Genomic DNA, 115343 nt, shown 5'->3' with positions numbered 1-115343 from the left:
GATGCTTGGCAAGATAGGTGTTGAGCCCATCGGCCCAGGCGACCATCAGCGCACGCAGCCACGCGGGGCTACGCGCATAGTCAGCCTGCAGGGTCTTCGGGTCGGTGAACATACGCTGACGTAAATCCGTCCAGATGGCGGCTTCGCCGTCGACTTCGGCCGTTCGGCCCAGGGCCTGAAGGTAATTGCGTTCGATGCGCCCGAAATCGTCCTCAGCCTGCGCGTACATCATGCCAAAAACAGCATCGGCGTCCGTCGCGCCATGGACGTGTGCAATACCCCAGTCATCCCGCGTAATGGTGACATCCCGGGTGTGGGCCAGCCCCGACGTTGGAAGCGTAAGACAGGTCAGGCCTAACCAAAGCATGCCCATGCCGAGGTGTCGCGGCGCACCGCACCATCCCAACAGCCTGGCACAAACTCGCCTGAGACTGGCAGAGCGACCACCTGAAGGCCTCACAGCGTCTATATCACTCCGCACTCCCACCGGTCGCCCTCCCCTTAACCCTTCACCAGCAAATGTCCGGATTTCAACCAGAATGGCGCCAGACAGCCGGGTGTCTGACCCAGGGGCAGAATGGACGGACCTAAGTTTACGCCTAAGGCTTCAGACATAAAGCTACGTCGGGCGTCGATACGGCTCATGACGTCGGGATGGCGCGTGGCGATCTCGGATCTTAACGCAGCGTCCGCCAGAACAACCGGGTCTTCACAGTTCAAAGCCCAACCCAACGGCATCGGCGTCGGGATGATGTCCACCTGGAAGACCATGCCAGACCTGAGCCGGTAATCCCCGGTCGGACGGATCGGGGTATTAACCCACTCCTCGTGACCACACAGATGCCCCGGATTGAGCATGGAGGCCAAGCCCCCTTGCGCCAGGGTTTCGCTGACGCGCGAAAAAACCTCTGTCCCGGCAATGCCGATATCAACAGTCTCATACCACGTAAGCAAGCCCTTGAAATAGGCCGATGCCGTCTTCAGGAAATCATCGTCCCCGTCGCTGATCAAGCCGGCCCTGGCGGACAAGCCGCCCCAGTAGCCGACCGCCGTCGTCACGCCGTCGCCTCGCGACAATCGCCGCGCCGTCGGACTGCGCAAGCCGACCACCGGCCCTGAGGCGTCGCTCGAGGCCAGCATAACGTGCGCGCTGAGCGGCTCACCTGCGTAAGCCATCCGCGCCGCAGCCTCAAGTTCGCTGTCGCCCTCCCTCACCTGGGTCACAATCCGCCAGACAGCCGCCGTGGCCCGGGACGCGGCCCACTCGAAGGCGGCGATCTGGTCGGCGTCCACGATCGCCCGCAATCCCTGTTCCGGATGCATGAGGCTTTCGGTCCGATCCACAACCGCCAACGGATCGCCCGCGGACCGACGCAACGCATCGACATAGACAGACGGGAAGAAAAAGCCCGCGTCTTCACCTGCCTCAAGCGCAGGCGGCTTCCAGCCCACAAGGCCAATACGTTGACCGGCACGGATGCCGATATCTTTTAACACCGCCAACAGGCTGGGCGCACGGCTTCGGTCCTGGCCCGGAAGGCTCATCGCCTGGCAAAGCCTCACCTCAAAGCTCGAGAGGCGTGTCATGGCTTGCGCGAACGAGACACATTCATTGCCAGTGATGATCACGCGGGCGTCTTCCGGCCCCAGCATCAAGATCGCTTCTTCGAACCGCGGCTCGAAATCACAAAGATAGGCGATGTTGGAAAAGTGTTCGCGATCCGCATAGACAGCTACCCAGTCGCAGCCAGCGCGGGCATAGGTCTCTCGACAACGCAGATCGTAGGTGTGAACCGGGACCGAGGGCTTTTGAAGAGGTAGCCCGAAATCAGGTACGGATACGGGCGCAAGTTCGACGGTCATGTTTTATGCCTTACAAAGACGGATCGTCATGGAATTTAGACCTGCGGCACCAAGCTTATGTGGCGCGTCTGAAACCCGAATGATCAAGTTGAAAAATTGGCCAGGTTAGGCGTGGACAGAGCGACTCAAAGTCCACCCCGCATCCGCCATTTACTAATACTTATATTACATATAATGAGCGACGTGTCGACGCCTTGTCAATCGCAAATATGTCTAAAGATTGCAAAGATGGTCCGGATCCAGACTGATGAGATGCGCGCTGGGCAGGCGCGCCAAAGCGGCTCTGGGCATCGCTTGCCCTGAACTCATCCACATGTGAAAGCAACCCCTAAGCTGGCGCTTATGGGACATCAAGGGTACGGATCATGTGCCCGTGCGTTTTAGGGACAGACGCGTGGAGCGCCTAGCGCTGAGGCGTCTGGTCGGCCTGGACCTTGACCATCAGGTCAAGCGCGCCTTGAATCAGATCGCGCATCCGGGTTTCAGCTTCGGCACTGTCACCGGCCAGGATAGCATCGGCGACACGTTTGTGATCGACGACACTCGCTAACCGCACACCTTTAAAATCATTCGTTTTTCGAATGCTGAACCGCAAAGCAGTTTCGATCATCTCGCGCATCTGGCGATAGAATCGATTGCCGCTCGCCTCGAGTACGGCGACATGGAAATCAATGTCGGAGGTGAGTGCGTCGTCTTCACCGCGTTCGGCCGCAAACATACGTCCAATCGCGCTGTTGATCGCCGCCCGCTGCTCACCCGTGGCGACCCTGGCCGCGAGACAGGCAGCGCCTGGCTCGACGCTGAGCCGAATTTGCGTGAACTCTATAAGCAGACCCAGCGAGAAATTACGTTCGAGAAGCCAGCGCAACACCTCGGGGTCAAGAAGATTCCAGTGATCTTCGGGCTCGACGCGCGTCCCCTGACGCGGTCGCGCCGACAGCAGGCCTTTCGACGTCAGCATCTTGACCGCTTCACGCGTCACCGTGCGCGCGGCATTGTAGCGCTGCGAAAGTTCAACCTCTTTTGGGAAGACCTGGTCTCGGTACTTTCCTGTAACAATCTCTATACCAAGGTCTTGAACGATAGACTGTGTAAGGTTCGTTGGGGTCAGTCTTGCTCGCATATGTCGTGCCTATTAATCCTGCAATCTCCAGCATACAGCCAGATCGTGACTCGTAACAGACCTGGCTCCTGATAGAAATGCCAATCTCAGAAATTTCACCAAATCAAGCCCGGCCAATGGCTTTGTGTCAAAAAAAAGCGCGGTGCTTTTTAGGGCACCGCGAAGGACAGTCGTCATTGGGAGGATTTAGACGCCTGGCATCAGAAGGTCATACGGAACCCTACATTATAGAAGGCGCCGTCGAGATTATCGCTCAGGAGTTCGGCCTCATAATATCCCTTTTGGACCAGATGCTCCTTGGTCAGGTTTGTGCCCTCGATGAACACATCCACGCGCGGGGTGATCTGATAGGAGGCACGCATATCAATCTGATCGTAGGCTTGCGTAAAGACCGGCCCGCCCGAACCATCGCCGCTCAGGCTGGATAAGAACCGATCACGCTTGTTGTAGGCCACACGAACCGAAAGCGGGCCCTTTTCATAGAATCCGATCAGGTTGTACGAGTTGCCCAGCCCCGGCAGCGCGAAGGTACGACCCGCAACCTCTGTCGAATTTGACACCTTGGCGTTGCTGTCGACCAGGGTCGCGTTCGCAGTAACACCGAAGCCACTCCACCAGCCGGGCAGGAAGTCAAAGGAGTACGTGCCCGCCAGCTCGATCCCTTCGGCACGCGTCTTTGCCAAGTTGCGGGGACGCCGGGTCAGGAAGGTGGCCGTCGTGGCCGTAAAGGCCGGGTCAGCCAGGTGGGTCCTGCCGTCTATGACGCTGGTTGTATCAAGACGTTGCGCGTTGGTGATGGTGAAGGCTTCAGAGGCAACTCCGTAATCGATGAAGTCGCTCACATCCTTGCTGAAGATGGCCGCGGCCAGGTTAAGGTTTTTCTTCGGATACCACTCGAGCGACAGATCAAGGTTCTTCGACAGGTAAGGCTTCAAGGCCGGGTTGCCGCCGCTGGCGAGCATATTGCCCTGACGCGCATCGTCAATGGAGGTGTTCGGACGCATGTCGCTCGGGCTCGGCCGGGTAAGGGTTTCCGAGGCACCAAAGCGCGCCAGCAGGTGTCGGGTTATGTTCAGTTTGACATTGAGGCTGGGCAGAAGCTTGCTGTAGTTAGCCTCAACTGTACGCTCAACGGGCGTTGCGCTGGCATAGACCGGCGTCTGGTTACCTTCGGATATCCACTTGACATCGACCAGCTGACGATCCGATCCAGACGCACGAACCTTCGTGCTGATATAGCGCGCCCCCAGATTGAGGGACCAGGGCATGTCCGCTACCTCGCCCGCGAAGTTGGTCTCGATATAGGCCGATGAGGTCTTCTCCTCCACCCAGTACGAACTGGGCTGGCGCTTAAGCGTGTAACCGCCATTCGCCTCAAGTTGAGCCGCCACAGATCCGGGTGCCCGACCGTAATAGGTGTCCAGTTGCGCCAGCGCTTCAGGCGAAGCCAGATAATCGAGCAACTCCAAACCATCGAAGGAGAAGAACTTCAAAGGTGCATTGGCGCCCAGGCCACCGCCCAGGAAGTCATTGCCCAGGTCAAGAGGCGTGAGAAAACGCTCCGGCAGGACAACCGGGTAACCACAGTAGGTGCAATAGGCGTCACCGATACCGAACAACTCGTTCTCCTTGCGCGTGTCATTGAACGCGACACCCAACATGACAGAACTGAAGACACCGCGGTCCACGATGTAGGTCGCATCAAGGCGTCCTTCCTGAACAGATGTCGAAGTGTTGCTACCGCCTCGCGTCGCATAGTGTGCCCGTGCATTGCTTGGATCGGAGATACTGGCACCCAGGACCTCAAGTTGCGGCAAACTGCCGTCCGACGGTTGCTTCCAGGTAACATTGGTCGGAATGCCGACCACAATATAATAGGATCCCGAGCCGCCAACATTGCTGGCATCGGACGTCGACAGGTCACCGACAATCGTCAACTGATCAGTGGGGTGCCAATCCATATTAATGCCGAAGGCCGTTGTATCGGACTTGCGAGGATAGGCCTGCATTACCATGTCCCACTGCCCGTTTTCAGTCTGCTCAATGACGTCGCGATTGGCATCGATGGCGGCGGTGCGCACCTGATTTTCCAGGAAGTAGAACGCACCGGTCGCGACGGTGCGCTTGATATTGTAGCGGCTAAACAGCGCATCAGCCGTGAAGGTGAGTTCGTCACTGGGGCGATACTGATAGGTCGCAGTGAGCCCGGTCCGCTCCTGGCGCTGCTCACTCAGATTGAGATTGTAATTGCGGGGAAAGCGAACGTTCGTGAAAAGAGGCACATTGGGGCTGATATTGGAACCGTATCCGTTCGTTTGACCGGCTTGCGTGCCGATCGAAGCGTTCGGGACATAGCCGCTGACATTGAACGAATCCTCGCGCGCATCGCGCAACTGATAAGACGCCGAGACCATCAAGCCCATCTTGCCATCATAGAACGTCGTGCTGTACAGCGCAAATGCGCTCGGCGTGGTCTTGCCGCTCAGGCTCTCATTATGCGCCTTCAGACTCACCACCCCCTTTGTAGCACCGATATCAAGCGGACGGGGCGTTTTAAGATTGATGGTAGAACCAATACCGCCCTCCGGGATCGACGCCCGCGAGGTCTTGTAGACATCGGCACCGCTGATCAACTCCGCAGCAATATTGTCAAAACCGAAGCCGCGGCCGCCGCTGTCATTGGCAATCGTCCGACCGTTAAGCAGAACGTTGTTAAATTGCGGACCGAAACCTCTGACGGTGACACTCGACCCTTCGCCCAGGCTTCGGTCGATCGATACACCCGGAATGCGTTGCAAGGATTCTGCCACATTGCCATCAGGAAACTTACCCAGGTCTTCTGATGTAATGGAATCGAGCCCCACTACAGACTGACGCTTGATACGGGCGGCAGCCGACAGACTTCCGCGAATACCCGTAACGATAACCTCTACCGCCTCTTCATCGCCGGCTGGCGCCGGCGCTTGCGCGTGGGCCATAACCGGCAGGATAAACGACGACAACGCACCGGCAACCGCAAGAACGCTCGTCCCTCTTAGAAACTTATTCCGCATATCTCTCCCTCTCTTTGATATACCACTGCTGGCTTCAAGTTGACAAAAAGCGGCGCCTAACCTTGATTGCCCGCCCTCAACATATGTAATATATATATCATCTTTTCGTGTCAAGTTCGTCACGATTGGAATTTGAGCTTTTTGACATTTTCAAGCGCTTCACGGTTGATTGCCACGCGAAAGCCGCAACCAATCCTTACCGCATGGCAGGTCGGAGACAGGTCCGATGATCTCGATACCTGCGTGCTTGTTTAGAGAATGATTAAAGCGCGACCGATTGCCCCCAGTCGATAAAGGGCCGACCATTCGCATGGTGATCGTCGGCTATTGTTTTGCGATCATGCCCAAGGGGCCCTTGTGAAAAGGCTCATCTCGACCACACCTATGCTGGTGCCATCACCCGGATGCAGACGCAAAGCCCCCGGATCGATCGAAGTTTCGAAGGACCGCTAAGATTGTTGCCTAAATGCGCGACCGGCCCCGCCACATGTTTGATACCACAGTTCAGAGCCGACTGAACCAAGGCGGGCAGCCTTACTTAATAGAATTCCCAATAACCTGATATAAACGCAGACAATCTGCCTTTATGACCTTTGGACGCGTAATGCCTTACAGAAGACATGAGAGTTCTGAGGGACTGCGGCAGCGGGCCTTCCTAGTAATTGCGCTCACTTAACCAGGCACTCGAATCATGCTTCGCGCGCCCCTGATGCCGATTTGATTATCCCATTAGGCGCCCGTTACAGAAGCGGATATAAAAGAACCGACGCACTCAGATCATTTCATAGTCACTGACTGTCGTACATAGGGTCGCGGATGAGATACTAGGAACTCACTAAGTTCCGGACAAATAACCGATGGAGCACTCACGCCTGCCTCTAAGTCCATGCCCCTTCTTTCAATTATAGCGAACCTACTGGCTCGACTTCACGCGCAAATAATCGACCAGAGCCGCGCGGGCCTTCGGGTCGGTCACGCCGCGAAACGCCATGCGTGTGCCTGGCACAGCCTTGGTCGGAGCGGTCAGGAAGGTGTCGAGCGTCTTGTCATCCCAGGTGACGCCATAGGCCTTCATCGCGGCGCTGTATTTGAAGGTCGCCGAGTGGCCGCCGGCCTTGCTGCCGTAAAATCCGTAGAGATTGGGCCCGACGCCGTCACGCTTGCCGGCCTCGATGCTGTGGCAGGCCTTGCACTGTGCAAAGGCGCGCTCCCCCAGAGCCAGGGTGGCCGGATCAACCGGCGCCGGCTTAGCGGGCTTGGCCATCACCGCCGCGGGCATGCTGCCCAGACAGACGGTCAATATGAGAGCGTGAATGAGTTTCATAGGATCTCCAGCCTGTAAGCGCCAACATCCGACAAGTTTATGGCATTTTTGTTAGGGTTGCCACATATTGTAATCCATTACAACTGGATTTAGGCCGCCTTGAGACACGCGACGAACTGATCGCGCCAACGCGCCACATCATGCGTACGGACATTGTCATAGAGCGCTTCCCAGCGCGCCTTGCGTTCTTTCAACGGCATGGCCAGCCCCTTCTTGATCGCTTCGGACATATCTTCTCGGCTGAGCGGGTTAACGATCAACGCCTCCTTCATGTGCTCGGCGGCGCCAGCGAACTGCGACAAGACCAGCACGCCCGGATTGGCCGGGTCTTGCGCTGCCACAAATTCCTTGGCGACGAGGTTCATACCATCACGTAAGGGCGTCACCAGTCCGATATGGGCGGCGCGGTAAATGCCGGCCAGTTCGTCACGCCGGTAAGGCCGGTTGACATAGCGCAGCGGCACCCAGTCGACCGTCGCATAGGCCCCGTTGATCTGGCCGGATATGGTGTCCAGCCTTGCCCGCAAATCCTGATAGGCATCGACGTCATCGCGCGAGCGCGTGGCGATCTGAAGCATGAAGAGATGCTCGTGAAGATCGGGATTATCGGCCAGCAGGGTCTCGTAGGCGGCAAAGCGCTCCTCCAGCCCCTTGGAATAGTCGAGCCGATCGACGCCCAGCACCATCTTGCGGCCCGCCTGGCTCTTGACCATCAGCTTGCGATAGGCCTCTGCCGCGTCGCTCTTCAGCGTTTCCTCGAAATCCTCGGCGTCAATACCAATGGGGAAGGCCTTGGCGCGTACCTTCTTGTCATAGGCCTCGACCAGACCGCCGTCTGAGACCACCGCCTGCACATCATGGACGGCGTAATCGACGAAGTTTTCGCAGTCGTCCTCGGTCTGGAAACCAATCTGATCATAGCTGAACAGGGCCTCGACCAGTTCACCGTGGCGCGGCAGGGTGCTTAAGATGCTGCGCGCCGGCCACGGAATATGCAGGAAGAAGCCGATGCGGTTGGTGACGCCGCGCTTGCGCAGTTCGCGCGCCAGCGGGATCAGGTGATAGTCCTGCACCCAGATGAGGTCGTCCGGTCCGATCAAAGGCAGCAGGGTTTCGGCGAAGCGCGTATTGACGCGGGTATACCCCTCATCGAAGCTGCGCTCATAGGCGACCAGATCGGTGCGGTAGTGAAAGAGCGGCCACAACGTGCGATTGGCATAGCCGTTGTAATATTCGCTCTGGTCCTGCTCCTCCAGATCGAGCAGGGCCACGGTGACGCCGCCGACCTTCTGCATCGACATCTGGCCGGTATAGGTCTCGACCGTCTGGCCGCTCCAGCCGAACCACAGACCCTTGTCTTCGCGCAAGGCCGCCGCCAGCGCCATGGCGAGGCCGCCGGCGGTGCCGACGCCGGAATCGGCTGGCGGATTTACACGATTAGATACGACGATAAGACGGCCCAACAGGCACCTCCAGTTTGAACACTTCAGTTTGCAGCGCCCGCGCCAGCCAGGCATGGACTGCGTCCACGCTGTCCAGACGGAAGCGCGCAAAGGTTTGACGCGGCGGCCCGACCAGAATGCCGACGCCGCCAAAGGCGTTGACCGCGCGAAAGGCGTCCTCATCGGTCAGGTCATCGCCGATAAAGAGCGGCATCGTGCCGAAAAAGGGCGGTTCGACCATGAAGGCCCGCACCGCGCGGCCCTTGTCCATGCCGGGTGACAGGAACTCCGCCACCATGACGCCACGTTGCAGCTTGAGGCCGGTTCGATCCGCCAGATCATCAGCGAAGGCGCCGACCTGCACCTCGATATCGGCGGCGTTGCGGTAGTGCAGCGCCACGCTGAGCGGCTTGGTCTCGACCACGACGCCCGGGTATTTTTCGGCAAAAGCCGCGATGTCTCGCACAGCCTGCGCCAGTTTGGGATGGGGCCGCGCCGTCAGCATATCGAGGCGAGCGTCACGGCGTTGCAGGCCATGACTGCCAGCCATGGCGACAATAGTGCCTTCGAGAATACGGTCGAGATCAGCGATCGAACGGCCGCTGACAATCGCCATCCGGCCGCTCAGGCGCAGTTGCATGTCGCGCAGCAGGCTGTTGCGCGCGGCATCTGGCCCGACCCCTTCAGGCACAGGCGCGAAAGGCGCAAGCGTGCCATCAAGGTCAAGGAACAGCGACACGTGCGCCATCGTCAGCGTCATTTGGCCGCCTGTACCTTGCGCGGCATGCTCAACCTGCGACATCATCATGATACCGCCCGCCCACAGTGCAGGGGGCGCGACACATCTGCCATAGCCGGAATCTCCTTTTGGTCTGCTACGTGTTCTACAGTCCAAAAGCCTGATGAACTCACCCTACATAAGCAATATAGCATCAAATACCGATATAGATTTGAGTATCGTCTTAGATGTGAAAGAAAATCTCAAAAAATAAAATATTCATAAAGGCGAAAATATGCCGTTGAGGCAAGGTTAGACATATGATCATGTCGTGTCTACCCTCATACCTATGTTTTTAGCCGATCTCTCGTTTCTGTGATCAGACACGTTATCTGCCGTGAAGCTTCGCCCATAATTTAGCCATGGTCATGGGTTGCTTGACCTCACGCCCTTCCGGCCTGAAAGTTTTCCTATGACCCCATCACCGCCCCACACGCTCGATCTGTCGCCGATCGGCAATTGCGCCGCCACAGCCCTGATTGATCGGCAAGGGCGTTTTGTCTGGGCCTGCTGTCCGCGCGTAGATGGCGAGCCGGTGTTTTCCGCCCTGCTCGATCCAACGGCGGGAGACGGCGCCGGTTACTGGTCGGTCGAAATCGAGGATCAGGCCGAGATCGAACAGGCCTATATCCGCAATACCGCGGTGCTGCGCACGGTGATGCGCGACACCCACGGCAACGCGCTTGAGGTGATCGATTTCGCGCCGCGCCTGCACCATCTTAACCGCACCTACCGGCCGTGGGCATTTTACCGCCTGGTGCGACCGCTCAAAGGCGCGCCGCGTATCCGCATCCGCCTGACGCCGACGGGTAACTGGGGGCGGGATCTGGCGCGTGAGACCGCCGGCTCCAGCCATATCCGCTATGAATGCGGGCCGGTCGATATGCGCCTGACCACCAACGCCCCCCTGACCTATGTCCGCAACGCCCATATCTTCCGGCTCGAGAAGCCCCTGGCCTTCCATCTCGGTCCGGACGAGCCCTACCCCAACGACGTGCTGGCTGATTCCGAGCATATGCTGCACGCCACGACCGCCTACTGGCAGGGCTGGGTGCGCACCCTCTCCCTGCCGCTGGAGTGGCAAACCGCCGTCATCCGCGCGGCTATCACGCTCAAGCTGTGCGCCTATGAAGAGACCGGCGCCATCGTCGCGGCCATGACCACCTCCATTCCCGAAGCGCCGGGATCGCAGCGCAACTGGGATTACCGCTACTGCTGGATACGCGATGCCTATTATGTGGTGCGTGCACTGAACCGGCTGGGCGCCGCCGACATGCTGGAATCCTACCTGGTTTATCTGCGTAATCTTGTGGACATGTCCGCCGGTGGACATGTGCAACCCCTTTACAGCGTTGGGCTTGAGGCCGATCTGGTCGAGCGGATCGCCCCTGACATGCAGGGCTATCATGGCATGGGGCCGGTGCGTGTCGGCAACCAGGCCTTTGAGCATCACCAGCACGACGTCTATGGCCAGATGATCCTGCCGTTGACCCAGGCCTTCTTCGACGAACGCTTTTTGCGGCTGGGCACCGAAAGCGATTTTGCCGCCATGGAGCGCGTGGGCGAGCGCGCCTTCACCGTCTATGATCAGCCCGACGCCGGTCTGTGGGAATTCCGCACACGGGCGCGCGTCCATACCTATTCGGCACTTCTGTGCTGGGCGGCCTGTGACCGGCTGGGCAATGCGGCGGCCTCGCTTGGCCTCACCGAACGCAGCGAACACTGGACCCACCGCGCGAAGATCATCCGCAAGGCCATCGAGGAAAAGGCGTGGAACGAGACGCTTGGCATCTTCACCGGTTCGTTTGGTGGCGATGAGGTCGACGCCAGCCTGCTGCAACTGTTCGAACTGGGCTTCCTGCCGGCCGATGATCCGCGCTGCGTCGCCACCTTCGCCGAGGTTGAGCGCCAGTTGCGCAAGGGCGATAATCTCTATCGCTACGTCGAGCCCGATGATTTCGGCGAACCGGAGACGGCGTTCAACTTCTGCACCTTCTGGTACATCGAAGCGCTCTATATGCAGGGGCGTGTCGAGGAGGCGCGCGACCTCTTCGAGGCCATGCTGGCGCGGCGCACTCATTCGGGCCTGCTGTCCGAAGACGTCAAGGTCGATACCGGCGAACTATGGGGCAATTTCCCGCAGACCTATTCGCTGGTCGGCCTGATCACCTGCGCCACCCTGCTCAGCCGCCCCTGGACGGCGATCCGTTAGGCTTGACCGGCTGGATAGACGCCTGCCGCGCGATCAAGTTGTATACTCAGGCCACGCAGGAACTGGGACTCTACACGATGACCAGCGCAACCATTCTGCCCGGTCAGACGATAGCGCGCGGCGATCTGGTGCGCTTTGGCGCCGCCGATACAGCTTCCTGCGGACCAATCGGGACAACGAAACCCTGATCGTAGGCGGTGACCTGCTCGACGCCCCGACCATGCGTCATGCCCCCTTCGTCATGAACACAATCAATGAGATGGAATGCACCATCCGTGAGCACTACGCCCTCCGCATGGGACAAATTATCTAAGGCGCTCAGGCGTCGCGCAGGCATATGGTATGTTTAAGATTGGCGAGTAGCCGTAGCCACTTCTCAAATCGTGAAAATCTAGTGGGACATGGTTATATTCGCCTAGACTGCCCTTTCGCGAATCCGTCAGTTCGACTGAACCGGCATATTCGCGAAGGCAATTTCGGCTGAGCGCCATAGAGGCACTATGGACGATAAGGGCAACCCTCGGCCAAAATGCGCTAATAAATTAACATTTAATAACACAATCGCGACTTAAGCGCCATTTAGTTGGCAATTATCAAATGGAGCATAAACCACGGGTGTTTTGAAATCATTATTTTTATTATAATAGCACTTAACGCCAAAACGATATATAATTGCCAACATGCAATCATTTAAATTAATCTCAGTGCACGAAATTTTACAGGGTGTTGCGCAACGCCTAAAACGGCGCCGCATAGATGCCAACCTAACCCAAAGAGAATTGGCATCCCGTTCCGGCGTTCCATATGCGTCTCTTCGCCTAATAGAGGACCAAGGCAAGGGAGCGTTCGAATCTGTAGTCAAAATCGCCTTCGCCCTAGACGCGGAAGACGAATTTCAAAACCTCTTCCCTGCCCGACCGCCTAAGAGCCTTGATGATGTAATTGCTCGTCCCATTCGCCAGCGCGTGCGCAAACCATGAAGTACAAACCCGTCAGCCGACTGAAGGTAACGCTCGACATCGAAGGCGCGTCACGTTGCTTAGGTGAAATGGCCTGGAGCCATCAGGAGCGGTGCGCCTTTTTCGAATTCGACGGCGGCTATCTAAACGACCCCTATACGGTTTCGCCATTCTACCTGCCTGCCAAGTCAGGCGCACAACCCGCCAAGCGCGAACCGTTCGAAGGTCTGCACGGCATATTTAACGACAGCCTGCCAGACGGTTGGGGGCGCCTTCTCCTTGACCGGCGCCTCCAAAAGCACGGCATAGACCATCATGCTTTAACACCCATAGACCGCCTTGCCGCAGTTGGCGCTACGGGCATGGGCGCATTAAGCTACCAGCCGGAATTGCCTTCGCCCAAAGGGCTTGACCCATCTACGGATATGGACTGGTTCGCCGAAGAAATTTCGAGAATTCAAGAAGAATTGAGCATCACTGAGATTGAAACCCTGCAAGGAGCTCAAGGCGGCTCGGCCGGCGCTCGGCCGAAGATCATGGTTGGGTTATCAAAGGACCGAAAACACATCGTGATTGACTATGGCCAACCCTTGCCGGCGGGCTACGAGCCATGGTTAGTCAAGTTCAGAAGCTCAAACGACCCCCAAGAGATAGGGGCGGAGGAAGAAGCCTATGCACGTATAGCCCGTGCCGCGGGCGTCGACATGGCTGAAACCCGCCTTATTGAAACGGCAAAGGGTAAGCGACTTTTCGCAACACGCCGTTTTGACCGGAACGAAAATGGTCGCCTCCATATGCACACTGTCTCGGGACTGGTCCATGCCGATCATCGTACCCCATCCCTCGATTATAAGGACGTCCTAAAGGTGGTTCACATGATGACACGCGACCATCAAGAGGTCCTGCGCATGTACCGCCGGATGGTCTTCAATGTGCTTGCACACAACAGAGACGATCACGCTAAAAATCATGCACTCCTTATGAATTGGGAGGGAATTTGGAAATTATCGCCTGCTTATGACCTGACGCTTTCCAGCGGTCCCGGCGGCGAGCATTGCACGACTATTGCCAATGAAGGACGAAATCCTGGTCAAAAGCATATGCTGGAAATCGCTAGGATTACGTCAATTACCGAGCGCGAGGCCTCAGCAGAAATAGATCGAAGTCTCGGAGGCCATTGCAAATTGGCGGTCAATTGCTATCGATCTGGATCTGCCGAGCGCACGAATAGCTGAACTGCAACAGTATCTTGACAAGGGGCAATTTCCCGAGACCTAAGTCATGAACGAAAGTGGCTTTTGGGAATTCCGCACACGGGCGCGCGTCCACACCTATTCCGCGCCACCCTGCTCAGCCGCCCGTGGACCGCGATCCGTTAGGCTTGCCCGGCGAAGCGTTCGATCAGCCATTGCGCCGCCGGCCCCGGCGGGGTGTCGGTGCGATAAATGGCGTGCATATCATAGGTATTGACGTGCCAGTCGGGCAGGTCGAGCGGCACCAGCCGGCCGGCTTCGATATCGCCGCGCACCATAGCCTCCGGCATCGAGCCCCAGCCGACACCCGCCAGCAGCAGGGCATGCTTTGACCCAAGATCGGCCAGCCGCCAGGTCTTGACGCCGATGACGCCAAAGTCCTGACCCGCCGTCACATTGGAACGATCGGTCAGGACAAGCTGGATATGATTGCGCGCATCTCCAGGTGATTTTTTGCCGTGCCGCGCCAGGGGGTGAAAGGGCGCCGCCACCGGCACCAGACGCACCGCGCCGATATGGCGGCGATCCAGCCCTTCGAGCGAGGTGTTGAGCGGACCGCTGATACCGATAACCGCCGTTTTCTCCAGCACCAGTTGGGTGATGGCGCCCAGTGCCTCGACATGGAGACGCAAAGGGATGGTCGGGAAGGAGACCTGAAACGCCTGCAAGGCATCGACCAGGCGCGCTGTCGGCAGCATGACATCGACCGCGATGGAGACCTCCGCCTCCAGACCTTCGAGCAAACCCTTCACGCGGGCACGCATCATATCAACGCCGTGCGTCACCGTGCGCGCCTCGGCCAGCACCGCCTTGCCGGCCTCGGTCAGTTCGGGCTTGCGCGTGCCGACGCGATCGAACACAGGCAGACCGAGCTGGAGTTCGAGATGATCGATGGCGTAACTTATCGCCGAGGTGGCGCGGTTCAGCCGACGGGCGGCGGCAGCGAAACTGCCCGTTTCCACGACACAGAGCAGCACCTGCAATTGATCGAGTGTTGGCGTGCCGGGATTTGACATATCTAAATTTCTGAAATGTTCATTCTAAATTATACTGATTTTCAGGTCAGCGCAATTGTTTTAAATATCACTCATCGACACACCACGCAGACACCTTTTCAAGGAGATTGCCCCGATGGATACCCTGACCCAAACCAGAGAGCGCTCTATCACCAGCACGCATACCGCTTTCCGAACCCTGGAAGGCGACGGCTTTGAAGTACGCCGTGCTATTCCTGCCAAGGCTTATGAGGCGGTCGGTCCCTTCATCTTCCTCGATCATTTCGGTCCCATCGCGTTCCTGCCTGGTGAAGCCAAGGGCGCCTCGGCCCATCCGCACGCCGGCATTGAAACCCTGACCCTGCTGCTGGAAGGCCGCAGCATCCATAAGGACAGTCTGGGCAATACCAGCGTGATGCAGCCCGGAGAAGTCCAGTGGATGCGCGCCGGCCGCGGCATCGTCCATGACGAAGGCCCCGACGCCGAGATCCGTCGCACAGGTGGCCGCAACCATGGCATTCAGCTCTGGCTCAACATGCCCAAGGGTAAAAAGCACGACGATCCGGCCTATCGGCATTTCGTCGCCAGCGACATTCCACTGATCAAAGGCGACAAGGCGCACGCTCGTATCGTCGCTGGTCACGTCGGTGATGTCACCGGCCCGCTGACTAGCCATGGCAACCCCGTGGTCATCCATGTGTCTTTGAAAGCCGGCGGATCGATGACTTTAGATACCCACGCTGCTCAGGAACTGGCGCTCTACACCATGACCGGTGCAGCCATGCTGCCCGGCCAGACGGTCGAGCCTGGCGACCTGGTGCGCTTCGGCGCGGGCGATACAGTCTCCCTGCAGGCCGATCAGGACAGTGAAATCCTGATCGTCGGCGGCGATCCGCTCGATGCGCCCATTGTCCGTCATGGCCCCTTTGTCATGAACACCATCGATGAGATGGAACGCACCGTCCGCGACTACTACGCCGGCCGCATGGGACAGATTATCTGATGCACTCATAGGCCACGCAGGCTCCTCGCATGAGCTCGGGCGGGCACTCGGCCTTGCCAGAACCATAGAGTGGTTCTGGAGCCTTTTCCCTCTCGCTTTTTAACATCGACACCTTTTAAACCCCTCCCCTCAACCTCAAGGAATATCATCATGGCTAAGGTTCTTGTTCTCTACTATTCATCCTACGGTCACATCGAAACCATGGCCAAGGCGGTGGCCGAAGGCGCCCGCGCCGCCGGCGCCCTGGTCGACATCAAGCGCGTGCCCGAAACCGCGCCAGAAGCGGTGGCCAAGGCCGCGCACTTCAAGCTCGATCAGGAAGCGCCGATCGCCACCATCGCCGATCTGGAAAACTATGACGCCATCATCATCGGCGTCGGCACGCGTTTTGGTCGCCTCGCTTCGCAAATGGCCGCCTTCCTCGACCAGGCCGGTGGCCTGTGGGCGCGCGGTGCGCTCCATGGCAAGGTCGGCGGCGCCTTCACCTCGACCGCCACGCAACACGGCGGTCAGGAAACCACCCTGTTCTCGATCATCACCTCTTTGCTGCACTTCGGTATGGTCGTGGTCGGCATGGACTATGGCCACGCCGGTCAGATGACGCTGGATGAAGTGACCGGCGGCAGCCCCTATGGCGCCTCCACCATCACCGGCGGCGACGGTTCGCGTCAGCCGACCGAGAATGAGCTGACCGGCGCGCGTTATCAGGGCCAGAAGATCGCCGAAACGGCCATCAAGCTGCACGGTTAATTGTGACGGGGCGCCCCTCTCAAGGGGGAAGACCCGTCATCAGAGGCCCGGCCTGTTTTGATCTCGACAGCCATCATGGCAAGGCTTAAATCTCCCGGGGCGCGGTCGAAAAGGGCCGCGCCCTTTATCCACAGGATATCCACAATGGCCCGCGCGACTGCCCATATTTCCACCGGCGATGCTTACGCCACCACCATCAAGGTCTCAGGTCGCACCCTGCTCGCCGATGAGCCCTACAGCAATGGCGGCAAGGATGTGGGACTGGCACCCTACGACTTCCTGCTGTCGGCCCTCGCCTCGTGTACCGCCATTACGCTTCGGATGTATGCTGACCGAAAGGGCTGGACCTTACGCAGCATCGATGTGGCGCTGCATTTTTACCGCGACGGCGACAAGGAGATCATCGAACGCACGGTCAAGCTGGATGGGGATTTAAGTCCTGAGCAGCTTGAACGCCTGGCGCAGGTAACCGAACGCACCCCCGTCACCAAGACGCTGAAACAGGGCGTCACCATCGACACGAACTTTGCCTAAGATACGCCGTCCGAATAGACCGTTCCGTTCGCCGTAAAGGTGGCGGTCATCTGTTTCATGCGTAAGCGCGGATCAAACGAGATGTGCACCCAGGTACCTTCCTGTATCAACTGATCGTACCTAATGTCGCTCGCCACGATCTTCTGACAGATCTGTCGCGGCGTGCCGAACCCCGGACAGACGAAATCGACCGCATAGCCAGCCATATGGGCAGAGGTCGGCGCACCGCCTACCGCCGCATTGAGCGAAGGCGAGCGATAGCCACTGTTCACACGGATCGGCTTGCCGAGTAGGGTTCGCACGTGATCCATCTGCTGCGCGGTCGCTTTCAGGGTCGTCACGATCTCGGGCGGCGGCGTGTTGTCGATGGTGCGATGCTCGGTATGAGTCAATTCATCGAGCGTGAAATACTGACTGAAGCTGTTGGCGGGCTCGGCCGGCGCCAGGGCCGGAAAGGCCATCTTGGCGCGCGCCAGCCATTGTTGACGATCGGCCAGACCATTGACGCCGCCATTGACGATACGGGTAATGCCCTCAATGTCATCGGCATCGGCCAGGGTATTCAGCCCATTCTGCTTCCAGAAGGCTGCCGCGCCTTGTGCGGCATAAACCGGGTTTTCCAGCAGCGCTGGCTGATCGAGCAGAGGCTGGCCGATCAGCGCCGCATAGGTGGTGTAGTTGGCGCGGCCGGTGATCATGATAAAGCCGCGTCCGATGAACTTCGCGCCATCACCCGGATTGATATTACCGAGCGCCGGACGATTGCCGTAGACGAACTCGGCGATCACATCCTTGCCCGCCGCCACCAGTTCCTGCGCTTTGGCCAGCGTCTGCACACGGGCACGGAACACGGCCAGCAGCACTTCGGGACTGTAGTTGAGGTTCTCCACCAAGGCCCGAAACCCGCCGCTCTCATGCGCCAGTTGCGCCAGGAAATGCACCAGCCGCAGGCGCGTCGTAATCTCGCCCATGGCCAGCGCAGCTTCCAGCGCTGGTGCATAGGCCGCAGCCCGATCTATACGGATGGACGGGGCCAGCGCTTGCAACCGTTCGGGCGTGATGATGGTCATGACCCCCTGCCCTGTTTCAAGCGTCGCGCGGGCGCATGGCGGGATCGAGCGCCTTGAGATAGGCCAGGTCGCCATCGTCGGGTGTCGCTGTGGCGCCCGAGGAAGCCACCAGTGCCGGCTGATAGTCAAGCTGCGCCATTGTTTGCGTTGCGGCCGGCGCCGGAGCGAAGGCCGTGGCCAGCGCGCCCAGACCATCAAAGCCGGTCACACCGCCACCACCATCCTTGGGCTTGAGCGTCGAGCGCACGGTCATCAGCTTGGACAGGATATCGAACCAGAACGGCGCGCCCAGTGTGACGGCAAAGGCGGTCATGAGCCAGCCCATAAAGAGTGAGATCAAGGGCAGGATGTTGAACAGGGCATTGTCACCGAGTGACGGCGTGCCTCTGTAGAGATTAACCGTGCGCTCAGAGATATTCTGCCATGACTGGCTGAGCTTGGTCGGCAGGTTATCCCAGGTCGTGCCGGCCCACTTCGGCATCTTCGTCACCTTGACCGGCTCCGGACAACCGCCCGAAGCTTTCGGACTACAAAAGCGGAAAAGGTGATTCATGGTGTCGATCGTCGTGTCGTTCCAGCCCAGCGGCAGGTCGAGGGCGCTCAAGGGGTTTTTCGATGACTCCAGCGTCATCGCCGAGGTCTCAAGCGTCGAGTGCGTGGTGTAATATTGCTGCGACGACGCCTCGACCGCTTTGCGCAGGGACGGGCTGAGATAAAGGCTCTGGGCGATAACCACCGTGTTGACATTGAGCACGACACAGACGACGAGCGCCAGCCAGAAGATCAGGGTCTGGGTTTCATGGCGATACCAGCCTGACACGCGGTCCATCGTGGCATTGTACCAGTTCTCCATGAACAGCCGCGCCTTGTCGATATCCCCCCCGAATTGCTGACGGCGAACTGAACCATCTTGGCCAGGCGGGCATTGGGCAGGTCACGCGAGGCGGTCAGGATGGCCTGCGGATCTAGACGGCCTTCGGTCTGCTGACCGCCGCGACTGGCCAGCATGTCAAGCACGACGAACGCGAAGTGACCGCTCGGGATGTAGGATGGCAGGTGGCGACCACCGAACAGTGTGCGCTTGTTGGGCGCGGTGTAGCGCCCACGATAGAGCGACATGGTGAGCGGGTGATCGTAGAAATTTTTCAGCATCTCGTAGCCGGTGAAATCCGGCCCCACCTTGGCTGTCTTACTGGTGGCATGTTCGGGCGGGTGATCGCACAGGATCTCGATCAAACCCTTTTCGAGATTGACAGCACGTCGCTTGCACAGACCTTCGATCGCCTCGCGCACGACCGTGGTGAGCAGGCTCATCAGCAGGTACACAAAGACCAGCCCCGCCGCCACATCGACCGAGTCAGGTAATAACGAGCCCACGTCTACCCCCGTAGAACCGGATGCCATTTTGGCGTCCCCGCCCTAGAGTTAACAAATATTAACCAATGCGCAACGCATGAGGCGTCATCTGTATCGCCTCACCGGCGAAATAACGGCGATACGCGCATTTATGTCACAGACGGACCTTTCGAAGGGCGGTGTTCTGATGCTCAAAATGCTGAAAGCGCATTCACATGCAAAATACTTTAAGGTGAATATTTATATTAAATTTCCTATAGTAGATTTACCGATATCAATTAGCACGGATATGTTACGTGTGTGAAATGAGTTTCAAATTTGAAATTTATAAACTTCAATTTATCACACTTAAAATAGTTTGTGTTATTTCAAGGGTTTGTGTGTCATTTTTGGCAACACACCATCAATTATATGACAAACCGGAATAAGAACTTTTACTTTTCCGACTGTATGATAACGTTGTCAACGAACGCGAACCCAGGGCTGTGATCGCTACCATAGCGAAAGCCGCCGGCGAGTATCGTGTCTGCAAAAGTTGGGAAAGAATTCAGGATTGGCGAACGCTTGATGCCGGCCTAAACAGGCCGAATTAAGGTTTTACATTTAAATACTGCTTCATATGCACGCGGAGTCAACGCGACGCATCCTTTCCCTGCCTCTGCATGTTGTTTAGTCGGCGATCGTACCTAATAAGGGCGGCCGCCAAGGATCACCAGGGAGATGTTATGATAACCTCTACGAAAAAATCGGGCCTGCTCACAGGCACCGCTTCCATGGCCGTTCTGGCCGTTCTGTCGCTTAGCGGCATGGCTCACGCGCAGGATGCCGCGGCACCCGCCCCTGCGGCCGACGAAACGATCGTGGTTGTCACCGGCCAACGCGCCCAGCTCAAGAGCTCGCAAAAGATCAAAAAAGATTTGGACGTCATCGTCAACTCGGTCACCGCCGTCGATATCGGCGCCCTGCCCGACCGTTCGGTCGCCGACGCTTTGCAACGCATTTCCGGCGTCACCATCCAGCGCGCGGCTGAAGCCAATGATCCGATCCGCATGACGGCTGAAGCCGGTGGCGTCGAAATCCGCGGCCTGCAATGGGTGCGTTCTGAAACCAACGGACGAGATATTTTCTCGGCCAAGAACGGTCGCGGCCTGTCCTGGGGTGACGTCTCCGCCGACCTGCTCGCCGGCGTGGACGTTTACAAAAACGCATCGGCTGACATGATCGAAGGCGGCATAGGTGGCACGGTTAACCTGCGCACACGCCTGCCTTTTGACCAGAAGAAACCTATCATGGCATTCTCTGTCGACGCGACCGAAGGCGATCTGCAAAAGAAGAACCACTATTCCGCCAGCGCCATCTATTCGAACCGCTGGGATACATCGATCGGTGAAATCGGCGCACTGCTTAATTATTCGCTGGTCAGCGAAGGCAATATGACCAATGTCATCGCCGTTGATCGTTACAATCAGGTTGGCGACAAGTTGATACCGAATACAATGGGCTGGCGCACCATCGAATGGAACCAAAAGCGCACCGCCATCAATGGCGCTTTGCAATGGCGCCCGAGCGATGATCTGGAATTCACCCTTTCGGTGCTGAATGCCAAAGCCGAGCCGAAGAACACCGAATACAATGTTGGTTTCTATAACGACAGCAGCGAATTTTCGTCGGCAGATTCCATGGCTACCTACCAATATGACTCCAACGGCGTCTTCAAAAGCGGTACGGTCAAAAATGCGGGCATCACGTCGAATACACGTTACGGCGAAGACCATAATGAAACGACCGATGTTTCGCTGCACGGCCGTTGGAATGTGAATGACAAGCTGACACTTGCGGGCGACGTGCAGTATGTTCGCTCCACCGCCAATGTGCTCTCGAACACGGCGTTTTTGCAAATTGCCAACAAGGTAGACGCGTCAATCGATATCAGCGGTGACCTACCGGTGATCGGCATTTCATCGCCCAACACCACTGCCGATCCGTCGACCTACTGGTGGTCGGCTGCGATGGATCATATCGAAAAGAACCAAGGCAAGGAAATCGCCGCCCGTATCGACGGCGACTACGAGATCGATGCAGGCTGGCTCAAAAGCTTCAAGTTCGGCGTCCGCACAACGGACAAGGACTACATTACCCGCCAATCGACTTACAACTGGGGCTTCCTGTCTGCCCAATACTGGGGCAATGCCGGCAATACCGAGTATGCAACCGATACGGGTTCAGGTACCTATGACATACGCGATTTCAGCAACTTCATGAATGGCGACGTGCCTGTTCCAGGCACAGTGGTGTTCCCGGACGCCTCCGTCGTCAATCAAGGCACGGCTGCAACCGCTGCCATGCTGGCTTCCGCGAACACCTCGGGCTGGGGCTGGAGTCCGCTCCAGGACTTCACCGGCGGTACAAACGGTAATGGTCTTAATTCGCAAAACGAAAAAACAACGGCCGGCTATATCACAGCCAAATTTGGCGGAGAAGTGAACGGTCATATCCTGGATGGTAACTTCGGTGTTCGCGTCGTAGAGACCAAATCTGACGGTGAAAGCTACATTTACATGGCGGTGCCGACCACGGCCCAGCCCTGCGTGACCAACTGCGATGTTTACAATGATGTCTTCACCTTCACGGGTGGCAATGGCAATCCCTTCTTCCAGTCCTACGGCGGGAGCCATAAATATACGAACACGCTGCCGAGCCTGAATGTGCGCCTGAAATGGAGCGACCAGCTTCAATTCCGCTTTGCTGCATCCAAAGGCATGGTTCGTCCTGATCTCGCCTGGTTGAGCCCCTATACAGCTCTCAGTTCCAGCTTCACGCTGACAACTGCCGGGGAACTGACGGATTACCAACTGACAGGTTCGGGTGGCAATCCCGATCTTAAGCCGATTGAAGCCAATCAATATGACCTCACGGCCGAATGGTATTTCTCGCCCACCGGCAGCTTCACGGTGGATCTGTTCAAGAAGGACCTGTCGAACTACATCTACAACGGTACCCAAACTGAAACCTACACCAACAACGGCATCACCCTTGACTTTGAAGTGGCGCGCCGCTTCAACGGAAGTGTCGAAGGTAAGGCCGAGGGCTTCGAAGTCGCTTACCAGCAGTTCTACGATTTCCTTCCCGCGCCGTTCAATGGCCTGGGCGTCCAGGCGAACTACACCCATATCAACTCGTCGGGTGGCCGTAACTCCGGCGCAACCGATGGCAGCGCACTCAACGCCCTGCCGTTGGAAGGCATGTCGCCGGACAGCTACAATGCGGCGCTCATGTATGAAAAGTACGGTATCTCGGCTCGCCTGGCCTACAACTGGCGTTCCAAATACCTCTACACCACGTCGGCAGCCAACGTAAATCGTCCGCTGTGGTCTGACGACTATGGTCAGCTCGATGGCTCAATCTTCTATACGATCAATGCGAATTACAAGATCGGCGTCCAGGCAGTGAATCTGGGTCACTCCACCACCAAGCAACTGGTATCCAGCGATCTGACCAACCCGCTGGAAACCCAATGGTATTCGGCCATCAAGACGGACCGTCGTATCTCCGTCGTGCTGCGCGCCACGTACTAAACGCATCGATGTAACGAAACCGGTCCTCGTCCAGCCGGTTTCGTCCTCCCCGGACGGCTTCTCCTGACCTGGCCCCTTCCTGTACCCATCGGAAGGGGCTTTTTATGTAAGGACCAAGCGACTATAACGGCCCTGCGGGAGACGAACATGGCCGAACCTATCCGGAAGATCATCATTGCAGGCGGCGGCACCGCCGGCTGGATGTCCGCGGCGGCGCTGACGGCGGGCCTCGGCAAAACGGTCGAAATCCTGCTGATCGAATCCGAGGATATCGGCATCATTGGCGTCGGCGAAGCCACCATACCGACCATGCGCGTTTTCAACGATCATATCGGCGTGAATGAGGCCGAATTCATCCGCGCCACCGAGGCCACCTTCAAGCTCGGCATCGAATTCCGTGACTGGGGGCACAAGGGCAACCGCTATTTCCACCCCTTCGGTGACTACGGCGCCATGCACGAAGGGCTCGCCGCGCACCAGATCTGGCGCAAGCTCCGGGCCTCGGGGGATCACACACCGTTGGAAGCCTACAGCTTGGCGACCCAGATGGCCTATGCCGGCAAGTTCTTTCCGCCCAATCCGGATCCGCGCTCGCCGATGCACGATTACAGCTACGCCTTTCATTTCGACGCATCGCTTTATGCCAAATTCCTGCGTAGCCATTGCGAGGCGCGCGGTGTGAAACGTCGTAACGCGAAGATCAGTGCAGTCAATCTGTGCAGCGAGGACGGTTCGATCGAGAGCCTCACGCTTGACGACGGCAGCATGGAAACCGCGGATCTCTTCGTCGATTGTACCGGCTTTCGCGGCCTGCTGATCGAAGGCGCGCTCAAAGCAGGCTATACTGACTGGTCGGACTACCTGCCGGTGGACCGCGCATGGGCCGTGCCGACATCAAAGCCCACAAGTAACTCAGCGGTAGGGCTAAAGAATACGGAGTTGATCCCGTACACGCGCTCAACCGCTCATGCGGCGGGCTGGCAATGGCGCATTCCGCTCCAGCACCGCACCGGTAACGGCCACGTCTATTCCAGTCGCTTTATGGACGATGATACCGCCCGCGACATTCTGCTGAACAATCTCGACGCGCCCGCGCTCAAAGACCCCACGCTGATCCGGTTCGTCACCGGCCATCGCAACAGGTTCTGGGATAAGAACTGCATCTGCGTCGGGCTCTCTTCCGGTTTTCTGGAACCTTTGGAATCAACCTCCATCAACTTTATACAGCTCGGCATCATCCGCCTGCTGGAACTGTTTCCATCCCGCGATATCGATCCTTTCCTGCGTGATGAATACAATGCCCGCACGCTCGACGCCTATGAAAAGGTTCGCGATTTCATCGTGCTGCACTACCGTCTCAACCGTCGCGATGAAGCGCTGTGGCGTTACTGCGCCGACATGCCAATCCCGGACGATCTGTCCTACAAGATGGAACTCTACCGCCGACGCGGTGAGGTCATCCTGCGCAAATACGACCATTTCGCCGAACCGTCATGGATATCCATCTATAATGGCCAGGGTATGATCCCTGAGGCCTACGATCCACTGGCCGACCGCATATCCGAAGCCGAACTACGCGCTTTGGTGCAGAAGCGACGCGACGGCATACGGCAGGTCGTGGCGCAATTGCCGACGCACGCCCAGTTCATCGCCCAGCATTGCCCGTCCGATAATTTTCTCAACGCCGTGCATGGCTGAGCCCCTCGGTCACATTGTCATTGTCGGTGGCGGTACGGCCGGCTGGATGACGGCGGCGGGCCTGTCGCGCTTTCTCGGCAAGACGAGCACGCGCATCACCCTGATCGAATCCGATGAAATCGGCACCATAGGCGTTGGCGAGGCCAGCATCCCGCCACTTGCTATTTTCAATCAACTTCTCGGCATCGATGAGCGCGACTTCATGCGCCGCACGCAGGCCACCTTCAAGCTCGCCATCGAGTTCGTCGACTGGACACGCAAAGGCCACCGCTATTTCCACCCGTTTGGCATCTATGGTCATCCGCTCGATGCGTGCGATTTTCACCACTATTGGCTTAAAGCGCGCGCTGCCGGGCATGGCGGTGACCTTGACGATTATTGCCTGAGCGCCCTGCTGGCGCGTGACAACCGCTTCGCCCCCCCCTCCAGCGATCCGGCCAGCGCGCTCTCGACCGTCCGCCATGCTTATCATTTCGATGCCTCACTCTATGCCAGATATCTGCGGGATTATGCCGAGGCACGCGGCGTCACGCGCATCGAAGGCCGGATCACTCATGTCGGCCAGCATCCTGAAACCGGCTTCGTCACAGGCGTCAGTCTAAGCGATAGCCGTGAGGTGGCCGGTGATTACTTTATCGACTGCACCGGCTTTGCCGGCCTATTGATCGAGAAGACACTCAAGACCGGCTATATCGACTGGTCAAGTCTTCTACCCTGCGATCGCGCCGTGGCCGTGCCGTGCGAAGGCGTCGGTGACCTCACCCCGTATACGCGCTCAACCGCACGCGACGCAGGCTGGCAATGGCGCATTCCTTTGCAGCACCGCACCGGCAACGGCTATGTCTTTTCCTCCGGATTCGTCAGCGATGATGACGCCACCGACATGCTTATGCGCCATCTTGATGGCAAGGCCCTGGCCGATCCGCGCCTCATTCGTTTCCAGACCGGCCGGCGCGCCAAAGCCTGGAAAAAGAATGTCGTCGCTATTGGTCTATCGGCCGGCTTCCTGGAGCCGCTGGAATCGACCTCGATCCATCTTATCCAGAAAGGCGTCACCAAGCTGATTAAGTGCCTACCCGATATGGGCTTCGAACCGGAACTGATCGAGACTTTCAACCAGCAGACAGCCTTCGATTACGAAGACGTCCGTGATTTTCTCGTCCTGCACTACAAAGCGACGGAACGCGATGACACACCTTTCTGGTCTTACAACAAACACAACACTGTCTCCGACAGCCTGAAGCACCGTATGGCGCTTTTTGCCGCAAGTGGCCGGGTGTTTGTCACGGAGCAGGAGCTCTTCAAGCTGCCGAACTGGCTGGCGGTCATGATGGGACAGGGCATCATGCCCACCGCGTACGATCCGCTAGCCGACGCCCTGCCGCTGGAAAATGTGGTGAAGGCGCTCAACTCCCTGCGCGATATCATGGCACGCACCGCCGCGGCTCAGATGCGCCATGCCGATTTCGTGGCGAAATATATCTAGTCGCCGCGCATACCGCCATCGCTGGCTATAAGGCCGAAATAATCAAGAATATCGCCGTGATCCTCGAAGAGCTGATCGCGCAGGCTTTCGAGTTTGTAAATGGGCACCCAAAGGGCTTGTGCAGCATCGTCTGCAGCCTCTACCTTGGGAACCTCTCCCTCTGAGAAGCGGAAATGAAAGGCGTGGGTGATGGTGCGGCCGCGCGCCGAACGCTTCGGATCATCAAAGACATGATTGCCAAGCAAATGCTTGGAAACAGTTCCCGGCGCGAGATCAAGGCCGGTTTCCTCAACGACCTCCCGCAGGGCCGCATCCAGCAGGGTTTCATTGTCATCGACAAAACCACCCGGCAAGGCCCATTGCCCCCTGCCCGGCTGGCCACCGCGTTTGACCAGAAGAACATGCTCGCCATGTTCAATCACCGCATCCACCATCACGAAGATCGGTGGATAGGGCGCGACCGCCCAGCTCTTGCGATAGTCGTCGATATAGACCTGCTCGGCGTGCAGGTGCTCAAAAGCGGGCGTTGATGCAAACGCCTGCAGCCAGGCCAGCACAGCCTCCGGCACCAGATCCCGCACACCGGCAGGCCCTTCGCGCAGAAAAGCCGCGCGGATAGGTGCTGCGACATCCGGCAGGCTTTCAACCGGTAAGGTTTCGACCATGGCTTTTGACGCCAGATCAGGGCGATAGCGATAGTCGCGGACATGCTGGAACGTCACACGCTCAGTTAACGGGCCCAGAGCCGCACGGATCATGGCTTCTCGTTCGCCTGCGGACCACGGCGTTTGCGTCGAAGGCGCGCAATCCGCGCCTGTAATGCGTATCACCACCTGACCATAACCGGCGCAAGCATCCAAAAGCAGCGCCGCCTCGTCGCGTGTCAGGGGGGCGAAGCGTCCGGCCATCGCAAACGTGGAAGCGTCAAGCGTCATGTGGTACGTCCTTTGTTAGTTCGAAGCGTCAGAAGACATGATCGGCGCACAAGAGCAAGAGCATCGGGGGATCACACACCAAAGGCGCATCAGAGCTCCGCCGCCAGATCCTGCCACGCCTGGGCGTTCCAATAGACGCGCGCCTGACCTGAGGGCGACGGCAGTACGCAGAGGCGCGTGCGGCCGATCTGCTCCGGCTGGAAACCGAGCGTGATGCGGCCGGTCGGGCGATTGAGAAAGACACTTGCGCCGGTCTTGCTGGTGAAGGCAAGGACGTCCGGCTGGTACAGCTCGATCTTGGCGCGCAGGGCCGCCGCGTCGAGCGCACCCTGCGGCAACTGGTTGTCATTGCCAAAATGCGCCTTGCACAGATCCGTCAGGCCGATGCCGTAATCGAGCAATAAGGCATAGTCCTGCGGCCTGATCCGGTGCGGCGTCAAACCCGCCTCGTGCAGGGCGCGCCAGAAAAAGTTGCCCGGATTGGCGTAATAGGCGCGCTTCTCCGCCGAGACGCGACCCAGCGCCGTGCCGCAAAACACGACCTTCAGACCCGTCGTCAGCAGGTCGGGCACATGATCAGGCGGTAGCGGGCCGAACTTATCCATGGCTGTCATGTAGGCTAGGCACGGCCTGATACAAGACTATTTCGGGGCTATTTCAGATAGGTATCGAACCAGCCGGTGATGCGGTTGTTCAGATCGCGGATATGTTCCGGCTTGCGGATGCCATGCCCCTCGCCTTCATAGATAACCAGTGAGGTCGGCACGCCCTGCGCCTTCAATCCGTGCCACATCTCCATCGATTGTGCCGGCGGACATTCGACATCGCGCTCACCGACATAGATGAAGGTCGGTGTCACCGCGGTCTTGATGTAGCGGATCGGCGACAGCTTGTCGTAGATCGCCGGATCGTCATAGGCCGAGGCGCCGAAGAAGGGGATCATCCACTGGTCGATGCCGTTCTGGCCGTAATAGCTGATCCAGTTGGCGATGCCGGCGCCGGCCACGGCCGCCTTAAAGCGCTTGGAATGCGTCACGGTCCACATGGTCATAAAGCCGCCGTAGGAGTGGCCAAAGACACCCAGGCGCTTGTCATCGACCGGCGCTATTCTCTCTACCGCGTTGATGCCTGCCAGAATATCGCCCAGATCCGCCCCGCCGAAATCACGCACATTGGCGCGGGTAAAGGCCTGGCCCTGCCCGAAGGAGCCGCGTGGATTGGGCTGGAAGATATAGTAGCCGCCTTTGAGCAGTTCATACATCGAACCGGACGCCGAAAAGCGCGGCGTCACCGCCGAGGCCGGGCCGCCATGGACGAGGGTGACCATCGGATAGGTCTTGCCCTTTTCCACATCGGCCGGGGCGAGCAGCCAGCCTTGCACCTCGTAACCGTCATGCGTCCAGGTGACGCTCTTGGCCGAGAACGAGACCGTCACCGCGTCATTGTCGGAGGTCACCGGCTTCAGATCCCCCGGCTTGCCAAAAGCGATGCGCGGCGCCTGGGTGAAGCTTTCCACCACGGCGGCGGCTGTGGTGCCCGCGGTATCGAACGCCATGCGCCCCTCGCCGGCGCTGGAGGACACCGGGCCGCTCGACAGTACGGTCACGCCACCCCTGACCGGGTCGATGCGCGCAACGCCGGTATCGCCGCCGGTGATCAGGGTCGCCAGTACGCCGCTTTTCGTCACACTCAGGCTGGTGAAACTGGCCTTATAATCCGGCGTCAGGTTGCGCAATTCTCCGCCTGTCAAAGGTATGCTGTAGACGTCGCCACCCACCACGCCAAAATCGCTCATCAGGCCGCCGATAAAGAGGACGTTCTGACCATCGGGTGAGACCTTTGGCATGTTCATCTGCAGCTTCGGCGCAGCGATCACCCGTTCCGAGCCGTCGCGTCCGAAGGCTTCCAGTTTCGCCGTCCACCAGTTGTTGTCGCCATCGCCCTTGGCGGCCGTGCCGACAAAACCGGTGCCATCCGGCAGCCAGCTATATTCATAGACCCAGGTATCGGCGGGCGAGACAAAACTTAAGTCGCCCCCGGCCGCCGGCACGGTGGCGATGCGCTGTTCATCAATCGCGCCCGCCACACCGATTTCACCCACCAGGGCGGCACCCGCTTGCGTCGCGCCGGTTTCCTTGCGTGCGCCGACCGTTGCCAGAACCGCCAGGGTCTTGCCATCGGGTGACCAGCGCGGCCGTCCGGCATTGCCCTTGATCGTGGTCACAATGCGCGCGGTCTTACCCTCCAGCACATAGAGCGTGGTCACGCCGGACTTGCGATCAGCCGCCAGAAAGGCCAGGGCCAGGCTGTCCGGCGACCAGGCCAGGGCGTCATACTTGCACTCGGCACAAGGATCGTTGGTGGCGATAATCTTGCCGGCCGTATCACGCAGGGTCAGCACGGAATGCACCGATGCCACGGAGCCCACGGGTGCGGCTGAGTCGAAGGTGGCGAGGGTCTTGCCGTCGGGCGACAGGGACAAACCGTCATATTTATGCAGGATGGCAACATCGCCGGAAAGCGCGGCAGATACGACAAGGGCAGCGATAAAGCTCACAGGATACACTCCACAAAAGACAGGCCCGTGACCATAGAGCGTGGCCTGACAGTTTCAAGCGATATCATCGCGATGCTGACGACACTTGCGCCTAGGACGAAATCCGTTAGGCTGGCGCAAAAATAGGGGGAAAGAGGCATCATGCCCTTGGCGATCCATCTTACCTGGCTCGATGTCGGCATCTTCTGCGCCTATATCGGCGGGCTGATCCTGGTGGGACTGCGCGATCGCAAACGCATGCAGGTGGCGCGCGATCACTTCCTCGCTGGCAATTCGGCCTCATGGCCCAGGATCGGCTTTGCGCTCTATGCCTCAACCATTTCCGCCACTTCCCTCGTTGGCCTGACCGGCTCGGCCTACGCCCATGGCATTGCGGTCTATAATTACGAATGGATGGCGGCGATCGTGCTCACCATCTTCTGCGCCTTCGTGTTGCCGACCTATATAAGATCGCAGGTCTTCACCGTGCCGGAATTTCTCGAACTAAGATACGGCAAGTTCGTCCGGACCTATGTGTCGGGACTCGGTGTCGCGCTCGGCGTTTTTCTGGACGCCGCCGGCGGCCTGTTCGCCGGAGCGGTTCTGTTCCAGATCATGTTCCCCGACTGGCCGCTTTGGCAGGTGTGCGCCCTACTGGCCGTACTGGCGGGTGCCTTCCTCATTGCGGGGGGCTTGCGCGCTGTCATCATGGTCGAGTCCGTGCAGGGTCTGATCCTTGTGATCACCTGCGCCAGCCTTGCCTTCTTTACCTTCAAGGCCGTGGGCGGCGGCAGCGTTACCGGCGGCTGGACCCATGTGATGCAGACGCTAGATCCCACACACCTGAAGCTGATCATGCCGGCCAGTGATCCCTCAATGCCGTGGACGGGCCTCCTGACCGGCGTGCCCCTGATAGGCTTTTATTTCTGGTGCGCCAACCAGATCATGGTGCAGCGCGTTCTGGCGGCCAAGTCGCTCGATCATGGGCGTTGGGGGTCCCTGATGGGCGGCGCCATGAAACTGACCAATCTGTTTCTTGTCATTATACCGGGTGCTGCGGCCGTGCTTTTGTTTCCAAAACTCGACAATCCCGATCAGGTCTTCTCGCATATCGTTTTCGGGGTGATGCCACCCGGACTGGTAGGGCTGATCCTCGCCGCCTGTCTGATCTCGATTTTGGCCAATCTGTCGGGTATCTACAACTCGACCTCCACCCTCCTGACCATGGACTTTATCCGCAAGCTGCGCCCCGGCATGAGTGAGATGGCGCTGATCCGCACCGGACAGGTGACGACCGTTGTGCTGATGGCCATCTCGATCGTCTGGGCGCCGCAGATCGTCCATTTCGGCGACCTGTGGTCCTATCTGCAAGCCATCCTGTGCTACTTCGTGCCACCGATCGCTGCGGTCTTCATCGCCGGCCTGTTCATCAAGCGCGCCAATGTGCCAGGCGCCGGCGCAGCCCTCGTGGTCGGGACGATATCCAGTTTTGTGCTGTTCTTCGGCGTCGAGGTCTTCCACGCCATACCCTTGCATTTCCTCGTCGCTGCTATCGTCATTTTCGCGATTTCCCTGGTGGCACTATTTCTCGGCAGCCTCACCGCACCGCCGCCCGACCCAGCCGTCGTCGGGCACATGATGTTTGCAAAAGACGTCTGGAAGGCGGAAACAGAGCATCTGAAAACGGTCAAATGGTATCAGAACTATCGCTATCTCAGCGTAGCACTGCTGCTCCTGACTGGCGCCATTGTAGTCTGGTTTGCATAAACATAATCTGATAGCCTCCTGATCAAGCCACAAAGGCATGGTGCGCAACACCAAACCGAACGCTTTCAGGGAGTTAACCGTATGCTGTCCTTCGTAAAACTGATCCCCCTCGCAGCCCTCATCCTGCCCATGGTCGCTTACGCCGATCCGTCCGTGAAGCCGGCGGCCGACACCCTGACCATCGATCAAGCAAGCGGCGTGCCCTCAGGCTACAAGCTCACCTGGTCGGATGAATTCACGACGCCTGGCCTGCCGGATGCAAAGCTGTGGCGCTACGACACCCAGGCCAATAAGCGCGGATGGGCCAATCACGAAGCGCAATATTATGCCGACGCGCGGCCGGAAAATTCACGCATCGAAGACGGCCATCTGATCATAGAAGCCCGCAGGGAAGACCTGAAGGATAAGGCCGACTGGGGCGGCCAGCATTATAGCTCCGCCCGTCTGTTGTCGAAGACCACCTACACCTACGGCTATGTCGAGGTGCGGGCGCAACTGCCATGCGGCCTCGGCACCTGGCCGGCCATCTGGCAGTTGCCCGCCATGGATAACATGCGCTGGCCCGACGACGGCGAGATCGACATCATGGAATATGTGGGATGGGACAAGGACGTCATCTATCACACCGTTCACACTGGCGCCTACAACCACGTCAAGGGCACGCAAAAGGGCATATTGAAGGCCATGCCGGCGGTCTGCGGCCAATGGCATACCTACAGTCTCCTGTGGACACCCGACGTCATCAAGGAAGGCATAGATGGCCGCTTCTTCTTTGAATTCCGCAATGATGGCAAGGGCGACACGGCCAGTTGGCCCTTCAACCGTGCCCACATGCTGATACTCAACCTCGCGGTCGGCGGTGATTTCGGCGGCAAGACCGGCGTTGATGACACGACCATGCCGTGGCAGTTCAAGATCGATTACGTGCGCGTTTATCAGAAACCCTGAAGAAAATGCCTCCTGAGTCTCGGGAACTCAGGAGGCGCTTTGAGTTGTCGTCACGACTGTTGTTCCGTGGCGACACCCTATCCCCAAATACATTTCGAGGCAGATCGCAAGACCGCGTCCCGTCTTGCTCGGGATGTTTTGCGACGTTTCCAGACTAAACAAATTTCAAACAAACGTCAATAAATTATGACAACCTTGTCACAACCAGTTAACACCACACAAACACGCCATATGTTTGTTTTATTTAATGTTTTGATATAATTTTATGATGTAGTTTACACTTTGTCCTGGAATTATTGTCCTTCTATCTTGACAATATTCTTCGCCATTCAAGACAATTTTGTCTTCCGCAATCTAATCCGCAGCTCTCAGAGGAGAATTTTCTTATCAATATCAGCGCCTTACCTCGACACCCACCTATTGCAGCCAGTTCTTGCGCGTGTTAGCCTTACACAAACCCATTCAGACAAAGACATCATGGCCGACAGTTCCGACCGTAAACCCACCATTATAGATGTCGCGGCCCGCGCCGGCGTGTCCATCAAGACCGTATCGCGCGTTATAAATGACGAGCCGCATGTCTCGGCCGCCATGCGCGAACGGGTCAGACAAGCCGTCAACGAGCTGGGCTTTGAGGCCAATGAATCGGCGCGCGGCATGCGTAGCCTGACGCCGGAAAAATCCTATGTCGTGGCCCAGCTCTACGGCGATCCCGGCGGGGCCTACACCAGTGATGTTCAGATCGGCCTGCTCAGCCGTTGCCACTATTTCGGTTATCATCTGGTCGTCGAGGAACTGGACTATCAAAGCCCCGATATCGAGCGCCGCACCAAGGATCTGGTTCGCCGCCTCAAGCTCGACGGCGCTGTGCTGACCGCCCCCCTAACCGACAACGAAATTGTCCTGGGCGTGCTCGATGATGCCGGCGTGCCCTATGTGCGCGTAGCCCCCGTGACCGAACTGCGCCACCTGCCCTCGGTCAAGATTGACGAAAAACGCGCCGCCTACCAACTGACGCAGCACCTTCTGGCCTTTGGCCATAGTCGCATCGGCTTTGTCCGCGGCCTGCCAAACCATTCCGCCACCCTCCTGCGTTTCGCCGGCTTTGAGCAGGCGATGCACGAGGCGGGCCTGACCATAGACCCTAGTCTGATCGAAGATGGCGGGTTCCGCTATCATGCCGCCATGCCGGGCGCACAACGTTTGCTCGACCGTTCGGACCGTCCAACCGCCATATTCGCCAGTAATGATGAAATGGCGGCCGCCGTCATCACCGTTGCACACGAATTGGGGCTGAAACTGCCCGACGACTGTTCCATCGTTGGTTTCGACGACATCTCAACCTCGGAAATGTTGTGGCCTTCCTTGACCACGGTTCGACAGCCGGTCGAAAGACTGGGCGCCGCCGCCGGCGATCTTTTATTCACCCGCCTGTCACCGCTGGGCGGCCCATCCCTCAACGGTAATTCCTGGCCCGATCCGGCCCCGCATCAGATCCTGCCGCACGATATTGTTCTGCGCGCCTCCACCGCACCTTTGAAGCGCGGCAAGACGAAATAGCTTGGCACGGTGTCAAGAGCGTCCTACCGTGCGACACGGCATCCGGGGACATATCATCGGGGAATGACATGACCTTTTCGTTTTCAGTCGCTATCAATCGGTTTTTCAAACTGCTGAGCGAAAATTTTCCACTGATCTTCCTGCTCGGCCTGCTGAGCTATGTCCTGCCCGATCTGGCCCTGAGTTTTATCGGCAATATCTATGCGGGTATCGACGATGCGTATAATAACGTCTTCACCTCTATAACCTCGTCCTGGGTTGGCCTCGTGGTTGGCCTGCTAAGCGTGTTTTTGTACCTGATCAATATTTCGATGGTTACCGAAGTCGCCATTCTGCGTGCCGTCGGCAAAAAGCCTCGTATCAGCCAGATTATCGCCAGCGCCCTGCACAACGCCCTGCCCATCCTCGCTATTTCGATCTTGAGCGCCTTGTGGATCGGGCTCGGTTTCATCGCCCTCATCATCCCCGGCATCATCCTTAGCCTGGGCCTGAGCGTGGTTATCCCATGCTATGTCGGTGAGCGCCATCTCGGCGTCATCGGTGCGCTTAAGCGCTCATTGTTCCTGACGCGCTACCACCGCGGCTCGATCTTCCTGATTGCTCTGGTGAGCGGTATCTTGGTCGCCATACTCACCGGCATGGTGGCAGGTTCGATGCGGATGTCCTTGCTGCCCGATACCATCCTGACCCCGCTGACGACAGCCGCCAGCGACATCATGGGCGTGTTCGGCAACGTGCTTTACGCCGCGATCTACGTCACCTTGCGCGAAAGTAAGGACAAACGCGGGCCTGAACAAACCGCGTCCGTCTTTGAATAACTAGATAATATCCTCGGCCGGGCGACCGATAGAGCTATAGGTGAAGCCGTGGCGCGCCACCTCATCCTTGCGGTAAATATTGCGCAGGTCAACGAGCACGGCGCCCTTGGCCACCGACTTGATGCGTTTGAGATCGAGCGCGCGGAATTCATTCCATTCGGTCACGACCACGACGGCATCAGCACCGGCTGTGGCATCATAGGGGCCTTCGCAATAGATAACCTCTTGCGGAAGAACCGACTTGGCGTTGTCCATGCCCTCAGGGTCGAAAGCCCGGATCGTAGCACCTGAAGCGACCAGTTCTTCTATGATGGTGATGGATGGCGAGTTGCGCATGTCATCGGTTTCCGGCTTGAAGGTCAGGCCAAGCACAGCCACCGTCTTGCCCTTGACCTCGCCGCCCAGCGCCTTGATCACCTTCTGCGTCATCTTCGACTTGCGCGCGTCATTGACTTCCACAGTGGCCTCGATCAGCTTGATCGGCGCACCGAAATCCTGCGCCGTCTTGACCAGGGCCAGAGTGTCTTTCGGGAAGCACGAACCGCCATAGCCTGGGCCGGCATGAAGGAACTTGGTGCCAATACGGTTATCGAGACCGATGCCGCGCGCCACTTCCTGCACATTGGCGCCCACAGCTTCGCACAGATCGGCCATTTCGTTGATGTAGGTGATCTTCATGGCCAGGAAGGCGTTGGCGGCATACTTGATCAGTTCAGAGGTGCGGCGCGTGGTGAACATCAACGGCGACTGGTTGATAAACAGCGGGCGGTAGACCTCGGTCATGACCGGTCGGGCGCGTTCATCCTCGATACCGACGACAATGCGGTTCGGGATCATGAAGTCCTTGATCGCCGCGCCTTCGCGGAGGAATTCCGGATTTGACACCACGGCGACATCAGCGTTCGGGTTGGTTTCGCGGATGATACGTTCGACCTCATCACCGGTACCGACCGGCACGGTCGACTTGGTGACAACAATGGTGAAGCCCTCGACCGCTTGGGCGATATCTCGCGCGGCGGCATAGACGTACTTCAGATCGGCGTGGCCGGTTTCCTTGTTGGTGGGTGTACCGACGCCGATAAAGACAACGTCAGACCCAGCGACGGCGCCTTTGATATCGGTCGTGAAGGTCAGGCGGCCGGCCTTGACGTTATCCAGCGTCATTTCTTCAAGGCCTGGCTCGAAGATCGGGATAACACCCTTTTTCAGACCTTCGATCTTATCGGCATTCAGATCCATACACACGACGTCGTGACCGAATTCGGCAAAGCACACACCCGAAACCAGGCCGACATAGCCCGAACCAATCATCGTTATCTTCATCGAGCCAAACCCTATTCTCGTCGCAAACTATTTTCGCACCCGCAGCATGACCCAAACCCAATTGATCGCCTCAAGGCAAGCTAAAAATAGCTACAGATTGTGACAGATCACGTTTTGTCATTGGCCTGAGTTATACCGGCGCGGCATTTTTATCCTTGCGGCGTTTGCCGAGCAGCATCCGGCTTTCCAGATGGGCCCGCAACGCGCCATAGTAGGCGCGCAGAAAGGTCTCGTCGTTTGGCGCATCGTTTTGGGGATCGACCCAGCCGATGCGCGCCTTGATCTTCTGCGCCACCGCCCGCATGACCGTAGATTTACGCTCACGCAAGACCTGTTCCAGCACACTCAGCTCCATTTCGCCATAGGCCAGTTGCTCCGGCGTAAAGCTGATGCCTAGCCCACGATCGCTTTCGAGATCGGCCAGATCATAGCTGAGCGACGCCTTGGGCATATGCACAACGCGGGTGCCTGCCAGGAAATCACCCAGTCGCGCGTGCTGCTTGTTAAAGAGAGGCAGCAAAAGCATACCCAGCGCCCACAGGCCCGCCAGCCATGCCCCGAGGCTTTGGCTGCCGGCCGCCATGACAAAGACCAGGGGTACCGGTAGGTAAAGCTCAACCTCGCGCATGGCGTTGCGTGTAAAGACCGCTGCCGGGGTCAATCGGCCGCCATCCTGGGAAATAACGCGCAACTTCATGACGCGTTTGCCCGGCGTGGCGGCCCGCGCGCCCATCTCGAAAAAGATGAAATAGCCGGAGCGTAAAAAGAACAGGAAGAACAGGGCGATGATCTGCAGGAAGGAGACCAGCGCCTTGTTCTTGTTATCCTCGAAGACGTGCTCCAGCGGCAGGATGATCCAGACGATAAAGACAAATACCGGCATGACGATCATGATCACGATGTCGATGACCAGAGCCCCTACCCGCTCGCCGAAGGTAGCGTTGATAAAGGGCAGAATCACGCCTTCAGGCGTCAGGATTTCGCTGGCGGTACGGCCAAATTCGCCGTAGGGCGCATCGCTGATCAGGTCGCGTTTTTCGCGCTTAGCCATCAGGCGTCCCCGCTCTTGCCAAAGCGGTCGCTCGTAGCCTTGTTGCGTCCGACACCGGTGAAGTAGAAGCACCAGATGGTCAGCATGACGAGGCCGATGGCGAAGCGCACAAGGGTGTCGGTTATCGTCTGGCGACCGATGCCTTCCAGGCATCCCGCAATGGTCAGCATGATGGCAACGCCGATCATGGCCGTACCGGTCAGCAGGCCAGCTTCGGCCAGCGCTGTGCGACGGCTCGCGTCACCCGGGAACATCAGGCGCCGCGCGATATGGAAGCCACAGGCCCCCGCTATGATGATGGCGAAAAGTTCTGTAGTGCCATGGATCGTCAGCCAGGCGGTAAATTCGACGCCCATGCCCTTCTGCGAGAACAACCAGACCATGGCGCCCATAGTGATGCCGGTATAGAGGATGAGCGCGAAGGTCGGCAGGCCGAAAAAGGCGCCAAGCGCGAAGGTCGAGATAGCGACCCCGACATTGTGGGTCATCAGAAAGACGGCAAACGGCGAGAGGGCATGATCACCGCCATCGCCAATGGTCTTGCGCAGCTCCGCCGCCGAAGAGCCAACATCGCGGCTCCCCTGCTCTCCCGGCAAAAGCAGCCCATACCAGCTTGAATCGTTGCTGCATAATAGCCAACCGGCAAGAATACCTGTGACAAAGATCGTAAAGGTCAGAGCGATCTCACGCGCCAACTGACGCACGGCCGACGGCCAGGCTTGGATGAAGAAGCCCTTCAGCACGTCCTTGAGGCGGGTTTGAGGCCCATAGATGTACACATAGGCGCGCACGCACAGGGCCTGCAGATAGGTGATCATGTTGCGGTCGAGCGAGATCGACTGCGCCATCGACAAGGACGACATGGCCGAACGGTAGAGCACTGGCAGATTGAGCAGTTCATCGATGGAGAAACTGCCAAGACCGCGCTTCTCGACCTTGTCGAGTTGGCGGGAAAGCGAACGCCAGTCACCCTGACGGGCCTCACGGAATTTCTGGCTCTTCAGACGCAAAACGGGCTTCGGTGCGGCGGTGTGCGGGATTGGCTCATCGGTCATTCTTTGCGGCTCCCTACAGGCGATCGGCGCGTTTAAGCGCAAGATATTTACTGACAATCGACGTCGCCAACAGTTCCGTCGGGGTTTCTAACACCTCGACGCCCTGACGGCGTAGCTGCGCAAACACCCGCTCGCGCTGGTCTGACAGGCGCTTGGCGAACACCGCCCGTGTCACGTCCTCAGGTTCGACAGGTGGACGTGTCATCAGGTCCTCCACCACCTCGTCCCTGAAAGCGACGAACAGCACCAGATGCTTCTTCGACAGGCGATTGAGACTTTCCACCATCAGGTCGGCGCTGATCTCATCGATGAAATCGCTGAACAGGATAACCAGCGAACGCCGCGCCACCTTGGCGTTAAGATCGGCCAGGGCCAGGGTGTGATTGGATTCCTCCGGCGTGTCTTCCAGCGCCGACAACTGATATTTGAGCGCGTTGAAACCATGGATGCCGGTCACGGCCGGCGCCACATGGTAGGGCTTGGACGCAAAGGCGAAGGTGCGGACATTGTCGCCGATTTTAAGGGCTGTATAGCCGAGCAACAGGCCGGCATAGATGGCGCGATCGAGGCGTTTCAGGCCAGCCAGCGGTTCGCCCATCAGACGGCCGGTATCGTAGGCCAGAACGATATGGTGGTTGCGCTCGGCCTGATATTCGCGGCTGAACAGTTTCATGTGACGCGCCGAGGACCGCCAATCGATACGGCGGTGATCCTGGCTGGCATCGTATTCGCGCAGCGCATGGTATTCCGAGCCGTTGTAAAGCTGGTTCTGAACCCGCACACCATAGATGTTATCGAGGGAAAACAGATCGGCGGCGTCCTGCTCGACGCCGTGAATATCCGGCGTGACGACGATCTCATGATCGAGCACCAGCTTTTTCTGGACATAGACCAGGCCGGCGAAGCCCTGCCAGCGCACAAAGGCGGCGTCAATCTCACCGCGTCCGCGCGCCGTGGCTTTCAGGCTCAAGGTGCCGGTAAAGGCGCCGTCCTGGCGTACCAGTCTGCGCGGATACTCCGAAGCCGCCAGAACCCGTCCCAGACCCAGCCGCAATTCGATGATGCCCGGCTGCCGCCAGCGCGTGAAACGAACGGAGAAGGGCACCTCCACAGTGCGCCCAACGCCGAGTGTCTCGGGCGCTGACATCTGGAAGGTCAGGCCCTCCCCTACCGGCGCAAACACGCCATCGAGCAGGGCAGCGACAAAGCACAGCCCAGCCACCAGCGGCACCCACGCCCACACACCCGGCGCAAAGATGCCGACACCAAGCGCGACCAGTACGCTTAAGGCTAACAGCACCAGAAGACGGGGGGTGGGATAGATGTTCATCAGCGCGGGATCTCAATACGCTCAAGCAGATCCTGCAACACCCGATCGACGCTCTCGCCCTCGATCTCGGCCGATGGCGACAACAGAACGCGGTGACGCATAGAGGCCGGGTAGAGCGCCTTGATGTCATCGGGCAGCACATAGTCACGACCATCCAGCACAGCGCGCGCACGGGCGGCGCGCGCGAGCAGGGCGCCGGCTCGTGGACTAGCCCCGACCGAAAGCTGCGGCGTCTCACGGGTGGCGCGGATCAGGGCCACGATGTAGTTCAGATTGGCGTCATTGAGCTTCACGGTCGAGACCACACGAATGGCCTCGGCCAGCGAAGCTGCGCTTAAGACCGCCCCGACGCCGGCGGTTGCCGGATCGCTGGCGGCCGCATTGCCGGAGGTATCGACAATGCGCTTTTCTTCCTCAAGCGAAGGATAACCCAGCACGTGCTTGAACAGAAAGCGGTCAAGCTGGGCTTCCGGCAGCGGATAGGTGCCTTGTTGTTCGATCGGGTTCTGCGTGGCGATGACGGTGAAGTGCGAACCGAGGTCATGGCGCACTCCGTCGAGCGTCACCGAACGCTCCTGCATGGCTTCCAGCAAGGCGGCCTGTGTTTTCGGCGGCGTGCGGTTGATTTCATCGGCAAGCAGCAGGTCGCAGAAAATAGGTCCCTTGGTCAGTGTGAAGCTGGATGTCTGGAAGTTGAAGAGATTGGAGCCCAGAACATCACCCGGCAGCATGTCCGGCGTGAACTGGATGCGGCCAAATTTGAGGCTCAAGGACTGGCAAAACACCTTGGCCAGCAAGGTCTTGGCCGTGCCCGGCGGGCCTTCGAGCAGGATATGGCCGCCGGAAAAAAGCGCCGTCAGCAACAGGTCGACCGTATCCTTCTGGCCGATGATGACCTTGGCGATCTCGGCGCGCAGGCGCTCGGCCAGGGCTTGAATATCAGGTATGAGCACGTTGTATCTCCGTCTTCCAGGCGTGGAGTTTGAGCGTAATATCGATAAGCTGGTGCACCGTCATGACCTTGCCGGCGCGGGTTTTCAGGTCGGTAAAGGTGTCGGCGGTTAAGTGGGTTCGGCCGATGCGGTCGGCCAGCGCATCCGGGCTTTCGGTGCTGATGCCTGCACGGTAGCCCTTGTCCTTGATGACCAGATCGCGCACCAGATCGGCATAGGCCGGGCCAAGCTTCACCTCTTTCAGGGTGATCGCCATCAGCCGCGCGGCATTATCGGCGAGAATTTTCACGCCACGACCAAGCGGCGCGCCAGCGGGCGCTTCCCGCGCCGGTCCGAAGCGTGCGAAGGCTGCCCACATGAGGCCAAGGCCCGCGATCAGAAGGCATAAGGGCACACCGATGAAGGGCGGGCGGCTGAGGACATGCAACAGGTCATGATCGAGCGACAGGCCGTTGAAGGTCAGATTGAAGATCACCCGGCCTGGCTTGGTAGCTTTCGGGCTTATGGTATCGATCAGGGTGAGCGCGCTCAGGACTTTTTGCGGATCCGACAGGATCTGATTGTTAAGCAGGTCAGGGTCGCTGAGCAGATAGACCGGCACCTTCGGCTGGGCCCGCCCCCCTGTCACGATCAAGCGCGACAGCACGGCCTCGCCATTGGGGCCCACCAGAACCGGCTGGAGATTGGGGCCGGTGATCGATTGCAGGGCTGTGATGGCGCCCACGGTCAGCGGCGTTTTGAAGGCGCTGTCTCCCAGCGCAGGCGTAAAGGCCCACAGATGCTTCATGGGTTCACTGGTCGGCGTCAGCTTGTTGAGTTCATTGGCGATGGCGTCTGAGTTTGTATCACCGCTTGGCTCGGCCGGCGTGACCACAAGGCGGCTGTCGCGGTTGACCACGTAGGCCATGTCATCGAAGGTCACCAGCATGTCGCCATTGCGCACGGTTTTAGTGCCAGGTGGAGACGCAGCCATTTTCAAAGCGGCTTCCTTGTCGTCCTCGGGTGCCTTGACCTCGTGCATCGGCGACAGGAAACCAAGGCTCTCGGTCACGTTGGACTTCGCCACCAGCGACGGTCCGCGATCCCAGTACCGATTGCGCGGATCGCGGCCAGCGTTCCATTTCGGGGCCACAATCAGCACGACCTTGCCGAGCGGCGCGCTCAGCACATGTTTCGAGCGCTTCGGATCAGGGATCTGAACCGCGCCGTAGTTCTCCTCATCGCTTTCACTGGCACTGCTGGTCTCTTCGGAGGCCGAGGATGCGTCCTCCTCATCGAAATGGTAGGCATAGGTGAGCGTACCGCCATCATCATCAAGGGTTATGATCTCCAGGGCCGCGTGGTCGATGAGCGGGCCATCTTCCAGGCGGTTGACGACGACCTCATGCCCCCTCGCCTCCAGCAAACGGCCAAGGCCCGCTGTGCCCTGCGCTGACAAGCCCGTGACATTGGCTTTTTGACCAGTCTTGGGAATAGAATTGACATCAAATAGCGCAGCACCGGCCGCGGCGAACAGGCAGAGGATGAGAAACGCCGCCACAGCCGGCAGCCAGCCGGACGCATGCCCCAGGCGCTCGCCTAATGTCTTTTTGGGTGTGTGGGATTTCGGCTTGCGGGGCATTAGGCGATCCCCTCGGCGGCGACAAAGGCGACATAGGCTGCGCGGCAGGCGTCAAAACCGGCTTTGCCAGCCGGAATACCGGCGAAATAACTCATTTCCACCCACCGCACGATCTCGACAAAGGCCGGTCGTGCCGCGTCCGGCAACAGCGGGTGTGAGCTGATATCACGGGCGGAATAGTGTTTGCGCACCATGTTGGGGCGGAAAGCGTTGATATCGGCTACCGAGCGGGCCAGCAGGAGGTGCACAGCTTCCTCATAGTCACCCCGGGCGGCCAGGGCATCAATATCTGCCAGCAAGGCCACCACAGCCTCACGTGTGGGGCGCCACGGGGCATCGGCACGCAGATGGTCACGCTGGAACAACCGCTGGAAGCGTGTGCTGATCATTAAACGCACGACCGGTGATAACAGAAATGCGATCAGAGCGATGGCCAGGGCACCCAGGATATAGGGCATAAAAGGGCCAAGCGGCGCGAAGACCTTGGCGACGCCCTCGAAAAAGTGTCCGATCGAATCCATGACCCTCTTCCAGAACGCCAGGGCTTTCAGATCGGGCTTGGGCATGGCGCTGAAGGTGGTCTGGAGATCGTGCTGGCTGTTGACCTGCCCGATTAGTTTTTTGGCTTCGGCGAGGTCCAGCGGCGCATTCGGGGGCGCAGAGGTGGCGGCCTGGCTGGCAACCTGTCCAGACACCTGTAAGGCGCTGTCTTTTGCCCCGGCCTGCGTCAAAATGCGATATCCCCCATCTTTGGCGAACGCCCCCACGTCCGCCCTTTATCACACACCCGTCTTAGGGTGCGTGTAAACACTAGGTCGGGAAGCTTGGCAGAGTCAAATGTAATCAGACGTCCGCACACCGCTTTCAGATTGAGGCGGGTCTGGCCCCTCAAAGGCCAGAGACCCGCCCTGTCCACGGTAACCCGATCCTTTCAGGGTTAAAGAGAGTCTTATAAGAGACCTTAAGTAAGTTAAGCCGAATCAGAAAGCCTTTTTTTTGTTATTATTTAATGGCTTATGGGGATCTCTGGTGTGAGATACCCCGTGCTTCAGTGGGTGAAACCCCGTTTCAAGTGTGTGTCATCCCCCGAGGCTTTAGTGGGCGTTCCCCCGTGGAATAAGCCAGCGCCGGTTTCTCAAATGCCATTTATCCACAAGTTTACCCACAGGCCCCGGCCTAAAATGGGTGGAGATGCCGGTGTGCGATCCCCCGATGACGGTGATAATTCTGTTTGCGAGGAACCCAATCCCGTCGCTCGTCCGTTTCAGAGGGTGTGTAATCCCCCGAAGGCCTGAATGTGCCTATTTGGCAACTCGTTTGGCTGGTCTGGCGCACCTTAAGGGACGTGTTAATTCTTCGTTAACCTTCATTTGGTGTGTGATACCCCGATGATTCCCGGAATAAGGCCCCCTGCCCTTCCCTTGTGTGCAAAGGGTTATCGGGCTTTCGGGTGTGCGATACCCCGTGCTTATCCCCGTCAAACCCTTGGGAATGAAGGATTCAGGCCCGTTTACCTGTCTTTTTAGGGGCAGATACGGCGATATCCTGATCCTGAGCGTTCAGCAGGGCCAATTCTCCACCCACCTGGTCGTCAAGCTGGGCCAAACGCGAGATAATAAACACCGCGGGCGAGCCATCCTGCGTCTTGGTGAAGGAAATATCGTATTCCGGCATCTGGTTGCGTTCGACCACCTTGCGCAACATGCGATTAAATTCCTTGGGCGGGCTGTCAGAGCCCGTCTTGTTATGCAAAACCTCGATCCTGCACACCCAGCCCTCGGGCTGCACGCCGGCATGTTTGCGGGCGATGCGGTAAAGCGCGCGCTCCAGCCCGCCGGTGAGCAGGAAATAGTCCTGATGCATGGTCAGGAGCGAGCGTTCGCCGGTAATGCCCTCATAGACCCAGTTGGACAGGGTCAGGGTCATGCCGCGCGGCTGGCCGGTTTCCGGGTCGATCTCGAGCGTCCAGCCGTCGAGCCAGCCGAATTGCGCCTCCTGACGCCGTGTCGGTGCGCGTAGGGACGTCCGGATGGAGGTGGTTTCCAGCCGTTGCAGTGCCGCCTGCAGTTCGGCATAGCTCTTGCCGCCGGTATCGCGCTTGATGGCGCGCAAAAGGTCATAGGTGGTGGTTTTCAGTGTGCGCGGCAGATCGTTCACACCTTGGGCCTTCATACGGTTCAGCGCCGAAGCCGCCCAGATTATGATATCGGCGTCCCAGATGGTAGCCATGCCATAGGCCGGCATGGCTTCCACCTTGACCCAGACCTCACCGTCGGGGCTCTTGTACTCGATCGGTTTCAGCCTTTTACGCTTTTGCAGCGAGAAAAACGGCCGCTCCATGGTCTCGCGCTGATCCTTAAGCGCCACATCGTGGAGCAAGGGTATAAAGAGATCTAACTCGGCATTGGGATCGCGGCGTTTGGACATGGTCTTTTACCGTTTCATGATTCCCTTAGCAGAGTCGAATCTCGCGCACCGGTTAGCGTTCACCCATCGGATGCTTGCCGTGTTTGTGCAGAACGGCATCAAGCCCCTCCCCTATCAAGGCCTGGACCGTGGTGTCACGCTCTACCGCCAGCATCTTGACGGCGCGGGCCATCTGCGGTGTGAAATAGCCGGCGATCATGGTCTTGCCGACGCGCGCCTTGGTGACGCTCGACACGGGGGCTGGTGCCGGTTCGGGGTCGCGAACGGCCGCTTTTGATATCTTTGGCGCCTGGACCTTGACAGCCTGCCCGGCTTCCTTCTCGATAACGGCGGACGGCGAGATTTGCGGACCGGCCACGGCGGCTAGTCGGTCAGCGAGCGAGGGGCGGGAAGCGGATTTACTCATGCGGCACCTTTAAAGGGTTGTTTTTCTTTGAAAATCTTGAGGGCTTTTTTGTCGGCTTTTGGATATGCGGGCATGTCCAGGCGTCCACACACCCACTTGTAGAGCTCGCGGACCTCCTCGGCAGCCTTGCCGAGCGGCTCGTATTCGCTGGCGGTCTGGCCGTTGATGACGGCGTGGCGCAAGGCGGCGCGATCAACCAGGCACACCGGTGCAATATTCAGTTGCAGGCTGTGGATGACTGAGGCGACCTCGTCGATCAGGCTGTTGGCGCGGGCCGGTACGGCGTTGAGCAGCACGGCCGAAGGCTTTTGCGCAACGCGCACCAGTTCGGCGGTGGTCTTGATGGCGTGCAGGTCGAAGGCCGAGGCGCGGGTCGGGATAAGCACGTAATCGGCCTGCCTTGCGGCGGCGACGGCGGCGCTGTCCGCCGCCGGCGGCGAATCAAGAATAACGAGATCGACCCCCATCTTCTCGGCTTCTTTGAGAGTGGGCGCCAGTCGCGCATGAGGGGCGGCGACGACGACCGGGTTGGGATCGTGATCTCCCTCCCCTGCCCCGCGCCAGTCTGCCCATTGGGCAGCGGTGGCCTGGGGATCCAGGTCGATGATGGCGACGCTGTAACCGGCGCGGGCGGCCGCGACGGCAATATGCACAGCAATGGTGGTTTTACCCACGCCGCCCTTCTGGGAGACTATGGCCAGGGTTTTCATGTGTAAGCCTTTGGATAACTGGACGTGCGGACGGTTTGGTATGTGGACGCGCCGACGGGTCCGGGTGCGGGTGTGTCGGCAGGTGCGCGTGACGTGGTGTAGGGGTGCGGCCACGTGGCTGTGTGGAGCGTTGCGCGGACGTGCGGGGGCGTGGACAGAGCCGACCTGTCCACAGGTCGGGGTGTCGAATTTTCAGCGCGTGGGCGAGACGACATGACGCGGCGTCCTCTATACTACAGCCCGACATGTGGATCGGGCAACACGTGGATGAGCGGAGGATCGGGCGCGTTGAAAAATGGACACCCGAAATCCGTGTCTTGTGGCTCTGTCCGCATGCCCTTGTCGGGACAGGTTGAAACCCAAACACTTCCACGCGACGGCGTGAGGGTGTGTGTGCTTCCCGACATCACGAAAAAGCAACACTTCATCGTGACGACAGCCCGTCTTGTTGGCGTGTTGGGTAGACAAATTTTTGTCTTTACAACATTTCATCTTGACGACGGGGGCACGTGTGGACAGTACCACGCGCATGATTCGGCGAAATTGGTAAATATTTTATAAACTGAAGGCTTCTTGTCGAGCTTGTGAGGCCGGTAGCCGTGGACAGATTAAGGCAGGGAAAGGCAAAAGACGTTCAGGCCGTACTCAGCCGTACCCGGTCAGACCGGGACACAGTTTAATCCATTCTACAACAGGCATTGGCAGGGGAGGGGAGGGGGCTACGTGTCAAGGTGTCCACGAATCCACAGCGCTCCTGATATCAAGAGCGGGCGGCATAAAATGCAGAACAGGCCACTGGCATAGGCAGATCTAAGGCCGGAGTAGGGGGCGTGGGCGCGTCGCTGTGTCCACATGTCTCCCAACCGGGTAGCGCCGTGCCATTGCCATGAACACACGATCATAATCGCAAGCGTTGTCAGCGTAAGGAACGTCGAAAAGCCCTTTGAAAGGGCATTATTGGAGGCGCCAGCGCGCGGTATCCGCTCGTCACATACGCGTTTCATATGACGAGCGGACGCCTGACCGCGGCTAAAGCGCTAGGTTGGCGAGTGTTAAGGCGCGATGAAATCGTCACCCTTGCCCTGCTTTGTGTCAGCCTCAAGCAGGATGCGGTCCTTGTCGGTGACGAAGCCATCCTTGTCACGGTCCTGACGCTCGAACATTTTCACGCCCGAGGCCATATATTCCGTCATGTCGATAGCGCCGCTCTTGTCGGAGTCGAGTACGTTAAAGCGCACCTTGGCCTGGCGCATCTGGCGCTGTTGCTCTTCTTTACGTTTTTCCGGATCGGCGATCTTGCTGAGTTTCAGCATCAGTCGGCCTTCATATTCACCGACATATTCCACTTCAATGAGCGTGCCGTTTTCGTCGAGATCGGCCTTCATGAAGCCGATCTGGCGGCCGGCCTTCAGTTCAGCCAGCGAGACCTTGCCGTCACCATTCAAATCCTGCTCCTCGATGAAGGTGGTTATGGAGTGTGAAGCGGCGTGGGCCAGGGGAGATGCCATCACGAGTGGCAGGGCGAGCGCGAGTATGGAAAGGGAGGTTTTCATGTTCATACCTTGTTTTTGGGCCTTATTGGGGGAGGACTTCGAGGGTAAGGGTGGCAGTGTTGCTGAGCCACAGGCCAGGCGTGTCGGGAGATGCGCGACGCACCCGTGTCTGGATCAGGTAGAGACCGGCTTTTGATGGCGTGAAGCTGGCTTGCCCTAATGCATCGGTCTTCAGTTCGACAGGCGCAGACTTGCCGTTATAGGTTTCGCCGTCGGCCGTGACGGTGACGTCTGCCGCCGCAAGGCCCTTACCGCCTTCGCGCACGGACAGTTTGAACGGCTCGCCGGCATAGGCGTCATACGGCGCGGTTACGGGATGAATTTCGACGCCCGGTTCAGTTGTGATGTCTTTTAGGGCCGGTGTGCCGCGACTGACATAGACGTCGGCACGGGTCACGCTGCGCACATCGATCGCGGTCTCGCCGGCACCGGGCGCGGCACCGCCCTCTAAGAAGCGGATCTGGCCATCCTTGAGCGCTGCCTTGGCCACACGGCCCTGGCGCACACCAGAGGTAATCAGCCAGGTGCCGTTCTGTGTTAGTGGCACTTCCAGGAAGGTGGCATCCGAGAGCGTGGCTGCAGGGGGGAGGGGGAAGATCTGGCCATCGGGGGCGACCGCGTGGAAAGCATCGGACTTCATGGCGACGTCCGGTCGCAAATCCCCTTCGGCAAACGCGGCCTCCACCGTCACATGCGTGCGCTTGCTCTCCGCGGTAAAGGTGTTGGGTTTCAAATAGGGCGAATGCGCGAGGGCGGGCGTGGTGAGCACGCTGGCAACTGAAATTGTGAGCAGGCTTATCCTCAGATGACGCTGCATGATGTGTGAACCTTTCCGGTCTGTGGCTTAAATGCCAAACCTTAGTAATGCGAATGATTCTTGTTTGCAATAGGTTGACATTGTGTCGATCATAGTGAATGAGAATTATTCTCATATAGCTGCCGGTGACGCCGGTAAAATGTTTTTTTAGAATTTGAGGAGTTGGGATGTCCCTTTTTAAACATAGACGCCTAATGGCGACGACGGCTTTGACCGTAGGTCTGCTTACCAATCAGGCCTTCGCTCAAAGCGCCAGCCACACAACAGAACAACAAGCCGTGACGGAAGATGCCGCCGCGCAACTCTCCTTGGGCAAGATCGTGGTTTCTGCCGGTAAGGATAAGGTTGCCATCGATACGCCCCAATCTGTAACGGTACTCGACCAGGAGGATATTGATAACGCTCAGGCGGGCACGGTCGGCGATTTGCTCGAAAGTGTCGCCGGTGTGGATGCCGCCGGCGGTGTGTCGTCACTGGGGCAGGGCCTCAATATCCGCGGCATGGGCACGGCGCTGTCGGAATCAGATAGCCGGGTCGTCTTTACCATCGACGGCGTGACCAAGTTCTTCGAAGGCTATCGCATGGGCAGCCTGTTCACCGATCCGGAGCTCTACAAGCGCGTCGAGGTGCTTAGAGGTCCGTCTTCCTCGACGATCTATGGTACGGGCGCACTCGCCGGCACCGTCAATTTCACGACCAAGGATGCTTCTGACTTCCTGAAGGGCGATGATCGCTTTGCCCTGCGCACCAAGGCGGGTTATGTCAGTAATGGCGATGGCACGCTAGCCTCGCTGATGGCTGCCTTCAGGCCAACGCAAAATCTCGACCTGCTGATCATGGCCAATAGCCGCAGTTCGGAGGACTATCAGGACGGCAATGGCAATACGGTGTCACCGTCGCAGGCGTCCGGTGACTCAGTTCTCATCAAAACGCGCTACTATATCGGCGGTGACCGACAGCACAGCCTTTGGGCGTCGGCGCAAAAATGGCGCAGTGATTCCTTCCAGATGTACGATCAGCAGGCTGCCGCCTTTACCAGCATGGTGCGCCGCCAGACCGAGGACACCAACTATGTCATCGGCTATGACAATAGCTTCGTCGGGAATGACTGGCTCGATTTGAAAGCGCAGATCGCCTTTGATGAATTGGCCACTGACCAGACCGATAACGAGTTCTCGCCTGGCTCGCTTGGCTATAGCTCGCAATATATTTATCGGACCGTCCAGGCAAAGATCGAAAACGTCTCGACCTTCAAGACCGGGCCGCTCGATCACTTCCTGACCGTGGGTGTGCAAACCTATGACCAGGAGCGCCGTAATCCGCGCTATAGCCTGACCGGTACAGTCACCCATGGCGCGACGACCCACCCGGAAGGTGACATAAATCGCGCCAGTCTCTATGTGCAGGATGAAATCCTGATTGGCGAGAAATTGACGCTTATTCCCGGCGTCCGCTACGACAGGTCCAGCCTGAAGCCTGGTGCCGGCACCTACGTCGTCGGGGCGACCGGTACGCCATCCGATGTCGATCTTGACGCCTGGTCACCCAAGCTGGCGGTGCTTTATGCCGTCACCTCGCGCATCAATGTGTTCGGCTCCTTGTCGCACACCGAACGCCTCCCGATTCTTGACGAAATCTATACGCGCGGCAGCACGCAGAGCATCAGTCTCAACCTGGAGCCGGAAGTTTCAGAAAATAAAGAAATCGGGGCCTCCTATGTCCAGCGCGGTCTGTTTGCCAGCCGTGATGCGCTAAACCTCAAGCTAACCGTTTATCAGAACGATATCACCAATCTGATCACGCGCACCACGACCACGTCTTCGGCCTATACCAATGTCGGCGAGGCACGTTATGCCGGGGCAGAACTGGAAGCCGAATATGCCGCCGGTCAGTTCTATACCCGCGCGGCTTATTCGACCGTCAATGGCTATAACAAGCTGACCGGTATCGCCTTCAACACCATCCCGGCTGAGCAACTGAACCTGACGGCGGGCTGGGTCCTGCCATCGCGGAATCTGTCGCTGGGTTGGCGTGGCGAATTCGCCGGCCGGCAGAATTCTTATTCTGCAACGACGGGCGCCGTCAGTTCGACCACCGATGCCTATGACATCCACAATCTGTTTCTGACCTGGCGGCCCGCCACCGGCGTGCTCGAAGGTATCGATGTGCGTCTGAACTGGGACAATATCTTTGACCACTATTACAAACCGCACCTGAGCTACCTGCCGGCGGCAGGCCAGACAGTCCGTCTCACGGTCGGCAAGACGTTCTAGACCTATGGCCTCGCCTAAGCATGTCATATGGGCGACCGGGGGCTCCGTTTTGATCAACGGAGCCCTTCTGGCCTTGCTTGTCCTGACCGTCCCAAAACCCGCGGCGCCCTTGGTGGATGATACGCTGTGGGTATCCCTGGAAACGGTGGCGGCGCCGACGCAGGGTGCGCCAGCCACGTCACAGCCACCGCCTGGGTCCTCTGTAGCGGTGGTTGCGTTGCCTTCCACGGCGCCGCCTGCGCCTGCGCTCAATGAGGCGATGGAACAAGCTGTGCAAGCGTCTACGCCACAGCAAACCCGTTCGCCTGACAGCGGGTCTTCACCGATCCCGGCCCCGAATCTTGCCGCGAATCCGTCAACGACGCAGTCTGAAGCTGACGGCCCCGCCAAGCCGACGCCTGCCAACCGGCCGGCGCCAACCCAGAGCCCGGCGCAAAGTCAGAGCGTAGGCGGTGGGCCGAAACACGCAACCAGCTACGCGGCGCGCGTTCGGCTGCATCTGGAGACATTCAAGATCTATCCACCTCAGGCGCGACGTCGGCACCAGGTCGGCGTGGTGCAACTGACCTTCGTGATCGACCGGCAGGGATGTGTGCTGACAGCGCGGGTGACGAAATCTTCCGGCGTGGCGGCGCTGGATCAGGCGGCGCTGGATATGCTGGCCGCCGCGCAGCCTCTGCCGAAACCGCCCGTGGACGTAGCGGGCGAGCGCATCAGCATGACAGTACCCGTTGACTTCGGCTTGACGACCTGATCAGCACATCAGTTCAGCTATGGCGGGGTAGGGGAGCAGGAGAGCCGTGGCGCCGACAGCCGGAGGCTTTGCGCTGTTTATCCATACGATCCGTTGATGCGCATCTCGTCCTGGAGGTTCGCCGCGGTCTCACCGACAGTATCATCGCCATCGGGGCGTAAGGCATTCTCTCGGATCAGGCGCGTGCGTTCGGCGATAGCGTCTGCAAACACATCGAGCAGGGTTGAGCCTGCCGGCATTGCGGCGACTTCGTTTATGGCTGCGGGCAATTCTCTGAGTATGCGTTCCGTCACGCGGCTGACTCTGCGGACTGTGGCCGTCCCGGAAAGGCCTGCAGATTCAGCCAAGCGACGCCAATGGCGCGCGTAAATATGCCGACCGCGGCGCTGCCCTCCTACATCTTGTGCATGGTTCTGAGTAATGTTGAGCCAAGTGAGGCCTGACATCAGGTCATATAACGGCGCGAGCTCGCTACGGGTTGGCTTAAGCAGAATTGAGTAATTTTTCGCGTGCGAATCCACATTGCCCACTGCGATATTGAAGATTGCCGCATCGAGGAAGCGCGTAAGGTCGAGCGCCGTCATGTGAGCGCGGACGAGATTGAACATGTCCGCAAGGGAAGGGCCACGTTGTCCGGTACCGTCATGCTCGTATTTGGCGGCCGGAGGTCGGCCGAGAGCTTGGCAGAAATCTTCTTGGTGAAGTCGACGCGTGCGACCATTGTCGTCGAAGCGATCGTATCGTGTGACCAACAGATAACTTCGCTCGCCGGCTATGCCGGTGATGACGTCTGCCGTTGGCAATCCACAGCGTCGCGCGAGCACCATGCAAAGCGCTTCGTTCTGCACGCTTCCGGGTAGTCTTGGGTTGTCAGGCTTGAGAATGTGCGTCGATGCGGCACCGTTGATCGGTATAGCGAGGTTTCCGTCTCTCATCGTCAGCGGCAGCTTTTCCTGGGCACCGGCCAGACTCATCGAGACGCCGTCTTCACCAACAAGAAAAGGTTTGGCCGGCATCTCATTAATGATGCGTTCTAACGCGTCAGGTGTGCTGATCAGGATCAGATCGGGATGGTTTTGGGGTGGTTGTTGACCAATGGTGAGCGCGCCAGCGAGATCACGGCCGGTCTCTAAGATAAGCCCCAGAATGTCCTCTCGTGCGACGCCAAGTGCCTGGGTCATGGCTCTGAGGGGTTCGCCTTCTGGCAACAGGTTCATGAGCCATGGCACTGAAACGTTTGTATCCCAATCCTCGGCACTAAGCGGCATGCTGAGTGAAATTGGGAATGCCTTGGTCGAGGCCCGCCATGCGTTCGTGTAGCGGATTTGCGGCCCGTCGTCGGCTCTCTTGATCGAACCGACTTGCGTTTGTTCGTTGAAGAGAGGAATCATGATCATAGCATCGACCGTTGCTGCCGGCTTTCTGAAGTGTCTGCGGCATCGACTAAGCGGATGCCTACAGCCTTTGCGGCGGCCAGTGCTTTGCCGAGTTGTGCGGTAGGCTTGCCGGCTTCGAGATCGACGATGAACCGTTCGCCTGTGTTAATTGCCAATGCCAAATCTCGCTGAGTTAGGCCTAAGGCCCGTCGTGCCTGGGCAACCATAGTTCCAAAGTTTTCTGCATTGCTGATCATTTTCGTAACTTCCCGATCGGTAAGATATGTTTGTCTCGGTCACGTGTCAATGCGAATTCTTACCGATCGGGAAGAATTCGTAGAATGTCTACGGCGAACGTCAGAAAACTTACCGTTCGGTAAGACCGAACTATGAGGTGAGCCCATATCACAAGGATTTCGAGCAGGCATTACCAGCCAGTGAGTTGCCATGCGCCAACATCAATCGGTAGCAGGGCAAGGCGGTTTAAGAAGGTCGCAGAGAAATTCGCTCAAACGTATCAGGTTGATTCAATAAATGAATTAATCTTCGCGCGTTAGCGGCGTGATATGGCTGCGGATCCAGCTCGCAAAGCTTTCGGCGCTGAGTTCGCCATTGGCCACGACCATGAGACCCAGGAAGCAGGTTGTGTCGTCGGCGCTCAGGCCATAGCCATTGAGTGACAGGAACAGCTCGATCGTCGTCAGGGCGGTCGGCAGGTTGGCGTCGAAGAATAACTGATCGTGCGCCAGGGCATAGCCATAGCAGGCGGCGAGGCTGGCCAGATCGGTGGCCGAACTTTCGTTGAGCGCCTTCACGCGGGCGTGCATCATCTTCATCATGCTGAGCTCGCGTAAGCCCAGGTTATCACCCTGGCCGGCGCCATGCTGGGTGGCGATCTCGGCCTGAAGGGCCTCGATGACGCCGTCTCTGATCAGGATAAAGGGCATCTACTTGCTCAGTTCGTGCAGAACATTGCGGCGCTTTTTCATCAGCTCCCGGGCCTGCTGCATCTGTTCGGCGAAGACCGGATCGTAGGGCGCGATGCGATAACCGTTCGGCGTTTCGGTGATGAACAGGGGATCACCCTTGTCGAGCCGGAGGCGCGTGAGCAGCTCCTTGGGAAGAATAACGCCCAGTGAATTGCCGATCTTGGTGATTTTCAGTTCCATGGCCCGCCTCGTTATCGGATTTTCGACGAGCCTAGCGCTTAAACGTCAAAATTCTGTGTATGCACGTCTGTAAGTACGGTCATTGCGTACAGGCTTGCGCCGCCTCGGTCAGGCTGTCCATACCAGCGCCTTCCAGCGCTTTCAGGTCCACGGCCGAAGGCGGGGCTGCTCGGGAGAACGTGGCCTCCAGAGATTGCCCCAGGGCCAGAGTCGAATCGGCCAGCGCCTGGTATTGTGCCACGGTTGCTTTGTCCTTGTCAGAGGCGTTGGCGCCCAGCTTGTTTTTCAGGAGCGCGGCGACCTCGGCTTCCGCCTTGCCGAGACGCGTGAGGGTCTGGCCCACAGCGCGGCAATGGGTTTGTTCGTCCGCATCGCGCTTGGCAGCGTGCGCCGGCGCCACGGTGAACAGAAGAGCGAGGAGGGGGAGGGCTTTGAACATAGGGCTATTCGTCCGTCATGTGGTGAGGGTCGCCGCCGAATTCGGCGATATTGGCGGAAATCCAGTTGATCGCCGCTTGTTCGTCGGCATGGCGCGACAGAGAGCGCGTATTGATCGAGACGAAGACGTGACCGCGTTTCAAATGGCCGGCTGCGATCTTATCGATATCTGACGCATTGCCGCGATCCGAGACCACGACCTGCGCCCCGGTCTTGCCGGCTGGCGCCCAGACATTCAGCGTCAGGCAATCGGGTGTATCACCGCAATCGGGACCAAATGTCTTGCCGTCGCGGTTTTTCGTCCATGGCGCGGCCGCATAGGGAATGCCCTTGAAGGCGAAGATGTCCTGATCCACCACGCCCGCCACCGGCCCGGATTGCGTCTGGACGAGCACGCGCTCAGGTTCTTTTGGGCCTGAGCAGCCAGCAAGGCAGAAAGTCGCGATGAGGACGAATTGGCAATTCATGCTGCCAGTCTAAGCGCGACTGGCCGCCTATTGCAAACTCTGATCGTCGCCCACGGACTTGTAGAGCGCGACCAGATTGGTGGCGCGGAGGGCTTGCAGGCTGATCAGGCTTTGTTGCGTGGTATAGAGCGTGCGCTGGGCATCGAGCAGGGTCAGGTAGCTGTCGACACCATTGTCGTAGCGCGCCTGCGACAAGGTGAGGCTGCGCTGGGCGGCGACGGTGGCGGCCGTCTGTGCGCTCAGGCGTTCATCGATGCGTGCCCGCACAGCCAGGGCGTCGCTGACTTCGGAAAAGGCCGTCTGGATGGCTTTCTCATAAGCGGCGACGGCGATATCGCGGCTGGCGGTGGCGCTTTGCAGGCCAGCGCGATTGGCGCCGCCGGCGAAGATCGGCACCGAGATCGACGGCACAAAGCTCCAGGTGCCATTGCCGGACTTAAACAGGCCGTCGAGATCGGAACTGGACGAGCCCGTGGAGCCGGTCAGGCTGATGCGTGGAAAGAAGGCGGCGCGGGCGGCGCCGATATTGGCGTTGGCCGATTTCAGATCGTGTTCGGCGGTCAGTACATCAGGGCGATCGAGCAGCACGTCCGACGGCAGCCCAACCGGCAGGGAAGCTGCGACGAGACCATCCTTCAGGCCATTCGGGAGCAGGTCAGGGGTGAGGGGTGCGCCAACCAGCAGGGTAAGTGCGGCCTTATCCTGATCGACCACGGTTTGCAGGCGTGCGACGTCGGCGCGGGCAGTCTCGGCCAAAACCTCGATCTGGGCCAGATCTAGATCGCTCAGCACACCGATACGCGCGCGCCCTTGCGCGATCGCTAGCGTGTCCTGTCGCGCCGCATAGGTCTGGCGGGCAAGGTCAAGGGCGTCCTGATCGGCGGCCAGGTTGAGCCAGCTTGTCGCCACCGAGGCAATCAGGCTGATCTGGACGGCGTTACGGTTTTCACGCTCGGCGAAGAAGCTTTCCAGAGCTGCGTCCTTCAGCGAGCGGACACGACCGAACAGATCGACCTCATAACTGGCCAGTCCCAGATCGGCGCTGTAGCTCTCATTGCTCTCGTTGCGGCTTTGGCTTAAGGTCGCGCTGATGTCCGGCAACAAGGACGAGCGGGTAATGCCGTAGGTAGCGCGCGCCTTGTCGATGTTCAGCGCAGCGATACGCAGGTCGCGGTTTTCCTCTAACGCAAGCGATATCGCCGATTGCAGGCGCGTATCGCTAAAGAGGTCGCGCCATTTAAGCTGCACATCGGACGTCGTGGAGGCTTCCACTGGCCAGTTGGCGGCCACCGGCGAGGCCGGTTGAACGTATTTAGGCGCCAGGGTGCAGGCGGACAGGGCGGATGTCGCAAGCGCGATCAGGGCAAGATGCTTCATTGTTTAGCCTCTTTGGCAGCCTGTCTGGCGGCGATATCTTGTGGCAGATTATCCATGCGGAACAGCTTCTGAACCAGCACGAAGAACAGCGGCACGAAGAAGATGGCCAGGAAGGTGGCCGACAGAACACCGCCGATCAGGCCGGTGCCGATGGCGTGCTGTGAGGCCGAGCCAGCGGAATTCGCGAGCGCCAGCGGCAGGATACCGAAGGTGAAGGCGAGCGACGTCATGATGATCGGGCGCAGGCGGATACGCACCGCTTCCAGCGTGGCGTCGAGCAGGGTGCGGCCCTCTTCGTGCAGCAACTTGGCGAATTCGACGATCAGGATGGCGTTCTTGGCCGAAAGCCCCATGGTGGCCAAAAGGCCGACCTGGAAGTAGATGTCGTTATCGAGGCCGCGGAACCAGGTGGCCAGCAGGGCGCCGAAGACGCCGAGCGGCACCACGAGGATGACGGCGAAGGGAATCGACCAGCTTTCATAAAGCGCGGCCAGCAACAAGAAGACGACGAGGATGGACAGGGCATAGAGGGCAGGGGCCTGGGCACCGGATTCCTTTTCCTGCAGTGAGATACCCGTCCATTCAAATCCGACGCCCGCCGGCAGTTGTTTGGCCAGTTCTTCCATCTTGTCCATGGCCTTGCCGTTCGATTGGCCCGCAGCGGCAGTGCCCTGAATCTCCATCGAGCCCGCGCCATTATAGCGCTGGAGTTGCGGCGCCCCGAAGGTCCAGCGTGAGGCGCCAAAGGTTGAGAAGGGCACCATCTCGCCGGCGGAATTGCGCAGATACCAGCGGTTGATGTCCTCGGGCTGGCTGCGGAATTCGGCATCGCCCTGAACATAGACGCGCTTGATACGGCCGCGATCGATGAAGTCATTGACATAAGTGCCGCCAAGCGCGGTGCCCAGCAGGGAATTGATGTCCGCTACCGAAACGCCCATAGCGCCGGCGCGGGCGTTGTCGATATCGAGCTTGAGTTGTGGGGTGTCGTCCTGAATGTTGGCGCGGACATTGCTCAGAAGCGGATCTTTCGCCGACATACCGATAAGCTGGTCACTGGCCGCCGCCAGGGTGTCGTGACCGACGCCGCCGACATCCTTGAGTTGGAGGTCGAAGCCCGACGAATTGCCCAGTTCGCGCACGGCCGGCGGGATCATCGGGAAGACGCGCGCGCTGTGGATCTGCGAGAACTGCTTATTGACGCGCTCAACGAGCGCAAACACCTTCATATCGTCGTCGTGACGCTCCTTGAAATCTTTGAGGCGCACGAATGACATGCCCTGGTTTTCACCCGAGCCGGAGCCGCCGAAGCCGGCGATCGTAAAGACATATTTGACGGCTTTGTCTTTCTGATAGACGTCCTGCACCTGCTTGAGCACAGCAATGGTCTTGTCCGTCTTGGAGCCGACCGGCAACTGCACCTGCGTCATCAAGGCGCCCTGATCTTCATCAGGCAGGAATGACGTCGGCAGGGTCATGGCCAGACCCACCACGGCCGCGATGATGCCTGCATAGACCACCATGAACAGGCCGGGCTTGCGGATAATGCCCTTGACCGATGTCTGATAACGGTTGGAAAAGACCTGGAAGCCGCGGTTAAAGCCGGACAGGAAGCCCTTGACCTTGACGTCCTGTTCGGGAGCGTGGGGATCATGGGGGGGCGCGCCTTCGACCTTTTTGGGCACCTTCAGCAATGTGGCGCAAAGAGGCGGGGTCAGGACCAGGGCCACGATAACCGACAGGGCCATGGCCGAGACGAGGGTGACCGAGAACTGGCGATAGATGATGCCCTGCGTGCCGCCAAAGAAGGCCATAGGCACGAACATCGCCGCCAGAACCGAGGCCACGCCGATCAGCGCGCCGGTGATCTCATCCATCGATTTCTGCGTAGCTTCGAGCGGCCCCAAGCCCTCTTCATGCATAACGCGCTCGACGTTTTCGACCACGACGATGGCGTCATCAACCAGAAGGCCGATGGCGAGCACCAGACCGAACATGGTCAGGGTGTTGATCGAGTAGCCAAAGACAGCCAGGATGCCGAAGGTGCCTAAGAGAACCACCGGGACGGCGATGGCGGGTATGAGCGTGGCACGCCAGTTTTGCAGGAACAGGAACATTATCAGGAAGACCAGCACGATCGCTTCGATCAGTGTCTTGACCACGTCCTCGATCGCCAGCTTGACGAATTCTGTCGAGTTATTGGGGATCGCGTATTTGACGCCGGCTGGGAAGGAGGGTTCGAGCTCAGCGATCTTCTTCTTGACCAGATCCGCCGTTTTCAGCGCGTTGGCGCCGGTGGCAAGCGTCACCTGCATACCCGATGCGGTATGGCCGTTCAGGCGGGCGATATTGCCGTAGGATTGCGGCCCAAGCTCGACCCGCGCCACGTCACGCAGATAAACCGGCGTACCAGCCGTGTTGTTCTTGACGATGATGTTCTCGAACTGCGCCGCCGTCTGGAGCTGGGATTGCGCCGTGATGGTCGCGGTCAGTGCAGTATCTGGCTTGGCCGGGTCAGAGCCGAGGTTACCGGCGGACACTTGCGTATTCTGTGCCCTGACTGAGGCAAGAACGTCAGAAGGCGTCAGGCTGAAACTGGCCAGCTTGTCGGCATTGAGCCATATGCGCATGGCGTATTGTGAACCGAACACACGCGTATCGCCCACGCCTTCAATGCGCGAGATCGGATCGTTCAGGTTGGAGGCGATCCAGTCGCCGAGGTCTGCATTGGAAAGGCTTTCATCGTCGGTATAGAGTGAAATGGCCATCAGGGTGGAGCCGGAGGCCTTGTTGACGCGCAAACCAAGCGTCTGAACATCGGTGGGCAATCGGCGCAGCACAGAATTGGCCTGATTCTGGACCTGAACCTGCGCGACGTCGGGGTCGGTACCGGCTTCGAAAACCAGCGTGACCGATCCGGAGCCGGTCGAAGAGGTTGAGGTCATGTATTTCAGGCCGTCGAGCCCGGTCATGCCCTGTTCGATCACCTGCGTCACCGAGTCCTCAACCACCTTGGCAGAGGCGCCTGTATAGGTGGCCGAGACCGTCACCTGCGGCAGGGCGATTTTTGGGTATTGCTCGACCGGCAGGGTGAAGATCGCTAGGGCACCTGCCAGCATGATGACGATAGCAATGACCCAGGCAAAGATGGGCCGGACGATAAAAAAGCGCGACAGCATGATCTATTGCTCCGAAGCAGGCGCGGGGGCCTGGACGGGCTTCGCATTGATATCACCCTTGTCCTTCAGCTTCATCGCGCCCTCGGCGATCACCTTGTCACCGGCCTTCAGGCCTTCCATGACCTGCCACTGGCTGCCCTGCATCTGACCGAGCTTGATGACCTGTTTGTGCGCCTTGTTGTCATCGCCGGCCAGCAGCACACTGGCGCCGCCCTTGGCGTCCAGAACCACCGAGGCCTGTGGGATCAGGATACCTTGCGCCACCGTGCCCTTGACGATGCGGGCGCGGACATACATGCCCGGCAACAGCAGGCCCTCGGGGTTGGCGAAAATGGCGCGCAGGGTGACGGCGCCGGTAGAGGCATCGACGCTGACATCGGAAAATTCAAGGCGGCCGCTATGCGGGTAGGCCGAGCCGTCATCAAGCGTCAGACTAACATCGGCATGGTCAGCGGCGCCCAATTCACCGCTTTTCAAGGCGCGCTTGAGCTTCAAGAGGTCGGTGGCTGACTGGGTGATGTCGACATAGACCTTCGATAGGTCCTGCACCGTGGCCAGGGCTTCGGTCTGGTTGGCGGTGACGAGCGCGCCGGGCGTGACTGATGATTTGCCAACTCGACCGGAAATCGGCGAGGTGACGCGAGTATAGTTGAGATTAATGCTGGCTGTCTGGACGGCGGCTTTTTGAAGGGCAAGCGTCGCCGCGGCGGTTTTCATCGTCGTTTGGGCATCGTCATAGTCCTGCTGGCTTATGGCCTTGATGGCGATGAGCTGGCTGTAGCGGTCGGCCTTTTGTTTGGCGGCATCATAGTTGGCTTGGGCCTGGGCCTGCTGCGCCTGGGCACTGGCAAGTGCGGCCTGATAGGTTGCCGGATCTATCTGATAAAGAGATTGGCCTGCGGTGACGAGACTGCCCTCAGTAAACTGGCGCGCCTTGACAATGCCGCCGACCTGCGGGCGCACATCCGAGACGAGATAGGCTGAGGTACGACCGGAAAGCTCCTGCGTCACGTTGAAAGGCTGGGTCGAGACCACGACGTAGCCCACTGTCGTTGGACCGCGTGGTCCCTTCGGGGCATCGTCCTTTTTGGAGCAGCCAAACAGGGCGATCGCTCCCAGAAACAGGGCGGTAGCGACGGCGGTGACAGGTTTCAACATCAGGGTCCTCATAGTGACTATCGTTCTAAACGCAGGTCCGTGGCAAATCCGGCGAAAGTTTTATGATAAAACATAAGAGGTAACTCTATATGGTCGATTGGCGACCCTCATATGACAGACTGTTTCCGGCGTCATTTGATTGACATGAAATTGAACGCTTGTTAGCTCCTCAGTCTAGAGACCACACATGCTTGGATGACCAATGGCGCATATCTTCAAAAACCCGAACTTGAAAGATTATTTTCATATTGCTGATGGAGTTACCGCCGAAACACCGCTTGCCAATATCCCGTCGTTTGTTCAACCCTATGAGGACGGAAAAGTTTTGTATTTTCCTAATCTTCGCTTCAATATTGACTTCGATTTCTGGGCGAAAGTGCCTTCCGAACAATTTGAAGGCTTTAAGAAAATGCTGTGCTACGTCGACCATGAGACGCAGCCGGAGCTGATCGCACGTGCCTTAAAAAAGGCGAATGGTCCTCCTGAACTGTATGAATTACTTTGGAAAAACATGTCCGAACTTTTCCGTCAGGTTATGCCGATCTATTATCGTATTTTTGCCGGCTACCAATATTCAATTAAGCGTGCGGTCTGGCGCTTGAACACGACTTTAAATGAAAATCTGCATTTTGACACTTATAAGGATAGCGAAATTTTTCCTGAGCATTTCGCGCGTATGTTTATCAACCTTGATAACCAGCCACGCATTTGGCACACGAGTTACACAGTCGATGAGGTTTATGAAAAATTCGGCCGAAAAGTTTCACAAAAGGTTATCGAGACTACGAGCACAAACCGCTTCTGGCGTGAACTCAATCATACGGCTTTTGGCAAAGGGCATGAATGGTGGGATGGCTCGCCGCGCCACGTTATTTATTTCGAACCGGGCGATGTGTGGGTAGTCGATAGCCGCCAAGTATCTCATCAGATTTATTATGGCCGTCGCGCCATATCGATTGATTTCGTAGTTACCCGCGATAGCATGCAAAATCCAAAAAAACATTACTTGGATCTCGCTGAGACTTACCGTGAAGGTTTAAGGGGAGGGCGGCAGCTTCTGGTAACGTCTCCGGCAATTTGACTTGCCACTTCAATTCATTGTGCTTATGACCGACACCAGCTAAAGATAACTCCGAGCTCATGTCGGGTTACTAGCTAAGCGAAGTATCAACGAGATACTGACACATCTGGATAAAGGATTCTGGTAAGCGGCGGTGCCGATTTTCTAGGATCACACCTGCGCGAACCTCTCGTAAAAAACGGGGACCACATTATATGCCCCAGCTAACTGGCACTTACATTTCAACCTCATCTAATTTTGTATCGGGCTAAATCGTGTTGAATACGTTTAAAAAGCTTTTCTTCAAACCTGCCAAGACGACCAGCACAGTGTGCCTCATCGCCAAAAACGAAGCTCCGTATCTTGTAGAATGGTTGGCCTATTACCGTTTTTTGGGGTTCAATGACATCGTCATTTATGAAAACAATAGCGACGATAATTCCCATGAAATTCTGAGCAAGCTGGCTGCCGCGGGAAAAGTTACGCATCGGACCTGGACATTGGGGAAAAACGAATCACCACAGATCACCGCTTATCAAGACGCAATAAAGCGAGCCGAGACAGAGTGGATCCTCTTCGTCGATGCTGATGAGTTTCTTGTGCTTCACCATCATCTCACAGTAAATATGTTTCTTTCGAGTTTTGCAGATCGTCCCGAGGTCACTGCCATTGGAGTCAACTGGCGCTTGTTTGGTGACAATAACAATAAGAAGGCAGACAGCCGACCGGTTATGATCCGCTTTATCATGGCTGCTGAGCCGAACTTTGTTGTAAACAGACACCTGAAAAGCTTCAGCCGGGTAGCGGCTCTAAATGAACTCGTGCACATGCACGCGTGCGCAACTTCAGGCAATATGGCTCATCCGTCCGGTAAGCCACTCTCAATGTCTAGTTGGGGATTGTCGGACGTGGTTGAGCTCAGCGTGGCACAGGTTAACCACTATTACACCAAGACGGCTGAGGAATATCAAAAAAAGAAATTGAGAGGACAAGGCGGGGCGGGAGACGACAAACCCGAGTTAAAGTATTGGTATAACGACAAGTCGTTCCAGAGCCATAACCGTAACGAGATTAAGGACAAGGCGATACTGAAGCACTATATTGAGATAAAGCGCGAAATCGACGAGTTGAACACGATTGTGAACACATGACGGCTTGGACCGAATTTAAGTCAACTTCGCGGCTTTTAGACTAAGCTTTTCTGCTTTTTTAGCCAGTCTGAGCTTTTCTGCTTTTGCAGCAATCTTAGCCTCAATTCTGGCCTGCAGAACCACCTCAGCCTTAGGTTTGTTGTGGGGCTCGTCCCATTCTGCCAATGGTCCGAACCAAACCTGATTTCCACCTTCAAGCACCAACAACTTATTACATAATTTCTTAATAAGAGCGAAGTTGTGCGTCGCCAAGATGATCACGCGGGATCGGGTCAGGATCGAATTCAGGCGTGAACTGGCCTTGTCAAAGAAAGACTTGTCGCCAGCGCCAATCCATTCGTCCATGATGAGGATATCCGGATCCAAAGCTGTCGCAACACCAAAGGTGAGGCGGGTAATCATGCCCGAAGAATACGTCTTTACCGGAAGGTCAATAAAAGAACCGAGTTCCGTAAACTCAATAATTTCATCCATTCGCGCTAAAATCTGTTTCGCGGTGTAGCCACGGATGCGCCCCATATTAAGGATGTTTTCCCGGCCAGTGAAGGATTGATCCATCCCCAGGCTGGTATTGATCATGGATGAGACTTTCCCCTTGACATTGATGTAGCCGCGATCAGGCTCGTACACGCCAGCTAGGACCTTGAGCAAGGTTGTTTTTCCGGCACCGTTATGGCCAATAATTCCCAGTCGGTCGCCGTCCTCCAGCTTGAAGGTTATTCCATTGAGAGCGCGGACGTGGATGACGTCTTGGCCGTTCTTCAAAAGTTTGCCACCAACTGCCAAGTTGGCAACAGCATTTCGAATAGATTGCGCGCGGAGCGAATAGATCGGGTACGCAAGTTCAACACCTTGCAAGTCAACAATTGAAGTCATGATAATGGCGTCCTAAACCCAGAACGGAATGCGGCGGCGGTAAAGCGAGAAGAATATAGCAAAGAGTGTAACGCCAATAACCGTCGTTGCTATGGCCATGGTCCAGTTCTGGGGGGTTGCTGCTCCGCCCATAAGAGGCGCGCGCACGATCGTTACCAAAGCGTATAGAGGATTGATGTCGGCAACCCATTGATTTTTTTGAAGCATGTCGTAATGCCAGTAAATTGGCGTTACAAAGAACATAATGTGCCCAATGTTTGGTAACAAAAAGCGAAGATCACGGAAACGGGCGGATAGCATGCCGACAAGTCCGCCCCACGTCAACATACATACAACAACAAGAACGAAGCCTGGGATCACGGACCAGTTTGGTATGGCGGCGGCACCCAACACCAACATGAAAACGTAATAAACGATAAGGTTATGAAAAAAGAGCATTAGCTTTTCTGCCACACCTTCGAAGATGAAGTAGGTAAATGGATAGGCGTGATTGACTATCATGCCGCTTGAGCCGACGAAAATAGCGCCGGCGTCGTAGAGAACGAACAAGCAAGTTGTTCCAAGCAAGTTTCCTGCCAAGGCGTAAGGCATAACTTCTGCCAGTGTCTTACCCCACAATCCGCCCCACACCAATGAAATGGCGACCGATGTGAATACCATGTTACCCGCGATCCAGAGCGAACCGAAGACGGTTCGCTTGTATTTTGCGCTTAGATTATAATAAGCTTGGTAGAGCCAGACATGGTAAAGATTCAGGCCACGTTTTAGATCGGAAATAGCTTTATTCATACGACTGAGCGGGGTCCGAGAAGCAAATGAAGTGACGAGCCAATTTGGCTTCGGCGAGCACACGTAGCCAATAAATTATCGCGCTACAAGCCTTTTCGTGAAGCGGTACAGATTAAGCGAAATTATCGCGCGGCTACTCTGAGCTGTGCGACGCTGGTGACGCGCGGAGGCCAGGCAAGCGACAAATTTTCCATGACAAGCGTCAAGTTTGGGTTATAGGCCGGATCAACCTTGAGTTCCTCTGTCCAGCGCTTTTTCATTATATTGACTTCCGACAATTCCCTGGCCGCGTTTATCGGATTGGCGGACGTGCCACGGCTAGCGGATTCATGATGGACCATTTCTGCGTACGGTGTGTAGACATTCCGGTACCCGGCCGCTCGGACCTTAAGACAAAAATCAACATCATTGAAAGCTACAGCGAGTTCTTCGTCAAGCCCGCCGACTGTCTGGTAGATGTGTTTTTGCACCAGCAAACAGGCGGCCGTCACCGCGCTTACGGATTGATGTAAGATCGCGCGCTTCTGATAACCGGGCTCGCCACGCGGTAAAGCTTTGTGCATGTGCCCTGCGACACCATGAAAGCCAATCAGTACGCCGGCATGTTGTATTGTATCGTCCGGATACCATAGGCGGGCGCCCACACAGCCGATTTCCGGCTGGTGGGCAAAGGACAGCATTTCTTCAAGCCAGTCCGGTGTCAAAATCTCGATGTCATTGTTCATCAAACATACGTAGTCGCCATGCGCTTTCTGCACGGCACGGTTGTTTAGAGCAGAAAAATTGAAAGGACTGTCATCTCGAAGGATTACTACCCCGTTCTCCCCCTGAACCTGTTCGAGGTAGGCAAGCGTTTCCTGATCCGTACTACCGTTATCGACAACAATCACTTCCAGACGCGGGTAGGTTGTGAGTTCAAAAAGAGAATTGAGACATATTCTGAGGATATCCACGCGATCACGCGTTGGTATGATTATACTAATAAGAGGCAATTGTTCCGGCAGGTCATATCGAACACGATTATGGCCTGGTGCTTCGGGTGCCTCTGTTACGGTGGCCTGCTTGTTCATCCGTACGAGATGGTTCTTAACTACGGTCGCGCTTGGATTAGGCGCTATGGTTTGCGCCAAATTCAGCCGGGCATGATACAGTATACGAGGTACATGGCGGATATGATCAGGTGGAGTTTGTTCTACTACCTTTAAAGCGAGATCGTACTCTAGCGCAGGCACTTCTAGGTCTGGGAACCCATTTAGTTTGCGTAGCACACGTGTACTGAAAGCTGTCAGATTACCGATCATATTATGGCTAAGCAAAAGCTCCTTGTTAGGTTCGGGCTTAAAATTCGGGGCGGATCTGGTGCCTTCTTGGTCGATTACGTCTTCATCTGAATAAATGACATCTAAAGACGGCGCTATTGACGTCTCTCGCGCGAACCAGAAAATAGCCGAAGATGCCAGCAAATCACCAGCACGCACCATCAACATATAATCGGCCCGTGTTTCGGCCAGAATCGTATCGAGTTCGGTAGAAATTGTTTCGGTGATTGGCGTGTTATGAATGTGCGGCAAATTAGGTGTTTCGTTCTTCAACGGTTGACGCAAACTTCTGCTTAAAACCCGAACTTCGTCGACGGGCCGGATCTGCTCAGTAACAGACCGCAAGGTCGCGGCAAGCCCAGTCTCGTCATTATTTTCATCGATTATGCAGACGCAAAAGGTCTGCAGTCGAAGTTTGGCCGATGCCTTATTCATGTACTTTATATCGCCGCGTCCCGGCCGATCGTAATGACTGATCCATTCCTTGTAATTGTTGTGGTTTGGTCGCTCTAATGTCGTGGTCAAGCTGATATATTGTCCGCTGCGGCCTTCCTTGTCACCCAGTTCGCGGAAATGGGTCCAGGCGTCGATTCGTCCGCGGCGCAGGTCGGGGTATCGTTTCATATACCATTGCGTATCAAAGAACCTCGCCTGACGGTTCTCATAAACTCCATGTGAAATATAGTGCTTAAAGGGGTCGACGCCCTTTTCAAGGATATCAGGATTATGTGCAAAATAATATTCTCTGTCGAATGTATGCCTATTCAGATGAATGTGCTGGCTGAGATGGTTGACACCACGAAACCGCCAGTCAAAATTGTTTTTGAAGAGAGCCGACAACGCGCGAAAAATTCGCCAAAAAAAAGCCAATAGGGACGAATTGGAGTATGTCATAGCTGAGGTCCTGCTCGGATACTGTGGCTGTATAAGTTAACTGCGTGCAGGCAGCCATTGTTGGGATTATGAGATCAGTTTCGTTGTCACGTGTTGTCTATGGCTTCTTCGTCGCAGAGCACCCTGACAACATTTTCCATAGCGGTTCGATGATTTTCTACTGCTTCGCGACCATCATCTGATTCTGGCTGATGCGTTGCGCCGTCTGTGTCTCCGTAATGCTTGAGAAAAAGGCCCATGACATGGTCTACACCTGCCTCTGTAACCGATCGTTTATCTGACGCAAAATATACGCCGCCAGCATGAGGCGCTGTTATGATTTCATAAGACGGGAAATAATCGCAAAATTCGAATGTATTGCACACGTCTTCGGCTGCAATCCGCAAAACCGATTTTGAATAAACGGTCGATACCAAAACGTGACGATCAACAGCGGTCGCATTGAGGGGTACGGGGGAAACGGTGATGATGATCTTGCAGTTCGGATTGCGGCGCCGCAAATACTTGATCGACCACCGCAAATCATTGAGCGTGTCGTTTAGGTCAAAATTGACGAATTCGTGGATATCTGGATTGTAAGTGCCTCCGGCAACACCTGGCGCTAGAGGGAAGACGCTACCGTCCCGCTTGTCCGCCCAGGCTTCGGTTAGACCAAGGGTAAAGACAAACACAGACATTTTTTTTATACCGCGACGTATGGCTGCAAAATGCTGTTCGCGATCTATGTTTAGTTCGGCTTCGCTTATGAAGCCGCCTGGCTGCACCTGGGGCCGGAAGGGGTCGACAAAATTTCCATTGGCTAATTGCCAAGTGTTTTCGATAGGTACGTGGTTACCCCAGGCTCGTTGAAGAAGCTGCTTCAACTGCCGGGCTGTGTAGAGATTGCCGTAGCGGGCGGAAAAAACTCCATAATTGTTCGCCAAGGCTACAGAGTCCGGGATCAACGAGTGCGCCTTTTCGCAGACAAAATAATTAAAGCCATTTTCGCTAAGTCGCTTGGCGACATGCTGGGCGAAGCAGCTACCAGCCGTAATCACAGGTTCGTTTCTAGATATTCGAAATGAACACTTTGTGACAGGATCTAAAGTCGAAAGGCTATCGATACCGCCTGCTCTTTTCCAGAATTGATAATCGGGTTTATTCGTATATGGATGAGCCATCTAAACCTCGATCAAATTTTCAATCTGTTGTGCCACGAGCGCGCCATAGGCTTCATTTGCATGGGTCGGGTCCCGGCGCCAATAGGGTTTTGCTAAAAACCCACTACCGTCAAGGGTCTCAGCGGGAGGTGGGATAAAACCGATTGCGTGTTCTTCACAAAATTCCCGAAATACGCGTGTATGAAGTTGGTAGAGCTTAAGCCGCAAGTGCGGGGGCGCGACACCTAGGTGAACCTTGTCAGCAAAATAACCGCCCGGGTTATTTTCTATGAACTCCGAGTTTGGGTGTGGCGGTGGCGAGCAAATATGATAAACTGGAACCGAATACAGCTCGCGTATTTGTAACAATACTCTCAAAAAACCCTGCCGCATAACGGTGTTTAGGTAATCATACATGACGTTGTAAGGGATGTTGACGCGATCTACGGCAACACTGCTCTCTTCATCCGTTTCATTCATAAAATTGAAGCGGATGGGATATTCGATAAGCCCAAGAACGTTATGAAAGTTGCCACTTACCATCGAAACGACAACGGATGGATTGATCCCCTCCACCATTGACGGGTTGAACACACCCTTGCGGAAGTTCTCACCCTCAGGCCGGTTATAATTTATCACGGTGATATGGCTAGTGGTTGCATCGTGAAGTGCTTGACTCAGAGCTTCGGTATGGCTTTGACCAATTACAAGGGCAAGTTTGTTCTCGGGTTTCATGGCAGGTTCTGCATTCATGAATGCAATGACTCGCTAAAATCTATGGGAGGTGGGATGACATATTGAGCGTTTAAGGACTCCCAATCTTCATCTATAAAAGGTTCGGAACGTCTAAGCTGGCTCTGGTGAGGAGATTGTTGCAAGATAAAGCTCTCTCTCGGCGCGCCATTCATCGGCGAAGTCGACATCTTGCCAGTTTTCAAACCAAGGGCCGCCATTGGTAAAGTGGATATTCGCAGGCAGATTGAACGGCTTTTGATACTCCCCTTCAAGAAAGTTCCATTCCAGAGGAAGTTTACCAAGCATGTCATCCGTCGTCCATTCAAAGCGATGCAGCCACGCGGGGTTTGCCGCATTTACCACTTCTGGCACGAGTTTTTTCACATCGGGGTGCCCACCATTAAAGATCATAAATGACGACCAGTTCTTGCGGGGGTAAACAGTTTGCTCTTTGCCGTCCATCTTGACCATGTTGGCCGGTGTATAGTCATGCTGTACACAATATAAGGCCTTGGTACGGTCGAGGCCCTCGAAAATCTCGTTTACGTCGCGCGTGAACAAAACATCGCAATCCACAAAGATTGTCCAGCCATCGTGAGCGGCGAGAAAAGGTGTTAGAAATCGCGTCAGAGAAAACTCTGTAGAAGACATATTGTCATACGCGCGGCTGTAAAGGCCCAGCTCGCGAAGATGAGGCTGCTTTAACGGGTAAACTTCTATTTCGCCCGACAAATGGCGCTGAATAGAATGGCGAGCGACCTGCCAGGCTATATCCTCGCGGCTATCATATCCAATATAGACTTTGCGCATATTTTCCGTCGGGCTACTAATTTAGTTGAGCTTTGATTATAGCGTGACATGCTTCCGGCACAAGGTCCCATTTGTCTTGATTGGTGACGCTAAGGTCTTTGCTGGTTGTGATTTGCCAAAGGGCGCAATAGACTTTTTCACGGCTGTGGACGGGAGCGGACGAATTAATGTCGGACTATAATGTTGGTGAAATCGTTAACGAGGTCCTTATTGGTAAGGACGGTGAGCTGTACTTAGCAAGCGGTAACCATTTGCCATTAAGCTATGTGACTGGTGAACGGACCATTAGTGAGCACGCTATTGAGGCTTTTTTAGAAAATATAAAGGCAAGGCATCTCTTCGCTTCAACCTTGGGGTCGCGATATATCCATATGGTGGCTCCGGACAAGCACACTGTTATGCGAAAGTCCTTTCCGTTTGAAGCTTATGAAACACCTGGCGACATCGTTTTTGCGCGCGACAAGACATTCATTTTCCCCAAAGCGGAATTAATTGCGCTAAATGAGTACAAGAGAAGCTATCAGAAATACGACAGTCACTGGACCATTCATGGGGCACTTCGAGCATTCGAGATTATGCTTCAAAGGTTTGGCTTTTCCAGAGATGAGATAAACGCCGGTCTCAACGATTTGGGTCCCGCCATCGTTACAAAATCAATGCATGCCGAAGGTGATCTTGGACGCAAACTGAAAAATCCGCCTTCCGAAAAGCTCGAAGCTTTGAAAGTGAGTTTTCCAGCAACGCTTTATTCCAACGGTTTTGCGGGCAATAATGGTAAGCTGATCGGTATTGTGAGCCAAAATCCAAGGGCACGAGGCCGTTTCTTGGGCTTCGGCAATTCCTTTCTTCTGTTGTTCCCCAATATTTTCACGTATTTTTTTGAGCAAACCATCCTGTGTCGTACACCCTTCTTGCACAGAGAAGTGGCCTCCGCTATCAAGCCGGATTTCATATTGACCGAGGCGGTAGAGCGTTATTTACCAAGGACGCAGTCGGATTCCGAGGCGCCTAGCTTTATCGATATGCAGTTAAGTGCCAGTCAGACCTTGAAATTTTCGGCAGAAGATGCTGCTTTTTTTGGCCCTTCGCTCGTGCCGGCAAGTGAAGATGAAATAAAAACTTGAAGTAGAGCGTTCGGTTTTAAACTCATACGCAAGGCGCATGGGTAACCTTTGCGGTTTTTCATGCAACTCCAGCTCGCAAACAGTCGTGAATGCGCAGGAGACCAATAGGCCTGTTCGCAGCATCAGTGACAAATAGACAATTGATTTTGTTTTGATTCATCATACCCAGGGCTTCGACCGCAAGCATGTCGCTTCTGACATGACGTGGCTGCCGATAAGCGACGTCACCTGCAGTTTTTTCCATCAGACCAGTCAGGTTACGACGTAGGTCGCCGTCCGTAATGATGCCGATGAGAGCGCCGTCCTTGTCCACGAGGCCTGCGACGCCGAACGTCTTGGCTGTCATGGTCAGGATGGTTTCGGCTATCGATGTAGTGTCAGAGACAAGCGGCAGTTCTTCGTCGCTGTGCATTAGAGCGCTGACTTTGAGCAACTGTGCCCCAAGCTTACCACCTGGATGAAAGGTGCGGAAATTTTCTTTTCTAAAATTCCGTCGTTCCATTACGGCAACAGCAATTGCATCGCCAAGTGCCAGCGTGGCAGTTGTGGATGTTGTCGGCGCCATACCAATGGTGCAGGCTTCAGGCGCATTTGGCAGCAAGAGTGCAACATCAGCGGATTTAAGTAGCGTACTGTCAGGGCGGCTCGCGATGCCGATCAAGGGTATTGCGAAACGACGTGTGTGAGCAATGATATCTGAAAGTTCTGGCGTTTCACCGGAGTTGGATAAAACAAGACAAATATCATTGGTTGTAATCATTCCGAGGTCTCCATGACTGGCCTCGGCAGGATGAACGAAATAGGCAGGCGTGCCTGTAGAGGCCAGGGTGGCTGCAATCTTACGGGCAATATGTCCCGATTTGCCCATTCCGGATAAAATAATTCGTCCGGTTGAATTGTAGATCAGATCAACGGCGTCGACGAAATTTTGGGCAAGATTGTCAGCCATCAGCAATAGAGCATTCGCCTCTGTGCGCAACACTTGCTGGCCTGTGCTTAGGGTTGTCTCAAAATGGGTTGAGCGAGCAGGGGCGATGGTCATGGCTAATCCCAATTGTGGTTTGCCGCTAGCGGCGCTGGATCTTAAGGGTAAATGTAAACAATCTACGCCGCGGTTACACGGAGACTGTTAGTTCTGCTTTGGTCCACTCCGCCAATTGATGCAGCCCTTGTTCAAGTGTGACTTTTGGCATCCAGTCAATGGCTTGCTTGGTAGGCTCAATATCCGTGCTGGCATGACGAATGTCTCCCAATCGGAAATCCCCGGTAATTTTGTAATTGTCGGGAGCCCCTCCCAATTCTTTTAACAGAATTTTGGCCGCTTCTAGAATTGTTGTTGCCTCCCCAGAACCGATGTTCAAGGGGGCATCGATTGCATGATCTGTAGCTATGGCCGCAGCGCATGCATCGACGACATCCGTGACGAAGACGAAGTCGCGAACCATTTCACCATCTTCAAAAATATTCAGCGTCTTGCCTGCCATGATTTGCGCGCCGAAGATGGATAAAACGCCCGTGTAAGGATTGCGCAATGACTGGCCAGGTCCATAAACGTTCTGGAAACGCAGTATTTTAGGGCGCAGATTCTTCGCCTCGGCACAATTCAGCAACAGGTTTTCCTGCATGAGCTTTGTGGACGCGTATACCGACGAGGGGATAGCGCGTGTATCTGGCACGGCGGGCAGGGCCGTCAATGGGTTTCCAGCACGATCGAAAACGCGAAAATCGCCTGATTTCATCCGATCGGCATTTCGTGCCTGTGGACGCGAACGCTGTCCTTGCGCGTCTGCGTAGGGGCCTTCGCCGTATATTGAACGCGAGGACGAAAGCAGAAAGTCACGCTGGCGTTTAGGCAGGTTGCCGATCGCTGTCAAAAGGTTCGAGGTGCCTGTAACGTTGGCGGCTACGTATCGATCGAGTTCATCAAGCGACTGGCCAGTTCCAGTCTCTGAGACGAAATGTATAACAATGTCTGGATCACAATCTTGCAAAGCCTGTTCGAGCGCCGCCGCATCTTCGATCTGGCCTTTGATGCAAGTAACATCACTGCCGAATTTTGGAAAAACTGCATCCGGTCCATGCACTTGCGGATGAAGGTTATCGTAAACGAAGAAACGACCGTAATTTTCACGCTGGAGTTTTTCCACGAGGCGAGAGCCAATGAAACCTGCGCCGCCTGTGATGAAAACACTTTTGTTCATGATCAACCCTTAGAATGCAACTTAAATGTATAATTGGTTAGAGCTTAGGGCATCCATTTCGTGCCTGATGAATGATACTCATAATCTGTTCGGTGAGTTTTTGGTGCGTATATTGTTCTTTTAGTTTCGTTTGAGCTTCATCCACGAGCTCACGTCGCAGTGCTTTTTCCTTCAAAACCCTGCGCATAGCCCGGTACCATGACTGTTCATCTCCGGCAAGCAGTCCAGCGTTTCCATCACAGGCAGATTGGTAGACGGGTAAATCGGACGCGATTGTCGCGATACCCGAAAGACTGTATTCAACCCATTTTGTATTGGCTTTGCACAGGTTGAAGTTGTGATCTTCGAGCGGGGCAAGACCGGCCCACCAGCCCAGTTTTCCCATTAAAGCGATAAACTCGTCATAAGACGCGGCTCGTCTGTGGTGTTTAAACCGGTCGCCGAACTGCAGGAGCTGCGGATCGGGTTCGATAGTGCCGAATGTCTCGAAACGCAGATCGGGATTATCAATCATTGTGCGCACTATAGCCGGCATTATGGATGCCATATCTGCGGCATGCCCACCTGTGCCCATGTAGCCAATCACGGGCGTTTCGGCAGGCTTGAAGCGCGCGATCTTATTGGCGTCGATCGAGCAGTAGATTTTTCCGCAGACGATAGGAACTGTCACGCCCTCCTTAGCCAGCGAAAGGCCAAGCGTTTCTGTCGAAGCATACAAAAGGTCACAGCTGTTGATAGCATCACGCAAGGCGGCCTTACGGGCGGGGTCATTGTAAAACTTAAACTTACCATAACCGAGTTGCCGGCTGACCCTCAATAAATTATCGTCTATGTGGAAAATGATGGGGATGCCGTCTTCTCTGGCCAATTCAATGAGATGCGTTTCCAACACATCACCAAAACGGGACAGAAAGAGCACGGTTGGTTTGATCTCATTCCATAGGGCTCGGCAGGCCACTTCAACGCGCAAGGCTTGGCTATCTCCTATCATGGTCAGACTAACTTGGCCGTCTTCTAACATCTTGCTTAACGGACGACGGAAACTGATCTCTTGGGTTGCCGAAACAGCGTCGGCCGCTACGAGGATTCGCTCGCGCAAGATGCGACCGCGTTTCTCTGCAACCACCTCTTCACTTGGCCATTGATAGGCGGTGTTCAGTCGCCTATTTTGTACTTGCTTAAATACGCTAAAAATTTGTTGGCGTAATTGGCTTTCAGAGAAATCACGTTTTAGCTTAGCCTGTGCGCGAAGGACGCTTTGGGTACGGTATGCATTGTCCTGGTAGAAGCGCTCTAGGGCCAAGAGCCAACTTTCGGGGCTGTCCGCTAACAGCCCGCAATCCCCGGAACAGCTTTCGTCGTACATGAGATTGGCGCTGGCGATAACAGCCGCGCCAATCGAGCTATATTCAACCCATTTTGTATTGGCTTTTACCTCATTGAACGTAGACTTCTGCAACGGGCAAAGGCCGATGTCCCAGCCTAGATCGCTGAAAGTTTTCATGAAAACGGCGTAGTCTCGAATTGGCTTTATGACTTTGATACGCTCACCGAACTCGTTCAATTCAGCAGGTTTAGGTATAGAGCCAAATAGCTCAAAAGTTACTTCTGGATGGTTTCTCAGGAAAGTGACCAAGGGGGGCAAGATAAGTTCAAGATCGTGGGCATGGTCAAAGCCCATATAGCCAATTTTTTGCAGAGGCTTATTCTTAGGTTGTCTCTTGACCTCGGCAGAGCAGTAAATCTGGCCCGCGACCATCGGGGTTTCAAACCCGTAACTTTGATACCGCTGTTTGAGGGCTGGCGTCGAACAATAAACTAAGTCTACCTTTTCGAGCAGGTAATTAATGCTTTCAAGGCGGTCAATTCGGTTGTACGAATTAAACTTCTTTAGACCAATCTCAACTGGAATGTTCAGTAAGTCATCGTCGACATGGTAGACAGTAGGGCAATTGCGCTGCCGGGCAACCTCTATCAAAGCAGCATATCCAGGGCCGCTGTAACGGCAGAACACCAAAATATCCGGACTAAAGCGCTCAAAAATCCGTTCAGCGAGTGCATCCGCGTCCAGAGCGGCCTTTTGAAGGGTCTCTTCTTTTAACAATTCAATGACAATGTCGCCCGATTCAATCAGTGGCTTCAAGGGCTTGAGAAAGGACAGTTGGTATGTAGGGATCTCATCCATAGCGACGAACAGGATGTGGGCCGCACTGCGTTTGTTAGCCGATGTACGCACACGTACAGGATTGGCAGTCCCCCCCGCCATCAGTCGGAGAAAACGGGACTGAACATCCTCCCGTTGTGTCGGCATGTCGATGTTATCGAGAAAATTGTTCTGACGTTTGAGGTACGTTGCTGGATCTTTTCTGGCTTGATTGGCAAAACTTACCCACTCAGTTAAGGTCGAAATCTGCGTCAGACCACTGTAGTTGCTGGTGTCCATAACCGCGTCCACATCCCGCCAGACACCAACAGGTATGTTGGCAAGGATCATGTCGATTATGATCGACGATGGCGCAGATATTCCAAAATCAAATTGATTCAACTTAACCTTATAAATCGGTCGGTTATTAAGTTCCACATTGTTGGGCAATTTGATATTGTTTTTAACCACGTACTGACCGCCTGGGTGCGGCCTTAGGAATACCTTCTCATTTTTTTCTGCTTTCACTTCACAGAATTGGGAAAAAATATCCATAAAGGATGCCTTAAAGTCACCGCTTGAGCTAAGTCTGACCGAATGTAGATTTTCACATACAAGGCCCCCGAAGCCCTCCTTTTTGCCCCCCGATAGTTCTTGTAGTACACTTGGCGGGCCAGAGACATATAGCTTCGCGCGCTCAGAAAGCGCCATGGACATCATAAAGCGCGGGCCAAACCAGCCGCAAACGACATCTGCGGCGAAGGTTACATTAGTGCCATGTGCCTTGTTGTGTTCGCGATTTTGTAGAAAGCCTACACATTCGAAGCCGTGCTGTAGCGTGATTTTCAAAAAGCCCTTAGGGGCCAGACGAAAAATATTGTGCGTATCAGCGTGCGCGGACAAACTCGATTCGCTTGCGGCGAATATGATGCCCGATTTCCCGCTCAACAATTGTTCGGCTTCATATTCGTGACTGAAAATGAAAACCTTTGCGCCCGTATTGGCGCAAAGAAGGGCAATTTCATTTTGCCACGACCGTGTCTTATCTCGCTGTAAAAACTTGTAGCTTACCAAAAACTCGATGCTGACATCCAGTTCGCGACTTGCAAGTACAGCCAAAGGGCGGATAATGTTCACGTCCTGCAGGAGGTTTAAAAGAAAAATGATATGTTTTCTACGCATCGGTAATATTTATCTTGCTGACTTTGGTAGTACGCGCGCGCGTAGAATTGCTTTTACCAACTGTTTTTGGCTTGAGAGGTGACAAATATCTGTTTGGACGAGTGTAATCACTTGCTCTCTCAACTCGGAAAGGAGCTTCCCACTCAGAAAAATAAATCCCAATCTCACCGAAGAGTTGTTCCAAGATGTTGGCCATAGCCTCCATCGCAAGGTTGTAGGTGACGAAGGCATTCGCACGATTATCATTTCGTATACCAAGTAGCCATTTATTCACACGATCCTTGCTGACGATTGACAAGGGCAGAAAGCGAAAATTAGCGCCGTAAACTGCACTGAGAACCTGGAGTTTGTCCTTGTAAGTAGGCAATAGATTTTTTTCTGCGTTACCCGATAGTATGATGATCGGCTCGCTATGCTCGGCTAAATCTAAGGAAATTCGCACATCATAGATCGAAGTGCCCGGACTGAAGGGGGTGGCGACTACTAGATGCTCAAGCGCTTGGACATATTTGCGAATATCATCCGGCGCCTGTCTTCCCTGAACAACAGCTAAGGTTTCTTGCCTGATTTTCGGCGCGCGCGCCAGACCGCTGCGAATTGCATTTAGGAAAGTGAATAAGGCCTCCGCTTCTTTCGCCGGATTTCCGAGTAACTCTAGCTGACTAGCCATTTGTTTGACGGTATTAGGCTGCAATGCCAGATTGTCAGCTTCAAGATCAGAGAGAAAAGCGTCCGCACTGCGATAAATAAATGGCGCCAGGGGCGCATATAAGGGAAAGCCGACTGACAGAACCTGAGCACCATGGCAAAATGCCGATATAGCCCGATTCAGAGATTTAACTGTGCTGAACGGCTGCGCGCTTACAGGTAGAAAACAAAGTAAACACCGTTCGATAAGCGCTTGCTCAGTGTCCTCACTCCATTCCTCAACGGAGAAAGGAATGCTCAGTTGGGACAGCATGTTGAACATATGACTGCTCTGCGCGGACATATTGCTCAGCACTGTCAGATGTACCCGATATCCGCACTTCCTGAACCTGCTCAGATGATCCCTAAAAGCGTGTAGATCTGCCAGGCCAACCGGGAAATACGCATTTTGCCCAATTCCAAACCAAGCCATGTGAAGCGTGCGGGTCAAACGCAACCGTTCCATTTTCGCATTAAGGCGGTTCGTCACATGCTGTGAGTCAAAAGTCTCATAAGGATCATTGAGAATATGGCAAGGTTTACCGTTTAAAAGCCCACCCTCCAGTATCGATTTCATTTTACCTGTGGCACAGAGAGCAAAGTCCATTATTTCAGTAACGGCAAGCGCCCAAGCATGAATTCTCACCAGACGTGCATCGTCGGGATGGGTAAAATAATTGTCGAAAAAGTCAACGCCTACAAGTTTGTTTCGAGCTTTCAATTCTCGCATAAGAAGCATGGCGCGAACGTCATAGACCTTGCTGATCAGGATGACGTCCTCAGTAATTTTATCTGGTTCAATCAAACTGGCGATAGGCTTTATCTTGAGGGTATGCCCCAAGACCTTAAGGGAATGCTGCATTCTAACATATCGAATGCGTACGCCTGCCGTTTTCAAATGCTCCTTGTTCGGTACAACAACAAGAATATCCATCAGGGAAACTCGCGTATTATCGTACTGGACCGAATAACGTCTTGCCACTGCATAACGGGCAGGAAGCTCTCCGCGGCTCCGTCGGAGACCGTGTAGCTTTCGTGACTTGAGGTCATGATTGCCCGTACGCTCGACGTGCATAGGTGGCGGTAACCGGCCTTAACTGCACGGAGGCAAAAATCCAGATCCTGAAATGGACCAGGGAAACGTCGCGTATCAAGTCCCTTTAATTCTTGCCAAATTTCCGCTTTGACTAAGGTAAGGCGGAATGTATTTGCAACTACAGGATATGTCGTGTCTGGAAGAGCTTCAAGACAATTAAGTTGACGAAAACTAACGCCGCCTGCGTTCGTTAAGGACAGATGTGAAGGGAAATAACCGCCAGACCCGAAGCTAACGATGTCCACATTGCGGACCACTTTTTCTTGCATAATAACGCAACTGCTTGTCGCCACATTATCTAACTTAGATAGATGATAAAGGCATTCAAGCGTGCGCTTATGCGTCATTATTACTGAGGCATCGCATAGGAGGACGTAGGCATTTGCACTCTTGGCCACCGTTTTCTCAAAGGCAAGATTAACGGCATTTAGACCTGTTAATTGGCTCGTATTGCCGAAAAATGCGTCCAGACCTTTTTCTACCGAAGAGTCTCGACTGCTTTTCGATTTCCGTACGAAAGAGATTTCATGGATTTTTGTGCTCAGCGTTTGGGCTCGTAGCGCTGCCGAGAAGGCAATAAGGTCGTCGCCAGCATTGTAACTGACTATAACCGAGATATTGATACTTGCTTTCTCTTCCGATGAAAGTGGCGGGCCAAATAAACTTGACGCTCCATCGACGTGGGGAAATGCCTGTGAAATTTGACTGATCGGCATGACGCTCTGAAAATGCAGCGCGACTGGAATTGCGCGGGATGTATCAACGACAGGTTCATCCATTCTTAATGGCGCAGATTGGGTGAGATAGGGGTAGGTCGAATTTTCGTTGGAGCAAAGTGACAGTAGGTCGCTGTTCAGAGCTGGCAGGCTTACGACGCAACGCGCTTTTCCAGAAATACCATCGCAGCTAATAAACGAGCCAGTTGCTTTGTCGTTGATTATCTCCATCCGCCGTGATGTCAGCGCGCACAGGCTTGGTAATGCGTTTCCAGAGAGTGTAAGAGTGAGCGTTCCGGATTGTGTTCGGGCCTCAATGCACGCCATCGTATCTTCGGATATGTCTCCAATGCTCAGGCTTTCACGAATATATTGCCCTACATCACCATCTTGGATGTTTTCCAACGATATGGGTGCGCAAGGCAGATGCATAGCATGGTTTAGCCAAGCCAGATAGGAAGGTGCGAGTAGTCTCTCGGCCCCCGTAAGGGTAGGACTGTTAATTTGCAGCGTTCCTATCTGTAGTGGTGGGGCAAAATCATCGGCTCCAATCCATTCATGCATCAGGCTGTCAGAATAAAGCTGGAGTTGCTCGAACGGATGCATGCTGAGTGTGTTGTGACTGAGCTCGGCATGATAAGCCCCCCCTCGGCATAAGGCGGGAAAAGGTAGAAACATCGCGTCGACAATAGCGCCGCTGTCATTTGTGACGACGAACAGTACCGGCATATAAGGATTAACCAGAGCGACATCAAAGAAGCCAATGCCCTCGGGCAGAAAATGGCTTTGGCCAACTGTATTGAGCGACGCCTCGGCTGATGCATGGAACTGGTAAGCGCGTATAAATAGCGCTATCGGATTGCCGAAACCGTCAAGGGCCTGAGCACCGACATCAAGTCGAAGGCGCAGATCGTAGTCGGTGTCTAGCCATGCGTCAGTAATTTTTATGCGGCCAAGGTAATCGCCGTTTGCCAAGGTGTGCAATTTGCCCAAATCCAGTGGCGCGTCGAATGCTCCCGTTACTGGCTTACCATTGTTTTGATACCTATATTTGGCACTCTTTCGCCGTTCGACGCCACTCAAACAGCATAAGGCTAGCACCGGGGTAAGAATATGGGAGAAGGCGGCTTGGGCGCTTTTTTTTGTAGCGCCCATGGGTAACGGTGCGACGCCAATTTGTTGCCGCTCAATATATAGATGCGACTCTTCCTCATCTAACGGCCAGGGTTTGGAGGAAGGCATCTCAACTGCGATAGAAGACCTGTCGCGTTCTTCGGCTTCCTCAAATTGCATTATTGCCAAGGGCTTCAAGCCTTGGATGCGCCCCTGGCGCAAGTAGTGGACAAGAGGGTTTACACCTAGACTTCTCAGAGAACTGGTTTTGCTAAGATAGTAGTCCGAATCGAAGTTAATACTTGGATTGTGTCCGTTAAACCCGCCAACCCGAAGGTAATGAAAGGCAGCGTCTGTTCCCGACTTCGCAACCGAAGTATAGGTTTTTAGGTACCATTTTTCGTTGAAAAGGTCACTTTCACGGATCAGAAATATATCTTGGGTTAACTGCTCGTCTGGATCAAGCGCAGTGTCTAGTTTGCTTTTCGGTCCACGCAGCCCCACAGCCTGCGGATTAGGAGATTTCGTTTTTATGCGCGGCTTCTGGGGCATTGTAGGCGTAAAGCCCTCGGCCTGCCCAAACCGCAAATAGTGAACAAGCGGGTTTATCCCTGATTTTGCTGCTTTTGGGTTGGCTGTTGTATACCAGACGGCATCAAAGCGTGGACTTGGACTGCGACCTTCGGACGCTCCGTTGGAAAGATAGTGTCTTGCTGGGTCGATATCAGCGTTTGCAAGGTCCGGATTATTGAGAACATACCATTTGGGATCGAAAAGACTACTTTCGCGTAACCGCTTTAGGGCATCTGCGAAATCTATGTCTTCTGTTAAGTCATGTTTGATGTCTAACCCGTCATAAACCTTGTTATTTCGGATATTAACCAGAACTTCAGGGGGTAAGGGCAGGCGTCCTTCAGTATGTCCTGATTGTAAAAAGTGGACAAGAGGATTATAACCGGCGGCTTTAATGTCGCGATACTCCGAAAGGTACCAAGCAGAATCAAAGTATTGGCTAGGGTTTCGGGATTCAAAACCTCCATTTTGCACATAGTGCAGCAATGGATTTACATTAGCCTTCTGTACATCTTCGTAGCTCTTTAAGTACCAGGCTGCATTAAAAAGGCTGGATTTTTTAACCAATTGCATTTCGGGCGATAAAGGGGCCTTACCCCCATGCCGTAGCCATCGTGCAATTTTAATTAGCGAAGACCCAGCGCGTTTCTGGGGCGGCTTCTCTGCAGCGGAGTTAGTGTTGGCCATTGTAATCCAGAAGTTGATATGACGCTAATGACATGGTGCTGTGATTAAATGGCCGCCTGTTTCACAGATGCCAAATTCACGCCTTAATCTGTCTCGTATAGGACATTTTTTGCCGGCTGTTTCAAGGCATTATAAGTAAACTCGTAAGCCTATAATGCTCTTACTTCCCCTTAGCCAGATCATCGAATGCGCGAAGGGTGCCGATCAGATCTTTCATCTTGTCGATATAGATCATGTTGGGGCCGTCGCTCGGCGCATGATCGGGGTCTTCGTGGGTTTCGATAAACACCGCCGACACACCGACGGCGCAGGCGGCGCGCGCCAGCACCGGCGCGAACTCGCGCTGGCCGCCTGAGGTCGTGCCCTGACCACCCGGCTGCTGCACCGAATGGGTGGCGTCGAACATCACCGGGTAACCGGTCTGGGCCATGATCGGCAGGCCGCGGAAATCGCTGACCAGCGTGTTGTAACCGAAGCTGGTGCCGCGATCACACAGGATGATCCGCTCATTGCCCGTCGAGGCGATCTTGTTGGCGACGTTCTTCATGTCCCAGGGCGCCAGGAACTGGCCCTTCTTGACATTGATGGTGCGGCCAGTGGCGCCGGCGGCCAGCAAAAGATCGGTCTGGCGGCACAGGAAGGCCGGGATCTGGATGACATCGACCTGCTTTCCCACCGGCTCGCACTGGTGGGTGTCGTGCACATCGGTCAGGACGGGACAGCCGAACTTGTCGCGGACGGCAGCCAGGATATCGAGGCCTTCCGTCATGCCGATACCGCGCGCCGTACCGATCGAGGAGCGGTTGGCCTTGTCGTAACTGGACTTGTAGATGAACTTGGTGCCGGTCGGCGCGCAGGCCTCGGCGATCTTCTCGGCCATCATAAGGGCGTGGTCGAGGCTCTCGATCTGACACGGCCCGGCGATCAGCACGAACGGTTCGTCGCCGCCGATTTTAATCTTCGGCTGGCCGAAATCACCAATTTCGAAAACCTTGGTTTTGACGTGTTGCGGCTGGATCGACATGGGGTACTCCTAGATGACTTGTTCAATGCGGGCGACATCGACGGGGTTGTTCAGTTCCCAGAACACGCGACCGCGGCCGTCGACCTCGACACAGCGTATCGGCATGCCGTTTTCCAGAAAGCGCAGTTGCTCAAGGCCTTCCCAGGTTTCCAGCGGCCCCACCGGCCAGCTCGAATAGCTCTTCAGGGCCTGCTCGCGGTAACCATAGACGCCGACATGGTGGAAGACCGGGATCGTATCGCCCTCGCCAAACGTCTTGCCGGTATAGGGAATGACTTCCTTGGAGAAGTAGAGCGCGTTGAGGTTTTTGTCGAACACCGCCGTGGTGCCGCCGACGCGGCCATTGAGGCGATCCTCGACGAAGTTGGCGTGGGTCTGGGCATCGCAGCGCAGCACCGGCGTCGCCATCTGCACCGACGGATCGGCCTTCATGGCGCGGATCAGGTCTTCGACGAACCAGGCCGGGGTGAGTGGCGCATCGCCCTGCAGATTGATATAGAGATCGGCGGATTCGCTCAGGTGCTGCAGCGCGTCGGCGCAGCGCTCGGTGCCGTTGGCGCAGGATTCCGCCGTCATGATCACCTGCGCGCCGAAGGCTTCGGCAGCCGTCTTGATGCGATCGTCATCGGTGCAGACATAGACCGAGGCGACATCGGCCACGCCCTTGGCGGCTTCCCAGGAGCGCTGGATCAGCGACTTCGGCACGCCATCCTTGCCGGTCAGCATGACCAGCGGCTTGCCGGGATAGCGCGTCGAAGCATAGCGCGCGGGGATCAGTATGATGGTTTTCACTTAAGCAACTCCCGCACGCAGGCAATCGTGGATATGGATCAGGCCGATCAGCGCGTGGCTTTCATCGACCGAAAACAGGCAGGTCGATGGCTTAAATACACGAAAATTAAATTGCAATAGCATTCCAAACCAATCTGCCTTTTTGTTGTATAATCCTAATATGTTAGTTTGGTTCTGTAATATTCCGACTTTTTAGGCTGATTCCGATTTAGATAAAATTTCGAGAGAAAGTCAAATATTTCTGCAAATTTTTTTGGCAGCGATGCGCGCAGCGGCTGGCACGACATGGCTTGCTGCGATTTTGGCGAGAGGAATGCGCCCCGTTCGCACACTTGTTCAGGCGTCCAGCCATATCATGACTGGTGAGGTTGACTGCGACCAGCGTCACGGGACGGACGAATTTATCATGTTGAAATGTGTTCGATCGTCCAAGTGAACGAAGTCCACAAACACAATAGTCCAATAGTCCAATAGTCCAATAGTCCAATAGTCCAATAGTCTGCCATTTGGGAGGTGCCGTTGGCAAGGGGGAGGTTACGAAATCAATCCCATTGGTGTACGCCTTCCATCGTTTTTCAAACGGAACGACGCGTTTGGCTCTTGAGTACTGTGGGCAAAAGGCAAGTTTCCGTTACGTTCGGATACCTTTCCGAAATGAAGCGCGCCAAGCTCACACAATAAGTTTCGGGGTGAAAGGCATCTGGTCCACTTTCGGAAAACATGATTTTCATGTCTTTAATTGACCGTAAAATCTAATTTTTCAGTATATTGTGTTAGTTATGTAATTGTCTGCATTATCATCTCGTATGACTTATTGTAATCTATATTCAGAGAAGATATTCTGCTATTTTCATGTACGCCTTCTATTTTGCATGAATTAATGTAGGTAATTGAATATTTTTTTATAGAGTTGACCATGAGGTAACGAAAGTTTATTTTTTCCCACGAGAGTATAATAATTTTACCCGTAAAATGATTCTGCGTGAATAAAGAGGTATGGAACGCTGATCCGCAGGTTCCGGCAATGACATCGGCATGGTTGAAAATATCGACCTGCTTTTGGAGGCTCAGGGTCTCCGGATAAACAATCGAGAAGCCCTTTGCCGACAATTTTTGCTCGAGCAACGCCTCTTGTTCTGAGTGTCTTAGGCCGGGCGCTAAACGAGATCGGCTGAGGTACACTTTTCGACCCTTGAATTTCGGGCTGTTATCCGCAAGCATTGCCTGAGCGGCTTGGACATGGGATTTGGAATGCACATTGAAAATCCGATGAACATTCTGAATGCTGGCTGTGGGAACAATGACCTTCTTCAAGAGGACTGGGGTGTTCGGTGAAAACATTCGCTCAGCAATATTTAAGCTTCGAAGCACGGGACCAATGTAGGGCTGTTTGATGTAATTCGGTGCGCGGTAATCTGTGTAAATAATGGGCATGTCAGACGGGAATAAATCCAGCGCCCAAAATCGCGACATGCCGTCCATAATAAAATGCCCGTAATGTGTCCAGGCAATGCCGCCGTAGTAAGTTGTGTCTTCCCGAATGTCGTAGTTTTTAGGTATATCAACATGTTCTGGGGCGTGGGCAGCGTAGCTTGCATTGAATTTTTCAAGCGTTCTGACGGCGAATTGCAAGTCGTTCGGAACGAAACTGCGGCGGGTTCCATAAATTCTATCCCCAGCTACCGTATAAAGTGCGTCGTACCCTGGAATAATAAAAACGTCTTCTAAAATGCGGATGGACGGAATGATTTCTGTCGGCTCCACGACATAGCCGTTGTTTAGGTGGCTTTTGGGCGCCCTATCAAAATCGATAAAATTTAAGTTCGGATTCATGGAGCCTCTGTGGTGTTTTGATGCCAGTGTAAGGCAACCGGCACCTATCACACAGGAGGTGGTGAGTAAGGCCACTGAAGGCGCCGCCATTACAGTGTGCGCCGAAACGTCGCTGGTAAAAAAAGAACTGGCAGCCCTAACAGGCGTAAGGTAAATTGAGCTTTTATCTATCGTGTGCTGGAGATCGTGGCAAGTGGCAAAAATTATCAAACATCCTGATGTTCAAGACTATTTTCTAGAATTTACCTTGGATGAAATTAAGGCTAGACCACATGGCATTATAGAGGAGTATGAAGCCAACAACCTCATTTTGTTGAAAAATTACAGGATGCCGATCGATCTAGCTGTGTTTTCTGAGATGTCATCTCATATGCACAAAATTGAAGACGAGAGTTTACGGCGTAAATTGAAGAAAATGACATCACTGTCATTCTTTCAGGGTTACAGCAAAACTGAGTTGGGAAACGACGCTTCGGGCTTGGATTTTAATGACAAGGTTTCAAAAGCGGTCTTTGAGGTGCTTTGCAACTCGGACAAATCACTCTTTATGCGAGCTAGCCAAGCCATGGAGGATGCGCACAAAGTCACATTGGATCTATTTGCAACCTGTTTCCCAGACTATTACTACTATCGGATGATACCTAGCATTCGGATTACGGAGACCTTGTTCGAAAACATCCATTGGGATAACCATCAGATCGAAGACGACTTTCAGCAAGTTCGCATCTTCTGCAATCTCGATAACCGTCCACGTATTTGGAATGCCAGTCACAATTTCGTAAATTACGCGCGTACTCTCTACAAGGATCACAATCTGTCGCAATTTGCTGGTGGCGATCCAAATCTTCTCAATGATTACATTTGTGGCAAGGTTTTGGGCGGCACGCGCAACGCGTGCAAAGATCATCTGCCTAAGCACACAATAGCGTTTGAGCCCGGAGAAATTTGGTTCGGTGAATTGCGCATGATTTCACATCAAATCATGTATGGCGAGCGTGCGATGGTATATATGTTCTTCATCAAACCTGAAGGTATGTTGAACGGAGAGCGACGGTTCAACAGACAGGTCGAGAATTTGCACAGAGAAATGGCAGGCGAGTTGGTTTGAACGACGAAACGGTCGTCGCTTAGAGCGACGGCCGCTTTTTTTGCCCTAGACGCGAGATCATGCTGTCCAAAATAAGTTTTCCCCCCAACTCATTCATGTGACACATGTCGTGATTGGCGTGGCGACTGGGGTCTGCGGCCTTTCCATCAAGATAAACCGAAGCTTTGTAATACATATCCTGAGGTTGAAAGCAGTCTGAAAAGATGGTGCGTGGAAAGGGATGATATGTGTTAGGTCCCAAAACTTCCTCAAGCGCGTTAACGCCAAATTGATATTGCTTCTCATTCGTGAGCGCGGGTGTTTCGAGCATGACGTTAGAAGACAGTATATACACCGGCTTGGATGTTACGTTTTTCACTTTGTTGTAAAGTTGCCACGACTGCGTCCCTTTAATTTTGTCTGATTTGACTGACGCGACAACCTGAGACGAATAGGCATGGCGACGGAGTTTTTTTTCCGTCGCAATCATGTCGTGCGGGGTCAGCATATCGCCATAGATGAAAAAAGCATCATAGACGCTCGTAGCAGCGTTTTTGCTGTTGCGAAATCGAGCATTTTTTATCTCGCCGCCCACAATGTCAATCAGCCCAAAGCTCATTCGGCCGTTGCCAAAAAAATCAATTTCTACCTGAGCGGACTTTTGCATATCCAACTCATAAGCTTTATAAACAGCCCCCATATAGCTGCTGCCGATGACGCAAATTTTTTCCATGCAAATGTTCTTACTGTCTTGAATTGGCGAGCGCCTGGTTGTCAGGCGCCAAAGGCGCCCAAAAGCTCTTCTTCACAAACTACGTCTTGTTCCACGGGCTTTGTTTGAGACTTTGGTGTATTTGTTTGTGAATAGATGGGCGTACCAAAGCTATGCTTCAAGCAGTCAAAGAAATTGTCCATGACGAAATTGACGCCATATGGGTTCACGCTGCGCATATTCGGCTCAAAAAAGGTACCCTTGGAAGTTGGGCTGTTTATAATTTCATAGGAAGGGAAGTAGTCACTATCGGCTCTCAAGGCGGCGATACGACCAGCCACGGCCCGAAGGACGGATTTCGATTCCATCGTGGCCACCATAACGTGGTTGCCCGAGTTTGTGGCTGTAAGTGGTACGGGCGATACCGTAAGTATAAATTTCAGATTGGGATTGATTCCCCGTATCAAGTCCATCGCTGATACGAGTGATGCAAAGATAGCTTCATAAGGTTGGTTATCAAATACATGCTCGTTCTCGTCGAATTCGCCGGCCACGGTACCAGGGCAGATGGCGTACTCGTAGCCATGTGTCTTGTTTTTCCAGCTTTCCGTCAATCCTAAGGTGAAAACGAAATATTCTGCGCCGCGGATCGCTGCGGAAAATTGGGATATTGTGTAGTTTCTGGATTTCAGCAACTCGTCGCTTGTCTCAAACCCGTTTGGCTCGATGGCTGGTCTGAAGGGGTCGTAGAAGCGGCCATCCTGTTCCCAGGCTATAGCAGGTGCAGATTCGATCTCAAGCGCCCAACGCACCCATTGAAGGAGAAGCGAGGCGGTGTATATATTGCCCGTTCGACACGAGAAAACATTATAATTGAAATATTTGCGGTTCACCTCCGAAAGACCTTCCGGCGGAAGTTCATAGCTTGTCCACGCATAGCCTCTCGTCAGCAATGCATTGCCGATATGTTGGGCAAAGCAGGAGCCGAAGGTCACAACTTTGTCATCCGGCTGAATGTTGAACTTTGGCGTCCAGATGGGGCCGATGTCAAACAAACTTCTTTGCGCCACCGCTGGCTTCCAGAAGGCCCTTTGCGGCAGGCTGTCATAAGGATTGTTCATGGAATTGACTCGAGTCAACTATGATTGGGTCTACGCATGACGGTATCATCTGTGATGCAGTCTCACCATTTCTAACAGACTTGATTAGCAGGGTCCAACAAGTTTGTTGCTCTGCATTATTGAAAAATACCGCATCGTCAGAAGTTTAGGGTGTTTGTAGGATTTGAGCTTTATGAAGGTTTCGGCTAATACCGCAGAAGACAGCAATCGGCTCGGTATCGATGGGATGCGCCAGGGTCTTTGATGATGATCAGGATTTATATGCGCGAACCGCAGGCAATAGGCAAACAGGACCATTTAGACCAGCCTTACTCCAAACTTGAAAAGGGTGCCAGACGGGCGCGCACGGAAAGTCTTATCGAAGCCGGGTGTTCTGATGTGAAGCGTTGGAGTCTCGCAGATAATTTTCATGGCAATTGGAGAGATCGTGCGCAAACCGTTGCAGCCATGATCGGTGCCGGCGACAGGGTACTCGACTTGGGATGCGGTAAAATGGATTTAGAAACAGCCTTGCCCGCCGGCTGTATCTATTTACCGAGTGATTTGGTCGCCCGTGACGATCGTACACTCGTCTGCGATCTGAACGCCGGCGAACTACCGGCAGTCGAGGCAGATGTTGTCACCATGCTTGGGGTTCTGGAATATATTCATGATCCGTCAGCCCTGCTTGTCTCGATTGCGCAACGATGGTCGACACTTATACTGACCTACAATCCTTCGGAACTTGACGAGGGGCGGGATCGTCTATTGCATGGCTGGTTCAATGCGCTCACGTCAGCGCAACTCGTTGCCATGGCTGAGGTATCGGGATTTGGCCTGGTGGGTATTGTTGCAGTAGATGTTAGGCAACGGCTTTATATTTTCTATCGTGCGGGATATTGGGGATAACCATGAGTTTGATGCAAGTATTTCGAACGGACGCAACGAATGTGGGCGATTGGTACTGTTCACCGATGCGCTATTTCCAACTTGGTGCAGCGTCCACCATCGATATTCTGGATTTTGACTCAGGATCCGAGATGTCACATGTCGTGTTGGGAGGGGGGGGGCTCATTGCTAAAACGTTTCATGGTCATATGCAGCGCGTTGCCGACACGCGCCCTGCTTTGATGAGTTCGTCGCCTGGGGCATCGGTGAGTCGGAAAATGTCGATCGCAAAGGTGGCTTCGTTAACCCCTTCGAGGGGGCCTTGCCGGATTATTTGAAAGCGTTTGATCTTGTGGGAGTGCGGGATTTTGGTACCGAATATCGTTGGGTCCCCTGTGCTAGCTGTATGTTGCCTCAGTTGGACAAGCCTTACGTCGTACAGCATGAAGTGGTCATTTATGAACATAAGCGTATCCCCATACCGCTGAATGGCACGCCTCGTCTTAGCAATGACGGCAACGATATTGACGCAGTTCTGGCTTTTCTTGCCTCGGGCGAAACTGTGATTACCAATTCTTACCATGGTGCCTACTGGGCAACTCTGTTAGGCAAGCGCGTCATTGCAATCCCCAATATGTCGAAAATGTATCGTTTCAAGCATTTTCCGGTCGTTTGCCGCGCCGATGAATGGAAACGTTTTTCAGCACTCACGCGTGCCTATCCCGAAGCGCTGGCGGAATGTCGTGCTGCTAACCTTGCTTTTTTTGAAGAGGTCAAGGCCCTTCACGACAAGACGCGCGCATAACTGTTCACGTCCCCTAGCTTTATGCATCTTTGTAAATAGGCATGCAAAAACGCAGCGTAATCTTCCCGATCATGGTGCCATTCGGCCACTCGCGTGAGGTCTGCCACGTTAGGTGCGGATTGTGGAGTGACGCAATCGTATTCAGCGTGTCCAAAGCGAACCACGAGCGTGTCATGAAGCAGGGCTTCCATACCTGAGCCGGAGTTGACGAGGAATACTCTTTCAGCACCAGCGAAGCAGGTGTGGATGGAAATGTGATCTACCCATTTGGCATTGGCATTGGCCAGGGTCAGTTTTTGCAGGGGCAGCATTGATTTTGGATTGGCTGGATGGCCTTTTACAACGAGGGTCCGTCCAGTTTCACGCGCGTAAAGCAATGTTGTTGTCAAAGCATCCTCCACGCTTACCTGCGAGTGAAATTTGATGGTTTCGTCATGTGGAAGCTGACATATAAATAGGTCGTAGGGTGAGCTTGCAGGCGGTGCGCCTTGTGCGGGCTGTGCGAAGATCGATTCATTTTCTGTAATCTTTGCCTTCAGGAAGTTGAACGTGTGATTGGCCTTTTCGCCTCGTTCAAGGGCAGGCGGCAAAAACGAAAGAGAAGCGCCCCAACCGTCCGGGTCGGCGGTAAAATAGCCGTTTAAGGGTGCGTTCTTGTAGAAAAAGGCGTTATCCCCGATTGGAAACTGACTTCTCAGCTTATGGGGAAAATATACTCGATCATAAAGCAAACACGCGTTCGCCATTTCATCGAAACTAAATTGCCATAACGGTTTACAAACAGTGGTAACGACATCGCCTGCCGAATAGTGGTAGAGCTCGATGCCATCAATAAATTGGCCGAACTGCTTTAATATCGGGCTGGAAGGCGCGGTCACACTATCAGGTATTGGACCAGGCTTGAAGGAGCAATCCAATCGAGGGCGTGCGATAAAGATTCGTCTGTTCAATGTAATCTGGCTCCTTAGCTTGTCGTAATCTAAGCATATTTCGACAATTATATTTAAAATTAGAAATTTCAACATATACACGAATAAGAGATGTGTTGATTTTAGGCGGCTATATCTGCAGCATTGATGATTGTTACAAGCCATGCCGGGCTTGGAAATTAGGCAAAAGCCGACTAATAAAAACGAGCGTATGTTCCGATCATACGACCGATTGTCATCGCGGGTGACAGGTAACGATGGCAAACATGGTATTTAAACATATGTGGCACATTAAGTCTGAGAAGCTTTTCACTTCACCTCTGACTATTCTAACCGCATGTGATCGTCTCTATCTAAAATATTTGCCGGCTTTGCTGCGGAGCCTGGATCTGTTCTCCCCGGGGTATGATTTCGTCCTACACGTCATCAACCCCCAGAAAGGCGATTTAGATTTTTGCCAACGCCTTGCGGAAAGCGTCGCCTCGACGTCAGTCTCCATTTCCTACGAGGTCAATCTCGACTTGCAAGACATGAGCTTGCCGTCGCAAAGAGCCTACTTTGCATCGGCTCGATTTATCATCGCATCTCAATTGATGCGTGACAGCGCATGTCCTGTTTTGTGCTTAGACGCAGATTTGGTATTTATTAATCCGATTGACATGAATTTTTGTCGCCCTGATTCTGATGTGGGCCTCGTGCGACGTGATGAGGAGGTCAACGGTCGACCTGAGCACCTGAAGGTGGCTGCCGGGGTCGTCATCTTTTTTCCAACGATCGCTGCGAGGCTATTTGCAGAGGCACTGGCAACACGCCTGCGGGAAAATTTTTCTTCTGGTGAGCCAGTTTGGTTCGTAGATCAACTGGCGCTCTACCAGTTGATGCTGGAACTGAACGGCCAGGTACGGATTGGCAGCATCAAATCAAAGTACGCTGATTTCCAGCTTTATAAGCTCAATTCCATCATTTGGTCGGCAAAGGGAGACAGCAAGGAGTTCCTCGAACCTTTTGCGTCACTTCAAAAGATACTCGGGACTTCGGCGCTAGAAAAAGTGGCGGCTAAGCATGTCCTTAACCGTGCCGCACTGCACAGCCCAGACGGAAAGGTCAACCTGTTTTATGAGGGGCGGCCACAATTACGGGCAAGCCTGCCGAAGTCCGGGACCTTGTTTTTGCCACGTCTAGATTTGCCTCTTCAGTCGCATGAGCCCGATCTGGCGCCGGCGATAGATGGCGGCGATTTGGCGGATAAACTCAAAATGAAAGAGTTTGCTGTTTACATGGTGAATTGTTTTGAAAGGCGCGGCATAAGGATGGAGATCAGTGAACTGCCCAATTGGCAGATTACAGCAGAATATCTAAACGGAAAGAGTGGCGACTTTGCCGTAGTAGCTCAAGGCACCGATACGCAATTGGCAGGCCTAGCTATACCTGTTATTAACTGTCATCATGACTATCTTCCTTGGTTGGTCAGGCTAGATTCTGAAGGAATAAATTTACCTTCATATCCAGTGTCAATAGCTGTCGATTACCATGGCAAATACAAGACATTTGTCCGGTCGCAGAAAAAACTCGGCATTGGGGAATTTACAAAGCTTGCGGCTACGGAGGGTACCTCTGCGTCTGAGACCTACGACATTGGTTTCCTGTTACAGGATGATACCAGTAAGAATGTTCGAACGCATTCCCATATTGACCAGGTCGATGCGATAGCCGCAGTGGCTGCGTTTGCTCGGAAGAAAGGCTTACGTGTTCTTCTGATTAACCCTCGATCAAATATAGGTCCATTCATAGATAACCTGTCAGACGAGACTGTATTCGTAACTTCAGCCCCTATGCAAAAGGTTTTGCCTAACTGTAAGCTTCTAGTTACAGTGAACAGCGGTGCGGTCTTTGAGGCCATGCTTTACAATAAGCCAATATTTACCTTTGGAGCGGCCTCGTACGACTGCGTGACCTGTCATGTGTCACCTGAAACACTCGACGTGATGTGGGAACGGTGCATTTCAGATGCAGGTGCAGATGGAGTAACTTATGAAGGTTTTTTCAACTGGTATTGCGAAAACCGCGTCGTGGATTTGTCGCATAATAAAAGTCGACAGGCTTCATTGGATAAATATGTGTCAGAATTCATCCGCCATGTTTATGATGAGCATTAAGCTCCCAGTTTAAAGAATACGGATGTTTTCATGAGTGCGTGACAAAGCTGGGGAGAACCATAGTTCCGCTTCAATAGCCTTATTCCATTTTCGGATAAAATGACGAAGCTCAGCATTACGTCGCGCCTGCTTTTCGGAACTCATGTCATCTCCACGAGAAACACCTTCGAGGTGGTAAGCTTCTCCAGCCGGTTCATAAACACATCCAAAGCCAGCCTCATTCAGGCGAAGGCAGAGATCGACGTCGTTCAGGGTGACGGGAAAATGAAGACTGTCGAAGCCCCCGACCCGGTGGAACTTCGATGCCTCAATCACGAGAACAGCACCGGTGACGGCGGAACGGGAACTGGCATAGATTAGACTGGGTATGGTTTGCCAGCTTTCGCGGGGCCAACGACGAAACAAATGGCCGCTGTGCCCAAACATGCCAAGAGCTACGCCACCGTGCTGCAGGCTGCCATCCTTGTATAACAGGCGAGTTCCAACGGCGCCGACATCGGGTTGCAGGGCCTGCCGTGCCATTTGGCTCAACCAATCGCTGCGTGCCACCTCAATATCATTATTGATGAACGCCAAAATTGGACTTTCGGCGTGAGCTGCTCCCAAATTACACAGTCTGGAAAAGTTGAAGTCGCCATCGTCGCGCACTATTTTTACGCCTCGCGACCGCAAGCGCTCAAAAAGCGTATGTGTTTCTGGTTCAATCGATCCGTTGTCTACCACTATAATGTCTTCTACGCTCTCGCTTTCATCAAGAAGACCTCGCGCAATGTTTGCCAGTAATCCAGCTCTATCGCGCGTCGGAATGATGCAGCTCACCCTTGCGTCTGAACGGGCGCAGTTACAAGCAATCTGACGTTTTCCAGTGTTAAGGCTATTGAATGGATGGTTATATTGGGCAAGTGGCAGGCTTATGCGGGATATATCTTGCCAGGTAAGGCCCGTGAGATCGCCGTCATTATCGTCGAGCGGACGCGCGACCATAACAAGATCTGAGAGCATGTCGGCGTGCGTATGTAGGCGCTTGTCAAATGCAAAACTGAACGTGGGTGTCTCACCGATGAAAACATCTGCATAAACAACCTTGGCATCTGTTTGCAAACCCGTGGCAGCCATGATGGCGAGTGCGTTTACGCCCAACCATGCATCACCTGGCAAAGCCAGAACGTATTGACATGTGCTCCGCAATACGGGGTCGACTGTGAAATGAACATAGGTTTGTAAAGCCAGTGAACGCATTGCAGATTCACCCGGCGAGGTAATGTCGATATATATTCGAGGGTGGATCGCCAATGCGATGTCTTGAGGTAAATTTAGCCGGTCGAAGTATGCGCGCGACAATTTCCCAGGAGGTGCGTGATGCGAGAGCGCTTGCGATACGGGTAGCTCAGCGACCTGTCCATAATCCTCTGATGCCTTCAGGGCGCGTCGCGCATGACGCAGAAGGGCCAGCGGCGATGTCCCCAGCTTTATCCGTTTTAAGGTCTCGCGGGCGAAAAATACGACGAGTTCAAAATGGTCCATCCTTTCAATCGAAACGGTTGCGTTATCGTCACTCTTGCGCAGCGTTAGGACGTAGTCGCCGGCCGCGATCTTGGCATGGCCTGGCTTCTGCCAAGTTGCAGTAATTTCAACGAAGGCCGGTTGTTGATGGTCTTGCAGAGTGAAGACCGCGACCGAGGATTGGGTAAGAACGCGGAACCGATACCAGCCACGTACCGCTCGGAATGTCCGGCCGGGAGACAATGCCTGGAGGGCTAGCTGTTGCTCAGGCATTTTTTCAAGTATTGGCCATAATCGCTCTTGCCCAATTTGACGGCAAGGGCCTCAAGTGCGCGATCATCGATAAAACCTCTTCGCCACGCCACTTCTTCCGGGCAGGCAATCTTGAAACCTTGACGCTTTTCCAGGACGCGGACAAATTCGGCAGCGTCGAGTAGACTATCGGGTGTGCCTGTATCGAGCCAAGCATAACCCCGGCCGATCGGCTGCACACTCAGTTCACCACGCTCAAGATAGGCTCGGTTGACATCAGTGATTTCATACTCACCACGCAATGAAGGCTTGAGATTGGCGGCGATATCTACAACCTGATGATCGTAGAAATAGAGGCCGGTAATAGCCCAGTTCGAGCGGGGCTTTAGAGGCTTTTCTTCAACTGACAACGCCTTGAAATTGTCGTCGAATTCGACCACGCCGTAACGCTCTGGGTCCGAGACCTGGTATGCGAAGACGCTGGCCCCAGCGGTTATGCCGGCAGCCTCTTCAAGAAAGGTCGAGAGGGACGGACCGTAATAGATATTATCACCGAGGATAAGGCACGAAGGTTCCTTGCCGACGAAATCGGCGCCGATAATGTAGGCTTGCGCCAGCCCGTCTGGCGTCGGTTGTTCGGCGTAGTTAAGGTTGATGCCCCATTGCTCACCGGAGCCGAGCAGTTTTTGGAAGAGCGGCAGGTCATGCGGCGTGGAAATGATCAGGATATCGCGTATTCCCGCCATCATCAGAGTCGACAGCGGATAATAGATCATCGGCTTGTCGTAAACTGGCATCATCTGCTTCGAGACGCCAATCGTCATAGGGTGCAGGCGCGAGCCGCTGCCTCCGGCAAGAATAATGCCCTTCATCGCTAACCCTCCGTTGGATTTTGTAGTGTTATAAGGTGGTCAAGGCAGGAATCCAGCGAAATCCGCCATGGATCGAGCACCAATCCATAGGTTTTATCTAGCTTTTCGCCACTGAGACGGGAATTTGTCGGGCGTTTGGCCGGTGTTGGATAGTCGCTGCTGGGAATTGGTTGAACCTGGACCTTTTTACCGCCTCTGTTGCCTGAGCCTTCAAAGATCGCCTTGGCGAACCCAGCCCAGGTCGTTTCGCCCTGTCCTGTCAGATGGAAGATACCCCGCAAGGTCGGATCTTCATCTATAGCCACCTGCTGAGCAATGGCCAACACCACACGGGCAATTTCCGGCGCATAGGTCGGGCAGCCATGCTGGTCAGCGACGACATTGATCTGATCGCGCGTTTCGCCCAGACGTAGCATGGTTTTGACGAAATTGTTGCCATAGGGCGAATAAACCCAGGCCGTGCGTAGGATGACATAATTGTCAGTTTGTGCGGCAATCTGCTCCTCACCGGACAGCTTGGTCCTGCCATAAACGCTTACTGGTGCGGGCGCGTCATTCTCATTATAAACGCCGTCTTTGTCACCGGCGAATACATAGTCCGTCGACAGGTGAAGGATAGGAATGTTGAGTTCTTTGGCCAGCCTGGCCAGTTCGCCGGGCGCGTCGCCATTGATTGACTGCGCTAATTCAGCTTCCGTCTCAGCTTTATCCACAGCCGTATAGGCTGCCGAAGAGATTATAGCGTCCGGGCGGCCGTTGCGGACAGTGTCTTCGAGGGTTGCAATTTGCGCGAGATCGACCTCAGGTCGCCCGATGCGGATGATCTCAAGCCCTAGCTGATCGCCGAGGACCTGTAGGGCCGTATCGACCTGACCATTCTTTCCGGTAACAAGAATGCGCATAATTTAGCCTTTCAAAACGCCAAGGCGCTCACCCGTGTAGACCTCGCCGCGCAGAGGGCGCCACCAGATCTCATTGTCGAGATACCAGCGCACCGTCTTTTCGATACCGCTGTCGAAGTTTTCCAGAGCCTTCCAGCCCAGTTCTTCTTCAAGCTTAGTAGCATCGATGGCGTAACGGTGATCATGACCGGGACGATCGGTGACGTAGGTGATAAGCTTTTCGTGGGGCGCGTTTTGTGGACGCAAACCATCCATGATGGCGCAGATCCGCTTCACGACGTCGATATTTTTACGCTCGTTGCGACCACCGACATTATAGGTTTCGCCCAGACGGCCCTTCGCGCAAATCAGGTGCAGGGCGCGGGCGTGGTCCTCGACATAAAGCCAGTCGCGGATATTGGAACCATCACCGTAGACGGTCAGAGCCTTACCTTCCATGGCGTTGATGATGTTGAGAGGGATCAGCTTTTCCGGGAAGTGATACGGGCCGTAGTTGTTGGAGCAGTTGGACACCACAACCGGCAGGCCGTAGGTGCGGTGCCAGGCTTTGGCCAGATGGTCAGACGCCGCCTTGGAGGCCGAATAGGGCGAAGAGGGATCGTAGGGCGTGGTTTCCTCAAACAGGCCTGTTTCCCCCAATGAGCCATAAACCTCATCTGTCGAGACGTGAAGAAAGCGGAAGCTGGTCTTTGCTTCGCCATCGAGCGAATTCCAGTAATTACGGGCGCCTTCCAACATAGAGAAGGTCCCCATCACATTGGTCTCGACAAACTCCTTCGCGCCCGTGATCGAACGGTCAACGTGGCTTTCGGCCGCCAGATGCATAATGTGGTCAGGCTTGAAACCAGCGATGATTTCGCTGATCTTCGGGTAATCGCAGATATCGGCCTGGACGAAGTGATAATTGTTGGCGCCTTCTATTGGCCCCAGCGATTCGAGATTCCCGGCATAGGTCAACTTATCGAGATTGAGAACGTCTGCTCCAACTTCGTCTACTAGATAGCGCACTAGCGCCGACCCAATAAAACCGGCGCCACCTGTGACCAAAATACGCATTTAAAACTTGTCCCTCAAAAAATTGGCGCATTCACCGGCCGATTGAGCTCGTCGGTCTCGGTCTGCGCAGCCACCCGGGCCCAGCGTCAATAAATCTCCTACCGCAAAGACGCAAGCTTAGGCTGCACCTTATCTTTTTCAGAAAGTACGGCTTTCGACATATCTATCGGCCAAGTTATACCAATATCAGGATCGTCAAAGGCCACGCCGGCATCATGTGGCTGGGAATAAAGGTTCGTCACCTTGTAGAAGACGACCGTGTCGGGCTCAAGCGTGCAGAAACCATGGGCGAACCCTTCAGGAACCCACAACTGATCCCCTTTCTCGGCCGATAGAGTCGCGCTGACCCACTGCCCAAAAGTGGCTGATCCTGGGCGTATATCGACGGCGACGTCGTAGATGGAGCCTTTCAGGCACCGAACAAGTTTGCCCTGCGGGACAGGGGACTTCTGATAGTGTAGGCCACGAATTGTTCCGACTTGCGCGGACAGAGACTGATTGTCTTGGACAAACGTCACGTCTTCAATGTGCTCCCTAAACCAGGCGTCCTTGAAAGCCTCCATAAAATAGCCGCGCGAATCCCCGATTAGTTTAGGCTGGATAAGCGCTGGTCCGGCGACGGCAAATCTCTCAAACTGCATAGCTCTTCCTGTGATTTAGGTCTGTGAGCTATTTGAGAGATAAAGGTTTTCGAGTTAATCGCGGACCGAATATTCAACCCAAAGATTGGGGATAGGTATCAAAATGATCGCGCGACCTCTGGCAGACCACAGATCGCATTGAAGGCCGCGCTAAGAAATGAGTGATCAAATGATGTAGTCGGAGCCGTCGCTCAAGACGCCTTGGTCGAACATATAGGCTACGACCTTATCCGCCATTTGTTCGGGGCTATGATGCTCAGTATCGAGTGTCAGTTCCGGATTTTCGGGAGCCTCATAGGGACTGTCGATACCGGTGAAATGCTTAATTTCGCCGGCTCGCGCCTTAGCGTACAACCCTTTGACGTCGCGTGTTTCCACCACGTCGAGGGAGGTTGATACATAAATTTCGATAAATTCGCCAGCGGTCAGCATTTCGCGAGCCATTTGACGTTCGGCCCGGAACGGAGAGATGAACGACACGAGCGTAATCAGACCGGCATCAACCATGAGCCTTGACACCTCAGCAACACGGCGAATGTTTTCCACGCGGTCGGCATCGGTAAAGCCCAAATCCTTGTTCAGACCATGACGGACATTGTCGCCATCCAAAAGATAGGTGTGGTGGCTGAGAGAGAGCAACTTTTTTTCAACCAGGTTGGCGATGGTCGATTTGCCGGCCCCTGAAAGGCCCGTGAACCACAGCACGACGGGTTTTTGGCCCTTGGCGCTTGCGCGGGTCGCCTTGTTAACGTCAAGCGCCTGCCAGTGAACATTGGTGGCACGCCTAAGGCCATGATCGACCATGCCCGCGCCGAGCGTCAGGTTTGACACGCGATCAATAACGATAAAAGCGCCCATCTCGTGATTATCCGCATACGGATCAAAGGCGACGGGCTCCTGAAGCGCGAACGTGACCACAGCCACTTCGTTCAGTTTAAGGGTTTTGGCGGCGATGTGCGCAAACGTGTTGACGTCGGTCTGGTATTTGATCTCAGTGACCGAAGCCGACACGGTGCGGGCGCCGATCTTGACCAGAACGGTGCGGCCGGGGATCAATTCCTGTTCGCTCATCCAGATAAGGCGCGCCTGAAACTGATCCGAGACTTCCGGGCGAGCGTCGATGGCGGTCAACACGTCGCCGCGCGATATATCAATTTCGTCTTCTAATGTCAGGGTTATGGCCTGACCGGCTGATGCGACGGCCAGATCGCCGTCATAGGTGACGATGGCTTTGACCTTGGATGATTTGCCAGACTTGGCGACCAAAACTTCATCGCCCGGCTTGACCGTGCCTGAGGAAATGGTGCCGGAAAAGCCACGGAAATTGAGGTCCGGGCGGTTAACCCATTGAACCTGAAGGCGGAAGGGTTTCTGGCTCTGGTCCTGCTCGATCTGCACGGTTTCCAGATGCTCGACTAGGGTCGGACCCTTGTACCAGTCGAGCTTGTCGCTGCGAGTGAGGACGTTATCGCCATAGCGTGCGGACATCGGAATGGCTTGCAGGGTCTTAAATCCGAAATCGGCGGCGAAGGCCTTATAGTCGGCGACGATCTTTTCGAAAACGTCCTGTGAATACTCCATCAGGTCGATCTTGTTGACCGCAAGCACGACGTGCTTGATGCGGAGCAACGACACGATAAACGAGTGGCGGCGCGTCTGGGTGAGTATGCCCTTGCGTGCGTCGATTAATATGACGGCGAGGTCCGAATTGGAGGCGCCAGTGGCCATATTGCGGGTATATTGTTCGTGGCCCGGAGTATCGGCGACTATGAACTTGCGTTTGTCAGTCGTGAAGAAGCGATAGGCGACATCAATCGTGATACCCTGTTCTCGCTCGGCCTGCAAGCCGTCGACCAGCAAGGCCAGATCGATATCATCGCCGACGGTGCCGTGTTTTTTCGAATCTTTCTCGATGCTGGCCAGTTGATCCTCAAAGATCAGCTTGGTGTCATAGAGCAGGCGGCCGATCAGGGTCGACTTACCATCGTCCACCGAACCGCAGGTCAGAAAGCGTAGCAGACTCTTCTGTTCGTGGCTGGCGAGGTATTCAACGAGCGCCTTTGTATCCAGCGCTTCTTCCATGGCGATTGCGTTCATTTTAGAAATAGCCCTCGCGCTTCTTTTTTTCCATAGATCCGGCTTCGTCGTGGTCGATCAGACGACCTGAGCGCTCGGATGTTCTTGCCACCAACATTTCGGCAACGATGGCTTCCAGAGTATCGGCTTCGGATTCGACCGCGGCGGTCAGCGGATAATCGCCGAGCGTGCGGAAACGCACGGATTTCATTTCCGGCACCTCGCCAGGATTTAGCGGAAGGCGGTCATCATCGACCATGATCCACTGGCCGCCTCGCTGCACGACCGGGCGCTTCTTGGCAAAATAGAGCGGTACGATAGGGATTTTCTCCAGCAGAATATATTGCCAGATATCCAGCTCGGTCCAGTTGGACAACGGGAAGACGCGGATCGATTCGCCTGGTTTTACGCGCGCATTATAGAGGTTCCACAGCTCCGGGCGCTGGTTCTTCGGGTCCCAGCCATGATTGGCGGTGCGAAAAGAAAAGATGCGCTCCTTGGCGCGGCTCTTCTCCTCATCGCGGCGAGCGCCGCCAAAGGCCGCGTCAAAACCGTGCGCCGTCAATGCCTGCTTTAAGGCGTCGGTCTTCATAATGTTGGTGAAGACGTTCGAGCCATGATCGAACGGGTTGACATTGTTGGCCACGCCTTCGGCATTGGTGTGGCTGATGAGGTTGAGACCGAGACGCGCAGCCGTTTCGTCGCGAAATCTGATCATTTCGCCGAATTTCCAGGTCGTGTTGACGTGCATGAACGGGAAGGGCGGCTTGGACGGGGCGAAGGCTTTCAAGGCCAGGTGCAGCATTACCGACGAATCCTTGCCAATTGAGTAGAGCATGACCGGATTTTTGAATTCGGCGGCGACCTCGCGCATGATGAAGATCGACTCGGCTTCCAGTCGTCTTAAGTGGGTCATACGCTCAGGGGTAACCGTCATCGTGTCTCTCTCGCCCGTTGTCGGGATTTCGGGATGTATCGAGCGCATCTTCTAGCTACCGATCGCGCGAGCCACAAACGTTTAAGGCTGCCGTAATAGTTCAGCAATCCTAATCTATGTCGACTTGATCAACACTCCACCACATTAACCGCCAATCCGCCGAGGCTGGTTTCCTTGTACTTGCTGCGCATGTCCTCGCCGGTCTGGCGCATGGTCTCGATCACGGCATCGAGCGAAACAATATGCTGGCCGTCGCCATTGAGCGCGAGATAGGTGGCATTGATCGCCTTAATGGCGCCCATGGTGTTGCGCTCGATGCAGGGCACCTGGACTAGTCCGCCGATCGGATCACAGGTCAGGCCAAGATTATGCTCCATGCCGATTTCGGCCGCGTTCTCGATCTGGCCGGGCGTGCCGCCAAGCGCCGCGCTTAATCCGGCTGCCGCCATCGAACAGGCGACTCCGACCTCGCCCTGGCAGCCCATCTCAGCCGCCGAGATCGAAGCATTATTCTTGTAAAGAAAGCCGATGGCTGCGGCCGTCATTAGCAAGATGCGTGAGCCCTCCGCCGTGGCGCCGGGCACAAAGGTTTCGTAATATTTTATCACGGCCGGGAGCACGCCGGCCGCGCCATTGGTGGGCGCGGTCACCACGCGACCGCCGGCGGCGTTTTCCTCATTGACCGCCAGAGCATAGAGACTGACCCACTCGAAAATATGCGATGGATCTATGCGTGGGCCACGCTGGATCAGGGTATCGCGCATCGCCTTGGCGCGGCGCTTGACATTGAGGCCACCGGGTAAGGTGCCGTCCATGGTGCAGCCGCGCTCGATACTGGCCATCATGGCCGCACGGACGGAATCGATAAATTCAAGGGTGTCGGCCTCGGTGCGGAAAGCCTGTTCGTTGCTTGCTACCACTTCGGCTATGGCAAGGCCTTCGTTACGGCAGATCGCCAGCAGGTCAGCGCCTGAGCCATAAGCATAGGGCAGGGCGATATTGCTTGAGTTATTGATGACGGTATCGCCGGTAATAGCACCGCCTCCGATCGAGAAATAGGTGGCGATCAGAGGCGGGCCCTCAGCATAGTGCGCCTCAAAACGCAGGCCATTAGAGTGCTCCGGCAGAAACTCGCCCATCATGAACTGCAGATCGCTCTCTGGATCAAAGACGATATCCGTGATGCCCGCGAGCTTGAGGCTCTGCGTGGCACGTATCTCGGTGACCAGAGGCGCGATGGCTTCGGGATCAACACGATCGGGCAGGCAGCCGGAAAGCCCAACTAGCACTGCTGTATCGGTGGCGTGGCCCTTGCCGGTCAGGGCCAACGATCCGTAAAGCTGGCAGATGACGCGTGTGGGGTTTTCCTTCGCCACCGCCTGCTCGGCGAAATGCACTGCGGCGCGCATTGGCCCCACCGTGTGCGAACTCGATGGTCCAATGCCGATGGTGAACAGATCCGTGACGCTGTGCGCCCAGGGCAGTTTTGCTGTGGCGTTCATATCAAGACTGATCGCATGAGGGCAGGCTCTTTCAGGCACGATATCCTAAAGATATCTGACAGACTTGCCGGCACGCTCGCGCCGGTTGTCTGCTTATAGTGGCTTTATGATGTGCACCACGTTCCCACAAGCGGCCCTCAGGGTCAATCCGGTTTCAAATGGTATTATTTCTAAACGATCAAGTCAGGCATGGGCAGAATAGATGATGAATCAGGAAATACAAATTTAGACATGGACAGTGACGTCATATCATAAAGACCCGTCATTATGCCCTTAGCGACGGCGCGCAGATCGAGAGTTGGTGCCAAATCCCTGCCTTCATAGAGCTGAGAATTTTTTAATCCCGGCCACTCGGCAATAACACGTCCGCCCTTGACCGCGCCGCCTGTCAAAAGTGCCGTTGTGGCGGTGCCATGATCCGTGCCATCCGTGCCATTAACGGCTGCCGTCCTGCCGAATTCCGTAGCGACAAGTATAACTGTATCTCGCCAAGCGCCGCCAAGTCCATCTTCGAAAGCGTTCAGGACATTATCGAGACTGGTCAACAAGTTCGTTATACGCTCCTTTTCGCCCGCATGTGTGTCCCATCCTTCAAATGATAGGGCTGCGATGCGGGGGCCATCGCTCGAAGCCAGTAGGCGTGCGGCGCCAGCGGCGATTGCAACATTTGGATCTTCGCCGCCGGTCGACGAAGGCGTATGACCGACATTGGCAACAATTTTACTCGTCTCCATCGACGCTCTGAGCGTCGCAGCGAGAACCTTATCAGTATGTTCGTATATTCCAAGCACGCGTGCGGCCAGCTCAGGATCTGGTGCGTTGAGTGGCGTCGGAGACCAGCCTAACACGTCGGCCTGTCCACGTAGTATCAATGGTGTCACAGGACCAATTGCCAGGCCTTTTGTTGTTGTACTCTGCTCAATCTTCAGAGAACACAGCATCCTGTTAAGCCAGCCAGTATCCGCGCGCCCCACCCCTGCCCCCCCTGATTCCAAAACATCCTGACCGTCAAAATGAGATCTGTCACGATAGGGTGTAGCGCATGCGTGAACAACGGCTGCGTTCCCAGCCTTGTATTGTCGCGATAAATGAACAAGCGAAGGGTGTAGACCAAATCCCCCCGCGATTGGAATACAGTGATCCGCATCAACACCTAAGTTGCCTCTTAGTCGTTGATAGTCCGGATCAAACAAGGGAGGGGCAGCACTTAATCCATCCAGTCCCCCACGCAATAGCAGGGTGATGAACCTAGGATCACGGGCACCGGCGGCGTGACCAATCGCAGGGATCCCAGCGCCAAAGGCGACAGATATCCCTAATGCGCCTCCCATGCCGATAAGCTCGCGCCTGTTAATATTATGATTTGTCATTAGCGTCTCATAAATTCCGGAGACATAAACAAGAGAGTAAGGGCTTGTTGGCGCGTTTCGGCGCGAGTAATCGCTTGGCGTGTCGTATCACTCAAAATGGGACCAAAAGCGCTTTCGACAAGAAGGCCGGGATCAGGAATATCGGCTATCTGATAGGATATATAATTGGCGACACTTAGCCTGGCACTCATTTCCGCAGGTGAACTCCACACGCTTGATAAATCGGAAAAGCCATTAGGTGCGTCAGCCCCCCAATTGGGTTGCCCCATGATGCGCAAAAAATCCAAAATTTGCTGTGGCGCTATCCTGTGCCCGGTGAGGCGCATAATAGCCGACAAATATTCCTGAGGCATGCGTATTTTGGCACGTTTGGGTGTCCAAGCTTCAGGTGATAATATCAACGCGCGAGTGAGAGCCCCAAGATCACCACCCGTATCGTTAAAGGCTTTTTCTAGTCGCGCGACGACTTTGATTGGAGGGTTATCAGAAATGAAATGCCGTGCGAGCTTAAAAGAGATATGTCGCGCGGTCGCAGGATGAATGGCAAGATCGTTCAGCACATCCATGCCCTGAGTCATACCTTTATCAGGATAAGATTTGCCAAGTATGGTTTGGGTGCCGGGTTCGTGGTGAACAGCGTGGAAAATGAATGCGCCGACAGGACCTTTTTCAGGCTCCGAGTTAGAAGACCAGCCGGTAATAACGCGCGAAAGCGCTGTTACGTCAGCTTGGGTATAGCCTGAACCCACGCCCAAGGTGTGCAATTCCAGGATTTCTCGGGCAAGATTTTCATTTAGTCCCCGCGATACGGCTAAACCCGCTTTAGAGTTTGGACCCAATGAACGTGTGTTATCGAGATATAACAGCATACACGGATGCCTCTCAACAGCTGTCAGCATGTCGCTAAACTTGCGAAAGACGTAGGGGCGTATGGCTTCACGTTCAAACGCTCCTACACTGGTGTAGGTTTCGCTGGCCTTGAAATAGGAAATCGCAAAGTGATTGCTCCAGAACATAACCAAGCGTTCACGAAACCCAATAACATCGGACAACATAACCTTGTTGAAGCGTGCGTCGATTTCGCTAAAAAAACTAGCGTGGTAAGGATCGGGTGGTAGGGAAGGAAGATTGTTTTTATTAGGCGCTGCGTTGCGTGTCTTTACTTGATTGTCATATTGGATGAGCTCTTGAAGCAAGCGAGGTCCGGACGGCAGGGCAGCCAGTTCTGCGGGGGGATGGTCACGGCGATCGATCTCTGCGAGTAGCGTTTTTCGCGGAAATTTACCCAGTACTTTGTACCCCTCCCGATGAGCGCCGAGGCCAAATCGGGATAGGGCAATGGCTGCCTCTGCTTCGATCTCGTATACCATTCGGAGCACCTAAATTTGACGGAAAATTTCAAAGCCTGCTCACTGCATAATAGGTTATTTATGGGCCAAAATGCGGCTTTGCACAATTCGTCTCCAAGCTAACGACAATTCGCGCTCCAGCGGCTTTCCGGCAGGGTGATGCTGGTGGCCTGCGAAAGCGTGTCTGAACTTAAACCCAGCATGACGTGGTAGGCACCTGCCTTGATCACCCAACTATCGGTGGCTTCGTCATAGGTGGCCAGAACGCGCGGATCGATGCTGACTTCGATCGTATGTGAGGCGCCGGGCGCCAGATCGACCTTGGCGAAAGCGCCGAGGCGCTTAGGCGCTTCCCAGCCCGCCGTCTTGTCGCCGCCAACATAGACCTGCGCCGCGGTGGCGCCTTTGAGCTTGCCGGTGTTCTTCACCGAGAAATGCACCGTAAGGCCCTTGCCGGAGATGGCCGGTTTCAGATCCGACACCTCAAAAGAGGTGTAGCTCAGGCCATGGCCGAAGGCGAACAACGGCTTGTAACCCTTCAGGTCATACCACTTGTAGCCGATGGCGGCGCCTTCATCATAGGTGATCGACACGGGAATACCGTCGGCCTTATGGAAGCCCGAAATTTCGGGATGGGCCAGTTGATCGTTCGAGGCCGGGAAGGTGATCGGCAGGTGGCCGGACGGATTGACCTTTCCGGTCAGGATGTTGGCGATGGCTTCGCCGCCGCGGACGCCGGGATAGAAGGCTTCCAGCACCGCCGGCACATCCTTGAGCCACGGCATCAGAATAGCGCCCCCTGATTCAACCACCACGATGGTTTTTGGATTGGCCCTGGCAACCGCCGCGACCAAAGCATCCTGGTTACCATCGAGTTCCAGCGGGTTGTCGATGCCTTCGCCCATAAACTGTGTCACAAAGACGATGGCGACCTCGCTCTTTTTCGCCAGGGCGACAGCCTCCGCGATAGTCTCGCCACTGACATAGCTGATCTTCGCCGTCGTTGCGGCCGTCAAGGCCTTTACCGGAGAGGACGGCTGATAGACCACGGGGCCCGGCCAGCTGGTGGGGGCGACACCTTGCACCGCACTGCCGCCTATAGGGGTGACGCCGGATGACCCGCCGCCCGACAGCACGCCCTTGTCGGCATGACCGCCGATCATGGCGATTGATCTGGCGTTGAGCGGCAGCAGATTGCCGTCGTTCTTCAGCAGGACCAAAGAGGCCTCGGCGGCGGCTTGCGCCACGTCGGCACTAGCCTTGAAATCGATCGGACCGACCTTTGCCGGATCATCGACCACGCCCTTGGCGAACAGCGCCCAGAGAATACGTTCGGCCATGTCATCGATGCGTGACATCGGTATGGTGCCCGCCGAGATCTCGGCCTTTAGCGATTTTTCCGAGAAGAAGGCGCCATGATGACCGCAGCACGGGTAGCCGGTGAACTGGTCGAGGCCATTGACCGCCGCCTTGGCCGCCGAATGGACGGCACCCCAGTCGGACATGATATAGCCTTTGAAACCCCAGCCCTGTTTCAACACCTGGTTCTGCAGATAGTCGTTCTCGCACGCCCAGTCTGCGTTAACGAGATTGTAGGCGCACATCACAGACCCAGGATTCGACGTATCGTAGACCAGCTCAAACGCCAGCAAATCCGACTGGCGCATGGCCTGTTTGGTGATCTTGACGTCGACCGTGGTGCGTTGTGATTCCTGATCATTGACCGCCCAATGCTTCATGGTCGAAACCATATGCTTCGACTGAATGCCGCGGATCAGACCCCCGGTCATATCGCCGGTCAGGACCGGATCTTCACCCGTGTATTCAAAATTGCGGCCGTTGCGCGGTTCGCGCGCCAGGTTTCCGCCACCGGCGAGGAAAACGTTGAAGCCAGACGCTCTTGCTTCAGTCGCGATCATAGCGCCGCCAGCCTCGGTGATCATCGGGTCAAATGAAGCCGCCGTGGCCAGCGACGAGGGCAGGGCGGTGCGTTCCATGCCTGCGACGCGTACGCCGATCGAGGCGTCCGTTTGCCATTGAGCGGGAATACCGAGGCGGGGGATGCCTGCGATATAACCGGCGGAGCCCTTGATGTGGTGGGCTACGACATCGGCCTTGATGGCGGGCGAGACCACGTCATCAGGCTCCTTCACCAGTTGCTCCGGGTCGGTATAGCCCATGACGAGGCCGAGCTTTTCTTCCAGCGTCATGGCTGAGACCGCGGCGGCAGCGCGCTGTTCGGCTGTCTTCGTGCGATCGAGCCACGGCTGGCCTTGTGCCAGGGCAGATGTGAAGACGAAGGCCAGCAGGCCCGTCGCAAACAGGCTGATCCGGACTTGAGACTTGATGACGCTTTCCTCGAGCTTTGCTTTTATATGTGGCGCGAAGCTAGTCGGTTCGTCTTGTCATGAAAAGGGTGTTTTGCATCCGTCGGATGGAAAAAGGGGAGCCCCTAAGCTCCCCACGTCTCTCATACGTCTAGCGAACTGACCTCATCAATGGCGCAGATGATGTGGTAGAGCGTGCTGGCGGGCGCCGGCTCGATCTCGAACTCGCCATTTTCCTTCATGCGGTCACGATAGAGGCCGACAATCTCCGTGCTGAGATATTTTTCAAGCCCGGCGCTGGCTTCAATCGCCTTGGCGATGGCGGCGTGCTTTTCCTCTGGCGTAGGTGCGGCGTGTGCCAGAGCGGTATACGCCTTCATGCGCTCGGTCTGTGGCCATAGACGCGCCTTGGCGTCCTTCGGCGTGAAGTCATCCCAGAGCTCATTAAAGGTCACATCGCGGATCGGATCTGTCCCTGCGGTCTCGGCAATGTCGATCAGACGTTGTGCCGTCTTGTGGTAGGCATCGTTACCGGTCTTTTCTGCCCAGCGCAGGAACAGCCACGCCCACTCAAACTGATGACCGGGCTCGATGATCCGGCCCATCTCGCCTTCCAGCGCGTTCCAGTCACCATCGAAGAATTCGCGTAGCGAACCCGTTTCCGGGTGGAGGAATTTCTCGACGCACAGATCGGCGATCATGGCGGCGATATCGCGCCATTTGTCGTCGCCGCCCGCTTCCATCCAGGCCAGACACGCCTCGAACATATGCATGTGTGGATTGGCCTTGAGCGGCAGGGTGCGCGGATTGGCCTCTTCGAAACCACGCTCGGGGTGTGAGAAGTCGGTGACGATCTTGTCGCGGATCGCCACGGCGGCGCGTTCGAGCGCCTTGTGCTCGGGTCGCACGCGGTAAGCCGAGGCGTAGGCTAGCATGGCAAAGGCATGATCGTAGAAATCGAACTCTCCGCGCACAACCGTACCGTCCGGCTTAAGCGTGGCATAGAGCATGCCCGTGTCCTTGTTACGCGCCGGACCGGAAAGCCAGTTCAGCCCCTGATCGATCGCGGGGTCCGTCGGCCCCATATAACCCATACGGCTGGCTAGAGCATAAGAGAACACCTGTCGCGCAGCAACGCGTGTGCGGCGATCGATGTCGCAAGGTGTGCCGTCGAGATTTATCTTTTCATAGAAGCCACCTTTTTCCAGGTCGCCGCCCGTATTCCACCACAGGGGCAGGGCGTGGTCGAACAACCACTGGTGCAGGCTTTGCTGTTTGGCGTAAAGATTGTCGGAGAGATTGGGCATGGTGTGTTTACGCTTCTAAGGGAGGAGGATGTGCCTTGGTAGCATTGTCCACCAAGGGCTCACAAGACCGTGCAAACGCTTAAACACTAATTCCATAGCGAATTTTTATTCAGACCGTATAGCCAGAGGTGAAACGCCTATGTAAGGTCGAAGCAACCAAGGGGCGCGGTTTGCGCGATGCGCCTTTCGGGGCGAGACGGTGGAAGAGTGCATTCCAGGGCTGCCCTTACGTCAATTCGAAGGTAAATGAATGTCGATACAAATTCTTCCCGTCATCATGTCCGGCGGTTCAGGCACGCGTCTATGGCCACTCTCGACGCCCGCAGCGCCGAAGCAATTCCACGCGGTCGCGACCCAAAAGACTATGATTCAGGAGACGGCGCTGCGCCTGGTGGGTGATAATTATCTGGCCCCGGTCGCTATCTGCGGACGTGGCCACCTTGATTTGGTCACGACGCAACTTGCACAGATCGACAAGGCGCCTCAGGCCGTCATTCTGGAACCTTTCGGTCGTAACACTGCGGCGGTCGCCGCCATGGCGGCGCTGAGCGGACAGGAGTTCGCGCCGGACGCGCTGGTGCTTCTGGTGCCGGCTGACCACGTCATCACAAAGCCGGGCGCCTTCCATGCGGCGGTTGTGGGCGCGTCAGAGACGGCCCGCGAACGCATTGTCACTTTTGGGATCACGCCCAGCCACCCTGAAACAGGCTTTGGCTATATCGAACGTGGTGCCAAGCTGTCTGAGGGCATTTTCCAGATCGAAAAATTCTGGGAAAAGCCCAATCTGGAAACCGCGACAAAATATGTCGAAGGTGGTCGCCACGACTGGAACGCCGGCATCTTCCTGTTTTCGCCGCAAGTCATGCTGGAAGAATTGAGCCTTTATGCTCCCGAAGTTCTTGCGGCCTGCGTCGATGCCTATAAAAAAGGCGCGCGCACGCCGAGCGAAGGTGGCGTGATCATCAACCTCGATGAAGAAGCGTTTGCTCAGGTGCCATCAATCTCGGTCGATTACGCCGTGATGGAAAACACCTCGCGCTCGGCTGTCGTGCCATGTGATATCGGCTGGGCTGATGTTGGCGGCTTCGCTGAGCTTTGGCGCCTGGGTGACAAGGACGAGCGCGCCAACCACGTGAAGGGCGAGGCGATCCTGATCGACGCCCATAACAATCTGGTACATTCCAGTGGTCCCGTGGTCGCCATTATTGGTCTGAGCGATATCATGGTCATCTCGACCCCTTCCGGCATTCTGGTGGCGCCGATCTCGCGTGCGCAGGATGTGAAAAAGGCCGCCGAAGAAGCCAAGGCACGGCTCACATAGTCCGGGTGTGTGATCCCCCGATGCGGCCGCCGCATTTGGGGGATTGGCGTGGGCGAGATAAAGCTTTAGGATCGTTCCGCACAAGGAGCATGACATGGCTGATGAGCGCATAACCCCCATACATGACAGCATCCTGCCGCGACTGGATATGGCGGAGGTTGGTTACCTTGGAGATGAACTGCGCCAGTTACGCGAACTGGTCAGTCGCGGGGACACCCTTACCATTTCGGGCGGTTCGGTTATGGCGTGGTGGGGTCTTATCCTCAGCCTTGCGCATGGCCTGAAAGCGCTTATGGCGGCGCATTTCCTGCCGCTTGATCTGCCGGTGAATCTGGCAACTTTTGTTCTCGGCTATGGCGGCGCACTCATGATTGTCCATGTGGGTAAGCAGCGTCATATCTTCCGTTCGTGGCGTGCTCAGGCCATATCGACCCTGTGGACCTTTGCCGGCATTGGCATCTTTGTCTTTCTGGTCGGCAGTGAATGGGCCCACGTTGCTGAGCCCCATATCACCATGGCCTTTCTGGCCATTGTTTTCAGCCTTGTCCTGGCGGTCATGGCCACATCGAGCCGGCAACCGTGGTTGCTTTGCGTGGCTGCCGGATGGATTTTGACGGCCAGTGCCATGTTCGTCCTGAACAGCGAGGTGCCGCGTTATGTTCTGATGGCGTCGGCGGCGCTTCTGTTCATGGTCGTGCCCGGTTTGATTTTAATGCGGGCCGAAAAACGCGCCCAACCTAAGGAGTTCCAACTATGAGCCTGTTTGCCCACGCCAGCCTGGAGGAAGTGATCCATGGGCGCGCCAGACTTGCCATACTGGCCTTCCTGTCGACGGTCGGTAAAGCCGATTTTGTCACGCTGCGCGGTGAAATCCGCATCAGCGATGGCAACCTGTCACAGCACCTGAAAAAGCTTGAAGACGCCGGTTATATCCAGCTCGACAAGACCATGGCGGCCGGCAAGCCGCGCACCATCGCCAAGCTGACGGTTGAAGGTCGCGATGCCTTCTATGCCTATCTCGACCACCTGCAAAGCCTGCTGAACGCTATTCCGGGGCGTGGTGCGCAGGTCTAGGTCGCAAAAAAACGATACAAAGATACCGCTTACTGTTGATAAGCCCGTTATCTTAAGATAGGCTTTACTATGTCGGATGGTTATGTTCGGCAAAGTCTTGTTTTTACAGGGCTTCCGTGCAGACTGCGTGGTTCGTGCTGCTTGGCCGGGGGGCTGGCGGAGGGCCGTGAAGTATCGTCTCAGCGCACTTTGGGGGGCTCTGAGACGATTGCATGGCCTTGTAGGCGTCTAAAACGCTGGTGTGTGATCCCCCGAAGCCAACTATTTCCTGATGCTGCTGTGACCGAACGCTACAAAGTGTGGATTGGCATAGTCGCCATCAGTATCCTGAAATCTCTTGCCATAGGATAGCGGCTGACCATCGAGCGTCTCGACCCGTCCGCCGGCGGCGCGCAAAACGGCGTCACCCGCCGCGGTATCCCACTCCATGGTGCGGCCCATGCGCGGATAGATGTCGGCCACGCCTTCCGCGATCAGGCAAAATTTCAAGGAGGACCCAGCGGCGACAAAATCGGCGACGGTGAAGGCTTCGAGATAGGTTTGCGTCTCGGCACCACCATGCGAACGACTGCCAACGGCGATCAAGCCGGCTTCTGGCGCACGGACATGGATCGGGCGGGCCTCGCCGATCTTTCCTTCGACAACTTCGGCCATAAAGGCGCCTTTACCGACGGCGCCCCAATAGATCTTGTTGAGGGCCGGGGCGAAGACTGCGCCCAGCACCGGCTTGCCGTTTTCGATCAGGGCGATATTGACGGTGAATTCGCCGTTCTTTGAGATGAATTCCTTGGTGCCATCGAGCGGATCGACCAGAAAAAAGGTCCCGGCTGTGGTCGGGAAGCGCCCGGCGGCAGCCTCTTCCTCGGCAATCACCGGTATGCCCGGCGCGAGATGCTTCAAGCCTGCAAGGATAATGGCCTCGGCCCTTTGATCGGCTGCTGTGACTGGGGAGGCGTCCTCTTTGGTGACAACGGTAAAATCGGTGGCGTAGATACGCATGATCTCGGCGCCAGCGGCCAGCATGATCGGGTTCAGGTCCATGGCAAACTCCTATAGCGCTTTCGGAAAAGTGTGACGCACTTTTCGGCTCAAAAAGCGCGCAAAAGCAAAAAATAGAGCGCCGATCTGATGCAATCAGATCGGAACACGCTCTTGTGCGGTGCCTTCATAGCGCGCTTCGCAAGCGACGCAACTGTTTCACTTGTCACGATGACAAAACTGACGTTACCTTCATTCCTTTGAGGGGAAATTATCATGTGCGTTCGTCCTTTTTTGCCCGGCTTTCTGGCTGCCTTCCTTGTTGGCGCCTTACCCTTGGTCAGCCATGCGGCCAGCGGGTTTGTGATGGCCAAGGCCGATCTGGCGAACGGTACAGCGGTCAGCGCGATCGAAGCCCACCTGACGGCCGGAGATTACAGCGCCGAAGACCTGACAAGGGCAGCTCTCGATCAGATCAAGGCAAAGGACGGCAAGCTGCATTCGGTTATCGCGGTTAATCCGGACGCGTTGACGCAGGCCAAGGCGTCCGATGCGGCGCGAAAACGCGGCGAAAGGTTTGGTCCTTTGATGGGGATTCCGATCCTGATCAAGGACAATATCGAGACGCTTGACGAGGTGGCGACAACTGCCGGTTCGTTGGCGCTGAAAGACAACATCACTCATCGTGACGCACCCGTCGTGGCCAATCTTCGTGCCGGCGGCGCGATCATCCTTGGCAAGACCAACCTGTCGGAGTGGGCCAATATCCGCTCGACCCATTCGATCAGTGGCTGGAGTGCGGTGGGCGGATTGGTCGCCAATGCCCATGATCCGGCGCGCACCGCCTGTGGCTCGTCATCGGGTTCGGGGGCGGCCGTGGCGGCAGGGCTGGCGCCTTTGGCGGTTGGCACCGAAACCGATGGCAGTGTGACCTGTCCAGCATCGATGAACGGCCTGGTCGGCCTTAAGCCCACGGTCGGACTGGTGTCGCGCACCTATGTCGTGCCAATCTCGCATAGCCAGGATACGCCCGGACCGATGGGCCGCAGCGTGAGCGACGTGGCGTTGATGCTAAGCGCCATGGCTGGAAGTGATGCAACGGACATGGCGACGGCGGAGGCCAATGTGCACAAGGCCGATTATGCAGCGGCGCTTACTGGCTACAGCCTGAACGGCCGCCGCATCGGTGTGCTGCGCGATCAGATCGGCAACGATCCGAAGACCGCCGCCGTTTTCGAGTTGACCTTGCAGACGCTGAAAAGCCAGGGCGCAGTGCTCGTAGATATCCATGACAGCTCGGTCGAGGGGCTGGGTGACTCTGAAATGACGGTCATGATGGTCGAACTCAAGGCCGACCTTAACGACTACCTGGCCTCGACGCCTTCATTGGTCAAAACACGCTCGCTTGCCGATGTTATCGCCTTCAACAAGGCCCATGCTGCCGAGGAGATGCCGTATTTCCAGCAGGAGCTTTTCGAGCAGGCCGAAGCCACCAAGGGCCTTGCGGACCCCGATTATCTGAAGGCGGCCGCCCACGCCAAAACCGCCTCAGCCCTACGAATTGACAGCCTCTTGCAGGAAAACGACGTCGAGGTCTTGATCGCTCCGACCTATGGCCCAGCCTGGCTGTCGGACCTCGTCTATGGCGATCAGTATACCGGCCCCTCCGCCACGCAATTGTCCGCCACCTCCGGCTACCCGCACCTGAGCGTGCCGATGGGCGCGGTGCAAGGTTTGCCGGTGGGCCTCAGTTTTATCGGGCCGAAATGGAGCGAGTTTTTATTGCTTAAAGCCGGCTATGCCTATGAGCAAGCTCGGAAAACCCAAAAATAACAGGCTTTCCAAGACGGGTCTCAAAGCGCTTGCGGTGTGTGATCCCCCGATGATTGGGGTTAGGGACGCCAGTTATAGGCGCCGCCGGCGGTGACTTCGGGCACCGGTGCGTTCAGGTCTGCGCCCTGTTTGGGATCTTTCTGCGAAATCCTGATCGACAAAGCCGCTATAGACGCCCTTACTGAGCTTGGGGCCGCCGCGCACCTCGGCATCGCCGATGATTTGCGCTGTTCCCGAAAGCTCGGTGCCGCGCTCGAAGCCGCCGATACCGAGGAAGGTGGTGCGAACGACCGCCTTGTCCTTCACCGTCACACCGTCATCGATCACGCTCATAGCGCCTATGATGGCGTTGCCGGAAACCGTGCCGCCACGAACGACGGCGTGATCCTCGATTCGGGCATTATCCTTGATCGTGCCGCCGAGCACGCGGGCATAGGGTCCGACATAGACCGAGGCATCGACATGAGCGCCGCTGGCTACCCAGCCGCCGCCATTAGCATGGCGATGGCCGCTGGCGGTCGGATTTGGCGCGCCGGCTTCAAAGCCTTGCGGCATGGCGCCGGTAAGCTGTACCATCCACGGATAGCGGTAGATCGAATAATAGGCCTGATCCCACTGGATCTTCTGCTGAGACGAAGGCGTGCCGACCACAACCATATAGACCGCCTGATCGCCGGCTTTTAGCGGAAACTCCATATCACCGTCGGCGCCACCCATCAGCGGGCTATAGCGAGGCGTGCCATCGGACTGAACTGCGACGATGCCCCAGCGCCAGTCGGAATCAGGGGCGGGGATGGAAGCCGTATCATTGGTGAAGCCGGGCAGGGTGGTGGTAGCCGAGGCCGATTGCACCACGCCGCGGAAATCGACCTTGATCTTGCTGGCGCCACTATCCGGCATCAGACGCACAACATTATAACCCCAGCGTTGTGGTGCCCAGGAAGACGGTACAGCGAAGCGGCGCTGGCCGAGATCGAGCGGATCGAGCGCGGTGACGCGCAAGGTACGCTGACCTTCGCGTTCATCATAGGCACCGTATTTGGCGCGATAGGTCGGGCCCTGATCTTCGCCGGCCTCGTCAACATAATCCCAGGTGATATTTCGCAGGGCCCACTCGCCAAACTCGTCATTGAGATCAGCGATCGACCACTTATTGTTGCGCATAAGAGTGCTGAACGGATCTTCGTCGAAATAGCCGGCTTGATCGGGCTTCAGGCCATTGGCCCACAGATCGTTGACCGTTTTGTAGCCGTACTTGTCCTTGATATATTCGAGGAACTGCCAATTACAGTAGCGATCGCGTGTTGAGCCGTAATAGAGGTGCGGGAAGTTCACCAGCAATTCGGAGCAATGGACCTCGTCGCGGTATTCCGGCATCTGGTGCGCCATCCAGTTGGCGTGGCTTTCCCATAACCAGCCGACATATTTGCCATCGCGGAAACTGCGCGTAGACCCTTGCAAGGCGTGGGTGAATTCATGCGCCAGACCCCAGTGGTCCTTCAGCGCAAGAGGTCCGACCCACATGCCCATATCGCGCTCACCGGTCGGGCCGCCGAAGAGACCCGAATCCGGATTGATGTTGATATTAGCCTTGTGCTTGCTGGCGGTATCGCAATAGGGCTCAGGGAACTTCACATCGGTGATGAAGGTCTTCCATACCAGTTCGAGATACTGACCGGCGGCCACGGCATCGGCCTTGTTGACGTCGCCGTCCTTCCAGCGGAAGGCGAAGTGATCGGTCTCATACTGTACGACTTTTTCATCAGGTGTTCCCGAAACGACCGTCCAGGTTCCGCTGACACACGCGCCGGTGACCGGAGGTGTCACAGGTGGCTTGGCGGGCGGCGTCTGGGCACTGGCGGAACCAGCGCCACAGGCCGAAAGGACAAGAACAGCCGGCAGTAGGGCGAGCAAGGATACGCGGTGATGCAAGGCAGAATGGGACAT

The 115343-nt window shown here is 55.6% G+C and carries 92 protein-coding genes (1 of these 92 running past the window's edge); 25 read left to right on the top strand and 67 right to left on the bottom strand.

Going from position 1 to position 115343, the window contains the following annotated elements; all coding sequences use genetic code 11:
- From ABQ278_RS17380 to otsB, 7 genes are all read right to left on the bottom strand, one after another.
- On the bottom strand, positions 1-373 hold the 5' end (the start) of the coding sequence (locus ABQ278_RS17380; RefSeq protein WP_349322295.1) for a penicillin acylase family protein. It extends 1766 nt beyond the left edge of the window; 373 of the gene's 2139 nt are visible here — the first part of the coding sequence; it begins with the start codon at positions 371-373; its stop codon lies beyond the left edge, outside the window.
- Positions 374-501: 128 nt separating this feature from the next.
- On the bottom strand, positions 502-1863 hold the full coding sequence (locus ABQ278_RS17375) for a M24 family metallopeptidase (RefSeq protein ID WP_349322294.1): 1362 nt from the start codon (positions 1861-1863) through the stop codon (positions 502-504).
- Positions 1864-2266: 403 nt separating this feature from the next.
- Positions 2267-2986, bottom strand: a complete 720-nt coding sequence (locus ABQ278_RS17370; protein ID WP_349322293.1) for a FadR/GntR family transcriptional regulator — start codon at positions 2984-2986, stop codon at positions 2267-2269.
- Positions 2987-3186: 200 nt separating this feature from the next.
- Positions 3187-6039 (bottom strand): TonB-dependent receptor, encoded by a 2853-nt coding sequence (locus tag ABQ278_RS17365; protein WP_349322292.1) that lies wholly within the window; start codon positions 6037-6039, stop codon positions 3187-3189.
- Positions 6040-6952: 913 nt separating this feature from the next.
- On the bottom strand, positions 6953-7363 hold the full coding sequence (locus tag ABQ278_RS17360) for a c-type cytochrome (RefSeq protein ID WP_349322291.1): 411 nt from the start codon (positions 7361-7363) through the stop codon (positions 6953-6955).
- 89 nt (positions 7364-7452) lie between these two features.
- Complete coding sequence (locus ABQ278_RS17355; protein WP_349322290.1) at positions 7453-8826, bottom strand: trehalose-6-phosphate synthase; 1374 nt, start codon at positions 8824-8826, stop codon at positions 7453-7455.
- Positions 8801-9613, bottom strand: coding sequence for a trehalose-phosphatase (gene otsB, locus ABQ278_RS17350; protein WP_349322289.1), 813 nt, complete (start codon positions 9611-9613; stop codon positions 8801-8803). Before otsB ends, ABQ278_RS17355 begins: the two co-directional genes overlap by 26 nt.
- Positions 9614-9995: 382 nt before the next feature.
- On the opposite strand from otsB, the gene ABQ278_RS17345 reads away from it, so the two are divergent.
- Positions 9996-11795, top strand: a complete 1800-nt coding sequence (locus tag ABQ278_RS17345) for a glycoside hydrolase family 15 protein (RefSeq protein WP_349322288.1) — start codon at positions 9996-9998, stop codon at positions 11793-11795.
- 103 nt (positions 11796-11898) lie between these two features.
- Here the strand turns inward: ABQ278_RS17345 and ABQ278_RS17340 are convergent, their stop codons facing one another.
- On the bottom strand, positions 11899-12024 hold the full coding sequence (locus ABQ278_RS17340) for a hypothetical protein (protein WP_349322287.1): 126 nt from the start codon (positions 12022-12024) through the stop codon (positions 11899-11901).
- A gap of 747 nt (positions 12025-12771) precedes the next feature.
- On the opposite strand from ABQ278_RS17340, the gene ABQ278_RS17335 reads away from it, so the two are divergent.
- The gene (locus ABQ278_RS17335; protein WP_349322286.1) at positions 12772-13989 is read left to right on the top strand and encodes a type II toxin-antitoxin system HipA family toxin; all 1218 of its coding nucleotides are present in this window, start codon (positions 12772-12774) and stop codon (positions 13987-13989) included.
- Between the two features lie 140 nt (positions 13990-14129).
- On the opposite strand, the gene ABQ278_RS17330 is transcribed toward ABQ278_RS17335, so the two are convergent.
- A complete protein-coding gene (locus tag ABQ278_RS17330) occupies positions 14130-15023 on the bottom strand; it encodes a LysR family transcriptional regulator (protein WP_349322285.1) in 894 nt (297 codons plus the stop codon).
- A gap of 115 nt (positions 15024-15138) precedes the next feature.
- Between ABQ278_RS17330 and ABQ278_RS17325 the strand changes: the two genes are divergently transcribed.
- The 3 genes from ABQ278_RS17325 (at position 15139) to ABQ278_RS17315 (ending at position 17289) form a co-directional block, all read left to right on the top strand.
- Positions 15139-16005: a pirin family protein gene (locus tag ABQ278_RS17325; RefSeq protein WP_349322284.1), complete on the top strand. Its 867-nt coding sequence runs from the start codon at positions 15139-15141 to the stop codon at positions 16003-16005.
- A 150-nt stretch (positions 16006-16155) separates the two neighbouring features.
- Positions 16156-16755: an NAD(P)H:quinone oxidoreductase gene (wrbA, locus tag ABQ278_RS17320; protein WP_349322283.1), complete on the top strand. Its 600-nt coding sequence runs from the start codon at positions 16156-16158 to the stop codon at positions 16753-16755.
- 144 nt (positions 16756-16899) lie between these two features.
- Positions 16900-17289 (top strand): OsmC family protein, encoded by a 390-nt coding sequence (locus tag ABQ278_RS17315; protein ID WP_349322282.1) that lies wholly within the window; start codon positions 16900-16902, stop codon positions 17287-17289.
- Here ABQ278_RS17315 and ABQ278_RS17310 read toward each other — a convergent pair.
- Genes ABQ278_RS17310 through ABQ278_RS17300 form a run of 3 tightly spaced genes read right to left on the bottom strand, consistent with a single transcriptional unit; the run spans position 17286 to position 19736 of the window.
- Positions 17286-18359 (bottom strand): D-Ala-D-Ala carboxypeptidase family metallohydrolase, encoded by a 1074-nt coding sequence (locus ABQ278_RS17310; RefSeq protein WP_349322281.1) that lies wholly within the window; start codon positions 18357-18359, stop codon positions 17286-17288. The genes ABQ278_RS17315 and ABQ278_RS17310 overlap by 4 nt on opposite strands.
- A 16-nt stretch (positions 18360-18375) precedes the next feature.
- Entirely contained in the window at positions 18376-19212 is an 837-nt protein-coding gene (locus ABQ278_RS17305; RefSeq protein WP_349322280.1) for a hypothetical protein, read from the bottom strand.
- The gene (locus tag ABQ278_RS17300; RefSeq protein WP_349322279.1) at positions 19143-19736 is read right to left on the bottom strand and encodes a hypothetical protein; all 594 of its coding nucleotides are present in this window, start codon (positions 19734-19736) and stop codon (positions 19143-19145) included. Before ABQ278_RS17300 ends, ABQ278_RS17305 begins: the two co-directional genes overlap by 70 nt.
- A gap of 704 nt (positions 19737-20440) precedes the next feature.
- Between ABQ278_RS17300 and ABQ278_RS17295 the strand changes: the two genes are divergently transcribed.
- The 3 genes from ABQ278_RS17295 to ABQ278_RS17285 all read left to right on the top strand — a co-directional run bounded on the left by ABQ278_RS17295 (position 20441) and on the right by ABQ278_RS17285 (position 26474).
- Positions 20441-23290, top strand: coding sequence for a TonB-dependent receptor (locus ABQ278_RS17295; protein ID WP_349322278.1), 2850 nt, complete (start codon positions 20441-20443; stop codon positions 23288-23290).
- Positions 23291-23437: 147 nt separating this feature from the next.
- Positions 23438-24988, top strand: a complete 1551-nt coding sequence (locus tag ABQ278_RS17290) for a tryptophan halogenase family protein (RefSeq protein ID WP_349322277.1) — start codon at positions 23438-23440, stop codon at positions 24986-24988.
- Positions 24981-26474 (top strand): tryptophan halogenase family protein, encoded by a 1494-nt coding sequence (locus ABQ278_RS17285; protein WP_349322276.1) that lies wholly within the window; start codon positions 24981-24983, stop codon positions 26472-26474. The genes ABQ278_RS17290 and ABQ278_RS17285 overlap by 8 nt, the downstream gene beginning before the upstream one ends.
- Here the strand turns inward: ABQ278_RS17285 and ABQ278_RS17280 are convergent.
- From ABQ278_RS17280 to ABQ278_RS17270, 3 genes are all read right to left on the bottom strand, one after another.
- On the bottom strand, positions 26471-27409 hold the full coding sequence (locus ABQ278_RS17280) for an NUDIX domain-containing protein (RefSeq protein WP_349322275.1): 939 nt from the start codon (positions 27407-27409) through the stop codon (positions 26471-26473). The two genes, ABQ278_RS17285 and ABQ278_RS17280, sit on opposite strands and share 4 nt — an antisense overlap.
- 89 nt (positions 27410-27498) lie before the next feature.
- On the bottom strand, positions 27499-28014 hold the full coding sequence (locus tag ABQ278_RS17275) for a mismatch-specific DNA-glycosylase (RefSeq protein WP_349322274.1): 516 nt from the start codon (positions 28012-28014) through the stop codon (positions 27499-27501).
- 47 nt (positions 28015-28061) lie between these two features.
- Positions 28062-29966, bottom strand: coding sequence for a S9 family peptidase (locus ABQ278_RS17270; RefSeq protein WP_349322273.1), 1905 nt, complete (start codon positions 29964-29966; stop codon positions 28062-28064).
- Positions 29967-30107: 141 nt separating this feature from the next.
- Here ABQ278_RS17270 and ABQ278_RS17265 point away from each other — a divergent pair, with 141 nt between their 5' ends.
- The 4 genes from ABQ278_RS17265 to ABQ278_RS17250 all read left to right on the top strand — a co-directional run bounded on the left by ABQ278_RS17265 (position 30108) and on the right by ABQ278_RS17250 (position 35038).
- Positions 30108-31712, top strand: a complete 1605-nt coding sequence (locus ABQ278_RS17265; RefSeq protein ID WP_349322272.1) for a sodium:solute symporter family transporter — start codon at positions 30108-30110, stop codon at positions 31710-31712.
- An 81-nt stretch (positions 31713-31793) separates the two neighbouring features.
- Complete coding sequence (locus ABQ278_RS17260) at positions 31794-32660, top strand: glycoside hydrolase family 16 protein (RefSeq protein WP_349322271.1); 867 nt, start codon at positions 31794-31796, stop codon at positions 32658-32660.
- 477 nt (positions 32661-33137) lie between these two features.
- On the top strand, positions 33138-34220 hold the full coding sequence (locus tag ABQ278_RS17255) for a LacI family DNA-binding transcriptional regulator (protein ID WP_349322270.1): 1083 nt from the start codon (positions 33138-33140) through the stop codon (positions 34218-34220).
- Positions 34221-34288: 68 nt separating this feature from the next.
- The gene (locus tag ABQ278_RS17250; RefSeq protein WP_349322269.1) at positions 34289-35038 is read left to right on the top strand and encodes a hypothetical protein; all 750 of its coding nucleotides are present in this window, start codon (positions 34289-34291) and stop codon (positions 35036-35038) included.
- On the opposite strand, the gene ABQ278_RS17245 is transcribed toward ABQ278_RS17250, so the two are convergent.
- From ABQ278_RS17245 to ABQ278_RS17190, 12 genes are all read right to left on the bottom strand, one after another.
- Entirely contained in the window at positions 35039-36361 is a 1323-nt protein-coding gene (locus tag ABQ278_RS17245) for a UDP-glucose/GDP-mannose dehydrogenase family protein (protein WP_349322268.1), read from the bottom strand. It lies immediately after the preceding gene.
- 130 nt (positions 36362-36491) lie between these two features.
- Positions 36492-37412: an RDD family protein gene (locus ABQ278_RS17240; RefSeq protein WP_349322267.1), complete on the bottom strand. Its 921-nt coding sequence runs from the start codon at positions 37410-37412 to the stop codon at positions 36492-36494.
- Positions 37412-38467: a stage II sporulation protein M gene (locus tag ABQ278_RS17235; RefSeq protein ID WP_349322266.1), complete on the bottom strand. Its 1056-nt coding sequence runs from the start codon at positions 38465-38467 to the stop codon at positions 37412-37414. Before ABQ278_RS17235 ends, ABQ278_RS17240 begins: the two co-directional genes overlap by 1 nt.
- Before the next feature lie 13 nt (positions 38468-38480).
- Positions 38481-39797, bottom strand: coding sequence for a DUF58 domain-containing protein (locus tag ABQ278_RS17230; RefSeq protein ID WP_349322265.1), 1317 nt, complete (start codon positions 39795-39797; stop codon positions 38481-38483).
- Positions 39797-40750, bottom strand: coding sequence for a MoxR family ATPase (locus ABQ278_RS17225; RefSeq protein WP_349322264.1), 954 nt, complete (start codon positions 40748-40750; stop codon positions 39797-39799). The genes ABQ278_RS17230 and ABQ278_RS17225 overlap by 1 nt, the downstream gene beginning before the upstream one ends.
- Complete coding sequence (locus tag ABQ278_RS17220) at positions 40737-42371, bottom strand: hypothetical protein (protein ID WP_349322263.1); 1635 nt, start codon at positions 42369-42371, stop codon at positions 40737-40739. The genes ABQ278_RS17225 and ABQ278_RS17220 overlap by 14 nt, the downstream gene beginning before the upstream one ends.
- Positions 42371-43066, bottom strand: coding sequence for a hypothetical protein (locus ABQ278_RS17215; RefSeq protein WP_349322262.1), 696 nt, complete (start codon positions 43064-43066; stop codon positions 42371-42373). Before ABQ278_RS17215 ends, ABQ278_RS17220 begins: the two co-directional genes overlap by 1 nt.
- A gap of 805 nt (positions 43067-43871) precedes the next feature.
- The gene (locus ABQ278_RS17210; RefSeq protein WP_349322261.1) at positions 43872-44798 is read right to left on the bottom strand and encodes a replication initiator protein A; all 927 of its coding nucleotides are present in this window, start codon (positions 44796-44798) and stop codon (positions 43872-43874) included.
- A gap of 52 nt (positions 44799-44850) precedes the next feature.
- Positions 44851-45204, bottom strand: coding sequence for a ribbon-helix-helix domain-containing protein (locus tag ABQ278_RS17205; RefSeq protein ID WP_349322260.1), 354 nt, complete (start codon positions 45202-45204; stop codon positions 44851-44853).
- Positions 45201-45914 carry an AAA family ATPase gene (locus tag ABQ278_RS17200; RefSeq protein ID WP_349322259.1) on the bottom strand — a complete coding sequence of 238 codons (714 nt, stop codon included), beginning with the start codon at positions 45912-45914 and terminating at the stop codon, positions 45201-45203. The genes ABQ278_RS17205 and ABQ278_RS17200 overlap by 4 nt, the downstream gene beginning before the upstream one ends.
- A gap of 1052 nt (positions 45915-46966) precedes the next feature.
- Positions 46967-47467: a hypothetical protein gene (locus ABQ278_RS17195; RefSeq protein WP_349322258.1), complete on the bottom strand. Its 501-nt coding sequence runs from the start codon at positions 47465-47467 to the stop codon at positions 46967-46969.
- A gap of 22 nt (positions 47468-47489) precedes the next feature.
- Positions 47490-48284, bottom strand: coding sequence for a DUF4198 domain-containing protein (locus ABQ278_RS17190; protein ID WP_349322257.1), 795 nt, complete (start codon positions 48282-48284; stop codon positions 47490-47492).
- Positions 48285-48451: 167 nt separating this feature from the next.
- On the opposite strand from ABQ278_RS17190, the gene ABQ278_RS17185 reads away from it, so the two are divergent.
- Both ABQ278_RS17185 and ABQ278_RS17180 read left to right on the top strand, forming a co-directional pair.
- Positions 48452-50557: a TonB-dependent receptor domain-containing protein gene (locus ABQ278_RS17185; RefSeq protein WP_349322256.1), complete on the top strand. Its 2106-nt coding sequence runs from the start codon at positions 48452-48454 to the stop codon at positions 50555-50557.
- A gap of 49 nt (positions 50558-50606) precedes the next feature.
- A complete protein-coding gene (locus tag ABQ278_RS17180; protein WP_349322255.1) occupies positions 50607-51311 on the top strand; it encodes an energy transducer TonB in 705 nt (234 codons plus the stop codon).
- A 77-nt stretch (positions 51312-51388) separates the two neighbouring features.
- Here ABQ278_RS17180 and ABQ278_RS17175 read toward each other — a convergent pair whose 3' ends face one another.
- The 9 genes from ABQ278_RS17175 to ABQ278_RS17135 form a co-directional block, all read right to left on the bottom strand.
- On the bottom strand, positions 51389-52708 hold the full coding sequence (locus ABQ278_RS17175; RefSeq protein WP_349322254.1) for a type II toxin-antitoxin system HipA family toxin: 1320 nt from the start codon (positions 52706-52708) through the stop codon (positions 51389-51391).
- Entirely contained in the window at positions 52705-52944 is a 240-nt protein-coding gene (locus tag ABQ278_RS17170; protein ID WP_349322253.1) for a helix-turn-helix domain-containing protein, read from the bottom strand. Before ABQ278_RS17170 ends, ABQ278_RS17175 begins: the two co-directional genes overlap by 4 nt.
- Positions 52945-53226: 282 nt before the next feature.
- Positions 53227-53634, bottom strand: a complete 408-nt coding sequence (locus ABQ278_RS17165; protein WP_349322252.1) for a death-on-curing protein — start codon at positions 53632-53634, stop codon at positions 53227-53229.
- Positions 53635-53856, bottom strand: coding sequence for an AbrB/MazE/SpoVT family DNA-binding domain-containing protein (locus tag ABQ278_RS17160; protein WP_349322251.1), 222 nt, complete (start codon positions 53854-53856; stop codon positions 53635-53637). It abuts the gene before it with no gap.
- 79 nt (positions 53857-53935) lie between these two features.
- Positions 53936-54295: a hypothetical protein gene (locus ABQ278_RS17155; protein WP_349322250.1), complete on the bottom strand. Its 360-nt coding sequence runs from the start codon at positions 54293-54295 to the stop codon at positions 53936-53938.
- A 4-nt stretch (positions 54296-54299) separates the two neighbouring features.
- On the bottom strand, positions 54300-54689 hold the full coding sequence (locus ABQ278_RS17150; protein ID WP_349322249.1) for a hypothetical protein: 390 nt from the start codon (positions 54687-54689) through the stop codon (positions 54300-54302).
- 99 nt (positions 54690-54788) lie between these two features.
- Positions 54789-56138: an efflux transporter outer membrane subunit gene (locus tag ABQ278_RS17145; protein ID WP_349322248.1), complete on the bottom strand. Its 1350-nt coding sequence runs from the start codon at positions 56136-56138 to the stop codon at positions 54789-54791.
- The gene (locus ABQ278_RS17140) at positions 56135-59317 is read right to left on the bottom strand and encodes an efflux RND transporter permease subunit (protein ID WP_349322247.1); all 3183 of its coding nucleotides are present in this window, start codon (positions 59315-59317) and stop codon (positions 56135-56137) included. The genes ABQ278_RS17145 and ABQ278_RS17140 overlap by 4 nt, the downstream gene beginning before the upstream one ends.
- A 3-nt stretch (positions 59318-59320) precedes the next feature.
- A complete protein-coding gene (locus ABQ278_RS17135; protein ID WP_349322246.1) occupies positions 59321-60475 on the bottom strand; it encodes an efflux RND transporter periplasmic adaptor subunit in 1155 nt (384 codons plus the stop codon).
- A 202-nt stretch (positions 60476-60677) separates the two neighbouring features.
- Here ABQ278_RS17135 and ABQ278_RS17130 point away from each other — a divergent pair, with 202 nt between their 5' ends.
- Both ABQ278_RS17130 and ABQ278_RS17125 read left to right on the top strand, forming a co-directional pair.
- On the top strand, positions 60678-61556 hold the full coding sequence (locus ABQ278_RS17130) for a Kdo hydroxylase family protein (protein WP_349322245.1): 879 nt from the start codon (positions 60678-60680) through the stop codon (positions 61554-61556).
- A gap of 254 nt (positions 61557-61810) precedes the next feature.
- Positions 61811-62686 (top strand): glycosyltransferase family 2 protein, encoded by an 876-nt coding sequence (locus ABQ278_RS17125; protein ID WP_349322244.1) that lies wholly within the window; start codon positions 61811-61813, stop codon positions 62684-62686.
- A 15-nt stretch (positions 62687-62701) separates the two neighbouring features.
- Here ABQ278_RS17125 and ABQ278_RS17120 read toward each other — a convergent pair whose 3' ends face one another.
- The 6 genes from ABQ278_RS17120 to ABQ278_RS17095 form a co-directional block, all read right to left on the bottom strand.
- Entirely contained in the window at positions 62702-63562 is an 861-nt protein-coding gene (locus ABQ278_RS17120) for an ABC transporter ATP-binding protein (protein WP_349322243.1), read from the bottom strand.
- 12 nt (positions 63563-63574) lie between these two features.
- The gene (locus ABQ278_RS17115; protein ID WP_349322242.1) at positions 63575-64351 is read right to left on the bottom strand and encodes an ABC transporter; all 777 of its coding nucleotides are present in this window, start codon (positions 64349-64351) and stop codon (positions 63575-63577) included.
- 122 nt (positions 64352-64473) lie between these two features.
- Positions 64474-66564 carry a glycosyltransferase family 2 protein gene (locus ABQ278_RS17110; RefSeq protein ID WP_349322241.1) on the bottom strand — a complete coding sequence of 697 codons (2091 nt, stop codon included), beginning with the start codon at positions 66562-66564 and terminating at the stop codon, positions 64474-64476.
- A gap of 86 nt (positions 66565-66650) precedes the next feature.
- Positions 66651-67724: a GSCFA domain-containing protein gene (locus tag ABQ278_RS17105; protein ID WP_349322240.1), complete on the bottom strand. Its 1074-nt coding sequence runs from the start codon at positions 67722-67724 to the stop codon at positions 66651-66653.
- Positions 67725-68438, bottom strand: coding sequence for a hypothetical protein (locus ABQ278_RS17100; protein ID WP_349322239.1), 714 nt, complete (start codon positions 68436-68438; stop codon positions 67725-67727).
- Between the two features lie 111 nt (positions 68439-68549).
- On the bottom strand, positions 68550-69248 hold the full coding sequence (locus ABQ278_RS17095) for a hypothetical protein (protein WP_349322238.1): 699 nt from the start codon (positions 69246-69248) through the stop codon (positions 68550-68552).
- Positions 69249-69415: 167 nt separating this feature from the next.
- Between ABQ278_RS17095 and ABQ278_RS17090 the strand changes: the two genes are divergently transcribed.
- Positions 69416-70372, top strand: coding sequence for a hypothetical protein (locus tag ABQ278_RS17090; RefSeq protein WP_349322237.1), 957 nt, complete (start codon positions 69416-69418; stop codon positions 70370-70372).
- Between the two features lie 58 nt (positions 70373-70430).
- Here the strand turns inward: ABQ278_RS17090 and ABQ278_RS17085 are convergent, their stop codons facing one another.
- From ABQ278_RS17085 to ABQ278_RS17050, 8 genes are all read right to left on the bottom strand, one after another.
- Positions 70431-71414 carry a KpsF/GutQ family sugar-phosphate isomerase gene (locus ABQ278_RS17085; RefSeq protein ID WP_349322236.1) on the bottom strand — a complete coding sequence of 328 codons (984 nt, stop codon included), beginning with the start codon at positions 71412-71414 and terminating at the stop codon, positions 70431-70433.
- A 73-nt stretch (positions 71415-71487) separates the two neighbouring features.
- A complete protein-coding gene (locus ABQ278_RS17080; RefSeq protein ID WP_349322235.1) occupies positions 71488-72573 on the bottom strand; it encodes an NAD-dependent epimerase/dehydratase family protein in 1086 nt (361 codons plus the stop codon).
- 37 nt (positions 72574-72610) lie between these two features.
- Positions 72611-75898, bottom strand: a complete 3288-nt coding sequence (locus ABQ278_RS17075; RefSeq protein ID WP_349322234.1) for a glycosyltransferase — start codon at positions 75896-75898, stop codon at positions 72611-72613.
- Positions 75891-77519: a hypothetical protein gene (locus ABQ278_RS17070; RefSeq protein ID WP_349322233.1), complete on the bottom strand. Its 1629-nt coding sequence runs from the start codon at positions 77517-77519 to the stop codon at positions 75891-75893. Before ABQ278_RS17070 ends, ABQ278_RS17075 begins: the two co-directional genes overlap by 8 nt.
- Positions 77519-80770 (bottom strand): hypothetical protein, encoded by a 3252-nt coding sequence (locus ABQ278_RS17065; protein WP_349322232.1) that lies wholly within the window; start codon positions 80768-80770, stop codon positions 77519-77521. Before ABQ278_RS17065 ends, ABQ278_RS17070 begins: the two co-directional genes overlap by 1 nt.
- Positions 80771-80930: 160 nt before the next feature.
- Positions 80931-81794, bottom strand: coding sequence for a 3-deoxy-8-phosphooctulonate synthase (gene kdsA, locus ABQ278_RS17060; RefSeq protein WP_349322231.1), 864 nt, complete (start codon positions 81792-81794; stop codon positions 80931-80933).
- 9 nt (positions 81795-81803) lie between these two features.
- The gene (locus ABQ278_RS17055) at positions 81804-82586 is read right to left on the bottom strand and encodes a manno-octulosonate cytidylyltransferase (protein ID WP_349320513.1); all 783 of its coding nucleotides are present in this window, start codon (positions 82584-82586) and stop codon (positions 81804-81806) included.
- Positions 82587-83363: 777 nt separating this feature from the next.
- Entirely contained in the window at positions 83364-84494 is a 1131-nt protein-coding gene (locus tag ABQ278_RS17050; protein WP_349322230.1) for a glycosyltransferase 61 family protein, read from the bottom strand.
- 118 nt (positions 84495-84612) lie between these two features.
- Between ABQ278_RS17050 and ABQ278_RS17045 the strand changes: the two genes are divergently transcribed.
- The gene (locus tag ABQ278_RS17045; protein ID WP_349322229.1) at positions 84613-85527 is read left to right on the top strand and encodes a hypothetical protein; all 915 of its coding nucleotides are present in this window, start codon (positions 84613-84615) and stop codon (positions 85525-85527) included.
- 19 nt (positions 85528-85546) lie between these two features.
- Here ABQ278_RS17045 and ABQ278_RS17040 read toward each other — a convergent pair whose 3' ends face one another.
- Positions 85547-86239 carry a hypothetical protein gene (locus tag ABQ278_RS17040; protein WP_349322228.1) on the bottom strand — a complete coding sequence of 231 codons (693 nt, stop codon included), beginning with the start codon at positions 86237-86239 and terminating at the stop codon, positions 85547-85549.
- A 41-nt stretch (positions 86240-86280) separates the two neighbouring features.
- Positions 86281-87339 (bottom strand): GSCFA domain-containing protein, encoded by a 1059-nt coding sequence (locus tag ABQ278_RS17035; RefSeq protein WP_349322227.1) that lies wholly within the window; start codon positions 87337-87339, stop codon positions 86281-86283.
- 261 nt (positions 87340-87600) lie between these two features.
- Here ABQ278_RS17035 and ABQ278_RS17030 point away from each other — a divergent pair, with 261 nt between their 5' ends.
- Both ABQ278_RS17030 and ABQ278_RS17025 read left to right on the top strand, forming a co-directional pair.
- Positions 87601-88227, top strand: a complete 627-nt coding sequence (locus ABQ278_RS17030; RefSeq protein WP_349322226.1) for a methyltransferase domain-containing protein — start codon at positions 87601-87603, stop codon at positions 88225-88227.
- Between the two features lie 301 nt (positions 88228-88528).
- Entirely contained in the window at positions 88529-89011 is a 483-nt protein-coding gene (locus ABQ278_RS17025) for a polysaccharide pyruvyl transferase family protein (RefSeq protein ID WP_349322225.1), read from the top strand.
- On the opposite strand, the gene ABQ278_RS17020 is transcribed toward ABQ278_RS17025, so the two are convergent.
- Positions 88990-89889: a hypothetical protein gene (locus ABQ278_RS17020; RefSeq protein WP_349322224.1), complete on the bottom strand. Its 900-nt coding sequence runs from the start codon at positions 89887-89889 to the stop codon at positions 88990-88992. The genes ABQ278_RS17025 and ABQ278_RS17020 overlap by 22 nt on opposite strands.
- Before the next feature lie 308 nt (positions 89890-90197).
- Between ABQ278_RS17020 and ABQ278_RS17015 the strand changes: the two genes are divergently transcribed.
- Positions 90198-92096: a hypothetical protein gene (locus ABQ278_RS17015; RefSeq protein ID WP_349322223.1), complete on the top strand. Its 1899-nt coding sequence runs from the start codon at positions 90198-90200 to the stop codon at positions 92094-92096.
- 9 nt (positions 92097-92105) lie between these two features.
- On the opposite strand, the gene ABQ278_RS17010 is transcribed toward ABQ278_RS17015, so the two are convergent.
- From ABQ278_RS17010 to ABQ278_RS16955, 12 genes are all read right to left on the bottom strand, one after another.
- The gene (locus tag ABQ278_RS17010; RefSeq protein WP_349322222.1) at positions 92106-93872 is read right to left on the bottom strand and encodes a glycosyltransferase; all 1767 of its coding nucleotides are present in this window, start codon (positions 93870-93872) and stop codon (positions 92106-92108) included.
- Positions 93854-94723: a glucose-1-phosphate thymidylyltransferase RfbA gene (gene rfbA, locus ABQ278_RS17005; RefSeq protein ID WP_349322221.1), complete on the bottom strand. Its 870-nt coding sequence runs from the start codon at positions 94721-94723 to the stop codon at positions 93854-93856. The genes ABQ278_RS17010 and rfbA overlap by 19 nt, the downstream gene beginning before the upstream one ends.
- A 2-nt stretch (positions 94724-94725) precedes the next feature.
- Positions 94726-95625 (bottom strand): dTDP-4-dehydrorhamnose reductase, encoded by a 900-nt coding sequence (gene rfbD, locus ABQ278_RS17000; RefSeq protein WP_349322220.1) that lies wholly within the window; start codon positions 95623-95625, stop codon positions 94726-94728.
- A gap of 3 nt (positions 95626-95628) precedes the next feature.
- Positions 95629-96681, bottom strand: a complete 1053-nt coding sequence (gene rfbB, locus ABQ278_RS16995) for a dTDP-glucose 4,6-dehydratase (protein ID WP_349322219.1) — start codon at positions 96679-96681, stop codon at positions 95629-95631.
- Positions 96682-96779: 98 nt separating this feature from the next.
- Positions 96780-97322, bottom strand: coding sequence for a dTDP-4-dehydrorhamnose 3,5-epimerase (gene rfbC / locus ABQ278_RS16990; RefSeq protein ID WP_349322218.1), 543 nt, complete (start codon positions 97320-97322; stop codon positions 96780-96782).
- 165 nt (positions 97323-97487) lie between these two features.
- Positions 97488-99419, bottom strand: a complete 1932-nt coding sequence (gene cysN, locus ABQ278_RS16985; RefSeq protein ID WP_349322217.1) for a sulfate adenylyltransferase subunit CysN — start codon at positions 99417-99419, stop codon at positions 97488-97490.
- A 1-nt stretch (position 99420) separates the two neighbouring features.
- The gene (cysD, locus tag ABQ278_RS16980; RefSeq protein WP_349322216.1) at positions 99421-100335 is read right to left on the bottom strand and encodes a sulfate adenylyltransferase subunit CysD; all 915 of its coding nucleotides are present in this window, start codon (positions 100333-100335) and stop codon (positions 99421-99423) included.
- Between the two features lie 128 nt (positions 100336-100463).
- Entirely contained in the window at positions 100464-101837 is a 1374-nt protein-coding gene (locus ABQ278_RS16975; protein WP_349322215.1) for an L-serine ammonia-lyase, read from the bottom strand.
- 170 nt (positions 101838-102007) lie between these two features.
- Entirely contained in the window at positions 102008-103207 is a 1200-nt protein-coding gene (locus ABQ278_RS16970) for a DUF1501 domain-containing protein (RefSeq protein ID WP_349322214.1), read from the bottom strand.
- The gene (locus ABQ278_RS16965) at positions 103207-104577 is read right to left on the bottom strand and encodes a DUF1800 family protein (RefSeq protein ID WP_349322213.1); all 1371 of its coding nucleotides are present in this window, start codon (positions 104575-104577) and stop codon (positions 103207-103209) included. Before ABQ278_RS16965 ends, ABQ278_RS16970 begins: the two co-directional genes overlap by 1 nt.
- A gap of 98 nt (positions 104578-104675) precedes the next feature.
- Complete coding sequence (locus ABQ278_RS16960; RefSeq protein ID WP_349322212.1) at positions 104676-106766, bottom strand: glycoside hydrolase family 3 C-terminal domain-containing protein; 2091 nt, start codon at positions 106764-106766, stop codon at positions 104676-104678.
- Positions 106767-107026: 260 nt separating this feature from the next.
- A complete protein-coding gene (locus ABQ278_RS16955; protein ID WP_349322211.1) occupies positions 107027-108190 on the bottom strand; it encodes an AGE family epimerase/isomerase in 1164 nt (387 codons plus the stop codon).
- Between the two features lie 250 nt (positions 108191-108440).
- Between ABQ278_RS16955 and ABQ278_RS16950 the strand changes: the two genes are divergently transcribed.
- The 3 genes from ABQ278_RS16950 to ABQ278_RS16940 all read left to right on the top strand — a co-directional run bounded on the left by ABQ278_RS16950 (position 108441) and on the right by ABQ278_RS16940 (position 110585).
- The gene (locus tag ABQ278_RS16950) at positions 108441-109511 is read left to right on the top strand and encodes a mannose-1-phosphate guanylyltransferase/mannose-6-phosphate isomerase (RefSeq protein ID WP_349322210.1); all 1071 of its coding nucleotides are present in this window, start codon (positions 108441-108443) and stop codon (positions 109509-109511) included.
- A 94-nt stretch (positions 109512-109605) separates the two neighbouring features.
- A complete protein-coding gene (locus ABQ278_RS16945) occupies positions 109606-110268 on the top strand; it encodes a hypothetical protein (protein WP_349322209.1) in 663 nt (220 codons plus the stop codon).
- On the top strand, positions 110265-110585 hold the full coding sequence (locus ABQ278_RS16940) for a transcriptional regulator (protein ID WP_349322208.1): 321 nt from the start codon (positions 110265-110267) through the stop codon (positions 110583-110585). Before ABQ278_RS16945 ends, ABQ278_RS16940 begins: the two co-directional genes overlap by 4 nt.
- Before the next feature lie 261 nt (positions 110586-110846).
- On the opposite strand, the gene cysQ is transcribed toward ABQ278_RS16940, so the two are convergent.
- A complete protein-coding gene (cysQ, locus tag ABQ278_RS16935; protein ID WP_349322207.1) occupies positions 110847-111626 on the bottom strand; it encodes a 3'(2'),5'-bisphosphate nucleotidase CysQ in 780 nt (259 codons plus the stop codon).
- A gap of 213 nt (positions 111627-111839) precedes the next feature.
- Between cysQ and ABQ278_RS16930 the strand changes: the two genes are divergently transcribed.
- On the top strand, positions 111840-113396 hold the full coding sequence (locus ABQ278_RS16930) for an amidase (protein WP_349322206.1): 1557 nt from the start codon (positions 111840-111842) through the stop codon (positions 113394-113396).
- Positions 113397-113468: 72 nt separating this feature from the next.
- Here the strand turns inward: ABQ278_RS16930 and ABQ278_RS16925 are convergent.
- A partial coding sequence (locus tag ABQ278_RS16925; protein ID WP_349322205.1) for an Svx/AvrXca family virulence/avirulence protein occupies positions 113469-115343 on the bottom strand: 1875 nt, incomplete at its 5' end.

The organism is Asticcacaulis sp. MM231 (assembly GCF_964186625.1).
Lineage (GTDB): Bacteria > Pseudomonadota > Alphaproteobacteria > Caulobacterales > Caulobacteraceae > Asticcacaulis.
The sequence above is the reverse complement of the archived record's forward strand: the minus strand, read 5'-3'. Positions and strand labels throughout refer to the sequence as shown.

Coding starts and splice junctions, on each gene's coding strand:
- ABQ278_RS17375 (WP_349322294.1), bottom strand. CDS start 1,863: ATGACCGTCGAACTTGCGCCCGTATCCGTACCTGATTTCGGGCTACCT.
- ABQ278_RS17370 (WP_349322293.1), bottom strand. CDS start 2,986: ATGCGAGCAAGACTGACCCCAACGAACCTTACACAGTCTATCGTTCAA.
- ABQ278_RS17365 (WP_349322292.1), bottom strand. CDS start 6,039: ATGCGGAATAAGTTTCTAAGAGGGACGAGCGTTCTTGCGGTTGCCGGT.
- ABQ278_RS17360 (WP_349322291.1), bottom strand. CDS start 7,363: ATGAAACTCATTCACGCTCTCATATTGACCGTCTGTCTGGGCAGCATG.
- otsB (WP_349322289.1), bottom strand. CDS start 9,613: ATGATGATGTCGCAGGTTGAGCATGCCGCGCAAGGTACAGGCGGCCAA.
- ABQ278_RS17345 (WP_349322288.1), top strand. CDS start 9,996: ATGACCCCATCACCGCCCCACACGCTCGATCTGTCGCCGATCGGCAAT.
- ABQ278_RS17340 (WP_349322287.1), bottom strand. CDS start 12,024: ATGACGCATGGTCGGGGCGTCGAGCAGGTCACCGCCTACGATCAGGGT.
- ABQ278_RS17335 (WP_349322286.1), top strand. CDS start 12,772: ATGAAGTACAAACCCGTCAGCCGACTGAAGGTAACGCTCGACATCGAA.
- ABQ278_RS17330 (WP_349322285.1), bottom strand. CDS start 15,023: ATGTCAAATCCCGGCACGCCAACACTCGATCAATTGCAGGTGCTGCTC.
- ABQ278_RS17325 (WP_349322284.1), top strand. CDS start 15,139: ATGGATACCCTGACCCAAACCAGAGAGCGCTCTATCACCAGCACGCAT.
- wrbA (WP_349322283.1), top strand. CDS start 16,156: ATGGCTAAGGTTCTTGTTCTCTACTATTCATCCTACGGTCACATCGAA.
- ABQ278_RS17315 (WP_349322282.1), top strand. CDS start 16,900: ATGGCCCGCGCGACTGCCCATATTTCCACCGGCGATGCTTACGCCACC.
- ABQ278_RS17310 (WP_349322281.1), bottom strand. CDS start 18,359: ATGACCATCATCACGCCCGAACGGTTGCAAGCGCTGGCCCCGTCCATC.
- ABQ278_RS17305 (WP_349322280.1), bottom strand. CDS start 19,212: ATGGAGAACTGGTACAATGCCACGATGGACCGCGTGTCAGGCTGGTAT.
- ABQ278_RS17295 (WP_349322278.1), top strand. CDS start 20,441: ATGATAACCTCTACGAAAAAATCGGGCCTGCTCACAGGCACCGCTTCC.
- ABQ278_RS17290 (WP_349322277.1), top strand. CDS start 23,438: ATGGCCGAACCTATCCGGAAGATCATCATTGCAGGCGGCGGCACCGCC.
- ABQ278_RS17285 (WP_349322276.1), top strand. CDS start 24,981: ATGGCTGAGCCCCTCGGTCACATTGTCATTGTCGGTGGCGGTACGGCC.
- ABQ278_RS17280 (WP_349322275.1), bottom strand. CDS start 27,409: ATGACGCTTGACGCTTCCACGTTTGCGATGGCCGGACGCTTCGCCCCC.
- ABQ278_RS17275 (WP_349322274.1), bottom strand. CDS start 28,014: ATGGATAAGTTCGGCCCGCTACCGCCTGATCATGTGCCCGACCTGCTG.
- ABQ278_RS17265 (WP_349322272.1), top strand. CDS start 30,108: ATGCCCTTGGCGATCCATCTTACCTGGCTCGATGTCGGCATCTTCTGC.
- ABQ278_RS17260 (WP_349322271.1), top strand. CDS start 31,794: ATGCTGTCCTTCGTAAAACTGATCCCCCTCGCAGCCCTCATCCTGCCC.
- ABQ278_RS17255 (WP_349322270.1), top strand. CDS start 33,138: ATGGCCGACAGTTCCGACCGTAAACCCACCATTATAGATGTCGCGGCC.
- ABQ278_RS17250 (WP_349322269.1), top strand. CDS start 34,289: ATGACCTTTTCGTTTTCAGTCGCTATCAATCGGTTTTTCAAACTGCTG.
- ABQ278_RS17245 (WP_349322268.1), bottom strand. CDS start 36,361: ATGAAGATAACGATGATTGGTTCGGGCTATGTCGGCCTGGTTTCGGGT.
- ABQ278_RS17240 (WP_349322267.1), bottom strand. CDS start 37,412: ATGGCTAAGCGCGAAAAACGCGACCTGATCAGCGATGCGCCCTACGGC.
- ABQ278_RS17235 (WP_349322266.1), bottom strand. CDS start 38,467: ATGACCGATGAGCCAATCCCGCACACCGCCGCACCGAAGCCCGTTTTG.
- ABQ278_RS17230 (WP_349322265.1), bottom strand. CDS start 39,797: ATGAACATCTATCCCACCCCCCGTCTTCTGGTGCTGTTAGCCTTAAGC.
- ABQ278_RS17220 (WP_349322263.1), bottom strand. CDS start 42,371: ATGCCCCGCAAGCCGAAATCCCACACACCCAAAAAGACATTAGGCGAG.
- ABQ278_RS17210 (WP_349322261.1), bottom strand. CDS start 44,798: ATGTCCAAACGCCGCGATCCCAATGCCGAGTTAGATCTCTTTATACCC.
- ABQ278_RS17205 (WP_349322260.1), bottom strand. CDS start 45,204: ATGAGTAAATCCGCTTCCCGCCCCTCGCTCGCTGACCGACTAGCCGCC.
- ABQ278_RS17200 (WP_349322259.1), bottom strand. CDS start 45,914: ATGAAAACCCTGGCCATAGTCTCCCAGAAGGGCGGCGTGGGTAAAACC.
- ABQ278_RS17195 (WP_349322258.1), bottom strand. CDS start 47,467: ATGAAAACCTCCCTTTCCATACTCGCGCTCGCCCTGCCACTCGTGATG.
- ABQ278_RS17190 (WP_349322257.1), bottom strand. CDS start 48,284: ATGCAGCGTCATCTGAGGATAAGCCTGCTCACAATTTCAGTTGCCAGC.
- ABQ278_RS17185 (WP_349322256.1), top strand. CDS start 48,452: ATGTCCCTTTTTAAACATAGACGCCTAATGGCGACGACGGCTTTGACC.
- ABQ278_RS17175 (WP_349322254.1), bottom strand. CDS start 52,708: ATGATCATGATTCCTCTCTTCAACGAACAAACGCAAGTCGGTTCGATC.
- ABQ278_RS17170 (WP_349322253.1), bottom strand. CDS start 52,944: ATGATCAGCAATGCAGAAAACTTTGGAACTATGGTTGCCCAGGCACGA.
- ABQ278_RS17165 (WP_349322252.1), bottom strand. CDS start 53,634: ATGCCCTTTATCCTGATCAGAGACGGCGTCATCGAGGCCCTTCAGGCC.
- ABQ278_RS17160 (WP_349322251.1), bottom strand. CDS start 53,856: ATGGAACTGAAAATCACCAAGATCGGCAATTCACTGGGCGTTATTCTT.
- ABQ278_RS17155 (WP_349322250.1), bottom strand. CDS start 54,295: ATGTTCAAAGCCCTCCCCCTCCTCGCTCTTCTGTTCACCGTGGCGCCG.
- ABQ278_RS17145 (WP_349322248.1), bottom strand. CDS start 56,138: ATGAAGCATCTTGCCCTGATCGCGCTTGCGACATCCGCCCTGTCCGCC.
- ABQ278_RS17140 (WP_349322247.1), bottom strand. CDS start 59,317: ATGCTGTCGCGCTTTTTTATCGTCCGGCCCATCTTTGCCTGGGTCATT.
- ABQ278_RS17135 (WP_349322246.1), bottom strand. CDS start 60,475: ATGTTGAAACCTGTCACCGCCGTCGCTACCGCCCTGTTTCTGGGAGCG.
- ABQ278_RS17130 (WP_349322245.1), top strand. CDS start 60,678: ATGGCGCATATCTTCAAAAACCCGAACTTGAAAGATTATTTTCATATT.
- ABQ278_RS17120 (WP_349322243.1), bottom strand. CDS start 63,562: ATGACTTCAATTGTTGACTTGCAAGGTGTTGAACTTGCGTACCCGATC.
- ABQ278_RS17115 (WP_349322242.1), bottom strand. CDS start 64,351: ATGAATAAAGCTATTTCCGATCTAAAACGTGGCCTGAATCTTTACCAT.
- ABQ278_RS17110 (WP_349322241.1), bottom strand. CDS start 66,564: ATGACATACTCCAATTCGTCCCTATTGGCTTTTTTTTGGCGAATTTTT.
- ABQ278_RS17105 (WP_349322240.1), bottom strand. CDS start 67,724: ATGGCTCATCCATATACGAATAAACCCGATTATCAATTCTGGAAAAGA.
- ABQ278_RS17100 (WP_349322239.1), bottom strand. CDS start 68,438: ATGAAACCCGAGAACAAACTTGCCCTTGTAATTGGTCAAAGCCATACC.
- ABQ278_RS17095 (WP_349322238.1), bottom strand. CDS start 69,248: ATGCGCAAAGTCTATATTGGATATGATAGCCGCGAGGATATAGCCTGG.
- ABQ278_RS17090 (WP_349322237.1), top strand. CDS start 69,416: ATGTCGGACTATAATGTTGGTGAAATCGTTAACGAGGTCCTTATTGGT.
- ABQ278_RS17085 (WP_349322236.1), bottom strand. CDS start 71,414: ATGACCATCGCCCCTGCTCGCTCAACCCATTTTGAGACAACCCTAAGC.
- ABQ278_RS17080 (WP_349322235.1), bottom strand. CDS start 72,573: ATGAACAAAAGTGTTTTCATCACAGGCGGCGCAGGTTTCATTGGCTCT.
- ABQ278_RS17075 (WP_349322234.1), bottom strand. CDS start 75,898: ATGCGTAGAAAACATATCATTTTTCTTTTAAACCTCCTGCAGGACGTG.
- ABQ278_RS17070 (WP_349322233.1), bottom strand. CDS start 77,519: ATGGATATTCTTGTTGTTGTACCGAACAAGGAGCATTTGAAAACGGCA.
- ABQ278_RS17065 (WP_349322232.1), bottom strand. CDS start 80,770: ATGGCCAACACTAACTCCGCTGCAGAGAAGCCGCCCCAGAAACGCGCT.
- kdsA (WP_349322231.1), bottom strand. CDS start 81,794: ATGTCGATCCAGCCGCAACACGTCAAAACCAAGGTTTTCGAAATTGGT.
- ABQ278_RS17040 (WP_349322228.1), bottom strand. CDS start 86,239: ATGGAAAAAATTTGCGTCATCGGCAGCAGCTATATGGGGGCTGTTTAT.
- ABQ278_RS17035 (WP_349322227.1), bottom strand. CDS start 87,339: ATGAACAATCCTTATGACAGCCTGCCGCAAAGGGCCTTCTGGAAGCCA.
- ABQ278_RS17030 (WP_349322226.1), top strand. CDS start 87,601: ATGCGCGAACCGCAGGCAATAGGCAAACAGGACCATTTAGACCAGCCT.
- ABQ278_RS17015 (WP_349322223.1), top strand. CDS start 90,198: ATGGCAAACATGGTATTTAAACATATGTGGCACATTAAGTCTGAGAAG.
- ABQ278_RS17010 (WP_349322222.1), bottom strand. CDS start 93,872: ATGCCTGAGCAACAGCTAGCCCTCCAGGCATTGTCTCCCGGCCGGACA.
- rfbA (WP_349322221.1), bottom strand. CDS start 94,723: ATGAAGGGCATTATTCTTGCCGGAGGCAGCGGCTCGCGCCTGCACCCT.
- rfbD (WP_349322220.1), bottom strand. CDS start 95,625: ATGCGCATTCTTGTTACCGGAAAGAATGGTCAGGTCGATACGGCCCTA.
- rfbB (WP_349322219.1), bottom strand. CDS start 96,681: ATGCGTATTTTGGTCACAGGTGGCGCCGGTTTTATTGGGTCGGCGCTA.
- rfbC (WP_349322218.1), bottom strand. CDS start 97,322: ATGCAGTTTGAGAGATTTGCCGTCGCCGGACCAGCGCTTATCCAGCCT.
- cysN (WP_349322217.1), bottom strand. CDS start 99,419: ATGAACGCAATCGCCATGGAAGAAGCGCTGGATACAAAGGCGCTCGTT.
- cysD (WP_349322216.1), bottom strand. CDS start 100,335: ATGACGGTTACCCCTGAGCGTATGACCCACTTAAGACGACTGGAAGCC.
- ABQ278_RS16975 (WP_349322215.1), bottom strand. CDS start 101,837: ATGAACGCCACAGCAAAACTGCCCTGGGCGCACAGCGTCACGGATCTG.
- ABQ278_RS16970 (WP_349322214.1), bottom strand. CDS start 103,207: ATGACAAATCATAATATTAACAGGCGCGAGCTTATCGGCATGGGAGGC.
- ABQ278_RS16965 (WP_349322213.1), bottom strand. CDS start 104,577: ATGGTATACGAGATCGAAGCAGAGGCAGCCATTGCCCTATCCCGATTT.
- ABQ278_RS16960 (WP_349322212.1), bottom strand. CDS start 106,766: ATGACGCTGGAAGAAAAGCTCGGCCTCGTCATGGGCTATACCGACCCG.
- ABQ278_RS16955 (WP_349322211.1), bottom strand. CDS start 108,190: ATGCCCAATCTCTCCGACAATCTTTACGCCAAACAGCAAAGCCTGCAC.
- ABQ278_RS16950 (WP_349322210.1), top strand. CDS start 108,441: ATGTCGATACAAATTCTTCCCGTCATCATGTCCGGCGGTTCAGGCACG.
- ABQ278_RS16945 (WP_349322209.1), top strand. CDS start 109,606: ATGGCTGATGAGCGCATAACCCCCATACATGACAGCATCCTGCCGCGA.
- ABQ278_RS16940 (WP_349322208.1), top strand. CDS start 110,265: ATGAGCCTGTTTGCCCACGCCAGCCTGGAGGAAGTGATCCATGGGCGC.
- cysQ (WP_349322207.1), bottom strand. CDS start 111,626: ATGGACCTGAACCCGATCATGCTGGCCGCTGGCGCCGAGATCATGCGT.
- ABQ278_RS16930 (WP_349322206.1), top strand. CDS start 111,840: ATGTGCGTTCGTCCTTTTTTGCCCGGCTTTCTGGCTGCCTTCCTTGTT.